At 62.4% G+C, this 82,514-nt stretch carries 81 protein-coding genes and 1 pseudogene (1 of these 82 only partly in view); 45 read left to right on the top strand and 37 right to left on the bottom strand.

The window, feature by feature from the left end; translation table 11 throughout:
• Window positions 1–17: 17 nt before the first annotated feature.
• Window positions 18–1,169 (top strand): porin, encoded by a 1,152-nt coding sequence (locus NKI67_RS15640; protein WP_352471037.1) that lies wholly within the window; start codon window positions 18–20, stop codon window positions 1,167–1,169.
• 263 nt (window positions 1,170–1,432) lie between these two features.
• On the opposite strand, the gene NKI67_RS15635 is transcribed toward NKI67_RS15640, so the two are convergent.
• The gene (locus NKI67_RS15635) at window positions 1,433–3,085 is read right to left on the bottom strand and encodes a tetratricopeptide repeat-containing sulfotransferase family protein (protein ID WP_352645844.1); all 1,653 of its coding nucleotides are present in this window, start codon (window positions 3,083–3,085) and stop codon (window positions 1,433–1,435) included.
• A gap of 80 nt (window positions 3,086–3,165) precedes the next feature.
• On the bottom strand, window positions 3,166–4,818 hold the full coding sequence (locus tag NKI67_RS15630) for a tetratricopeptide repeat-containing sulfotransferase family protein (protein ID WP_352645842.1): 1,653 nt from the start codon (window positions 4,816–4,818) through the stop codon (window positions 3,166–3,168).
• Between the two features lie 119 nt (window positions 4,819–4,937).
• On the opposite strand from NKI67_RS15630, the gene NKI67_RS15625 reads away from it, so the two are divergent.
• The gene (locus NKI67_RS15625; RefSeq protein WP_352645841.1) at window positions 4,938–6,050 is read left to right on the top strand and encodes a pyridoxal phosphate-dependent aminotransferase; all 1,113 of its coding nucleotides are present in this window, start codon (window positions 4,938–4,940) and stop codon (window positions 6,048–6,050) included.
• Between the two features lie 32 nt (window positions 6,051–6,082).
• On the opposite strand, the gene NKI67_RS15620 is transcribed toward NKI67_RS15625, so the two are convergent.
• Window positions 6,083–6,583, bottom strand: coding sequence for a MarR family winged helix-turn-helix transcriptional regulator (locus NKI67_RS15620; RefSeq protein WP_352645840.1), 501 nt, complete (start codon window positions 6,581–6,583; stop codon window positions 6,083–6,085).
• A 199-nt stretch (window positions 6,584–6,782) separates the two neighbouring features.
• On the opposite strand from NKI67_RS15620, the gene NKI67_RS15615 reads away from it, so the two are divergent.
• From NKI67_RS15615 to NKI67_RS15565, 11 genes are all read left to right on the top strand, one after another.
• Complete coding sequence (locus NKI67_RS15615; protein ID WP_023677791.1) at window positions 6,783–7,061, top strand: acylphosphatase; 279 nt, start codon at window positions 6,783–6,785, stop codon at window positions 7,059–7,061.
• A gap of 150 nt (window positions 7,062–7,211) precedes the next feature.
• The gene (locus NKI67_RS15610) at window positions 7,212–7,874 is read left to right on the top strand and encodes a TetR/AcrR family transcriptional regulator (RefSeq protein ID WP_352645838.1); all 663 of its coding nucleotides are present in this window, start codon (window positions 7,212–7,214) and stop codon (window positions 7,872–7,874) included.
• 48 nt (window positions 7,875–7,922) lie between these two features.
• Window positions 7,923–9,086: an isovaleryl-CoA dehydrogenase gene (locus tag NKI67_RS15605; RefSeq protein ID WP_352645836.1), complete on the top strand. Its 1,164-nt coding sequence runs from the start codon at window positions 7,923–7,925 to the stop codon at window positions 9,084–9,086.
• An 82-nt stretch (window positions 9,087–9,168) separates the two neighbouring features.
• Window positions 9,169–9,561 (top strand): AbrB/MazE/SpoVT family DNA-binding domain-containing protein, encoded by a 393-nt coding sequence (locus NKI67_RS15600; protein WP_023677794.1) that lies wholly within the window; start codon window positions 9,169–9,171, stop codon window positions 9,559–9,561.
• Complete coding sequence (locus NKI67_RS15595) at window positions 9,558–9,941, top strand: type II toxin-antitoxin system VapC family toxin (RefSeq protein WP_352645834.1); 384 nt, start codon at window positions 9,558–9,560, stop codon at window positions 9,939–9,941. Before NKI67_RS15600 ends, NKI67_RS15595 begins: the two co-directional genes overlap by 4 nt.
• A 4-nt stretch (window positions 9,942–9,945) precedes the next feature.
• A complete protein-coding gene (locus tag NKI67_RS15590) occupies window positions 9,946–11,553 on the top strand; it encodes a carboxyl transferase domain-containing protein (RefSeq protein ID WP_352645832.1) in 1,608 nt (535 codons plus the stop codon).
• A 1-nt stretch (window position 11,554) separates the two neighbouring features.
• On the top strand, window positions 11,555–12,085 hold the full coding sequence (locus NKI67_RS15585; protein ID WP_352645830.1) for an O-acetyl-ADP-ribose deacetylase: 531 nt from the start codon (window positions 11,555–11,557) through the stop codon (window positions 12,083–12,085).
• Between the two features lie 115 nt (window positions 12,086–12,200).
• Window positions 12,201–12,575, top strand: a complete 375-nt coding sequence (locus NKI67_RS15580) for a hypothetical protein (protein WP_352645854.1) — start codon at window positions 12,201–12,203, stop codon at window positions 12,573–12,575.
• 29 nt (window positions 12,576–12,604) lie between these two features.
• The gene (locus NKI67_RS15575; protein ID WP_245274740.1) at window positions 12,605–12,985 is read left to right on the top strand and encodes a hypothetical protein; all 381 of its coding nucleotides are present in this window, start codon (window positions 12,605–12,607) and stop codon (window positions 12,983–12,985) included.
• A 43-nt stretch (window positions 12,986–13,028) separates the two neighbouring features.
• On the top strand, window positions 13,029–13,403 hold the full coding sequence (locus tag NKI67_RS15570; RefSeq protein WP_023677798.1) for a hypothetical protein: 375 nt from the start codon (window positions 13,029–13,031) through the stop codon (window positions 13,401–13,403).
• Window positions 13,404–13,514: 111 nt separating this feature from the next.
• The gene (locus NKI67_RS15565) at window positions 13,515–15,503 is read left to right on the top strand and encodes an acetyl/propionyl/methylcrotonyl-CoA carboxylase subunit alpha (RefSeq protein ID WP_352645828.1); all 1,989 of its coding nucleotides are present in this window, start codon (window positions 13,515–13,517) and stop codon (window positions 15,501–15,503) included.
• Between the two features lie 98 nt (window positions 15,504–15,601).
• Here the strand turns inward: NKI67_RS15565 and NKI67_RS15560 are convergent, their stop codons facing one another.
• Complete coding sequence (locus NKI67_RS15560) at window positions 15,602–16,723, bottom strand: branched-chain amino acid ABC transporter substrate-binding protein (RefSeq protein WP_352569848.1); 1,122 nt, start codon at window positions 16,721–16,723, stop codon at window positions 15,602–15,604.
• A 388-nt stretch (window positions 16,724–17,111) separates the two neighbouring features.
• Entirely contained in the window at window positions 17,112–17,378 is a 267-nt protein-coding gene (locus NKI67_RS15555; RefSeq protein WP_010915070.1) for an SEL1-like repeat protein, read from the bottom strand.
• Between the two features lie 459 nt (window positions 17,379–17,837).
• Between NKI67_RS15555 and NKI67_RS15550 the strand changes: the two genes are divergently transcribed.
• The 5 genes from NKI67_RS15550 (at window position 17,838) to NKI67_RS15530 (ending at window position 21,482) form a co-directional block, all read left to right on the top strand.
• Window positions 17,838–18,182: a DUF2147 domain-containing protein gene (locus NKI67_RS15550; protein WP_352645826.1), complete on the top strand. Its 345-nt coding sequence runs from the start codon at window positions 17,838–17,840 to the stop codon at window positions 18,180–18,182.
• 210 nt (window positions 18,183–18,392) lie between these two features.
• A complete protein-coding gene (locus NKI67_RS15545) occupies window positions 18,393–18,545 on the top strand; it encodes a hypothetical protein (RefSeq protein ID WP_023718367.1) in 153 nt (50 codons plus the stop codon).
• Window positions 18,546–18,586: 41 nt separating this feature from the next.
• A complete protein-coding gene (locus tag NKI67_RS15540; protein WP_352454349.1) occupies window positions 18,587–18,781 on the top strand; it encodes a hypothetical protein in 195 nt (64 codons plus the stop codon).
• A gap of 80 nt (window positions 18,782–18,861) precedes the next feature.
• A complete protein-coding gene (locus NKI67_RS15535; RefSeq protein ID WP_352540756.1) occupies window positions 18,862–20,364 on the top strand; it encodes an AMP nucleosidase in 1,503 nt (500 codons plus the stop codon).
• Between the two features lie 80 nt (window positions 20,365–20,444).
• Window positions 20,445–21,482, top strand: coding sequence for an endonuclease/exonuclease/phosphatase family protein (locus tag NKI67_RS15530; protein WP_352645825.1), 1,038 nt, complete (start codon window positions 20,445–20,447; stop codon window positions 21,480–21,482).
• 30 nt (window positions 21,483–21,512) lie between these two features.
• Here NKI67_RS15530 and NKI67_RS15525 read toward each other — a convergent pair whose 3' ends face one another.
• The 3 genes from NKI67_RS15525 to NKI67_RS15515 all read right to left on the bottom strand — a co-directional run bounded on the left by NKI67_RS15525 (window position 21,513) and on the right by NKI67_RS15515 (window position 24,189).
• Window positions 21,513–22,109, bottom strand: a complete 597-nt coding sequence (locus NKI67_RS15525) for a DUF922 domain-containing protein (RefSeq protein WP_352645823.1) — start codon at window positions 22,107–22,109, stop codon at window positions 21,513–21,515.
• Window positions 22,110–22,220: 111 nt separating this feature from the next.
• Window positions 22,221–23,900 carry an electron transfer flavoprotein-ubiquinone oxidoreductase gene (locus NKI67_RS15520; protein WP_352645821.1) on the bottom strand — a complete coding sequence of 560 codons (1,680 nt, stop codon included), beginning with the start codon at window positions 23,898–23,900 and terminating at the stop codon, window positions 22,221–22,223.
• Window positions 23,901–24,006: 106 nt separating this feature from the next.
• Entirely contained in the window at window positions 24,007–24,189 is a 183-nt protein-coding gene (locus NKI67_RS15515) for a hypothetical protein (RefSeq protein ID WP_198023574.1), read from the bottom strand.
• On the opposite strand from NKI67_RS15515, the gene NKI67_RS15510 reads away from it, so the two are divergent.
• The 3 genes from NKI67_RS15510 (at window position 24,140) to NKI67_RS15500 (ending at window position 26,624) form a co-directional block, all read left to right on the top strand.
• A complete protein-coding gene (locus tag NKI67_RS15510) occupies window positions 24,140–24,784 on the top strand; it encodes a hypothetical protein (protein WP_352645819.1) in 645 nt (214 codons plus the stop codon). The genes NKI67_RS15515 and NKI67_RS15510 overlap by 50 nt on opposite strands.
• Before the next feature lie 37 nt (window positions 24,785–24,821).
• The gene (locus NKI67_RS15505) at window positions 24,822–25,703 is read left to right on the top strand and encodes a uracil-DNA glycosylase (protein ID WP_352569853.1); all 882 of its coding nucleotides are present in this window, start codon (window positions 24,822–24,824) and stop codon (window positions 25,701–25,703) included.
• A 105-nt stretch (window positions 25,704–25,808) separates the two neighbouring features.
• Window positions 25,809–26,624: a helix-turn-helix domain-containing protein gene (locus NKI67_RS15500; RefSeq protein ID WP_352591946.1), complete on the top strand. Its 816-nt coding sequence runs from the start codon at window positions 25,809–25,811 to the stop codon at window positions 26,622–26,624.
• On the opposite strand, the gene NKI67_RS15495 is transcribed toward NKI67_RS15500, so the two are convergent.
• Both NKI67_RS15495 and NKI67_RS15490 read right to left on the bottom strand, forming a co-directional pair.
• A complete protein-coding gene (locus tag NKI67_RS15495; RefSeq protein ID WP_502894781.1) occupies window positions 26,625–27,602 on the bottom strand; it encodes a DMT family transporter in 978 nt (325 codons plus the stop codon).
• Window positions 27,599–27,823 (bottom strand): hypothetical protein, encoded by a 225-nt coding sequence (locus NKI67_RS15490; RefSeq protein ID WP_352645858.1) that lies wholly within the window; start codon window positions 27,821–27,823, stop codon window positions 27,599–27,601. Before NKI67_RS15490 ends, NKI67_RS15495 begins: the two co-directional genes overlap by 4 nt.
• Window positions 27,824–27,977: 154 nt before the next feature.
• Between NKI67_RS15490 and pepN the strand changes: the two genes are divergently transcribed.
• Together pepN and NKI67_RS15480 are read left to right on the top strand one after the other, a co-directional pair.
• Window positions 27,978–30,623 (top strand): aminopeptidase N, encoded by a 2,646-nt coding sequence (gene pepN / locus NKI67_RS15485; protein ID WP_352645817.1) that lies wholly within the window; start codon window positions 27,978–27,980, stop codon window positions 30,621–30,623.
• Window positions 30,624–30,812: 189 nt separating this feature from the next.
• The gene (locus NKI67_RS15480) at window positions 30,813–33,137 is read left to right on the top strand and encodes a PAS domain-containing sensor histidine kinase (RefSeq protein WP_352645815.1); all 2,325 of its coding nucleotides are present in this window, start codon (window positions 30,813–30,815) and stop codon (window positions 33,135–33,137) included.
• A gap of 50 nt (window positions 33,138–33,187) precedes the next feature.
• On the opposite strand, the gene NKI67_RS15475 is transcribed toward NKI67_RS15480, so the two are convergent.
• From NKI67_RS15475 to NKI67_RS15400, 16 genes are all read right to left on the bottom strand, one after another.
• Window positions 33,188–33,667, bottom strand: coding sequence for an EF-hand domain-containing protein (locus tag NKI67_RS15475; protein WP_023677815.1), 480 nt, complete (start codon window positions 33,665–33,667; stop codon window positions 33,188–33,190).
• A 144-nt stretch (window positions 33,668–33,811) separates the two neighbouring features.
• Window positions 33,812–36,778 (bottom strand): bifunctional [glutamine synthetase] adenylyltransferase/[glutamine synthetase]-adenylyl-L-tyrosine phosphorylase, encoded by a 2,967-nt coding sequence (locus NKI67_RS15470; RefSeq protein WP_198023572.1) that lies wholly within the window; start codon window positions 36,776–36,778, stop codon window positions 33,812–33,814.
• Window positions 36,778–38,247, bottom strand: a complete 1,470-nt coding sequence (locus NKI67_RS15465; RefSeq protein WP_023677817.1) for a sensor histidine kinase — start codon at window positions 38,245–38,247, stop codon at window positions 36,778–36,780. The genes NKI67_RS15470 and NKI67_RS15465 overlap by 1 nt, the downstream gene beginning before the upstream one ends.
• Before the next feature lie 6 nt (window positions 38,248–38,253).
• On the bottom strand, window positions 38,254–38,928 hold the full coding sequence (locus tag NKI67_RS15460) for a response regulator transcription factor (protein WP_023677818.1): 675 nt from the start codon (window positions 38,926–38,928) through the stop codon (window positions 38,254–38,256).
• A 399-nt stretch (window positions 38,929–39,327) separates the two neighbouring features.
• Window positions 39,328–40,884: a Do family serine endopeptidase gene (locus NKI67_RS15455; protein WP_023677819.1), complete on the bottom strand. Its 1,557-nt coding sequence runs from the start codon at window positions 40,882–40,884 to the stop codon at window positions 39,328–39,330.
• 116 nt (window positions 40,885–41,000) lie between these two features.
• Entirely contained in the window at window positions 41,001–41,465 is a 465-nt protein-coding gene (locus NKI67_RS15450) for a cytochrome c-type biogenesis protein (RefSeq protein WP_084641257.1), read from the bottom strand.
• A complete protein-coding gene (locus NKI67_RS15445; protein WP_352622503.1) occupies window positions 41,462–43,450 on the bottom strand; it encodes a heme lyase CcmF/NrfE family subunit in 1,989 nt (662 codons plus the stop codon). Before NKI67_RS15445 ends, NKI67_RS15450 begins: the two co-directional genes overlap by 4 nt.
• A gap of 14 nt (window positions 43,451–43,464) precedes the next feature.
• Window positions 43,465–43,908, bottom strand: a complete 444-nt coding sequence (ccmE, locus tag NKI67_RS15440; RefSeq protein ID WP_023677821.1) for a cytochrome c maturation protein CcmE — start codon at window positions 43,906–43,908, stop codon at window positions 43,465–43,467.
• A gap of 3 nt (window positions 43,909–43,911) precedes the next feature.
• Window positions 43,912–45,048, bottom strand: a complete 1,137-nt coding sequence (gene ccmI, locus NKI67_RS15435; RefSeq protein ID WP_352645813.1) for a c-type cytochrome biogenesis protein CcmI — start codon at window positions 45,046–45,048, stop codon at window positions 43,912–43,914.
• A gap of 222 nt (window positions 45,049–45,270) precedes the next feature.
• Complete coding sequence (locus tag NKI67_RS15430; RefSeq protein WP_023677823.1) at window positions 45,271–45,705, bottom strand: RT0821/Lpp0805 family surface protein; 435 nt, start codon at window positions 45,703–45,705, stop codon at window positions 45,271–45,273.
• A gap of 121 nt (window positions 45,706–45,826) precedes the next feature.
• Window positions 45,827–47,254 (bottom strand): ATP-binding protein, encoded by a 1,428-nt coding sequence (locus NKI67_RS15425; RefSeq protein ID WP_051406157.1) that lies wholly within the window; start codon window positions 47,252–47,254, stop codon window positions 45,827–45,829.
• Between the two features lie 10 nt (window positions 47,255–47,264).
• On the bottom strand, window positions 47,265–47,930 hold the full coding sequence (locus NKI67_RS15420) for a response regulator transcription factor (RefSeq protein WP_023677825.1): 666 nt from the start codon (window positions 47,928–47,930) through the stop codon (window positions 47,265–47,267).
• A gap of 64 nt (window positions 47,931–47,994) precedes the next feature.
• Window positions 47,995–48,294, bottom strand: a complete 300-nt coding sequence (locus NKI67_RS15415) for a hypothetical protein (RefSeq protein ID WP_023677826.1) — start codon at window positions 48,292–48,294, stop codon at window positions 47,995–47,997.
• Window positions 48,295–48,667: 373 nt separating this feature from the next.
• A complete protein-coding gene (locus NKI67_RS15410; protein ID WP_023677827.1) occupies window positions 48,668–49,078 on the bottom strand; it encodes a DUF3168 domain-containing protein in 411 nt (136 codons plus the stop codon).
• Between the two features lie 212 nt (window positions 49,079–49,290).
• Window positions 49,291–49,563 (bottom strand): hypothetical protein, encoded by a 273-nt coding sequence (locus NKI67_RS15405; protein ID WP_023677828.1) that lies wholly within the window; start codon window positions 49,561–49,563, stop codon window positions 49,291–49,293.
• 309 nt (window positions 49,564–49,872) lie between these two features.
• Entirely contained in the window at window positions 49,873–50,769 is an 897-nt protein-coding gene (locus tag NKI67_RS15400) for a LysR family transcriptional regulator (protein WP_023677829.1), read from the bottom strand.
• Between the two features lie 129 nt (window positions 50,770–50,898).
• On the opposite strand from NKI67_RS15400, the gene NKI67_RS15395 reads away from it, so the two are divergent.
• The 5 genes from NKI67_RS15395 (at window position 50,899) to NKI67_RS15375 (ending at window position 56,001) form a co-directional block, all read left to right on the top strand.
• Window positions 50,899–51,792, top strand: a complete 894-nt coding sequence (locus NKI67_RS15395; RefSeq protein ID WP_352636414.1) for a methyltransferase domain-containing protein — start codon at window positions 50,899–50,901, stop codon at window positions 51,790–51,792.
• Window positions 51,793–51,811: 19 nt separating this feature from the next.
• Window positions 51,812–52,444, top strand: a complete 633-nt coding sequence (locus tag NKI67_RS15390) for an NAD(P)-dependent oxidoreductase (protein WP_352645811.1) — start codon at window positions 51,812–51,814, stop codon at window positions 52,442–52,444.
• A 175-nt stretch (window positions 52,445–52,619) separates the two neighbouring features.
• The gene (locus tag NKI67_RS15385; RefSeq protein WP_352578420.1) at window positions 52,620–54,779 is read left to right on the top strand and encodes a transglycosylase domain-containing protein; all 2,160 of its coding nucleotides are present in this window, start codon (window positions 52,620–52,622) and stop codon (window positions 54,777–54,779) included.
• 96 nt (window positions 54,780–54,875) lie between these two features.
• Window positions 54,876–55,460 (top strand): DUF1214 domain-containing protein, encoded by a 585-nt coding sequence (locus NKI67_RS15380; protein ID WP_352449049.1) that lies wholly within the window; start codon window positions 54,876–54,878, stop codon window positions 55,458–55,460.
• The gene (locus NKI67_RS15375) at window positions 55,453–56,001 is read left to right on the top strand and encodes a DUF1254 domain-containing protein (protein WP_352578419.1); all 549 of its coding nucleotides are present in this window, start codon (window positions 55,453–55,455) and stop codon (window positions 55,999–56,001) included. The genes NKI67_RS15380 and NKI67_RS15375 overlap by 8 nt, the downstream gene beginning before the upstream one ends.
• A gap of 14 nt (window positions 56,002–56,015) precedes the next feature.
• Here the strand turns inward: NKI67_RS15375 and NKI67_RS15370 are convergent, their stop codons facing one another.
• The gene (locus NKI67_RS15370; protein ID WP_023677835.1) at window positions 56,016–56,201 is read right to left on the bottom strand and encodes a hypothetical protein; all 186 of its coding nucleotides are present in this window, start codon (window positions 56,199–56,201) and stop codon (window positions 56,016–56,018) included.
• A gap of 187 nt (window positions 56,202–56,388) precedes the next feature.
• Between NKI67_RS15370 and NKI67_RS15365 the strand changes: the two genes are divergently transcribed.
• On the top strand, window positions 56,389–57,396 hold the full coding sequence (locus NKI67_RS15365; RefSeq protein ID WP_352578418.1) for a DUF2336 domain-containing protein: 1,008 nt from the start codon (window positions 56,389–56,391) through the stop codon (window positions 57,394–57,396).
• 11 nt (window positions 57,397–57,407) lie between these two features.
• Here the strand turns inward: NKI67_RS15365 and NKI67_RS15360 are convergent, their stop codons facing one another.
• A complete protein-coding gene (locus tag NKI67_RS15360; protein ID WP_352578417.1) occupies window positions 57,408–57,755 on the bottom strand; it encodes a DUF1491 family protein in 348 nt (115 codons plus the stop codon).
• A 172-nt stretch (window positions 57,756–57,927) separates the two neighbouring features.
• Between NKI67_RS15360 and NKI67_RS15355 the strand changes: the two genes are divergently transcribed.
• On the top strand, window positions 57,928–58,188 hold the full coding sequence (locus tag NKI67_RS15355) for a type II toxin-antitoxin system ParD family antitoxin (protein WP_023677838.1): 261 nt from the start codon (window positions 57,928–57,930) through the stop codon (window positions 58,186–58,188).
• On the top strand, window positions 58,181–58,471 hold the full coding sequence (locus NKI67_RS15350; RefSeq protein ID WP_352645809.1) for a type II toxin-antitoxin system RelE/ParE family toxin: 291 nt from the start codon (window positions 58,181–58,183) through the stop codon (window positions 58,469–58,471). The genes NKI67_RS15355 and NKI67_RS15350 overlap by 8 nt, the downstream gene beginning before the upstream one ends.
• Before the next feature lie 23 nt (window positions 58,472–58,494).
• Here the strand turns inward: NKI67_RS15350 and NKI67_RS15345 are convergent, their stop codons facing one another.
• Together NKI67_RS15345 and NKI67_RS15340 are read right to left on the bottom strand one after the other, a co-directional pair.
• Window positions 58,495–59,262, bottom strand: coding sequence for a peptidoglycan-binding domain-containing protein (locus NKI67_RS15345; protein ID WP_352566132.1), 768 nt, complete (start codon window positions 59,260–59,262; stop codon window positions 58,495–58,497).
• A complete protein-coding gene (locus NKI67_RS15340) occupies window positions 59,237–60,982 on the bottom strand; it encodes an ATP-binding protein (RefSeq protein ID WP_352645853.1) in 1,746 nt (581 codons plus the stop codon). The genes NKI67_RS15345 and NKI67_RS15340 overlap by 26 nt, the downstream gene beginning before the upstream one ends.
• Window positions 60,983–61,501: 519 nt before the next feature.
• Between NKI67_RS15340 and NKI67_RS15335 the strand changes: the two genes are divergently transcribed.
• Together NKI67_RS15335 and NKI67_RS15330 are read left to right on the top strand one after the other, a co-directional pair.
• Window positions 61,502–61,870 (top strand): DUF5330 domain-containing protein, encoded by a 369-nt coding sequence (locus NKI67_RS15335; RefSeq protein WP_023677842.1) that lies wholly within the window; start codon window positions 61,502–61,504, stop codon window positions 61,868–61,870.
• A gap of 112 nt (window positions 61,871–61,982) precedes the next feature.
• On the top strand, window positions 61,983–62,411 hold the full coding sequence (locus NKI67_RS15330) for a SufE family protein (protein WP_023677843.1): 429 nt from the start codon (window positions 61,983–61,985) through the stop codon (window positions 62,409–62,411).
• A gap of 114 nt (window positions 62,412–62,525) precedes the next feature.
• Here the strand turns inward: NKI67_RS15330 and NKI67_RS15325 are convergent, their stop codons facing one another.
• A complete protein-coding gene (locus tag NKI67_RS15325; RefSeq protein ID WP_352645807.1) occupies window positions 62,526–62,951 on the bottom strand; it encodes a Ros/MucR family transcriptional regulator in 426 nt (141 codons plus the stop codon).
• Between the two features lie 674 nt (window positions 62,952–63,625).
• On the opposite strand from NKI67_RS15325, the gene NKI67_RS15320 reads away from it, so the two are divergent.
• The 3 genes and pseudogenes from NKI67_RS15320 (at window position 63,626) to NKI67_RS15310 (ending at window position 66,969) form a co-directional block, all read left to right on the top strand.
• Window positions 63,626–65,737, top strand: coding sequence for a S9 family peptidase (locus NKI67_RS15320; RefSeq protein ID WP_352645805.1), 2,112 nt, complete (start codon window positions 63,626–63,628; stop codon window positions 65,735–65,737).
• 77 nt (window positions 65,738–65,814) lie between these two features.
• A pseudogene (locus NKI67_RS15315) lies at window positions 65,815–66,440 on the top strand (LysE family translocator).
• Between the two features lie 145 nt (window positions 66,441–66,585).
• The gene (locus NKI67_RS15310; RefSeq protein ID WP_023677847.1) at window positions 66,586–66,969 is read left to right on the top strand and encodes an SET domain-containing protein; all 384 of its coding nucleotides are present in this window, start codon (window positions 66,586–66,588) and stop codon (window positions 66,967–66,969) included.
• Window positions 66,970–66,980: 11 nt separating this feature from the next.
• Here NKI67_RS15310 and NKI67_RS15305 read toward each other — a convergent pair whose 3' ends face one another.
• The 4 genes from NKI67_RS15305 to NKI67_RS15290 form a co-directional block, all read right to left on the bottom strand.
• A complete protein-coding gene (locus tag NKI67_RS15305; protein WP_352645803.1) occupies window positions 66,981–67,931 on the bottom strand; it encodes a cytochrome c in 951 nt (316 codons plus the stop codon).
• Between the two features lie 9 nt (window positions 67,932–67,940).
• Window positions 67,941–68,384: a c-type cytochrome gene (locus NKI67_RS15300; protein WP_352566539.1), complete on the bottom strand. Its 444-nt coding sequence runs from the start codon at window positions 68,382–68,384 to the stop codon at window positions 67,941–67,943.
• 175 nt (window positions 68,385–68,559) lie between these two features.
• Window positions 68,560–69,156: a superoxide dismutase gene (locus tag NKI67_RS15295; protein ID WP_023677850.1), complete on the bottom strand. Its 597-nt coding sequence runs from the start codon at window positions 69,154–69,156 to the stop codon at window positions 68,560–68,562.
• A gap of 107 nt (window positions 69,157–69,263) precedes the next feature.
• Window positions 69,264–70,142 carry a branched-chain amino acid aminotransferase gene (locus NKI67_RS15290; RefSeq protein ID WP_352470990.1) on the bottom strand — a complete coding sequence of 293 codons (879 nt, stop codon included), beginning with the start codon at window positions 70,140–70,142 and terminating at the stop codon, window positions 69,264–69,266.
• A gap of 151 nt (window positions 70,143–70,293) precedes the next feature.
• On the opposite strand from NKI67_RS15290, the gene NKI67_RS15285 reads away from it, so the two are divergent.
• Window positions 70,294–70,956: a haloacid dehalogenase type II gene (locus NKI67_RS15285; protein WP_023677852.1), complete on the top strand. Its 663-nt coding sequence runs from the start codon at window positions 70,294–70,296 to the stop codon at window positions 70,954–70,956.
• 174 nt (window positions 70,957–71,130) lie between these two features.
• A complete protein-coding gene (locus tag NKI67_RS15280) occupies window positions 71,131–71,955 on the top strand; it encodes a L,D-transpeptidase (RefSeq protein WP_352566537.1) in 825 nt (274 codons plus the stop codon).
• 390 nt (window positions 71,956–72,345) lie between these two features.
• Here NKI67_RS15280 and NKI67_RS15275 read toward each other — a convergent pair whose 3' ends face one another.
• On the bottom strand, window positions 72,346–72,729 hold the full coding sequence (locus NKI67_RS15275; protein ID WP_352566535.1) for a hypothetical protein: 384 nt from the start codon (window positions 72,727–72,729) through the stop codon (window positions 72,346–72,348).
• Between the two features lie 246 nt (window positions 72,730–72,975).
• Between NKI67_RS15275 and NKI67_RS15270 the strand changes: the two genes are divergently transcribed.
• The 5 genes from NKI67_RS15270 (at window position 72,976) to NKI67_RS15250 (ending at window position 78,737) form a co-directional block, all read left to right on the top strand.
• Window positions 72,976–74,610, top strand: coding sequence for a carbamoyltransferase C-terminal domain-containing protein (locus NKI67_RS15270; RefSeq protein ID WP_352645800.1), 1,635 nt, complete (start codon window positions 72,976–72,978; stop codon window positions 74,608–74,610).
• Between the two features lie 76 nt (window positions 74,611–74,686).
• Entirely contained in the window at window positions 74,687–75,529 is an 843-nt protein-coding gene (locus NKI67_RS15265; RefSeq protein ID WP_352566531.1) for a glycosyltransferase family 32 protein, read from the top strand.
• A 26-nt stretch (window positions 75,530–75,555) separates the two neighbouring features.
• On the top strand, window positions 75,556–77,664 hold the full coding sequence (locus NKI67_RS15260; RefSeq protein WP_352566529.1) for a family 16 glycosylhydrolase: 2,109 nt from the start codon (window positions 75,556–75,558) through the stop codon (window positions 77,662–77,664).
• A 231-nt stretch (window positions 77,665–77,895) separates the two neighbouring features.
• The gene (locus NKI67_RS15255) at window positions 77,896–78,204 is read left to right on the top strand and encodes a tetratricopeptide repeat protein (protein WP_352645851.1); all 309 of its coding nucleotides are present in this window, start codon (window positions 77,896–77,898) and stop codon (window positions 78,202–78,204) included.
• Window positions 78,171–78,737, top strand: a complete 567-nt coding sequence (locus tag NKI67_RS15250) for a tetratricopeptide repeat protein (protein ID WP_352645798.1) — start codon at window positions 78,171–78,173, stop codon at window positions 78,735–78,737. The genes NKI67_RS15255 and NKI67_RS15250 overlap by 34 nt, the downstream gene beginning before the upstream one ends.
• 322 nt (window positions 78,738–79,059) lie before the next feature.
• On the opposite strand, the gene NKI67_RS15245 is transcribed toward NKI67_RS15250, so the two are convergent.
• Window positions 79,060–80,592 carry a helicase HerA-like C-terminal domain-containing protein gene (locus NKI67_RS15245; protein WP_352566527.1) on the bottom strand — a complete coding sequence of 511 codons (1,533 nt, stop codon included), beginning with the start codon at window positions 80,590–80,592 and terminating at the stop codon, window positions 79,060–79,062.
• Window positions 80,593–80,867: 275 nt separating this feature from the next.
• On the opposite strand from NKI67_RS15245, the gene NKI67_RS15240 reads away from it, so the two are divergent.
• Together NKI67_RS15240 and scpA are read left to right on the top strand one after the other, a co-directional pair.
• On the top strand, window positions 80,868–82,310 hold the full coding sequence (locus NKI67_RS15240; protein ID WP_023679334.1) for a methylmalonyl-CoA mutase subunit beta: 1,443 nt from the start codon (window positions 80,868–80,870) through the stop codon (window positions 82,308–82,310).
• Window positions 82,307–82,514, top strand: the 5' end (the start) of a protein-coding gene (scpA, locus tag NKI67_RS15235) for a methylmalonyl-CoA mutase (RefSeq protein WP_352566525.1). The gene runs 1,916 nt beyond the window's last position; only the first 208 of its 2,124 coding nucleotides appear in the window; it begins with the start codon at window positions 82,307–82,309; its stop codon lies beyond the right edge, outside the window. The genes NKI67_RS15240 and scpA overlap by 4 nt, the downstream gene beginning before the upstream one ends.

Raw genomic sequence — 82,514 nt, 5'->3', positions numbered from 1 at the left:
TGACTGGAGGTCAGAAAATGAACATCAAGAGCCTTCTTCTCGGCTCCGCTGCGGCACTGATCGCAGTTTCCGGTGCGCGCGCCGCCGACGCCGTCGTCGTCGCCGAGCCGGAACCCGCTGAATACGTCAAGATCTGCGACGTCTACGGCGCCGGCTACTTCTACATTCCCGGCACCGAAACCTGCCTGCGCATCGGCGGCTACGTCCGCTATGACATCGGCATCGGTGACGTCGGCTCGTTTGACGGTGCAAAGACTACCGATCAGCAGGACGGCGACTCGCAGGATACCTACTACAAACACGCCCGCTTCACGCTGAAGACCTGGACCGGCCAGGAAACCGAGCTCGGCACCTTGAAGACCTACACCGAGACCCGCTTCAACTGGGGTAACCACAACGATTACCTTGATGACAACTTCAATGGCGGTACGAGTGTTTCGCTGAACTTTGCCTGGGTCCAGCTCGGTGGTTTGCGCGTCGGTAAGGACGAATCGGCCTTCGATACCTTCATCGGCTACGCCGGCAACGTCATCCAGGATACGCTGGTCCCCTACGGCGGCTTCGACACCAACGTCGTTCAGTATTACTTCGATGCCGGAAACGGCTTCTCGGCCGTGGCTTCGTTGGAAACCGGGTCGGGCAGTGCCGCCGCGGATCCTGGCATTTTCCAAGACAGCAACAGCGGCAATGATTCCATCGACAGCTATGTCCCGTATGTCGTCGGCGGTATCAAATACACGCAGGGCTGGGGCTCGATCACCGGTGTCGCCGCCTATGACAGCACCTGGGAAGAGTGGGCCGGCAAGGTTCGCGTCGACGTTACGCCGATACAGAACCTGACACTGTTCATCATGGCCGGCTACGGCTCTGACGACAACATCGACCGCAACTTCTACAAGCAGTGGGGCGGCAACTGGGCAGTCTGGGGTGGTGGCACCTACACCATCAACGAGAAGACCTCGTTCAATCTCCAGGCCTCGGCTGACGACGACAAGAACTACGGCGTCGCTGCGAACATTGCCTACGATATCGTTCCCGGTCTCACGATCACTGCCGAAGTCGATTGGGCCCGCGACGGCCAGTTTGATAAAGCCTACGATCGCAACTGGACCAATGCCGACGACAAGGACAGCGTCGGCGGGATGCTCCGCTTCCAGCGCTCATTCTAACAGTCCGAGCTAGATTGAGATTGAACCCGGCGGGCAACCGCCGGGTTTTTCGTATCGGCGCGACGCAGCTGTCAACTCTCGATGCATAATGCAGGCTGCTGCTGAGCAGCCGATCGCAGGGCTGGTCGAATGCAATGCTCGCTCCGCACGCTTGTTCGTGCAAAAGAAAAACTTGGGCCGATCTGAAGAGCTGGCCTACCGGATCAATGTATCTCGACAGCAAGTCACGATCGACCTCGGCCGATCGGGCGCATCCTACTTGTTCAAATTTCAGCCAGATCGCCCAAGGCGTCAATCAGCGGCTGAATTGCGCTCTCATACTTTTTCCAGCGTTTGACGGACGAACTATAGATCGGCTGCCGGACCTGCCAGCGGCTGGGGGTATTGACCGATCCGCTCCTCTCGAAAAAGCGCAGGCAGGAATCGTCCCAAGGCAAGCCGAGATGATCGATGAGACGGCGCGATTGCGTCTCCTGATCCGCAACCAGCGTCTCATAGCGGCTTTCGAAAATACGTCCGGGAAAGACCTTGTCCCAGTGCCGCATCAAGCGATCATATTCGCGGTAGTACAACCCGAGCGTCTCAAGGTCGGCGTTGTAGCCGTGGTCCTTGGTGAAATGCAAGACGAAGCAGGAGACGCAATTGTCGATGGCATCGCGCCGGCAATGAATGATGCGTGCGTTGGGAAAGAGAATTCCAATCACGCCGATAAACTCGAAGTTGTGCGGCATCTTGTCGACGATGCGGGGCGCGGCAGGCGCGTGCTGGCGCAGATAAGACAGGTATTCTTCGGCCAGCGCCCTCGACTGATCCCTCGTCATCGACATAATCGAACTGCGCAGGTCCTCATCCGACAGTATTCTAAAGCCCATCGAGTTCGCGATTCGCCGCAGCTTCGTAAGCTCCCCGGCGCCATGGACATCCGGATGGCTCGCGCAGATCTGCTCGGTCAGCGTCGTCCCCGACCGGGGCATGCCCAGCACAAACACAGGCACTTCAGACGGACTGCCGTGGCCAGCCTTGGCTTCCAATAGTGACGGGCTGAATATCTCGATCATGGAATCGACGCTTCGGCGGTAGTACTCCAGGTCGAAATCGTGACCAGCGGCCTTTTTCGCCCTCTTGAAGTGATCTATCGCCTCTTCATAGCGCTGAAGATCGTTCAGCACTTTGCCTGCCGCGTGGTGGAGCTGCGATGCAGCAACGGGTTCGAGCCTGGGATTGGAGAGTTCGCGCAGGATAGAGTCGAGCTCGGCAGGTTTTTCGGTGAACTTTTGCGTGTCGACCAGGTAATTGTAGGCTGCCCCAACATCGACCCGACGTTCTATTGCCTGATCGAGATAGGCTCTGGCTTCGTCCATGCGGCCGAGGCTGGTGAGCGCACCAGCCAGACCAATCCGGACCATGGGATGGTCGCCGTTGATCTTTAGCGCCTTCTCGTAAAGGGGCAAAGCCATCTCGGCCTTGTCGAAGTTGACGTAGGCACGCGCCAGTCCGCAAAGCGCTTCCACCAGATCGGGTTTCAATTCGCAGGCGCGCTGCAGGTGCCTGATCGCAAGCAAGCTGTCGCCAAGCTTCAGACCGGCCTCTCCCAGGCTAAGGTGGAAATATGGATTCTGAGGCGTCTGGCTTACTGCCCGCGCAAAATATTTGAGAGCCAACTCATCGTCGATACCGAGTCCCAACGTGCCGAGGATGTAGAGCGAAAGCGGGTGGTTGGGCGTGCGGGCGAGAACGCGATGGCATAATTCCTCCGCCTCCGGGAGCCGCTTGGCTTGCTGAAGTTCGAGCGCCTGTCGCAGCAGCATGTCGTCAGCTTGCGCGCGCGAGGGCGGTTTCGCTTTCGGCGGTTGCACGTTCGGCGCCGAACGTGGCTTTATGTGTTTGGACCAAGCGGGCGGCAGTCGGTTGCTCATCATGTCTCGCTAGCAAAATGGTCCGGGAGAATCCAGCCTGGCCTGAAGGGCTGGCCTATCCTGTCGGGCGCCCTCCTTGTTCAAAGTTCGGCTAGGTCGCCCAAGGCGTCGATCAGCGGCTGGATCTTGCCCTCATAATTTTTCCAGCGCTTGACAGATGACCTGTAGATCGGCTGCCGGACTTGCCAGCGACTGGCCGTGTTGACCGATCCCTGCTTGTCGAAGAAGCGCAGGCAGGCATCGTCCCAGGGCAATCCAAGATAATCGATAAGACGGCGCGATTGTGCCTCCTGATCCGCAACCAGCGTCTCGTAGCGATTTTCGAAGATGCGTCCTGGAAAAACCTTGTCCCAATGCCGCATCAGGCGATCGTATTCACGGTAGAACAGCCCGAGCGTCTGCAGGTCGGCGATGTAGCTGTGTCCCTTCGAGAAATTCTGGAAAAAACACGAGAGGCAATTGTCGATGGCGTCGCGGCGACAGTGAATAATCCGCGCGTTGGGAAAGAGAAGGCCTATGAGGCCTATCAGTTCGAAATTCCGGGGCATCTTGTCGACTATGCGACGTGCGGTCGGCGAACGCTCACGAAGGTAGGACAGGTGCTCCTCGGCCAGGATTTTGGACAGGTCAGGGTTGATCGGCACGATCGATTGGCCCAAAGCCCGTGCCGAATGCCTGGTGAGGCCGGTAGCATTTGCGGCTCGCCTTAGCTTTTTAAGTTCTCCTGCGCCGTGAACATCCGGGTGGCTCGCGCAAATCTGCTCGGTCAGGGTGGTCCCCGACCGGGGCATTCCCAACACAAACACGGGCACTTCCGATGGGCTTCCATGACCCGCACTGGCAGCCACCATGTCCGGGTTGAAGAGCTCGATCGTAGAGTCGACCCAGCGGCGATAGGCTTCCAGATCAAACTTATAGCCTGCGGCCTGCTTGCCTTTCTTGAAATGATCTATCGCGTCCTCGTAGCGCCCAAGGTCGTTCAGCACCTTGCCGGCTGCGTGATGAAGTCTCATCGCACTTTCGGGGTCAAGCTTTGGGTAACCCAGTTCGCGCAGGATGGACTTAAGTTCGGCCGGCTCCTCGGTGAATTTGCGCGTATGCACAAGCTCGTTATAGGCAGCGGGCATGGCTATGCGACGTTCGATCGCTTCTTTCAGATAGACTTCGGCTTCGTCCACGCGACCGAGACCGGTGAGTGCGCTGGCCAGTCCTGTCCGAACGCGAGGATGATCGCGGTTGATCTTGAGCGCTTTCTCGTAAACCGGGACAGCCATGTCAGCCTTGTCGAATTCGACGTAAGCGCGTCCCAATGCGCAAAGCGCCTCCAGCAAATCGGGCTTCAACTTCAATGCTTGCTGAATGTGCCTGATTGCGGGCGAATATTCGCTGACTTTTAGATAAACTTCACCCAGACTAAGGTGATAAAAGGGGTTTTGAGGCTCCTCGCCGACGGCTCGGGCCAAATATCGCAATGCAATTTCATCGTCGAGCCCGATGAATAGCGTGCCCATGATATACGAAGCCAAGGGATGGTTGGGCGTGCGCTCCAGCACGCGACGGCACAGTTCCTTAGCCTCGGCCAACCGCTTGGCCTGCTGCAAGCCATACGCCTGTCGCAGCAGCGCATCGTCGGCCTGCGCGCGCGACGGCGGTTTCGCTTTCGGCGGTTGCACGTTCGGCGCCGGGCGGGACTTTATGTGCTTGGACCAAGCGGGTGGCAGTCGGTTGCTCATCATGTCTCGCTAGCAAAATGATCCGGGAGAATCCAGCCTGACGTTCCCGCCTGCCGCGGAACTTGCGCAGGCCAAGCGGGCAGGCTAGCAAGAAGGCCCCCTTTCGAACGAGCCCTATCATGCGCCTGCGCCCTCCCCTTACGCCGCTCATCGACGCGCTTCCCTCCACGGTACCGTTTGTCGGCCCGGAGGCGCAGGAGCGTGATCGCGGCCGCGCCTTTCGCGCCCGCATCGGCGCCAATGAGAGCAGTTTTGGCCCTTCCCCGCGCGTCATTGCCCGCATGGCTGAGATTGCCGGCGACATGTGGATGTACTGCGACCCTGACAATCACGATCTGAGGGTGGCCGCCGCCGGGCATCTCGGCGTCGGTGGCGAAAACGTCGTCATTGGCGAAGGCATAGACGGGCTGCTCAGCCTGGTTGCGCGCATGTATGTGGCGCCGGGCGATGCGGTGGTGACCTCGCTCGGCGCCTATCCGACCTTCAACTTTCATGTTGCCGGCGTCGGCGGCCGGCTGGTCGCAGTGCCCTACGAGAACGATCGGGAAAACCTCGATGGCCTGCTGGCGGCAGTGGCCAGGGAAAAGGCGCCACTGGTCTACCTGTCCAATCCGGACAATCCGATGGGCAGCTGGTGGGAAGCCGCCGAGCTCAGCCGCTTCATCGAAGCCTTGCCGGAGACCACAATGCTGGTGCTCGACGAAGCCTATGGCGAATTAGCGCCAGCCTCAGCGCTGCCGCCGATCGATGTCGCGCGGCCGAACGTCATCCGCATGCGCACCTTCTCCAAGGCCTATGGGCTGGCCGGCATACGCTGCGGCTATGCGGTGGCCGAGGCCCAGGTGATTCGGGACTTCGAGAAGATCCGCAACCACTATGGCGTCAGCCGCATGGCGCAGATCGCCGGTGTCGAGGCGCTTGCCGATCAGGCCTGGCTGGAGAGCGTGGTGGCGCGGGTCGCCGCCGGCCGTCGACGCATTGCCGCAATAGCCGAAGCGAACGGGCTGAAGCCGCTGGCTTCGGCGACCAATTTTGTCACCATCGACTGCGGCCGCGACGGCGCTTTCGCACTGAAAGTGCTACAGGCGCTGTTGTCACGCGACGTCTTCATCCGCAAGCCGATGGTGCCGGTTCTCGACCGCTGCATCCGGGTCAGTGTCGGCCTCGACCACGAGCTCGACATCTTTGCCGAGGAACTGCCTGGCGCACTGGCGGCAGCGCGGGGGAACTGAAGAGCGCAACGCCGGGATTCCAGTGCTGCCCGCTATTTCTCCCCGAGCAGACGCATGACGCGCTTCAAGGCGTCCGATAATTCGGCAGCCGCGTCATCGGCGAGGCCGGCCGTCAGCCGGGCGAGGTCGCGATCCGCCGCAGCCTGAAGCCTGGCGAGCTCAGCACTTCCGCGAGCGGTCAGCGACAGGATACGTCTGCGCCGATCGGCTGGGTCAGAGCGTGTCTCGGTCAGGCCAGCGGCGGCGAACCTCCTCAGGACGCGCGAGACATAGGCCGGATCGAGCCGGAGTTCGGCAGCGATTTCGGAGGCCGCCGGCCGGAGATCGAGGTGGAACGCCCGTGCAAGAAACCCTGCCTCACCGCCGCTATTGGCGACAGCGCGGGATCGGCCGCCCAATTCGAACAGCAGCCGCGCCTCGCCCAGCGTATAGACGCTGTGCGTCAAGGTCAGGTCGAGCAGCCCGATCAGGCGCGTGTAGAAGCGATTGAAGCCACGTATCTCCGCGACAAGGGCATTCCGATCGGCCGGCATGTCGACCTCCTTCGGACGGACCGCTCCGTCAGGGCCATGATCGCCTATTATTTGACTTAGTCAATCATCGGTGGAGGCGCCACCTATCTCGCAGTGCGAAATCTGGCGGATAGCGACCGGAGAGAAACCTTCGATGCACGTTGCGCGGTTGAATTTGCGCGGCGATGCGCCAGACTCGACTCAAAGGATGGAGAGCGCGATGACCGATCGTACGGTGCAGGTACGCATATACGGCAAGGTGCAAGGCGTCAGCTACCGGGTTTGGGTGCGGCGCGAGGCGTCGGCGCTTGGCCTTGCCGGGTGGGTGCGCAACGAAGTTGACGGCTCGGTGACAGCCTTGATCGCAGGGACCGGGGCGGCGGTCTCGACGATGATCGAACGGTTTTGGCAAGGGCCGCCAGGGGCAGCGGTTTCAAAGGTCGATGTCGAAGAGATCGAGGCTCGCGACACGTCGGCCGATTTCAGGATTGTTGCCTAGCAAGGCATGGTCCTGCTCATTCGCTTCCATCGCACAAAATTCTCCAGGGTGCAGATAGAGCAAATCTGAAGCCATTGCCCTGCCCGGACATGCCTCGGTCCTTGAATTAATTGAACGTTTGTTTTATTATCCGCGAAAAGGCGGCTTGTCATGGCGCGTACGACCGGTTCCGACGGAGAGAAGACCGAAGCTGCGGTCCGCGAGGCGGCGGTCAGCCTGATTGCGCGTCTCGGCTACGAGGCGATGTCGATGCGCCAGCTGGCGGCCGAGGTCGGCGTCCAGGCAGCGGCGCTGTACCGCTACTTCCCGACCAAGCAGGACCTTCTGTTCATGCTGATGCGTGAGCATATGGAAGGCTTGATCGAGGCGTGGCGCGCAACACGCCCTGTCGGCGCCGATCCGGCAGCGCGGCTTGCCGCTTATGTCGAAAACCACATCGCTTTCCATATCGAACGCCGCCACTCCACCCATGTCTCGAACATGGAGCTGCGCAGCCTGTCGCATGAAAAACTCACGCAGATCCTGCGCATGCGCACGGCCTACGAGAAGGAGCTGCGCGCCATCCTGCGCGACGGCGTCGAAGCGGGGTTATTCAGCATCGAAGACACCGGGCTCACCGCCATGGCGCTGATCCAGATGATGACCGGCGTCATCGTCTGGTTCCGGCCGGGCGAACGACTGTCGATCGCCGAAGTCACCGCTACATATCTAGCAATGACAATGCGCCTTGTTGGAGCAAAGAGCGATGGCGCGTCAACGAGCTACGACGCCGCGCCTCTAATCGGGCGCGCAAAGGACGCTCTAGCAACTTGATTTCGCGCATGATCCCGATTTTCGGGATCGTGCGCCGGGAGGAACGGCATGTACACGCAGACGCTCAACTTCGGGCTTGACGAAGACATCGAGGCGCTGCGCGACCTGGTGCGGCGCTTCGCGCAGGAAAAGATAGCACCGATCGCCGCCGAGATCGACCGCTCGAACGAATTCCCGGCACATCTGTGGGCGGAGCTCGGCGGGCTCGGCCTGCTCGGCATCACCGCCGATCCCGATTTCGGCGGCAGCGGCATGGGCTACCTCGCCCATGTCGTGGCGATGGAGGAGATTTCGCGCGCCTCGGCCTCGGTCGGCCTCTCCTACGGCGCCCATTCCAACCTCTGCGTCAACCAGATCAACCGCTGGGCAACGCAGGCGCAGAAGGAAAAATATCTGCCTTCGCTCTGCAGCGGCGAGAAGGTCGGCGCACTGGCGATGTCGGAATCGGGTGCCGGCTCCGATGTGGTGTCGCTGCGCCTGCGCGCCGAAAAGCGCAACGATCGCTATGTGCTGAACGGCACCAAAATGTGGATCACCAACGGGCCGGACGCCGAGACGCTGGTCGTCTACGCCAAGACCGATCCGGAACTCAATTCGCGCGGCATCACCGCTTTCATCGTCGAAAAGGCTTTTGCCGGTTTTTCCGTGGCGCAAAAGCTCGACAAGCTCGGCATGCGCGGCTCGAACACCGGCGAGCTGGTGTTCGAGAATGTCGAAGTGCCGTTCGACAATGTGCTGCACGAGGAAGGGCGCGGCGTCGAGGTGCTGATGTCGGGCCTCGACTACGAACGCGCCGTGCTGGCCGGCGGCCCGGTCGGGCTGATGGCAGCGTGCCTCGACGTGGCGATACCTTACGTGCATGAACGCAGGCAATTCGGTCAGCCGATCGGCGAATTCCAGCTGGTGCAAGGCAAACTCGCCGACATGTATGCGACGATGAACGCGGCGCGCGCCTACGTCTATGCCGTGGCCGCCGCTTGCGATCGCGGTGAGACGGCCCGCAAGGATGCTGCCGGCTGTATTCTCTTCGCCGCCGAAAAGGCAACGCTGATGGCGCTCGACGCCATCCAGCTTTTGGGCGGCAACGGCTACATCAACGATTACCCGACCGGGCGGCTTTTGCGCGACGCCAAGCTTTATGAGATCGGCGCCGGCACTAGCGAAATCCGTCGCTGGCTGATCGGGCGGGAAATCATGGCGGAGGGCGCCTGATGGCGTCTTTTTGAGATTTTGCCAGAAGCCGCACGATGTGGCACACTTCGGAATATGTGCCATAACACAGGCGAGACGGACCATGGCTGGCAAAACGGGAAAGTCCGGATTTGACGAAGATCCGCAAGCACGGTTCGATGCCGGCGCTCGCCAACCACAGCTTCGCGCTCCGGCGAAACGCGAGCGTGTCAAGCTTGGCGAGGGCGGGCGCTTCGTCATCCCTGCCGCGATGCGCGAGGAGATGGGCGTGAAGCCTGGCGAGGACATGATCCTTCATGTCGAAAACGGCGAGCTGCGGGTAAGATCGTGGCTGCAGAATCTGCGACGCGTCCAGGCCGAATTGTCGGCGCTGAAACAGCCCGGTGAAAGCGTCGTCGACGAATTTCTGAAGGAGCGGCGGGAAGAGCAGCGTCGAAGCGACAAGCGTCTGGACCGGCTTCACGCCGAAGGGACGACAGGAAAGCGGGCGAAATGAAGCCCTACGTCATGGACAGTTCGGCGGCGCTCGCAATCCTGCTCAACGAGCAAGGCACCGATAATGCTTTGGGGTTCGCGCCGGATGCACAATGCAGTTCGGTCAATGCGGCCGAAATCATCGCCAAGCTGATCGACAAGGGACGCAGCATGGAACAGGCCGCGGACGACCTCGCCAGTCTCGGCATGCCGATCGCCGTTTTCGACGACGCGATGGGCATCGCCGCCGGGCAGCTTCGCCAATTGACGCGGCATCGCCGCTTGTCGCTGGGCGATCGGGCTTGCCTGGCGCTGGCAATTCGCGAGAATGCCATTGCCGTCACCGCTGATCGCGATTGGGGCGACCTCGATGTCGGCTGCAAGATCGAGCTGATCCGGTAGCGCCATGGCCCCCCTCACCTCTCAGATGTCGTCCGCCTCCGATGCCTTCCGCGCCAATGCCGAGCGCATGCGGGCGCTGGTCGCCGATATTGCTGAAAAAGCCGCCGCCATCGAGCGCGGTGGCTCGGAAGAGGCGCGTGAGCGGCACGTCTCCCGCGGCAAGCTCCTGCCGCGGCAACGCCTAGCCCAATTGCTCGATACAGGCTCGCCCTTCCTCGAAATCGGCCAGTTCGCGGCATGGTCGATGTATGGCGAGGACATCCCTTCGGCCGGCCTCATCGCCGGCATCGGCCGCGTCGAAGGCACCGAAGTGATGGTCGTCGTCAATGACGCCACGGTGAAGGGCGGCACCTATTATCCACTGACGGTGAAGAAGCATCTGCGTGCACAGGAGATCGCATTGCAGAACAATCTGCCTTGCGTCTATCTGGTCGACAGCGGCGGCGCCAATCTGCCCAACCAGGACGAGGTGTTTCCCGACCGCGATCATTTCGGCCGCATCTTCTACAACCAGGCCAACATGTCGGCCGCCGGCATTCCGCAGATCGCCTGCGTCATGGGTTCGTGCACGGCCGGCGGCGCCTATGTGCCTGCGATGTCGGACGAGACAATCATGGTGCGCAACCAGGCGACCATCTTTCTCGGCGGGCCGCCGCTGGTGAAGGCGGCCACCGGCGAGGACGTCACCGCCGAGGACCTCGGTGGCGCCGACGTGCACACAAGGCTTTCCGGCGTTGCCGACCACTATGCGCTCGACGACGAGCATGCGCTGGCCATATGCCGGCGTATCGTCAAAAACCTGAATCGGAACAAGACTGTAAGCCTTGCCTTACAGAAATCGATTCCGCCGCTTCACGATCCACATGAACTCTACGGCATCGTGCCGACGGATCTGCGCCAGCCCTACGACGTGCGCGAGGTAATCGCCCGCACCGTCGACGGTTCCGAGTTCGATGAGTTCAAGCAGAATTATGGCACCACGCTGGTCACCGGTTTCGCCCATCTCAGCGGCATGCCGGTCGGCATCGTCGCCAACAATGGCGTGCTGTTTTCGGAAAGCGCGCTGAAGGGCGCGCACTTCATCGAGCTGTGCTGCCAGCGCAAGATCCCGCTGATTTTCCTGCAGAACATCACCGGCTTCATGGTCGGGCGAAAATACGAGGCCGGCGGCATCGCCAAGGACGGCGCCAAGCTGGTCATGGCGGTCGCAACGGCCAAGGTGCCGAAGGTGACCGTGATCATCGGCGGCTCGTTCGGTGCCGGCAATTACGGCATGTGCGGACGCGCCTATTCGCCACGCTTCCTGTGGATGTGGCCGAATGCCCGCATTTCGGTGATGGGCGGCGAGCAGGCGGCAACGGTGCTGGCCGTGGTCAAGCGCGAAGGCATCGAGCGCAAGGGCGGGGAATGGAGCGCTGAGGAGGAAGCGAAATTCAAGAAGCCGATTCTGATGAAGTACGAGCACGAGGGACACCCGCTCTATTCGTCGGCAAGGCTCTGGGACGACGGCATCATCGACCCGGCCAAGACCCGCGAGGTGCTGGCGCTCAGCCTTTCGGCCGCGCTCAACGCCGAGATCGAGGAGACACGCTTCGGCGTGTTCAGGATGTGAGATGAGCGAAACCGGCCAGAGGATTCGCATTCAAACCGGCGACATCACGAAGCTGGCGGTCGATGCCATCGTCAACGCCGCCAACACCTCGCTTCTCGGCGGCGGTGGCGTGGACGGCGCCATTCACCGCGCGGCCGGCCGCGAGCTTCTGGCAGAATGCCGGACATTGAATGGCTGCAAGGTCGGCGACGCAAACATCACCAAGGGCTACAAGCTGCCCGCGCGCTACATCATCCATACGGTCGGGCCGGTCTGGCAAGGTGGCAGCAACGGAGAAGCCGAACTGCTCGCCTCCTGCTATCGCCGGTCGCTCGAAATCGCCGCCGCAAAGGACTGCCGGACGGTGGCGTTTCCAGCGATCTCGACCGGGGCCTACCGCTATCCGAAGGATCAGGCGACGCAAATTGCTGTCGGGACCGTGAGCGCCTTCATCGGCCAGAACATCGTTCCGGAAACCGTCATTTTCTGCTGCTTCGACGAGCCGACGGCCGAATTGTATCAGCGGGTCGTTACTTCACTCGGCAGGGTGTGACCCTGCGCGGGAGACAACCCACCACATCTCCAGACTATTTTTTGCTTCTCGATCTGGCCAGACGAAAGAATCACGGCTATTGATCATCGCAAATACCAATGGGGATTGGGCGAAGATGAGGCGGCGGGTTTTTCAGAGAACAACTGTGCATTTACTTGCAGGATTGCTTATATTAGTGACCCCTGGCATCGGCGCAGCGGAGTCGCTGGCGGGAAGCAAGGGCGAGACCCGTTTCTATCCCTATTTGCCGCAGAGCCCGAAGGATCCGTGTACCAGGGCCTACAAGGCCTATGTAGCGGCCGGCGGCCATTCAGCCTATGCAACCACTCCGTATTCCCGGGTGCGTGTTCTGTACATCATCTGCGGCTCGCGCTTGAATGCACCGTCACAGCAAGCTGCCGAAGAATTGGCGTTGAAATCCTGTCAGGCCGCCCGCAACAGTTACAGAGTTACAACAGGCGGCGGCTGCGAAATCGCTGCCTCCAAGTAGGCGAATATATTTCAGTGTTTGGGGTTCAAATGGGTTTGGCAATGAAATCTTTATCAATCAAGCGAGCAACCATGTCGGTACTTGCACTGCTTGTGGCCTCTGCACCGAATGTCGGCGCCGCCGAATCGCTGGCGGGAAGCAAGGGCGACAGCCGCTTTCCGGTCTATTTTGCACCGGGTACAATCGGAGGCTGCGGCAAGAATTACAAGGACTATGTGGCGGCTGGCGGTCACTCGGCCTATGCGATGACGCCATTCAACTGGGCAACCGAATTCACTATTTGCGGTGCTTATCTGAATGCAACATCCCAGAAGGCTGCGGAGGCGCTGGCGTTGAAATCCTGCCAGTCCGCGCGCAGCAAGTACAAGGTCACGACTGCAGGGGCCTGCGCCATAGCTGCCTCCAAATAGACCGACACTCGTCGGCCTTCGACGTATTCAATGGGTGGGAAAAATGAAATCTATAAGCGTCAAACAAGCAGTCTTCTCGCTGATAACCGGGTTGCTTCTAATCTCGAGCCCCAATGTCGGCGCGGCGGAATCGCTGGCTGGAAGCAAGGGCGACGTCCGCTTCTACCCGTATTTTCCGGCGACCGCGGATCGGCCATGCACCAAGGCATATAAGGCCTATGTGGCGGCCAGCGGCCATTCAGCTTATGCGACCACTCCGTATTCCCGGGTGCGTTCGTTGTACATCCTGTGCGGCTCGCGCTTGAATGCGCCCTCGCAAAAGGCTGCCGAGGATATGGCGATGAAATCCTGCCAGGTTACCCGCGACCGTTACAGGGTCACGACCGGGGGAGCTTGCGAAATCGCGGCCTCAAAGTAGGCAGGCCTCGCTTGCCTACCCTTTGACCGCCAGACTACAAAGCAGGGCATTGCCGCAGTTCGCGTGACGAGAATTCGCGCCGTTGGCGGCAGCTCTGCCTGTGGAGGCCCGATGTTCGCCAAGATCCTGATCGCCAACCGTGGCGAGATCGCCTGCCGGGTGATCCGCACGGCACGCAGGATGGGGGTGCGCAGCGTCGCCGTCTATTCCGACGCCGACGCTCACGCCCTGCATGTCGAAATGGCCGACGAAGCGGTGCATATCGGCGCCTCTCCCGCCAACGAAAGCTATCTGCGCGGCGACAAGATCATCGCGGCGGCCTTGGCCACAGGTGCCGAGGCCATCCATCCGGGCTACGGCTTTCTTTCGGAGAACCCTGATTTCGTCGACCAGGTGGTCGCGGCGGGGCTGATCTTCATTGGGCCGTCGGCGGCCTCGATCCGTGCCATGGGACTGAAGGACGCGGCCAAGCGGCTGATGGAAAAGGCCGGCGTGCCTGTCGTTCCGGGCTATCATGGCGAAGCGCAGGAGATCGTGTTGCTCGCCTCCAAGGCGCGCGAGATAGGCTACCCCGTACTGATCAAGGCGCGCGCCGGCGGCGGCGGCAAAGGCATGCGGCGCGTCGAGCATCCCGATGATTTTTCGGAAGCACTGTCGGGCGCGCGGCGCGAGGCGAAAGCCGCGTTCGGTGACGACCGCGTCTTGGTGGAAAAATATGTCGACAAGCCGCGCCACATCGAAGTGCAGGTGTTTGGTGACAATTTCGGCAACGCCGTGCATCTTCACGAACGCGACTGCTCGGCGCAGCGCCGCCATCAGAAAGTAATCGAGGAAGCCCCTGCCCCCGGCATGACGCCGGCACTGCGCAAGGCGATGACGGAGGCGGCGGTGAAAGCCGCCAAGGCAATCCACTATTCCGGCGCCGGTACCATCGAGTTCATCGTCGATGCCTCGCAAGGTTTGAAGGCCGACCGTTTCTGGTTCATGGAAATGAACACCCGCCTGCAGGTCGAGCACCCCGTCACCGAAATGGTTACCGGCATCGACCTGGTCGAGTGGCAGTTGCGGGTAGCCGCCGGCGAAAAACTGCCGAAGACGCAGAGCGAGATCGCGCTCTCCGGCCACGCCTTCGAGGCGCGCATCTATGCCGAGGACGCGGCAAGAGGGTTTTTGCCGGCGACCGGCACCTTGCACCATTTGAAATTTCCGCAGCCGGCACCGGAGGGTGCGACCATGCGCGTCGAAACCGGTGTGCGCGCTGGCGATGCGATTTCGCCGTTCTACGATCCGATGATCGCCAAGCTGATCGTTCATGGCAAGGACAGACGGACGGCCCTCATCGCGCTTGGCACGGCACTGTCGCAGACCGAAATCGCCGGCTCGACGGTCAACACTGGCTTTCTTGCCGCGCTGGCCGCTGATGCGGATTTTGCGGCGGGCGATGTCGATACCGGCCTGATCGCCAGGCACCAGCAGGCGTTGACGGCGGTTCCGCCGCCGAGCGGTGAGACGATTGCCGCCGCGGCACTTGCCGCGTCCGGTGCGCGCGACTTGCCGTCCTCGGACGATCCCTGGTCGTCACTGGCCGGCTATGCGCATTTCCACGCTGTAGCGCGGCGCACCCTGCTGAAGTTTGGCGAGCAGGAGATCGGCGCGCGCGTGTCGGTGCGGCCGGACGGGCGGTTCGAGGTGGCGCTGGATGCGCCCTATGACAGCGTCAATTCGCGGGATCTCCGCGCGGCGCCTCGCCTCGCCCGCTGGCCGGGTCACGTCACGGTCTTCGATGGCGCCATCGGCTACGGTTTTGCCGTGCCGGATCCGCTGGCCCGAGCCGACGAAGCCGCCGCCGCTTCCGGCAGCCTGCGCGCTCCAATGCCCGGCCTGGTCAAATTGGTGCGTGCAGCCAAAGGCGAGTCCGTGATCAAGGGCCAGCCGCTGCTGATCCTGGAGGCGATGAAGATGGAGCACACCATTGCCGCGCCCCATGACGGGGTTATCGCCGAGATTGCTGCCGAAGGCGCGCAGGTAACCGACGGCACAGTGCTGGTTCGCTTTGCCGAGGAACCTCAGTTGACTGCTGTTTCCCTATCCACGAAGTGATCTCGAACGCGTGACAAAGGCGTCGCCAAAAACAATATGGCCGGGTTTGACCCCGGCCATATTCGATTACAGCAGCGCGTCTTGCGGCGCCGCGGCCATCAAGGCTGGATCGGCGCGTATTTGCCGTCATGCCACTGGTTGATGTCGTAGCTGGCGTTTTTGAGGTCGCCCTTCTCGTCGAAGGTGACTGACCCGACAACCGTGCTGATCGGCTGGCCGTTCTTCAACGCTTCGGCGACCTTTGCCGGATCGTCGCTGCCGGCGCGTTTGATGCCTTCGGCGAAGGCCTGGATCACCGCATAGGAAAACAGCGTGAAGCCCTCCGGCACGAAGCCGCCGGCCTTGATCTTGGCGATGGCTTCCTTGGCTTCGGGCTTCGCCTGCGGATCCGACGGGAAGACGAACATGGTGCCTTCGCCGGCCGGACCGGCAACCTGCCAGAATTCCGGCGAAGCGATCGAGTCCGGCATGATCAACTGGAATTTGAGGTTCTGCTCCGCCGACTGACGCAGGATCAGGCCGGCTTCGGGGTGATAGCCGCCGAAATAGACGACGTCGGCTTTCAGCTCCTTGAGCTTGGTAACAAGAGCGGAATAGTCCTTCTCGCCAGCGTTGATGCCCTCGTAGAGGATTTCATTGAGACCGTTCTGGTTCATCGTTGCCTTCACGGCATCGGCCACGCCCTGCCCATAGGCGCTCTTGTCGTGCAGGATGACGACGTTCTTGCCGGCATATTTCTTGGCGATCCAGGGACCGATGAAAGCGCCCTGCGCATCGTCGCGCGTATAGAGGCGCATGATCGTCGGCCAGCCGGCTTTCGCCGCTGCGTCGGTCAACACCGGGTTCGAGGAAGCCGGACTCATCATCAGCGCACCGGCTTCGGCGTAGACAGCGGAGGCCGGGATGCTGGAGCCTGAGCAGGCGTGGCCATCGATGAACTTGACACCGTTGGCGATGATGCGGTTGGCGACCGAAACCGCCTGCTTCGGATCGCACTGGTCATCCTCGATGTCGAGCTTGACCTGGCGGCCGTCGACGCCGCCCGCCGCGTTGATCGCGTCGGCGGCGGCTTGCGCGCCCTGCTTGAACTGATCGCCGATGGTGGCAAGCTGACCGGTCATCGGTCCGACCACCGAAAAGGTGATGTCGTCGGCGAAGGCGACCGGCGCGGTCATCATCAGACCAAATATGGCGGCGCTCAAAATACTGAATTTCTTCATGGTGACACAACTCCTCCATTCTCGCGCGACCATCCCGGCCGCGCCTCTTCCAGAGTGGCGGGAGAATTTCATCCTTCACCGGAGCTGTCTAGGCGCATCGTCGGCGCTCGATTGGGCCTGCACACGCAGTCCCAAAGACAAAGCCGCGCCAGCCTTGTTCCGGCCGGTCGCAGCTTTTCTCATCGATCTCCCGAGGTATCCCCACCAGGATCCGCTCGCCTTCCCTGTTTGTACGGTTTATGGCGCGGCTCGTCCGCCGTGTTCTTGATCTTGTTGGCCCGGCCGTCTTGCGCGGCCTTGATTTTTCGGGCCCGGCCCTCTGCGCGGCCTTGACCCGAAGCGTCCCTGTTGTGAGGTCAGTACCCTTGTGAAGTCGATGCCGGCGAATTCAGTGCATCGTCATCCATTCGCGAGCTTCGCGCAGCGCCTTGGCGATCTCGACCTTCGACATGGCGGCAGACAATTCGGAGCGCAGTTCCGCGGCGCGGGCCGAACCCTTGATCGCGGCGATGTTGAACCATTTGTGGGCGGCGACGACATCGGTCTCGCAATCGCGGCCAGTCGCATACATCATGCCCAACTCGAAAAGAATATCGGCCTGGGCAGTTGCCCCCATGGCGCCGAAGCCGGCTTCAAGCATTTCAAAACGTGCCATTTCAAATCCCCTGTTCTGGCTCCCGAGAGCTGTCTCCGTCTGTCCCTCGGTGTCCTTGATTACCGTCGGGGGCGGCCGCTCTTTCGATGCTTTCGAGAATGCTCCGGAGGCTTGAATCCGTCGTTAAATGGCGTGCTTAATTTGAGGAAAACAAAGCTAAAACAAGAGGTAAACGCGAAAATTCGTTAAGGATACAAAGCCAGCAATCGCGCCGGTTTGCACAAGATTTGAAGAAAACTTGCGAGGCGCGGATCAAGACTCCGCTAACCACAGAAGACAAAGACGTGTGCGGCCCGTTTCATTTTTCGCCGGCGCGGCCGATCGGGAGCGGGCAAAGACCCGCAACCCTTCCGTCGCGGCACCGCTTTTGTTTTTCCGGGAGCTGGACTAGCTTACGTTTGCGTAAGGGGCAGACACCCGGGACGGAGCCCGATTGGACTTACCTGAGGGAGGAAAGACATGTTTCGACAAGTGAGCCTGGCCCTCGCGGCCGCAATAATGATGACCGGCGCGGCATGGGCCGATCCGATCGAAGGCAATTGGAAAACGCAAGCCGGATCGACTGCCGCCATTTCGGGTGGCGGCGGGGCATTTTCGATTACGCTCAAATCCGGCAAATTTGCCGGCAAGAACATCGGTTCACTGAAGATTGCCGGCGACAACAAATATGCCGGCACCATAACCGACCCGGAAACCGACAAGACTTATTCGGGCAAGGCTTCGCTTTCCGGCAGTTCGCTCAAGATGAGCGGCTGCGTGCTCGGCGGGCTGATCTGCAAGAGCCAGACCTGGCACAAGCTCTGATCGTGCCCTTCCTGCCGGGGTGAGCGGGGCCAGTCGGCCCCGTTTTCATGTTATCGGTCTCGCAGCCATGGCGTCGCCATGGGTCGCTGCACTCAACGCGGACCCTCTCAGAGATCATCAACCATTTTTGAACCCCAGATGAACGCCGGGATCAGAGCCGGTTCACGCTGGGCAAGGCATTGTCATGCGTGTTGAAGGAGACACCGCGCAATGCTTGCCCGCCGCTTCACCATCGTCTGCCTGCTGATGAGCCTGTTCGGCATGTTGTTCGCCGTCCTTGTCGCCGAAGCCGGCCGCCCGGCCCGCGCCTGGGACGTCGCCATTTCCTGCCGGCTCGGTTGCCCGAACCAGCTTCGCCACTGAAACGACAAAGAGCTGAACCTTTAGAGAAAAGCAAAACGCCAATGAACCGCCTCGCCGCCAACACCCTCAAGACGCTTCGGCTGCTGCCGCGCGCGGCGCTCATCCTGACTGTTCTTTCGGTACCGGTACTGGCGGTGCCGACGATGCGCACCAATGCCGGCTCGACGATCGAGGCGCCTGCGTTGAGGAAGTCAGGCCTCGGCTTTGTGCTGCTGGTTAGCCTTCAGCGCGGTTAGCAGACCGAAAAACGCCGACAGCGCGTATTGAGGCCGCCTTACCCCCTCCCAACCGCGCGTCCAACTCTCTATATTGGGTCATGGAAAAGCGAATCTATCCCCAAGCCATTGAATCGGTGGTCACGCCGGAGCCGTTTGGCCGGCAGAGCTTCAACGACGCCAAGAAGGCGGTCGCCGCCTTGCAGGTGCTTTACGACCGCAATACCAAGTTCCTGCGCGATTCATTTACCGCGCTCGCCGCTGGCGGTGACAACAACAAGCGCTACCGGGCCTTCTATCCGGAGATCGGCGTCACCACGAGTTCCTTCACGCAAATCGACTCGCGGCAGGCCTATGGCCACATGCCGACGCCGGGGCATTTCTCAACCACCGTCACCCAGCCTGCTCTTTTCGAAAGCTACCTCACCGAACAGCTTCGGCTGATCATGCGCAATCACGGCGTTCCCGTCACGGTTTCGGAATCGACCACTCCCATCCCGCTGCATTTCGCCTTCCTCGAAGGCACGCATGTCGACGGCACTGCTGCCGAGCGCATCAAACGGCCGATCCGTGACCTGTTCGACGTGCCGGATCTCGACGGCACCGACGACCAGATCGCCAACGGCACGTTCGAAGTGGCATTGGGCGAGGCACGGCCGCTGGCGCCGTTCACCGCGCAGCGGATCGACTATTCGCTGCACCGGATGTCGCATTATACGGCGACCAGTCCCCAGCATTTCCAGAACTTCGTGCTGTTCACCAACTACCAGTTCTACATCGACGAATTCGTCGCCCGTGCACGCGAATTGATGGCCAATGGCGGTGATGGATATGTCGAGTTCGTCGAGCCGGGCAACATCGTGACCAAAGCAGGGGACGGCGCGCCCGGTGAGGGTGCTGCGCCCCCTCGCCTGCCGCAGATGCCGGCCTATCATCTGAAGAAGCCGAATCATGGCGGCATCACCATGGTCAATATCGGCGTTGGGCCTTCCAACGCCAAGACGATCACCGACCATATTGCGGTGCTCCGGCCGCATGCCTGGGTGATGCTCGGCCATTGCGCCGGCCTTCGCAACACGCAGGCGCTCGGGGATTATGTGCTGGCCCATGCCTATGTACGAGAAGACCATGTCCTCGACGACGATCTTCCGGTCTGGGTGCCGATCCCGCCGCTAGCCGAAATCCAGGTGGCTCTGCAGGAAGCGGTCGCCGAGGTCACCGGGCTTTCCGGATATGATCTCAAGCGCATCATGCGCACTGGCACCGTCGCCACTATCGACAACCGCAATTGGGAGCTGCGCGACCAGCGCGGGCCGGTCCAGCGGCTGTCGCAGTCACGGGCGATCGCGCTCGACATGGAATCGGCGACGATCGCCGCCAACGGCTTCCGCTTCCGGGTGCCCTATGGCACGCTGCTTTGCGTATCCGACAAGCCGCTGCATGGCGAATTGAAGTTGCCGGGCATGGCGACCGAGTTCTACAAGCGGCAAGTAGCGCAGCACCTGACCATCGGCATCAGGGCGATGGAGAAGCTGGCTGAAATGCCGATGGACCGACTGCATTCGCGCAAACTCAGGAGCTTTTCGGAAACTGCCTTCCAGTAAATGCCGAATCGCATGTGTCTGTCCAGGTCAGGACATTTCGTCATCTTGATTGAGCCGCACTTCTGCCGATAGACAAGGCGATGGCACGTGTTCGGGACATGACGGTTGCGCTGGCATTCGTCGCAATGCTTGCACTCTCGGCCGCGCTGGTGGCCGGGTTCTTCGGATCGCTGCATCCGGCCCTCGATTCCTTTGCTCATTTCCGCGTCCATTTTTCGGTGCTGATGGCGCTTTGCGCGCTGCCGCTGCTCGCCACCTCGTTTCGCCTGCAGGCCGCGGCCGCATTGCTGTTTGCGATAGCCTCCTTTGCCACCACGCCGAATGCCTTGCCGCTTTCGCGGCTATGGCAGGTGCAGGCCGCCTACGAAGCCAAACCCGGTGACGAGCCAGTCTACCGCCTGCTGCAGATGAACCTCAGGTTCAACAATCCAACGCCTGAGAAGGTGCTGTCGCTGATCGGCCGGACCCAGCCTGATGTGATCACCCTCGACGAGGTGTCCGAGATGTGGAAGGCAAAGCTTGGGCTGCTATCAGGCGCCTATCCCCACCGGATCCTCTGCCCATATCCCAATGGCGTGTTCGGCGTTGCGCTGCTGTCCAGACGACCGTTTGCCATAGGCACGGAGCCGCACTGCGACAGCCGCGGCGCGATGGCGATCGCCACGGTCGATTTCGGCGGAACCGACGTCGATGTCGCCGCCATCCACCTCACCTGGCCATGGCCGCACAACCAATCACGGCAGATTGGAGGGTTGTCTGACGAAATCGCCTCACTTGGCGAGACGTCGATCCTGGCAGGCGACTGCAACGCAGCGCCATGGAGCGCCGCTGTCCGGCGCGTCGCATCGCTTGGCAAGCTGACTGTAATGCCGTCGGTCGGGCCGACCTGGCTCTACAGAAGGCTGCCGGATTTCCTGCGCTTCGCCGGACTGCCGATCGACCAGGTTTTCAGCAAGGGCGCCATTGTTATCCATTCGGCGTCGACCCTTGAGGACACCGGCTCAGACCATCTGCCGGTGCTGGTGGAGTTTTCGCTTCGGTCGGATGAACAAAAGCCGCTCGACGAGCACCAGACGGCGACCGCGCTTGCGGCGCTGCCTGGCGGGACGCGAAGCTGAAAATCCGCAGTCCAATCTCGACCTGGCTTATTACTGGCCCACAAAAGCGCGGATGAGGTGCTCGACAGGGCCGCCGTCGCGATGCTCGTGCGCATCGAAGCCGATCTGCTTTGCCTCGTATTCGGCATAGATGGCATTGATCCGGCGCTTTGCCTCGCGACGTGCCTCGAAACAGTGCGGGTCATCACCGACTGTCAGCCCTCGAACCGACTTTTCGGTGGCCCGCATCATCTGTCTGGCGATGCGGCCATGGGTCTCTTCATGGGCGCGGACGCCAGCGAAGAACCGCTTCCAGCGCTTCTGCAGCGCAGGCGACGTGGCTGAGACCAGTTTGGGATAGGTATAGAAGAGATTGAGCGTCCCGTTGGCCTGGCGCAGGCGGCAGACGCCGTTTTCCCGATGGGCGTCGAAGGTCCAATCATCGACGCTGTAGCCGGTCTGCGCGATGGCGTGGGTCATGAAGCCGTGCTTCGGCCCACTGCGATCCATGGCCTCGATCAGGGCCGCGCCGGTGGTTCCGGCAATGTTGTAAGTTCGTGTCTTGACCAGCACCTTAGTGCCGGCCAAGGCTGCAGGGGCGCACAATGCCCCGATCGCCACAACGCTCGTCAGAACTGCCAGGCGCATTTTTCCTTCCTCCCTGTCGCCGCAGAAAGGAAACACAGGCAGGCGGTTTATTCAACAATCCTACGGTTGCGCTGCTCCTCATCTTGTTTAGTCCGGAGCAAATCTTGTGACTTACATGTTCTGGTAGACCGGGCCCTCGCCGCCCTGTGGCGGCACCCAATTTATGTTCTGGTTCGGGTCCTTGATATCGCAAGTCTTGCAGTGCACGCAGTTCTGCGCGTTGATGACGAAGCGCACATCCTTGGCCGCAGCATCGGCGGCGGCATTGCCATCCTTGTCGACCCATTCGTAGACGCTGGCCGGGCAGTAACGCGTCGAGGGTCCCGCATAGACGTCATGCTCAGAGCGCTTCTGCAGGTCCATGTCGGCGACGAGCAGATGCACCGGCTCGTTCTCCTCGTGGTTGGTGTTGGACAGGAACACCGACGACAGCCGGTCGAAGGTCAGTACCCCGTCCGGCTTCGGATAGGCGATCTTCTGGTGCGCGGCGGCCGGTTCCAACGTGGCATAGTCGGCCCTGCTGTGCTTCATCGTGCCGAAGGGCGAGAAGCCGAACAGCGTGTTCAGCCACATGTCGAGGCCGCCAAGGCCGACGCCGACAATGGTGCCGAAGCGCGACCATAGCGGCTTGACGTTGCGCACTTTCTTCAGGTCCTTGCCGATATCGGTGGCGCGCCAGGCGGCCTCGTAGGAGGCCAGCTCGTCATTGGTGCGGCCGGCGGCTATCGCATCACAGACATGCTCGGCCGCCAGCATTCCGGAGAGCACGGCATTGTGCGAGCCCTTGATGCGCGGCACGTTGACGAAGCCGGCCGCGCAGCCGATCAGCGCACCGCCGGGGAAGGACAGTTTCGGCACCGACTGCCAGCCGCCTTCGGTGATGGCGCGGGCACCGTAGCCCAGCCGCTTGGCACCCTCGAAGGTGCCGCGGATCGCCGGATGGGTCTTGAAGCGCTGGAACTCGTCAAAGGGCGACAGATAGGGGTTCTTGTAGTTCAGGTGAACGACGAAGCCGACTGCCACCTGGTTGTCCTCGAGATGGTAGAGGAAGGAGCCGCCGCCGGTCTTCATATCGAGCGGCCAGCCGAAGGAATGCTGGACAAGGCCGGGCCGGTGGTTTTCCGGTTTGATCTGCCAGAGTTCCTTGAGGCCGATGCCGTATTTTCCGGGCTCACGACCGTCGGAAAGGTGGTGTTTGGCGATCAGCTGCTTGGCCAGCGAGCCGCGCGCGCCCTCGCCGATCAAGACATATTTGCCCATCAGCGCCATGCCCGGCGCAAAGCCCGGACCGTGCGTGCCGTCCTTCTCGACGCCCATGTCGCCGGTGACGACGCCGGTGACCGCACCGGCCTCGTTGTAGAGCAGGCCGACCGCGGCAAAGCCCGGATAGATCTCGACGCCCAGCGCCTCGGCCTTGGTCGCCAGCCAGCGGCAGACATTGCCGAGCGAGACGATATAGTTGCCGTGATTGTTCATCAGCGGCGGCATCAGGATATTGGGCAGACGGAACGAACCGGCGGGGCCGAGAACCAGGAAATGGTCGTCGGTGACCGGTGTCCTGAAGGGATGACCCTCCTCTTCGCGCCAGCCGGGCAGCAGCCGGTCGATGCCGATCGGATCGACGACGGCGCCGGACAGGATGTGCGCACCGACTTCGCCGCCCTTTTCCAGCACGACGACGGAAAGCTCGGGATTGACCTGCTTGAGACGGATCGCGGCGGCGAGGCCGGCCGGGCCGGCGCCGACGATGACCACGTCGAATTCCATGCTTTCGCGTTCGATATCGCTCATCGATCCCTCACTGGCTCGCTATTCCCGGCATCTTGCTGGCTCACGCGCTGCATAGCGCATCAAATAGCGACGGGAAACCGGCGCGGACGTGACAATACCGATTTCGTCAAAAAGTCGCGTCCTGCCGCACAGATTCGCGGTGACGAGCATCAATCTTCAATCCTATTCCGTTTGCACAGATATGTCGCACTGATGTTTTTAATTGTTCGACGGCTTGCTTATCGGCCATACTTCCCGCCATGCGCATATTCGGGCCGGCTGGCTTTTCATCGACGCGCTTTTTTTTCACGCCCGGCCGGTTTTGCCGTGCGGCGCTCTTGGTGCTTCTGCCACTGACGGCCCTCGATGCCCGTGCCGAGCAGCAACTGGTCTGGGCGACCGGCGCCTATTCCTTTTCCGACGAGCGCGGCGGTTTCCGCATCACCGGGGCTTCCGGCATCGGCACGAAGGAGGATCCGCTGGTCATCACCGAAGAGCTGAATTCAGCGACGCCGGTAACGCTGGCCATTCGCACGACAAGGCCGATCCAGCCGTTCGGCAAGGCGGGAGACTTCGCCAATGGTCTGATGTATATGCGCATCGACGTGCTCAACAATAGCGGCCAAGCCTGGGTCGAGTTCCAGTTCGAACTCCAGGAGATCCTCGACCAGCCGAGCGTGTTCGGCGACGGCCTGTCGTTCGACCAGCGCAACAAAACGCCCGAAAATATCTGGTCGAGCAGCTACGCCGATTTCGACCGCAATTTCGAACCGTATGACCGCCTGCTGTTCAAGAACGGCAAGATCGACCCGCTGAAGACCGCCAGCTTCTATTTCCTGATCACCGACTACACGCCGCGCTGGACGTTCTATCTGGTGCAGGATCCGCGCATACCGTCGAGCTGAACTTGCAAATTCAAGCTCCGCGGCCGAATGTGAAACCATGACTGCCGCCCCCCACACTAGCCGAGCCGATCTCGCCGAGCTGCTGGCCTTCTACGCCAGCGCCGGCGTCGACGAGGCACTTGAAGAACAGCCGGTAAACAGGTTTGCAGAAGCCAGGCCGCCGGAGCGGGTGCCTGCGGCGGCCGCTCTGCCGGCCGGTGAAAATGCATCGCCTCATCGCTCGACGAGCGTGTCGCGCGCCGAAATGGGCGAGAGACCGAATACGGCACCGGCAGTGCGAACGTCCGCGGCCATGTCAACGGTGCCCGACGAGGCGCAGGCGGCATTGGCGCGGCAACTGGCGAGATCGGCGGCAAGCCTCGACGAGCTTCGCCAGCACATGGCGGCATTCGACGGCTGCAATCTTAAATTCACCGCCAAGAACCTGGTGTTCGCCGACGGCAATCCGACTGCCGCGGTGATGCTGGTCGGCGAAGCACCGGGCCGCGACGAGGACATAGAGGGCTTGCCGTTCGTCGGCCGCTCGGGCCGGCTGCTCGACCGCATGCTGGCCGCGATCGGTCTTGACCGGACATCTGCCTACATCGCCAACGTGATTCCCTGGCGGCCGCCGGGCAACCGCACGCCGACGCCGCACGAGACCGAGATCTGCCGGCCGTTCATCGAGAGGCAGATCGAACTGGTCAATCCGAAGGTGCTGGTCAATCTCGGCGGCCCGTCGGCAAAGACCCTGCTCAACACCTCCGAAGGCATATTGCGGCTGCGCGGCAACTGGCGCGTCCACACGACTCCGTCTGGCGTCGCCATTCCCGCGATGCCGACCCTGCATCCGGCCTATTTGTTGAGAACGCCGGCGCACAAGAAGCTGGCGTGGCGGGATTTCCTCGAAGTGAAGGCGAAGTTGCGGGCACTTGGGTAACGGTGCAGAACGCGTCTTCCGTCCTCCCCTTGCGAGGAAGGAAGGGCGGCATCATGACCTAGCAGGTAATTGAAATGCGCCCACTGCCGGCCTAGTCATCTCGTCATGACAGCAGCCCAGATTTCCGCCGGCAGTCTCATTCGCGAATGGCGTACACGCCGGCGCATGAGCCAGCTCGACCTCGCTATGGAGGCCGAGGTCTCGCAGCGGCATCTGAGTTTCGTTGAAAGCGGCCGCGCCGCACCCTCGCGTGACATGGTGCTGCATCTGGCGGAGCAGCTTTCGATCCCGCTCAGGCAGCGCAACCAGCTGCTGCTGGCCGCCGGCTTTGCCCCGAGCTTCAGCGAACGACCACTTGACGATGCCTCGATGGCACCGGCGATGGCGGCGGTCGAGACCGTGCTCAAGGCGCACGAGCCGTTCCCGGCGCTTGCCGTCGACCGGCATTGGAACCTGGTGTCGGCGAACGCCGCCATCGGCCCGTTCCTCGCCAATGTCGCCGACGCCTCCCTGCTGAAGCCGCCGGTCAACGTTTTGCGCCTCAGCCTGCATCCCGGCGGCATCGCGCCGCGCATCGTCAACCTTGCGGAATGGCGGACGCATCTTCTGGAGCGGCTGAAGCGGCAGAACGACGCTGCCGCCGATCCGGTTCTGGTCGAGCTCGAGCGCGAGCTTCGGGCCTATCCGTCCGGCCTTAAAAGCAGCCGGCCGGCGCCGGTCGAACCGAACGCGATTGTCCATCCGCTCAAGCTTGCCCATGACGACGCGGTGCTGTCGTTCATCAGCACCATCACCGTGTTCGGCACGCCGCTCGACGTGACGCTGTCGGAGCTGGCGATCGAATCTTTTTTCCCCGCCGACGAGCAGACGCGGGCGGTGCTGATGCGGCTGGCGAAAGAGCGGACCGACGCAGCGGGCTGATCACCCTTCCGGCGCGACGGCCTTGCGGGTGCGGGTGCGTTCGAGACCCAGCTGGCGCTCGCGCCAGATGATGAAAATCCCCGCCGCAACCACGATCATGCCGCCGACCAGCATGTTGATCGTGGCGACGTCGCCAAAGACCAGATAGCCGACGACGACGCCGAGGATCATCGAAGTGTATTCGAAAGGTGCTACGACGGAAGCCTCGGCATGGCGATAGGCCGAGGTCATCAGGATCTGGCCAAGCCCGCCGCAAAAACCCGCGGCAATCAGAAGCCCCGCCTGTGCTGGCGTCAGCGCCTGCCAGCCGAATGGCAGCGAAAGCAGCGCCATGACGCTCGCGGTTACCGAAAACCACAGCACGATGGTCGCCGTCCGCTCGCTCTGGACGAGGTTGCGAACCAGGAGCATGGCGATGGCCGAGATCGCCGCGGCTATGAGGGCGGCGATGACGCCAAGCACCTCCTGATCGCCAAGGGCAGCGCCCGAACTGAGCAGCGTCAGTTCCGGCCACGAGATGATCAGCACCCCGACCAGGCCGACGGCAACCGCACTCCAGCGATAGATGCGGATGGCTTCGCCGAGGAAGATCGAACTGAACACCACGACCAGCAGCGGCTGCGCGTAGTTCAGTGTGATCGCCTCCGGCAGCGGCAGCCGCGTCAGCGCGAAGAAGCCGAGCCCCATGGCACAGACACCGACGACGCCGCGCGCAATGTGGTTGAGCGGGCGCTTTGTCGAAAAGGCGGTTCCGAGTTTTCCCTGGAAGGCGAGGAAGGCGATGATCGGAAAAATGGCAAAGAAGGAGCGGAAGAAGACGATCTGGCCCGCCGGCACGGTGCCTGCCGCCTTGATGCAGGACGACATGCCGACGAAGACCGCCACCGATACGATCTTGAGCAAGATCCCGGTCAGCGTGCTGTGCTCGCCGGCAAGGTCGCCAGCTGCAAGCACTGGCAAATCCGGTCTGGCTGTCACGCCCCTTTTGCTTCCTCGATCGCCGCCCAGATGCACGCCGGCGTTGCCGGCATGTCGATATGCCTGATGCCGTAGGTGCGGTAGAGCGCGTCGGTCACCGCATTGAGCGCGGCAGGCGTCGACCCGATCGTACCCGCCTCCCGCGCGCCCTTGATGAAGGCCATATCCTCACGACGCGACACAGAGGCCCTCGTTCCGAATTTCGGCGTGACGACGGTCATGGAAGCCTCGCGATGATGCTTGGGAAATGATCGCCTGAAATAGACGTCGCTGCAGTTTTGTCGAGGGAACGTTTCGTGTAAAGAGCGCAGACTTCAAATTATTTGGACCAGCGGACCCGCCCGCCGCTCCCTGATCGACAGGAAAAATCAAGGAATGCGCACAGATACCGGCCAGGTCTTCAAGCTCGAAGACTATCGCCCCAGTGATTATCTCATTCCGGAAACCAGCCTGACTTTCCGCCTTTCGCCTGAAGCAACGCATGTGACCGCCGTGCTGACGGTCGAACGCCGCGACGGGATTGCGGCGTCGGTGCCACTGGTGCTGGATGGCGACGGGCTGACGCTCCGCAGCATCGCCATCGACGGCCAGGAACCGAGCCCTGCGGATTTTCTCGCCACGCCCGATCAACTGACAATCATCAGCCCCCCTGCGACAAGGTGCTTCCAGCTGAGAATTGAAACCGTGTTGGCGCCGGCGCAGAACGAAGCGCTAATGGGCCTCTATCGCTCGAGCGACGTCTATTGCACACAATGCGAGGCCGAAGGCTTTCGCCGCATCACTTATTTCCTCGACCGTCCCGACATCCTGTCGGTCTATACGGTCCGCATCGAAGCTCAGCGCCGTGAGGCGCCGCTGCTTTTGTCCAACGGCAACCCGGCCGGCAGCGGCGAGCTTGCCGGCGGCTGGCACTATGCGGTCTGGCACGACCCCTTCCCCAAGCCGTCCTATTTGTTTGCCCTGGTGGCGGGCGACCTCGGCAAGATCTCGGACAGTTTTGTCACCCTGTCTGGCCGCAAGGTCGAGCTTGGAATCTATGTCGAACCGGGCAAGGAGAGGCTCGCCGGCTACGCCATGGACGCTTTGAAACGGTCAATGAAATGGGACGAGGAGGCATTCGGCCGCGAATACGACCTCGATGTCTTCAACATCGTCGCCGTGTCCGACTTCAATATGGGCGCAATGGAGAACAAGGGCCTCAACATCTTCAACGACAAGTACGTTCTTGCCGACCAGGAAACTGCGACCGATGCCGATTTCGCCAATATCGAAGCCATCATCGCGCATGAGTATTTCCACAATTGGACAGGTAACAGAATCACTTGCCGCGACTGGTTCCAGCTTTGCCTGAAGGAAGGGCTGACGGTTTTCCGCGACCACGAATTCTCGGCCGATCAGCGCTCGCGCGCCGTCAAGCGCATCGCCGAGGTGCGTACGCTGCGCGCCCATCAGTTTCCCGAGGACCAAGGGCCGCTGGCGCATCCGGTCCGGCCTCGCCGCTACCGCGAGATCAACAATTTCTACACGGCGACGGTCTACGAAAAAGGCTCGGAAGTCGTACGCATGATCCATACCATCCTCGGCGCCGAGACGTTCCGCGCCGGCATGGACCTCTACTTCGAACGTCACGACGGCCAGGCGGCGACGATCGAAGACTTCATCAAAGTGTTCGAAGACGTCTCAGGTCGCGACCTGTCGCAGTTTTCGCTGTGGTATCATCAGGCCGGTACGCCGAACCTGACCGTCAGTTCGGCGTATAATCCGGCGGCGCGGGAATTCACGCTCGAAATCGAGCAGTCGGTGCCGCCAACACCGGCCGAAAGCCGCAAGCGGCTGATGCACATTCCGCTTGCCTTCGGCCTGGTTGGCGCCGGTGGCGAGGCGATAGCCCATAGCGGCGTCGAAGGGGCGAATGTCGAGCACGGTGTCATCCATATCCGCAAACGCCGCCATGTCGTCAGGTTTTCCGGGATTGTCGAGCGTCCGGCCATGTCGCTCAACCGCGGCTTTTCGGCGCCGGTGACGCTTTCGGTCGAGCAGCGGCCCGACGATCAGTTTTTTCTGGCTGGCCACGACAGCGACGCCTTCTCGCGCTGGCAGTCGTTCAACACGCTTTTGACTGATGCGCTGATTGCCGGTTTCCGCCAGATCCTGGACCACAGGCCAACCGAGATCAGCGCCCGGCTGACCGGGCTTGCCGGCAAGACAGCCGGCGACGAAGCACTCGAACCCGCCTATCGGGCACTGGCCCTGGCGCTGCCCGGCGAGGCCGATATCGCACGCGACATCGGCAAGAACATCGACCCCGACGCCATTTTCGCGGCGCGCGAGGCGCTGGCAGTTGCGATCGCCGGGGCCAACCGCGAGATATTCTCCAAACTTTACGATCGGCTCGCCGACAATGGCCCGTTCAGCCCGGACGCGGCCAGTGCCGGGCGGCGGGCGCTGCGCAATGTCCTGCTGGACTATCTCTCCTTGCTGCCGGGAGGTGCGGGACTCGCTGCCGGGCACTTCCAATCGGCGACCAACATGACGGATCGTGCCGCGGCGTTGACCGTTCTTGCGCACCGTCACCATGGCTCACCTGAGGCGACCAAGGCACTGGCCGATTTCGAGGCGAAATATGCAACCGATCCGCTGGTCATGGACAAATGGTTCCAGACCCAGGCCAGCGTGCCCGGCCCGCAAACCGTGGACGCGGTGCGCGCCTTGACCAGCCACCCGGCGTTCTCGATGGCCAACCCGAACCGGGTACGGGCACTCATCGGTACGTTTTCCAGCGCCAACCAGACCGGCTTCCATCGCGCCGACGGCCAAGGCTACCGGCTTTTCGTCGAAACGGTGCTGCAGGTCGAAAAACGCAACCCGCAGGTGGCCGCCAGGCTGGCGACGGCGCTCAGGTCGTGGCGCTCGCTCGAACCGGTGCGGCAGGCCAAGGCAAGGGAGGCGTTGCTTTCGATCGCCAATACCGAGAAGCTGTCGGCCGATTTGCGAGACATCGTCGAGCGCACCCTGGCGTAAGCGACCTCCCGTTCTCCCCTTGTGGGAAAAAGGGAAGACCACCCGAAAACCCCATTATTTTAGTCGATTTTTAATCTTTTTTCGCCGCGCCTCTGGACAAGGCGAATCACCTTTGATTCTTTAGTGACGATTCGGAAGTGCGGCGTTGCCGGATCGTCAAGCGGGACAGAAAATCGGGGAGTGCCATTTATGGCGAAGGCGGACGCGTGGGGCGCGCCCGGTGGGACGGCGTTTGACCGTCGCGAGGCGCGAAGCGACGGTCTCGCGGGCAATACGCGGCTCATCGCCGAACCTGCCTACCGACGGCTGCTGGCAGCCGAGCCGCTGTTGCGGCGATCGATCCCAGCCCTCATCATCATGTTTCTGTTGATCATCGCAGTACTGCGCTTTCTGTCGCTGATGAACGAGCGCGACGAGATCGAGCGCGACGCCAAGGCGATCCTTGCGCTGGCCGCCGGCCAACTGGCCAGTTCGATCGCCGACGCGACCATGGTTTCCGCGCCCGGCGCGATCCAGGACCTGCTGGAGAGCACCGGTCGTCAGGGCGCGATGGGCCGAAGCCACGTACTGGCGATCACCGATAGCGCCTTCAAGATCATTGCCGTATCGCCGCAGTCGATGCACTGGGAGGGGCGATCGCTCGATGGCGTCGTGCAGGGCGGGCAGCCGCTGTTCATGTTCGGCGACCGCGCCGGGGTAATGGAGGTCAACATCGGCGGACAGGACTGGTACGCGGCAGTGAGCCTGGCGAATGGCCGAAGGGGTGCCGCGGCAGCGTTCGTGCCGCAGGAGGCAGTTTTTGACGCCTGGCGCAAGACGGTCTCACTCAACGTCACGCTGTTCGTGCTGACGGCCGGCGTGCTGATCATCATCCTCTACGCCTATTTCGGCCAGGCGGCGCGCGCCCAGGCCGCCGATCGCATCTATCTCGAAGCCCACCAGCGCATCGACATGGCGCTGGTGCGCGGCCGCTGCGGCCTGTGGGATTGGGACATGGTGCGCGGCAAGATGTACTGGTCGCGCTCGATGTACGACATGCTGGGCTACGAGCCTTGTGACACGATGCTGTCGTTCGGCGAAGTCGATGAAATCATTCATCCCGAGGACGGCGATTTGTTCGAACTCGCCAACAGGATCGTCGCACGCGAGATCGACCATATCGACCAGGTGTTCCGGATGCGCCATGCCGACGGGCAATGGGTTTGGATGCGCGCAAGAGCACACGTTATCGACCCGGAAGCGCCGGAGATCCAGCTGATCGGCATCGCCGTCGACGTCACCGAGCAGCGGCATCTGGCGCTGCGCTCCGAAGCGGCGGACCTGCGCCTGAGGACGGCCATCGAAAACATCAACGAATCTTTCGTGCTGTGGGATTCGTCCGAGCGCCTGATCATGTGCAATTCCAAATACCAGCAGGACAACGGCCTGTTGGATCGCGACGTGATGCCGGGCGCTCCGCGCGCCGTTCTGGAGGAACGCATGCTGGCCTTCGCCTCGGAGCGGCGGCTTGCCAACACCAACGGACCGCAGGGAGGCGTGACCTTCGAGCGCCAGCTTGCCGACGGCCGCTGGCTGCAGGTGAACGAGTTGCGGACAAGGGACGGCGGTACCGTCTCTGTCGGCTCCGACATCACCCAGATCAAGCTGCACCAGGAGAAGCTGGTCGACAGCGAGCGCCGGCTGATGGCGACAATCCATGACCTCAGCCTTGCCCGCCGCGCGGAAGAAGAACGGGCTCGTGAGCTCGTCGAACTCAATCGCAAATACATGAAGGAAACCGAGCGCGCCGAAGCGGCAAACCGGGCCAAATCCGAATTCCTGGCCAACATGTCGCACGAGTTGCGGACCCCGCTCAACGCGATCATCGGCTTCTCGGAACTGATGGAACGGCGGCTGTTCGGGCCGCTCGGTTCGCCGCGCTACGAAGAGTATGCCACCGACATCAACGGCAGCGGCAAATATCTTCTCGGTGTGATCAATGACATCCTCGACATGTCGAAGATCGAGGCCGGCCAGTTCGCCCTGGATCAGGAAGAAATCGATCTCTGCCCGCTCATCAGGGAGACTGTTCGCGTCGTTTCTCTGCAGGCGGCGGAAAAGTCGATCACCGTCGAAACCCGCATCGCCGATTCGCTGACGCTGTTCGCCGACCGCAGGGCGATCAAGCAGATCCTCATCAACCTTCTGTCCAATGCGGTGAAGTTCACCGGGCAAGGCGGCCACATCTCGGTCAGAGCCCGCAGCATTTCCGCCGCGCTGATCCTGACGATCGAGGACAATGGCTGCGGCATCCCGAAGGCGGCGCTGAGCAAGCTCGGGCGGCCATTCGAACAGGTGCAAAACCAGTTCTCCAAGAGCCATGCCGGCTCCGGCCTCGGCCTCGCCATCTCGCGCTCGCTGGCCGAGCTTCAGGGCGGCGCGTTGAAGATCCGCTCGACCGAAAGCGTCGGCACGATCGTCTCGGTACGCATCCCGATCAAGAAAGCCGCGCAGGCGGTCAGGGCCGCTGCCTGAATGACAAAATAAGTCTCCGGCGGCTCGCACCGCCGGAGCGTTATCAATTCTCACTGCATGCCGTCAGTGCCATCATTGCCCTCGCCGTCCCATTGGCGGTGACCGCCGGGACCCTTCGGCAGTTCGTTCTTCTCGATTTTCCCGTCATTGTCACGGTCGAGCATGGCGAAGACCTTCTTCTGGCGGCTTGTGATGTCATCGGCGGTCAGCGTGCCGTCGCCCTTGGTGTCGTAACGGGCGATGATGCGCCTGGCCATCTGCTCGAAGCGTGCTTTCTCCAGCGCGTCGGCGAGCTGTGCCACGGTCAGCTTGCCGCCATTGTCAGCGACCATCTTCTTCAGCCGCGCGTTCATGGCGTCGGAGAACTGGTCGAAGGTGATGGTGCCGTCATTGTCGTTCATGACCTTGCCGAGGCGCATCATCATGCCGTCGCGCGGCCCGGCCCCGGAGTGCTCGTCTGCATAGGCAGCGGTGCCGACGGCGCCGGCCAGGGCTGCGAAAACGAGTGCAAGTCTGGTCGTCTTTCTCATGGTCTTCTCCTGTTGCGTCGTCACCCCCGATGCTAGAGCGGCGGACCTTCAATCCCCGCTCTATCTCTTTGATTGAACATCGGAACCTCCCAAAGCAGGTCGCAATTTTGGGCCCGATGCTCTCGCCCGTACGGCTGGTTGCCGTCACGGTTTTTTCGCACGAAGCAGAAGGTCGAAATCCTTTCTGACCTTCTGCGACGTCTCCCCGAGATGCGCTTCAAGCACCCCGAAATCCGGCAGGTCGGTGACGGCCAGAAGCAGATCCGAAAGCCCTGGCGGAACGTCGTCGCGTTCGAACGCGCCGGTGAGGCAAAGCCGTATCATCTGGGTCAGCGCCAGATAGAGCGAATAGGCATCCACCAGTTCCTGCCTGACCTGGGCGCTGGCGAAATCCGGCGCCAGGCGCGACAGGACCTCAGCCGTGCCGGTGGCCCTGCGGCCTGCCTCGATCTTTCCGGTGATCAGCGCAACCTGGGCAATGAATTCGAGATCGATGAGGCCGCCCGGGATCAGCTTGATGTCCCAGGGATCGCGCGGCGGCTTCTCCTTGTCGACCATGGCGCGCATCTCGGATGCCTCGGCCATCACCTTGGCTGGATCGCGCGGCAGAGCGAGCACTGCGGCAACCTCTCCCTCGACCTCGCGGCAGAGCTCGGCATCGCCGCCGATCGCGCGGGCGCGCGCCAGCGCCATGTGCTCCCATGTCCAGGCGTCCTGGCGCTGATACTTCTTGAAGGCGTCGACATGGGTGGCCACCGGCCCCTTGTTGCCGGACGGCCGCAGGCGAAGGTCGAGCTCGTAGAGCACGCCCTCGGCGGTCGGCGCGGAAACGGCGGCGATCAGCCGCTGTGTCAGCCGGCTGTAGTAATGCGACGGGGCAAGCGGCTTGTCGCCGTCGGACTCCTCCGCATCGGCGTCGTGATCGTAGAGCAGGATGAGGTCGACGTCGGAGCCCGCCGTCAGTTCGCGGCTGCCGAGCTTGCCCATGCCGAGCAGCGCGACCCGGCCGCCGGCAATATAGCCATGACGCAAAGCGAATTCCGCCATCACCGCCTGCAATGCCGCCTCGATGGTCAGGTCGGCGAGATCGGAAAAAGCGCGGCCGGCGCGCGGCGGGTCGATCGACCCGGCAAGCAGCCTGACGCCGATCAGGAATTTTTGCTCCGAAGCAAAGATGCGCAGCCGGTCGAGCACGTCTTCATAGGCTCTGTCGCCTTCGAGGAAGGCGGCAAGGCGCGCCGACAGATAGGCGCGGTTTGGCAGTTCGCTCAGCAGCGCCGGATCGAGCAGCCCATCGAAGACATGCGGCCGGCGCGTGATGATGGCGGCGAGCCGCGGTGCCGCGCCCATGATAGTCGCCATCAGCTTCAGCAAAGCCGGATTCGACTGCAGCAGCGAAAACAGCTGGATGCCGGCAGGCAGGCCGGCAAGGAATTCGTCGAAGCGGATCACTGCCTCGTCCGCCCGCCGCGTCTGGCCGAAGGCTTGCAGCAGCGCCGGCGTCAGTTCGGTCAGCCGCTCGCGCGCTTCCGCCGACCTGGTGACGCGGTAGCGGCCGAAGTGCCAGCCGCGGATAACCCGGCAGATGTCGCTCGGCCGCTGGAAGCCGAGCCGCTGCAAGGTCTGCAAGGTATCGGGATCGTCGACGTCGCCGGTAAAGACCAGATTGCCGATGCCGGCCGAAAGCTCCGGCGCGGTTTCGAACAGCGCTGCATAGTGGCGCTCGACCTGGTGCAGCGCCGCGCGGAACGTTTCGGCAAAGCCTGCCGCATCGGCAAAGCCCAGCATGCGGGCGACGCGCTCCAGCCCCTCTTCGTCCTCCGGCAGGATATGCGTCTGCTGGTCGGCAACCATCTGGATGGCATGTTCGACGCGGCGCAGGAACCAGTATTGCCTGGTGAGCGCATCGCGCGCGTCGGCGGTGATCCAGCCGCGGGCGGAGAGCTCGCCGAGCATCGACACGGTCTCGCGGCCGCGCAGTTCGGGAAAGCGGCCGCCGGCGATGAGCTGCTGGGTCTGGACGAAGAACTCGATCTCGCGGATGCCGCCGCGGCCGAGCTTCACGTTGTGGCCCTTGACCGCGACCTCGCCATGGCCCTTGTGGGCGTGGATCTGGCGCTTGATCGAATGGACGTCGGCAATCGCCGCATAGTCCATGTATTTGCGCCAGATATAGGGCTGCAGCTCCTTCAGGAACGCGGCGCCGGCGGCAACATCGCCGGCCACCGGGCGCGCCTTGATCATGGCGGCGCGCTCCCAGTTCTGGCCGCGCGCCTCATAGTAGCGCAGCGCCGCCTCGACCGGGATCGCCAGCGGCGTCGAGCCGGGGTCGGGACGAAGCCTGAGATCGGTGCGGAAGACATAACCATGCTCGGTGCGGTCCTGGAGAATGCGGACCAGCCGGCGGGTCAGGCGCGAAAACAGCTCGGTTGCATCGAGCGGATCGACGACAGCTGGCGCATCGGGGTCGAAGAAGACGACGAGGTCGATGTCGGAGGAAAAGTTCAGCTCATGCGCGCCGAGCTTGCCCATGCCGAGCAGAATCCAGCCCGAGCGTCGCGCCGGATTTTTGGCATCCGGCAATCGGAGCTTGCCTTGCTCATGCGCGTCGCGGAGCAGGAAATCGACAGCCGCACGGGTGCAGGCGTCGGCAAGGTCGCTCAGTCGCCGCACCGTCAGCGAGGTCTCGGCTTCGCCGGCGAGATCGGCCAAGGCGATCAGGAAATGCGCCTCCGCCTTGCATTGGCGCAGCTCCATCATCAGGCTGCTTTCGGAGACGGCCTGTACGCGTGCTGCCTTGTCGACCGCGGCGCCGATCGATGATAGCCGCGCCTCGATGGTCTCGTCGAAAAGCGCATCGAGTCTCCGCGGCCGGCGGCGCGCGGTATCGCGCAGGAACGGCGACAGGTCGAACACGGCGGCGAGGAAATCCTGGACGACCCCCTTGCCTGCCAAGAATTTCGCCAGTCGCGGCAGTTCTTTTTGCCGCGCGGCGTCGGCGATCTCCGACAATCCCTGCCTGGCGCGGCTTGCATCCAGCGGAACGAGCTTTATCGCCGGCTTCAACAGCCAGTCCGTTTCGAGGCGTCGCACTGCCATCCTCGCCACCATCAGCGATCCTCCCGCCCGGGAAAACTCATGACGACGGACAATCCGGGATTGCCGGGCAGAAGCTCAAGCCGTCCATTGTGGAACGTCACGATCGCCTTGGCGAGGCTCAAGCCAAGGCCGGAACCCGGCTGCGAGCGGCTCTTTTCCAGCCGCACGAAACGCTCGGTCACCCTGGCGCGGTCGACATCGTCGGGAATGCCCTGGCCGTTGTCGGAGACGGCGAGTCTGATCTCGCTACCGACACGCTCCAGCGTCACGCGAACCGTAGGCCTGGAGGTCGAGTCGGTCGAATATTTGATCGCGTTGTCGACGATGTTGGACAGCGCCTGGCCAATCAGCTCGCGATTGCCGTTGACGGCGAAGGAACCTTGCACCGAAGTTTCGAGCGTCACGCCCGCCTCCTCCGCTACCGGCTCGTAGAGTTCGACGACGTCGTGCACGGCAGCGGCCAGATCAACCCTGGTGGTGCTTTCCGAGGAATAGCCGGCTTCCAGTCGCGAGATCATCAGGATGGCGTTGAAGGTCTTTATCAGCTGATCGGATTCGGCGATCGTTCCTTCCAGCGCCTGCCGGTAGTCGCTGGTGTTGTGCTTGCCGGAAAGCGTCGCCTCGGCGCGATTGCGCAGCCTGGTCAGCGGCGTCTTCAGGTCGTGGGCGATGTTGTCGGAGACCTGCTTCAGGCCCTCGTTGAGCGTGGCGATCCTGGCCAGCATGGAATTGAGGTTTTCCGACAGCCGGTCGAACTCGTCGCCGGCGCCGGTGACCGGCAGCCGGCCGGAAAGATCGCCGCCCATGATACGGCGGCTCGCCTCGGACACGCTGTCGATGCGCTTCAGCGCCGCGCGCCCGACGAAGAACCAGATCAGCAGCCCGCCGACGCCCATCATGCCGAGCGCCAGCATCAAGGCGCGGCGAATGACGGCGCGGAAGCGCTCCGGCTCGCCGAGGTCGCGGCCGACCAGCATGATCATCTGGTTGGGCAGGCGCAGCACCAGGGCAATGGCGTTGTGGCCCTTCTCGCCTTCGGCCTGAACTTCGCTCTGGGCGGGCTCGTTCGGGTCGGAGACCGGGTTGCGCTGCCGCTCGAGCTCGCCCTCACCGAAGCGGCGGTAGGAGAACGGTTCGATGGTCCAGCCCTCGGCCTCGATCACGCCCGGCTCCAGGCTCTGCACGTTGCCGGTCAGGATCTGGCCGTTGGCATCGGCGATCAGATAGAGATTGGCGCCGGGCTGGCGGGAGCGCTGCTCGACGACACGGACCAGCAGCGGCAAGCCGCCGCGCTGATAGGCGCGGGCGAGGCCGAGCACCTCGTCGTTGATCGTGTCCTGGGTCTGGCCGGTCAGCATGCGCGCCGAGAGCGAGGTCATGTACAAGACCAGCAACACCGCGCACAGCGCAAAAAGCAGAAGATAAAGCGCCGAAAGCCGCGCTGCCGTCGTCTTCATGATGGCCGGCACGGAAAGAGTCATGGGGTTCTAGCCGCTTTTCAGCATATAGCCGGCGCCGCGAACCGTGTGCAGGATCGGCTTGTCGAAGCCCTTCTCGATCTTGCCCCGCAGCCGCGAGATATGAACGTCGATGACGTTGGTCTGCGGATCGAAATGGTAGTCCCAGACATTCTCGAGCAGCATGGTGCGCGTCACCACCTGGCCGGCATGGCGCATCAAATATTCGAGCAGGCGGAACTCGCGGGGCTGAAGCGTTATCTCGCGCCCGGCGCGCCGCACCGAATGCGACAGCCGATCGAGTTCGAGATCGCCGACCCGGTAGACGGTGTCGGCTTCCCTGGCGCTGGCGCGGCGGTTCAGCACCTCGACGCGGGCGAGCAGCTCGGAAAAGGCGTAGGGCTTGGTCAGATAGTCGTCGCCGCCGGCGCGCAGACCGGTGACCCGGTCGTCGACTTCGCCGAGCGCCGACAGGATCAGCACGGGCGTCGTATTGCCTCTGGACCTGAGCCCGGCAATGACGGACAGGCCGTCGCGGCGCGGCATCATGCGATCAACGACCATGACGTCATAGTCGCCGGAATCAGCGAGCGCGAAGCCGGTTTCGCCGTCGCCGGCGACATGGGCGGTATGGCCGGCCTCGGCGAACGCCTTCTGCAGGTAGTCGGCTGCCTCGCGATCGTCTTCTATGACGAGAATCTTCATAGAACCGTTATACGCGATTTCGCTGGAAGATTGAGTGGCCGGCATATGCATCGTGGCCTTCTCCATGGCGTATCGCGAACAAAGTGATTCAGGGATACGCGGTAAGTCTTTGTTTTAGCATGTCGTAGCCTAAAACCGCTTCACGCCTTGAGCGGCATGTTCGAGCGGCAGCGGGCGATGGGAAGCCCGCTGCCGCTGGGGCGGAACACGATGACTGACTAACGTATTCAGGCCCCGTGCTTTCCCGTGCGGCGGCTCGGGGGTGTTGAAAACCGCCGCACCGGAAAAGTCGACCACTAGAGCGCCGCGCGTCCTCTTGGACGCGCAAAGGACGCTCTAGCACCTTGAATCGGCGCATGAGCCTTTCCGAAAACGGAATACGTGTTCGGGGTCATGCGCTCAGCCCTTGGCGACAGGCAGTGCGACGAAGCGGTTGCTGTCGTCGCGGGTGATCTGCATCAGCACCGCTTTGCGGCCGGACTTCACCGCGTCGGCCATCGCCTTGTCGACGTCGCCGGTGCCGTTTACTTCCGCCGAATTGACGGAGGTGATGACGTCGCCGGGCTGGATGCCGCGATCGGCGGCATCGCTGTCGGGGTCGACATCGGTCACCACAAGGCCCTTGCCATTGTCAGACTTGGTGACGGTCAGGCCGAGATCGGCGAGCGTGTCGGTCTTCGGCGCGGGGGCAGGCTGCTGGTCGGCCGAGGCCTGCTTGTCGCTCGACGGCAGCTTGCCGAGATCGACCTTAACCGCCTCGCTCTTGCCGTTGCGCCACACCGTGACATCGACAGATTTGCCGGGCGGGTAAGCGCCAATCAGGCGGGCGAGTTCCTTCGGCGAAGCAACGTCCTTGCCGTCCACCTGGGTGATCACGTCACCGGCGGTGATGCCGGCCTTCTTGCCGGGACCGTTGTCCTGCGCGCTGGCAACGAGCGCGCCCTTGCCGGACCCAAGGCCAAGCGACTCGGCGATTTCGGGGGTGACCGGCTGGATCTCGACACCGAGCCAGCCACGCTGCACGGTGCCGTTCTTCATCAGATCCTGCACGACCTGCTTGGCGGTCGAAGCGGGAATGTCGAAGGCAATGCCGACGCTGCCGCCTGAGGGCGAGAAGATCGCGGTGTTGATGCCGACAACCTGGCCGTTGAGGTTAAAGGTCGGGCCGCCCGAATTGCCGCGGTTCACCGAGGCGTCGATCTGGATGAAGTCGTCATAGGGACCGGCGCCGATATCGCGGCCGCGGGCCGAAACGATGCCTGCGGTAACCGTGCCGCCGAGGCCGAACGGATTGCCGACAGCCACCACCCAGTCGCCGACGCGAACCTTGGAATCATCGGCGAAGTCGACATAGGTGAACTTGTTGCCGTCATCGACCTTGAGCACGGCAAGATCGGTGCGCGGATCGGTGCCGATCAGCTTGGCGTCGAGTTCCTTGCCGTCATTGGTCACCACGGTGAAGGCGGTGCCCTCCTCGACGACATGGTTGTTGGTGACGAGATAGCCGTCATCGGAGATGAAGAAACCGGACCCTTGCGCCACCGGCCGCGGCTGGTCGTTGTTGCGGTCACGGTGTCCAAAACGGCGCATTCCGTTCGGGCCCTGATCGCCGCCTTGATCGCCAAAGCCGCGGAATTCGCGGAAGAACCGGCGCAGCTGCGGGTTGTCGGGAAGATTGCCTAAGCCGTCCTCGTCGTCCATCTGGCCGGAACCGTCATCGGCCGTCGACTGGATCTTGGCCTTGACGCGCACGCTGACGACCGCCGGCGAAACGCGCTCGACCACATCGGCGAAGCTCGGGACCTGCGGTGCCTCGACACGCACGGCGTCGGCCAGCACCGGGGCTGTCCCGGTGGCAACAGCACCAAAGCCGATCGCGCCGGCAATGGCCAGGGATGCGGCTGCGGCCAGAAGGCGTTTGCGGGTGCGTAGATATGAATTGGGGGCAACATTCATGGTTCTCGTATCCTCTTTTCAAGGGACGCCCCTTGATTGGCATCCTCGACAAAGGAAATAGAGAGCCGCACATTACGGCGCCATTTCCGGTACATGAAACTTTCGTAATGTATCGATCAATCGCGGCGGAGCATCTTGTCCAGCGCCGCCTGTTCCTCGGCAGTTAATGCAGCGGTCACCGTCGAACGACGCGAGCGGGCGGCCAGCAGGATGAATGTCCCGCCAACGAGCAGCAGAAGAACTGGCGTCCCCCAGAGCAAAACATTGCGCAGATTGAAGCGTGGCTTCAGCAGCACGAATTCGCCGTAGCGCGAAACGACATAGTCCATCACCTGCCGGTCGGTATCGCCGGCGACCAGGCGCTGGCGCACAAGGATGCGCAGATCGCGGGCGAGGTCGGCATCGGACTCGTCGATCGACTGGTTCTGGCAGACCATGCAGCGCAGGCCTTCCGACAAAGCGCGCGCCCTCGCCTCGAGTGCCGGGTCGGCGAGCACCTCGTCGGGCTTGACCGCCTGCGCGGCGCCGGCGAACAACAGCGCCAGCAGCAGGACCAGCGAGGCCAGCGTGACCCTTTTCATTGCGGGCTCGCCGATGGCACGCCGGCCGCAGCCTTGCGGCGCGACGGTGCGCCGACGCGCAGGCGGCGGTCGAGCAGCGACATCGCCGCGCCCGCCATCATCACCAGTCCGCCGCCCCAGATCAGCGTCACCAGCGGCTTCCACCACAGACGAACGACCACAGAGCCATCGCTGCCCTCGTCGCCAAGCGAAAGATAGAGCTGGCTGAAGCCGATCGTCCTGATGCCGGATTCGGTTGTGGTCATCTGGCGCACCGGATATGAGCGCTTGGCCGAGGTGATCTCGCCTGCGACGCTACCGTCGGCGCCAAGCAGGGCGAAGCGGCCGCGATCCTCACTGTAGTTAGGCCCCTGGGCCGGGTAGAGCCCCTCGAAGCGCAGCTTGTGGCCGGACAGTTCGACGGTCTCGCCGGCATGCATCGCCAAGATTTTTTCGGTGCCGAAGCAAAGCGTGCCGACAATGCCGAGCGTTGTCAGCCCGAGGCCGAGATGCGCAAGCGCTGTGCCGAAGACCGAGCGCGGCAGGCCGGCGAAGCGCCTGAGCATGGTGGCGGGCGCGACGGTGCCGAAGCCGGATTTGACGGCGAGATCGGTGAGCGCGCCGCAGATCAGCCAGAAGGCAAGGCCGACACCGAGTGCCGCCAACACCGAAGCGCCATCGATGAACAGGGCCGTCACCAGCACGGCGAGCAGCGCCGCCGCGAAAGCCGCCATCAGGCGCTGGGCGACCGCGAAAATGTCACCGCGCTTCCAGGCGAGCAGCGGCCCGAACGGCACGACGACCAAGAGCGGCACCATCAGCGGGCCGAATGTCAGGTTGAAGAACGGCGCGCCGACCGAAATCTTGTCGGCAGACAGGGCTTCGACGACGAGCGGGTAGAGCGTGCCGACCAACACGGTGGCGGTGGCGGTGGTCAGGAACAGATTGTTCAGGACCAGCGCGCCTTCGCGCGAGATCGGGTGAAACAGGCCGCCGGCCGTCAGCCGGGAGGCGCGCAAGGCAAACAGCGCCAGCGAGCCGCCGATGAACAGCGTCAGGATGCAGAGGATGAACACGCCACGCGTCGGATCGGTGGCGAATGCGTGCACCGAGGTCAGCACGCCGGAACGCACCAGGAAGGTGCCGAGCAGCGACAGCGAGAAGGTCAGGATCGCCAGAAGCAGCGTCCAGATCTTCAGCGCCGAGCGCTTTTCCATGACGATCGCCGAATGCAGCAGCGCCGTGCCCGCCAGCCACGGCATGAAGGATGCGTTCTCGACCGGATCCCAGAACCAGAAGCCGCCCCAGCCGAGCTCGTAATAGGCCCAGTAGGAGCCCATGGCGATGCCGCCGGTGAGGAACATCCAGGCAACCAATGTCCACGGCCTTACCCAGCGCGCCCACGAAGCGTCAATGCGGCCCTCGATGAGGGCAGCGACAGAGAAGGAAAAGCAGATCGAGAAACCGACATAGCCGAGATAAAGCAGCGGCGGATGGATGGCGAGGCCGAGGTCCTGCAGGATCGGGTTGAGATCGCGGCCCTCGATAGGCGCCGGATTGAGCCTGACGAACGGGTTCGACGTCGTCAGGATGAACAGGAAGAAAGTGGCGCCGATCGCTCCCTGCACGGCAAGCACATTGGCCCGGAGCGTCGCCGGAAGATTGCCGCCGAAGACGGCGACGAGCGCGCCGAAGAAGGTCAGGATCAGCACCCAGAGCAGCATCGAACCTTCGTGATTGCCCCAGGTTCCGGTGATCTTGTAGATCAGCGGCTGCAGCGAATGCGAGTTCTCCCAGACGCTCTCAACCGAGAAGTCGGAGCCGGCGTAGGCGGTTGCCAGAGCCACGAAAGACAGCGCCGTCAAGGCAAAGCCGGTCAGCGCGGCCGGTGCGCCGACGGCCATCATCTTGTGGTTGCCGGTGCGCGCACCGAACAGCGGCACCATCGTCTGCACCAGGGCCAGCGCAAACGCCAGGATCAGGGCGAAATGTCCGGTTTCAACCATTGTCACCGCACCCGCTAGTCACTCTTGCTCTCCTGCCATACGCCCTTGGCCTTGAGGCCGTCGGCCACTTCCTTGGGCATATAGGTCTCGTCATGCTTGGCCAGCACGCTGTCGGCGACAAAGATTCCGTCAGGGCCAAACGAGCCTTCGGTGATCACGCCCTGTCCTTCCCGGAAGAGGTCGGGAAGAATGCCGGTATAGGTGACCTTGACGTCCTTCTGGTTGTCGGTCACCGAAAAGGCGACGGTGGCGCCTTGGCTACGCTCGACCGTGCCTTTTTCGACGAGACCGCCGAGCCTGATGCGCTGGCCCGGCTGAAGGCTGGCGGTGGCCAGATCGGCCGGCATGTAGAAATAGGAGGCCTTCTGGCCAAGCGCATAGAAGGTCAGCCCCGTGGCAACACCGAGAAACCCCAGCCCCGCTGCGATCACCGACAGTCGTTTCTGCTTGCGCGTCATCGCCTACTCCGTCGCCGTCACGCCAAGCGAGGCGGCAAAGGCGGTGAATTTCCTGGCCTGGTCGCTGTCCGCGCCAAAGACGGCGATACCGCGATTGAGCGCGTCACGCGCCTGATCTGTCTTGCCCAGCACGGCATAGGAACGAACGAGCTGCATCCACCCTTCCTCGTCGCGCGGATTTTGCCGAAGCTTTTCGTCGAGGCCGGCAACCATGGTGCTGATCATGGCTTGCCGGTCCTGCGGCGACATCGAGGAAGCAGCATCGATATCCTCGGCGGTCGGCCCTTTCGCGGGCGCCTCCGAAGCGACGCTGCGGGCGGCGGATTCGGCCAGCGCCTGCTCGGCGGCGCCGCGCCACGGCGAGCCCTGCGGCAAGGCGGCAAGCATCTTTTGCCAGGCCGCCGTGGCTTCAGCTATGCGGCCTTCCTGTGCCATGCCCATGGCGAGATAGAACGAGGCCTTCGGATTGGCCGGATCGAACTTCAACGCCGCCTCGAAAGCCGCCTGCGCTTCGGCGGAGACAATGCCGCCGGCCGCATTGGCGATCGCCTCGCCAAGACCCGCCTGGCGGGCGGCGCTGTCGCCGTCGAGGCGGATGGCGTTGCGATAGGCGGTCACCGCATCGGCGTATCGCTGCATGCGCAGATAGACCGGCGCCAGCACGTCCCAGCCGCGGCCATCGGATGGGTTGGCCGCCAGGTGCGCCTCGGCGCGGGCTATCAGCTCGTCGACCGAGCTGTCGGCGGGGTTCTTGGCCAGGCGTTCGCTGAGCGGCTGCGACGGCAGGTCGGGTGAGCCGAGCTGGCCATAGAGGCCCCAGCTGACCAGCGGAACCAGCAGCACGGCCGCCGTCGCCACCAGCCTTGTCGACCGCGACGGCTGCGTCGCCGTGTCGTCGGCGTGGCCGGCATTGCTCAGGCGAAGGATGCGGCGGGCGATTTCGGCGCGTGCCTCTTCGGCCTCCATTGGCTGGATCAGGCCACGCGCCAAATCGCGGTCAAGCTCGGCCAGCTGGTCGCGATAGACTTCAAGGTCGTGATCGCCGGCAGCGGACGCGTTCTTCGATCCGCCGGCCAACGGCAGCAGCACCGCCAGGCTTGCGCCCAGCGTCAGGATTGCGGCTATGACCCAGAACAGCATGGCTCTTCCAATAGAACGAGACCCTTGCCCTGCCAACACAAGCGTGCTGCGACGCTTTGGCGGGGCCGCTCCGATCGATAATGCATGTCGCGCAAAAGTGTGCAGCGGTTTTGCGATAACGACCATGCATCAAAACAAGAACCTAAAGCGCGTCGCATGAGGCCGGTCGAACGCGACGCGCTTTAGTGCCGGACCGGAATCGGCGGATCGACGGCCGGCCAGCTACGTCAGCGGCGTCCAGCTGCCGTCGGCATTGCGGCACGCGGTTCCGCGCGCGGTGGCGCCGGCGGTGCCGGTAAACACCGTATGGGTGTATTGCCGGCAGTCCTGCGAGCCGACGCGATAGGGCTGGGCGGCGACCACTTCGCCGCGATGGGCCGAACTGTCGCTCTTCCAAGCCACTTTCTGGCCGCTCGCCGTGTATTCAAGCGCCTTGTATTCCGCCTCGAGCGCGCTGCGCTTCTCGGTCTCGCTCAGGCCGGCGCCGATAGAGCCGCCGACGAGGCCGCCGCCCATGGCGGAGATGATCGTCGTCGCCACCTTGGCGCCGCTGGGGGGCGTCGCGGCCGGCGTCACCGTAACGGCCGGGCCCTTGCCGAGCGTTGTGCAGCCGGAGACGGCGAGCAGGGCGGAAACGAGCGCGACGCGAATCTTCATGCCAATACCGGCTTTCTTGAGCTGGACCGCCGCGCTGTCAGCAGCTGGCGCGGCCATAATGTCGATGTTTGTCGGAAATTTGGCCGCAGCCGGCCACCTGGAAAAGCAATCTGGAAAAGCATTACTGAAGGCTCCGCAATCGAACCATCGCCTTCAATCCACCCATGACGGATCGTTCCAGCGCCAGAGAGCCTCCATACTCGTTGACAAGGTCGGCGACAATGGCAAGTCCGAGCCCGCTGCCCGGTTTTGTCTCGTCGAGACGCCGGCCGCGCTGCAACACCTCGCGCGCCTTGTCGTCGGGAATGCCGGGGCCGTCATCCTCGATGCTGATCTCGAACAGGTTGGCTGCGCCTTCCGTGCCAGCGCCACCCTTGCTGGAGATTGGCTTGACCGAAACGGCGACCGCGCTCCTTGCCCATTTCATCGCATTGTCGAACAGATTGCCGAGCAGCTCCTCCAGGTCCTCGCGTTCGCCGGCAAAGACGATGTCGGTGGCCGGCAGTGAGAGCGACAGCGCCGTCTGCGGGTTGAGCTTCTGCAGCACCCGAACCATGCGCTGGACCAGCGGCGCCACCGGCGTACGGTAGACGACGCTGTCGCGCTGCGCGGCGACGCGGGCACGTTGCAGATAATGGTCCACTTGCTTTTGCATGGAAGCGGCCTGCTCGGCGATCAGCTGACCCTTGGCGCCACCCAGCGCCCGTCCCTCGTTGAGCAGCACGGCAAGCGGCGTCTTCAGCGAGTGAGCCAGGTTGCCGACCTGCGTGCGCGACCGCTCGACGATACGCCTGTTGTTCTCGATCAGCGCATTGGTCTCGTTGGCGAGCGGCTCGATCTCGGCCGGGAAACGGCCGTCTAGGCGCTGCGCGGTTCCTTCGCGCACCATGGCAAGCGCATTCCTGACCCGGCGCAGCGGCTGCAGGCCGAGCAGGATGGCAATCGCATTGATGGCGATCATGCCGACGCCGAACAGCGACAGATAGGTCAAAAGGCGCCGCTGGAAGGTGGCGATTTCCTGCTCGAGCTCGGTCTGGTTGCCCATGACGCGGAAGCGCGCGGCGCGGTTTTTCGCATCGAGCACGAACTCGCTCTCGAACACCTCCAACTGCTCGCCTTCGATGCCGTCCGCTGAATAGCTGCGCTGGAAGCTGGCATTGAAGGGCACCTCGGCAACGCTTGGCGACGGGATCGCCTTGGTCATCGACGACGAATGGAGATCGCCGTGCACGCCTTCCGAGGCAGGCTCGACCGACCAGTACCAGCCGGAATTCGGTTCCGAGAACCTCAAATCACCAAGGTCGGGGGCGCCGGTCAATTGGCCGCTTTCAGAAACGCCGACCGAGCCGATCAGGTTGAACAGATGCGCCGAAAGCAGGCTGTCGAAACCGCGCTCGCTGGCCTGGCGATAGAGCGTGGTGATCAAGGTGAAGATGACGACCAGAGTGAGGATCGCCCAGACCGTGGAAAAGGCGATGACGCGAAACGCCACCGAACGCGGCCATGACCGCAGCGACGGCGTGTTCGAGACGGCGGGTTTTGTAGGCAGCGGTTCCGCGTTACGCCTCCGGCTTACGCATGCGGTAGCCCATGCCGCGAACAGTTTCGATCATGTCGATGCCCATCTTCTTGCGAAGCCGTCCGACAAAGACCTCGATCGTGTTGGAATCGCGGTCGAAATCCTGGTCGTAGAGATGCTCGACCAGCTCGGTCCGGGACACCACCTCGCCCATGTGGTGCATCAAATAGGCAAGCAAGCGGAATTCGTGCGAGGTCAGCTTCAGCGGCACGCCGTCGACGTCGGCCTTGGAGGCCTTGGTGTCGAGGCGGAGCAGCCCGCAGGTCAGTTCGGACGAAGCGTGCCCGGCAGCACGCCGGATCAAGGCCCGCACCCTGGCCAGGATTTCCTCGATGTGGAAGGGTTTGGTGACGTAGTCGTCGGCGCCGGCGTCGATGCCGGCAACCTTGTCGCTCCAGCGGTCGCGTGCCGTCAGGATCAGCACCGGCATCTTGCGGCCGCCGCGCCGCCAGCGCTCGACCACGCTGATGCCGTCCATCTGCGGCAGGCCGATATCGAGCACCGCGGCATCATAGGGCTCGGTGTCGCCGAGAAAGTGCCCTTCCTCGCCGTCGAAAGCGCGGTCGACGACATAGCCGGCATCGACCAGCGCATCGCCGATCTGCCGGTTGAGATCCTTGTCATCTTCGACGACGAGTACGCGCATGCGGAAGGCCTGTTGAAGCTGTTCAGATATAGGCCGATTCCGGCAGACTGGGAAACGGCACGGTTCAGTTCAGCGGAACGACGATCTCCGAGCGACGAGGACGCTGCCCGTCCTTGCCCGGAACGAGCACGACGATGACGCAGACCGGCTGGCCGCCGCGTGTCGACTGCGAGGCCTTGGCCAAGGTGCCGCCATTCTGCTCGGCCACCTGCTGGCCGATCGCGTAGCAGTCGGAGGCGGCGAGGACGACCGGCTGCGGCTGCTCGGGCACGACAACGGGGATCGCCATCGCTTGCGACGCAAGCAGACCGGCGGCTGCGAGCGCCAGTGCCGCGGTCCGGAAGTGGGGGCGAAGGATCTTCATGGTCAGCGTTCTAACGCGCCGGTGCTGAACGTGATATGAACGGTGAACGCTCGAATGCATGCCCGCCACACCCCTGAAGCGCGAGATTACCGGATTGCCATTTCGCCGCCCGGCTCCGCGAAATCGCCAATGTTTAACCTAGCCCTCCAATCCTTCGCCGACAACCGGCATCATCTGGCGGGCAGGACCATTTGGGAGGACGAAGCATCCGGCCCAAGACAACCGATGGCAGTTCAGGCGAACCGAACCTGAAACAAAAAACCCGCCTCTGCGGCGGGTCGCTGGCGTCATCAGCACCATAGGGAAATTAGTAGCATAGCTGCCGGCACAAAGCAAGAACAAAATTGCCCGATTTGCAAAAAGTGCCCGGTGGTCAGCCCTCGTCCTTGATCACGGCGCGGAAGCGCAGCAGCCCGTGATGGGCCGAAAGGTCCTCGTCGTAGCGGGCTTCGGCGAATTCGAGCTTGAGGTAGGCGCGGCGATGTTCGCCGAGCGAGAGAGCCGTATCGCGCAGGCGGGTGCTAACAAGGTCCATGATGTCATTGGTTTCCTTGCTGGCCTCTGATTTCGACCAGACATGCAACGTCAGCAACTGTTCTGCGTCGTTCTCCATCCCCGTTGCCCAATCGTAGACGCTGGTGCGGCCGAAGGTCATGTGGGGGAACGCAACATTTTCCGGCGCATGGTCGAACAATCTTGCATCGCCCAGTGCCGCCGACAGGTGGGGATCGCCGTTCACTGCCTCGAATATGGCCCTCTGCAATTCGACGGCCGGCGCGGTCATCGTCTTTCCCTTCGCCCGTCGCGTCGACCTCCCGGCTGCGTAGCTGCGTTGCATGAAGGCATCCCGGCAAAGCGCGAATCAGCGCGTCTCATGCGGATTATGAACCTTCATGATCTCGGCAATAAGCCCTGCTCCTGGGATGCGCGACGCCGCGGCAGACGAAGCGGATGCGTTTGCTTCCTAGCTGCGGCTGGGATTGTGAAATGTCAGGCTCATGATTTCGCCTGCGTCGATGCGGATACGGCCTGCTTGAGTGCCCGCGACGCCCGCTTCTTCTTCGGCGCGACCGGATTCAGAGCCGCCGCCGCGCGGTCCGCCTCTTCCTTGGCCAGTCGCAATTCCCTCAGCCTTGCCGTCTTGATGGTCCTGGCCTTCGCCTCCGAGAGATATTCGGCAGTTGCTTTGTTCCGCTCCGCCGTCTTCTTTTGATTTTCCATGAAGCGAGCCTCAGATTTTCCCATGATGTTCTGATTGCCTTGGGCCATCGGTAAAATCTCCTTGCAGCTAAAGTCGAAAACGTGAATTTCACTGTAAGATAGGTGTTTCACAGCGGAAATTCAATTCTCAGGCATTTGGCATGACCCAACTGTGGTGAGAGACCTGGCAGAAATAATACCTGTTAATATTATCGCGGATCGCAAGATTCTCTGGCGCTCCCGCAAATCGAGTATCCAGCGAGTCTTCCGAGAGGACCAACGCCGGACGATACGGTGCGACCCGCAAAGAGCGGGACAAGCGTCCCGTGTGACGACTGCCAATCCTCGGCACCTCGCGCAAGCGGCTGCACCATGCCCCTACTGGGTTTCGCCGCTGATCACCTCGGCATGGTCCTTGATGATGGTAGAAACGAAGCGGATGACGGCGCGCACCGGCGCCTCCGCCCCGATTTCACGGCGATAGACAAGCGACACCGGATGACTGCCGAGAATGTCGGGGGCAAGGCGCACCATCCGCGGTTCAGCTTCGGCCAACATGCAGGGCATTACCGCCAGACCGGCGCCACTCAGAGCCGCCGCCAACATTTCCGTCATTTCGGCAACGCGAAGGACAATTGTCGCGCCGGCGCCGTGCGCCTCAACCCATTTGGCGCCGGGGACGCCGGCAAGGCTTGCGTGAAATCCAATGATCTCGTGTCCGGCCAACTGGCGAGGGTCGATGGGCATTGGGTGACGGTCGAGATAGCGCTGGGACGCATAGATCGACCAGCCCGCAACACAAAGCTTCTGCGCGATCAAATCGTCTGCGGCGACGGTGCCGATCCTGACCGCAAGGTCGGCCTCGCCGTGCTGCAGGTCCACTGGCCTGCTGCCGCTCGTCAGTTCCAGGTTGATATCTGGGTGGGCCTTATGGAACCCGGCCATACGCTCGGCAAAAAGGGGGCTGAAGCCCGACGGCAGTGCCAGCCGAACGCTATTCTTGCCCGAACGTACAAGCGCCGTCAGTGCTTGCATGGTACGTTCAAGGTCATCACCGAGCGGCAGCAATGTCTGGCCAAGCGGCGTGATCTCGATGCCTTGCCGCGTTCGCACGACAAGCGAAACCCCGAGTGCCGCCTCAAGAGCAGCAAGGCGCCGGCTGATCGTCGTGTGACGCACGCCGAGCACGCGCGCTGCTCCCGACAACGTTCCCGCGCGGGCGGCAGCGAGAAAGTAGCGCAAATCGTTCCAGTCCGGTTCGCCGGTCTTTGTCACGAACCTAGTCTAGATCAATTCCTCGCCGCGCACCTGTGCAGTTTTGCACAAGCATGCCCGGAAATTGCAAATCGCCTGAATTTGACGTCCGCGCGAGAATAGGCCTGATCCAATTCAGGGAAACGATCGATGGATATCGAAGGTTTGCGAACGATGGTGGCGCGGCACGCGACGTCGGCCAATGCGTTGGTGGCGCTCGGTTTGGCGATGGAGGCGCGTATTTCCGGCACGCCACTCGAGGGCAGTGTGGCCCGGCGCACAGGGGCCGTGCTTGCCGAACTCGGCGCCTCCGACGTCGTGGCAAGTGCTGGCGTCATCGAACTTACGCCGGTGCTGGCCAGCATCCGGGTCGACCTGCTTTCAGGTGGCAAGCTGCTGTCGCGCTCCTCCGAAAGCGTCGAGGCCCTGGAAGCCCGTTTACGCCAGGCCTTCGGCGACGTTTCATCTGGCTTCCCGGCGTTGCTGAAGCGGCTGATCGCGCCACAACTGGCCGGTTTGCCGGAGAGGCTCGCCGCACCGGGCGCAGCCTTCCTGGATATCGGCGTCGGCGTCGGCGCCCTGTCGGTGTCGATGCTGCGGCAATGGCCCGGCCTGAAGGCGGTCGGTGTCGATCCCCTGCCTGAAGCCATCGCGCAGGCCGCTGCCAACGTCAGGGCAGCCGGGCTCGAACATCGCATCGAACTGCACACCGGGCTGGGCCAGGATATCGCGGACACGGACGCGTTCGACCTTGTTTTCGTACCAAGCGCCTTCATCCCCGAGCCGGATGTCAGGGCCATCGTCAAGCGCAGCCACGCCGCGTTGCGGCCCGGCGGCTGGCTGCTGCTGGCAATGGTCAATCCTGGACCGGATGCACTGGGAGACGCCCTCGCCCGCCTCCGCACCACAATGTGGGGCGGCACGGTCTTTGAAAAAGGCGCAGCCCAGGACCTGGTCGATCAGAGCGGCTATGCCGACAGCCGGTTGCTGCCCGGCCCGACCGGGGCGCCTGTCGCCTTCGTCGCCGGGCGTAAGCGGGGCTAACGGTTTCCAGGAGCGGACGATGAAACTGCTGATCTTCGGCGCTTCCGGTGCGACGGGTCGACTGCTTGTCTCGGCGGCGCTGGCGAAGGGCCATGCGGTGACCGCCTTCGTCCGCACGCCGGGCAAGCTTGCCATCAGCCACGAAAATCTGAAGGTGATCGTCGGAAACGTCGCCGATCGGCAGGCAGTCGAACGCGCCGTTGTTAGGTATGATGCGGTTTTCAGCTGTCTTGGGGTGGGCGCCCCGCTGAAACGCGATCCGGCCGTCGTTGCCGGCATCGGCTTCATCGTCGCGGCGATGCAGCAGGCCGGCCCCGAACGGCTCGTCTATCTTTCATTCCTTGGAGTTCGCGACAGCCGGCGGCAACTAGGCCCCCTGTTGGGCAACATCATCGCGCCATTGGTGCTGCGCCATGAGGTGGCGGACCATGAGGTGAAGGAAAGCCTGGTCGTTCAATCCAGTCTCGGCTGGACCATCGTGCGGCCGCCCAAGCTGAGCAATGGGGCGGCAACGGGTGAATTCCGCCATGGCAATGGCATCCGGGCGGCATCGCTGCTGCCGACACTAGCGCGGGCCGACGTAGCGGCCTTCATGCTCGCCCAGATCAACGACACCACCTACTCGCGCAGGACAGTCAGCATCCTGCGCTGACGCCGCACGGGAGCCGTCTTCCCCTCGACAAACCTCCCGCTTATCTTCATCGCCCTTATCTTCATCGTCCTTGTAGGCAGCGCCAAAATGGACGAATAGTCATAGCGGCGCGCCGCCGTGAAATTGCCGGTATGCGGTTTCTCAGTTGGCGGCATCGCCGCAGCCGGATCCTGGAATGGCCAGTCCTTTGGAACCACGCAAGAGAAGAGGTCCGATCGCCGCAAGGCTGCTGGCGGTGGATGCATGGATCGATTCCTCGGTCTACGAAATCGGCTTCAGGGCGCGCCAGTTCTGGGAAGCGGCGACCATCTTCTCGCGGCGTTTCCGCGTCGGCGGCTGGCGCCGTGGCCTGATCGAACTGTTGAGTGAAGGCTTTACGCTCGGTGCCGGCGGCATCGTCGTGCTTTTGGCGCTGGCCTTGCCGGCCTTCCAGATAACCGCCGGCGACTGGCGCACGCAAGGCGACTTCGCCGTCACCTTCCTCGACCGCTACGGCAACGAGATCGGCCAGCGCGGCATCATCCAGCGCGATTCGGTGCCGGTCGACGAGATGCCCGACCATGTCATCAAGGCGGTGCTGGCGACCGAAGACCGCCGTTTCTTCGACCATTACGGCATCGATGTGCTCGGCCTGTCGCGCGCCATATTCGAGAATGTGCGGGCAAATTCCGTCGTCCAGGGTGGCTCGAGCATCACCCAGCAGCTGGCCAAGAACCTGTTCCTGACCAATGAGCGGACGTTCGAGCGCAAGATCAAGGAAGCGTTCCTGTCGCTGTGGCTCGAAGCCAATCTGTCGAAGAAGGAAATCCTGCAGCTTTACCTCGACCGCGCCTATATGGGCGGCGGCACCTTCGGCATCGAGGCGGCAGCCGATTTCTATTTCGGCAAGAGCGTCAAGGACCTGAACCTTGCCGAGGCGGCGATGCTGGCCGGCCTGTTCAAGGCGCCGACCAAATATGCGCCGCACATAAACCTGCCCGCCGCCCGGGCGCGGGCCAACGTGGTGCTGTCCAATCTGGTCGATTCCGGCTTCATGACCGAAGGCCAGGTGCTGCAGGCAAGGCTGCACCCGGCCGAAATCGTCGACCGCGGCGAGCAGAAGAGCCCCGACTATTACCTCGACTGGGCCTTCGACGAGGTCAAGAAGATCGCCGCCAAAGGTGGCCCGCACTCGCTTGTCGCCCACACCACCTTCGATGCCAACATCCAGAAGGCGGCCGAAGAATCGATGGAGTTCCACCTCCGCCAGTTCGGCAAGGAATACAACGTCACCGAGGGCGCCATCGTCGTCATCGAGACCAATGGCGCGGTCAGGGCGATCGTCGGCGGCCGCGACTACGGCGCGAGCCAGTTCAACCGCGCCACCAAAGCGCTTCGCCAGACCGGCTCCTCGTTCAAGCCCTATGTCTATGCGACGGCGATGGAGCATGGCTTCACGCCGGATTCGGTGGTTTCCGGCGGACCCATCTCCTGGGGCAGCTGGTCGCCCCACAATTACAATGGCGGGTCGGCCGGCAACGTCACGCTGATCACGGCGATGGCCAAATCGATCAACACGGTGCCGGTGCGGCTGGCCAAGGATTATCTCGGCATCAAGCCGATCAAGGCGATGGCCGAAGCGATGGGCGTCGAGTCGCCGCTGGAATCACACAAGACCATGGTGCTCGGCACGTCGGGCATGACCGTGATGGACCAGGCGACGGGTTACAGCGTATTTGCCCAGAACGGCCTTGCCGGAACCCGGCACGGCGTCAGCCAACTCTTCACCCGTACCGGCGAGGTGGTCTACGACTTCGCCAAGGATGCGCCGCCGCCGCATCGGGTGCTGTCGGAGCAGGCGCTCAAATACATGAACACCATGCTGGCGGCGGTGCCGGTGATCGGCACTGCCCGGCGCGCAGCCCTTCCAAACATCGTCGTCGCCGGCAAGACCGGCACGACCCAGTCCTACCGCGATGCCTGGTTTGTCGGCTTTACCGGCAACTACACGGCCGCCGTCTGGCTCGGTAATGACGACTTCACCGCGACCAACAAGATGACCGGCGGCACGCTGCCGGCCATGGTGTGGCAGCGCCTGATGCTCTATGCGCACCAGAATATCGACCTCAGACCGATCCCCGGCCTCGATCACCCCTTCGTCGATGCCGAAATCGCTGCCAAGGCCGAGGAAGCGGAGAAGAAGAGCGCCGAACAGGCAGCAGCCGATGCCGCCGCCGAGCGTCCGCCGGTGCTGTCCAGCCGGACCACCCAGACCCTGAAGGAACTCACGAAGCTGTTCCAGGCGGCACCCGTGCTCGACGCGCCCGCTGCGCCGGAGACCCTGTCGGCGCTGTGACGGCCAATTGCGCGGGGCCGCTTGCCACAAGCCCCCGCACCGCGATATCCCGAGCGACAGTCTTTCAGTCCCCGGCCTTCGGTTCCCCGGCTCCTCATGCTCAAGAACGCCTTCCTGACGCTGCTTTCGCTTGCCATCGCCGTCGTCGGCGGTGGCGGCAGCGTCTGGTATGCACTGAAGCTGCAGGATGGCGTCGGCGCCATCAGGATCGGCCAATGGACCGCCTTCCCCGATATCGGCACGCCGACGGCAGATCCCTATTCGAAGGCCCGCGTGGCTCGCGAAGGCGTGCTGGCGCTCGGACAGGCGGAAGGACTGTCCTTCATAGCCGAGCGCGATTCCGGCGGCGAACAGCTCAAGCGGCAATGTGCCTACAAGATTGCGGGCGGCTTTCCCACCGCCCGGTTCTGGACGCTTTATGCCGCCGACCAGTCGCTTGGCGTGGTCGAGACCGGCAAGCCGAGGCCGGCTGCGCTGCAGTCCTATCAAGTGCTGCGCCAGGCCGACAATTCGGTGGTCATTTCCGTCGGCAGCCGCCCTGCGCCCGGCAACTGGCTGCTGACCAGCGGCGCCGGCAAGATGTACTTGGTGCTTACGTTCTACGACACGCCGATCGCCAGCAGCACCGGTCTCTCGGACGTCACGCTGCCGCAGATCCAGAAGGTCGGCTGCAATGCGTAGCCTGCTGCATGCCGTGCTGCTCGGCCTGCTCGGCGCCGGCATCGTGCACATCATCGTGCTGCTGCTCGTCCCCGAGTTTTCCGAACGCGACGCCTGGTCGCGATTGGCCATGGCTTCGGATCTCTACAAGATGACCAGGCTCGACGCGGAAGCCGGCGGCGCGCCGGTGGTGAAATCGGTCGATCCGCTGTTTTATGCGGCGGCATGCCGCTTCGATCTTGCCGAGGGGATGATGCGGGTCAAGGCACCGGGAAAGGTGCCGTTCTGGTCGATATCGGTCTACGACCGCGGCGGCCACAACATCTACTCGTTCAACGACCACAGCGCGACCGCAGGCGTGCTCGACACCGTTGTGCTGACGCCGGCCCAGATGATCGAGGTCCGCAAGGATCTTCCCGAGGAACTGCAAGGGGCGATCTTCGTCGAGGCGCCGATAGAGGAAGGCGTATTCGTCATCCGTTCGTTCGTGCCCGACGACAGCTGGAAGCCGATCGTCTCGCGGTTTCTCGAACAGAGTTCCTGCGAACTGCAGGATTTTTAAGCCGGTTCCGATGCTCAGTGATGCGGTACCGGCAATGTTCCCGAAGGTCCCGGCTTGTCGGGGCCGGCCGGCCGCGTTTCGCCCGTCAGCGGCCGCTGCTCGTAGCGCACCCCGGGAAAGATGATCACTGCCGCCGGCGCGGCTTGTTGTGCTCGATTGGTTGCCGCCGTTCGCGGCACGAAAGACAGTACCATGCCCATGGTTCGCGTATTCCTCTCGGTTGCCCCGGAGCACAACGCAACGCCTCCATAGTCGATTAAGAAGGTAGTAGGTTAACGGAGCGCTAACGGATCGCCGCTAAATTGATCTTTGTTCTTGGGAAACGCGAAACCGGTACAGCCCGGCAGAGCGCTGTCCAGATCGTGTCGAGTGTCGGGCGTATCCTTCGTGTCAGCTTCGGATTTCAGGCAAATCGCAGCAGGAGCTGAATCGGGAAAGGCCGAAAGGCTGTTTCGCGCCGCGGTATCGGCGTTCTGCTCGCTCACCCGCCCTTCGCGCCGGGAAATCGCGCAGCTCGAAGACCTGACGCTGCCGCTTTTCGAGAATGTCTCGGTCGAATCGCGCCGCTACGTCGCGGCAGCCCTTTCCGAATGCGAATATGCACCTGCCGCGCTGGTGCGGCGGCTTTGCCAGGAGCGGGTCGACATCGCCGCTCCGCTGCTCATCCGCTCGCGCGCCCTCAGCGACGTCGACCTGATCGCGCTGATCGGACGTCACGGCCTGCCGCATGCCCGTGCCATTGCCCGCCGCAAGGATCTCAATCAAACGATCGCGGATCTCATCAAAGTGCTCGAAAGGCCGACGCTGGTGCGGTCGCAGCAGCAGCCGGAAACAACCGCCAAAGCCGCGTCTGAAAACGCCGAAGTGGTTGCGGGCGAGGTCAACAGGCAAGAGGCTTCCGATGCCGCTGAAACTGTACGGCGGCGGTTGCGATCCATGATGCGCGAGAGCTGCACCGCCATCGGTCCGTTCGTCGCGCCACAAACCTACGTCAAGCTGCGCGAGACCGCGCTGACCGGCAATGCGGCATTCTTCCAGACAGCGCTCGCCGATGCGCTCGAAGTCGATTTTTCAACGGCGCGGACGCTCACCGCGAGCCACAATTACACACCGCTGCTGGCCGCCTTGCGCGCGCTCGACCTTAGTGAAGACAAGGCGTTCCTGATCACGGCGGCCATCTATCCGACCGAGTTTCCGCACCCGCAGGCGATCCGCATCTTCCTCGACCGCTACCGCCTGCTGCACCGCGACGCGGCGTTGGACAGGCTCCGCGGCTGGAAGGCCGACACCGTATCGAAAATTGTTCGCAAGCCTGGGCGCGTCGCCGCAAATGCCGACCTGCGCAAGCCGAACAGCGCCGACATAGCCGCCACCCCAAAGGCGCGTCGCGTCTGAAGGGCTTGCCGTTAAGACGCCTTGACCGAGATAAGCTCCTCGACGGGAATGGCGCCCGCCTCGATCTCAATCACCCAGATATCCGAATCGAATCTCTTCTCGCGCTCCAGCCGCGCGTCGAAGATGGCGGCATCGTCGCCTTCGCCAAGCAGGCTGAAAAAACGGTCGTCCGGCCTGGCTGAATCGTAACTCGTCTGCGGCGCCGGCCCGAACAGCGCTATCTCCCCCAGCCTGCCCCGCGCCAGCACGAAAACCGCGCCGGCTTCCGTCGCACCGCGCTTGACCACGGCGGCAAAGCCGCCGGCGCTGAAAACCCGGCGCAACAGCGCCGACACCCACAGATCGGTGGTTACCCGCATGGCGCGACCCTGCACGATTTCGGTTTTGTGGCGTCGAGATTGTCACTTATTCGCGAGCAACGGTTGGCTATCATAGCGAGTCCCCGGAATGCGACGATCTACCCAAGATCTAACAAATCTTGTTAGTCCCTGTGAAAAAATGCTATAGCGTCCCGGTATGAAAGCCCAACCCATGCGCACTCTTACTGTGTCGCTTACGCCCAAGCAGGCCGCCCGTCTACAAGACGCTGTGAACAGCGGAGACTATGCTTCCAACAGTGAAATTGTCAGGGAAGCACTACGTCTATGGGAGCAGCGCGAGGAATTCCGCACTCTTGAACTGGAACGTCTCAAAAGGGCGTATGACGAAGGGATGGCAAGCGGCGAGGGCCAGCACGTGGATCGCACGGCTTTCTTACGCGCTCTGAAAGCCGAACGCGCAGCCCGTGGCTGAATACCGGCTCACCCCCCGAGCTTCTCAGGATTTGCGAGATATTTGGCACCACATTGCCATCGATAACCAGAAGGCGGCTGACAAGCTGATCGGACGCATTTTCGACAGGCTGGAATTGGCTTGCGAGCACGCCAAAATGGGCGCAGCTCGACCGGAATTGAGCGCCACCGCCCGCATTCTGGTCGAGGGACGCTACATCGTGATTTATGAGCCTATGCCCTACGGCGTGTTAGCCGTGGCGATAGTCCACGGAATGCGTGACCCGGAGCAATGGCTTAAATAGACCGGGAGACTGGGTTTCGACCCTCAGTTGGTCAGGCCGATCTCGCGCATCTTGACATAGACGATCTCGTCGGGCTCGCCGGTCTCGGGCAGGCCGAACAGTGCCTGGAATTCCTTGATCGCGGCCTTGGTGCGCGCGCCGACGACGCCATCCAATTGAATGTCGTCATTGCCGAACGCTTTCAGTCCGGCCTGGATCTTGACGATGCGGGGATCCGGCGCCACCGCATTTGCCGGTGCGGACGCTGGAATGGCGGCTGGAACAGCGACCGTTTCGACCGGCCGCGGCACGGGATGCGGAACCACGGCTGCGGTCGTCGGCGTGGCACCCAGTTGATCCAGCAGGACGCTGTCGATCTCGCCGGAGGCATTCAATCCGACCTTCTGCTGATAGGCCTGGATGGCCTTGCGCGTATTCGGTCCGGGAATCCCGTCCACGGTGCCGGAATAGAAATCGAGATCCTTCAAAATGCCCTGGACCTGTTCGACGACCGGGTCGCTCTTGATCGGCGCAGCGGCCGGACGCACGATATTGATGGTGGTTTCGGGCTCGTCGCTGTCCGCCCGGGGAAAGCGCTCGATACTCCTGGTGGCGAAAAACGCGCCGGCATGCGGAAATGGCTGGTACCAAAGCGCGTTCGCCGAGACGTAGAACAGCGTCACCAGGAATGCGGTGGAGCCGCCGACCACAACAGGATTGCGCGAGATCAGGCTGCCCAGAGCCATAGCTCCGTGCTCGAAGGCATTGCCGCGGCGTTTGACCGCCTTAGGCTGTTTTGCGGAGCGACCCATTGCTCTCCCCCTTGCCACCGTCCGCTCTGGCTTTGGCCGCGGACATCGGCACCACGCCGGCCTTCTCCGCCGAGCGGCCCGTCGGGCCGCTCACGGGAAGGCTGATCGTCACCGTAGTGCCCTCGCCCGGCATGCTTTCGATCGACATGGTGCCCTCGTGCAGCGCCACCAGCCCCTTCACCAGCGAGAGCCCGAGGCCTGTGCCTTCGAAACGGCGGGTATAGTCGTTCTGGATCTGCATGAACGGCTTGCCGAGATTGGCGAAATCTTCCTCGGCGATGCCGATGCCAGTATCCCGGACCCAGAAATGCAGCCGCGAGCCGATGCGCTTGGCGCCGATGACGACATTGCCGCCTTCGGGCGTGAACTTGATCGCGTTAGAGACGAGATTGATCAGGATCTGCTGCACGGCGCGACGGTCGGCATTTATTTCGCCTGCGTCCGGCGCGATCTGGGCCTGCAGATCGATGGCCTTTGCCTCGGCTTGCAGGCGCATCATCGATTGGCACATCTCGACCGCTTCGCGGAAGCGGAACGGTTCCGGTTCGGTCGAGTAGGCGCCCGATTCGATCCGCGATACGTCGAGTATCGAGGTGACGACGGCGAGCAGGTGCTGGCCCGAATCCCTGACCAGCCCGACATATTCCTTCTGGCGCGGATCCTTGAAGCTGCCGAACATCTCGTGCAGCAACATGTCGGAAAAGCCGATGATGGCATTGAGCGGGGTGCGCAACTCATGGCTGACGACGGCAAGGAAGCGTCCTTTCGCCACCTCGGCGGAGGCAGCCGCCTCATTGGCGGCGGCAAGCTCCTGGCGCAGTCCGGCCAGTTCGTCGTTCTCGCGCAGAAGAAGCGTAAAGACAGTCTCCTGCCCCGGCGCGCGCATCATCTCGAGCGAGAACGGCCGGTAATTGTCGGCCGTCACGCCACTGCTCTGCGGCAGCCGTACGCGAAGGTCGAGCCGGCGCGACAGGGCGCCATCGCGCATATCGGCCAGCGCACTGAGATACGGGACGCGGTCGGACAGATGGATGCGATCGAAAAGTCCGGTGCCGAAAAGCAGCTCCGGTGGCAGCCGCAGCATAGTGCGTGCCTTAGCCGAGACGTCCAGAACCTCGCCATGCGCCGCGATTCGCAGCACGACGGTGTCGATGAGGTCTTCGAGCCGGTGGCTGCCGGCCGGATCGAACTGTGCGCTGGCGGCGCCGCGAAGCGGAGCGATACGCGGAATGAGCGTGAGTGCCCAGGCCAGTGGTACCAGCCAGTGCCATGCGGCGATTTCGGTCTGGTCGAGCGGCAAGACGGAACCGGCTAAAGGCTGCAGCAAGACTGCGACAAAGGCCGATATGGCGCCCCAGATCACGGCACGGCGCGACTGGCCGATCCACCACGCTTCAAACGGCACCGCCACCGCGAGCAAGGCAACCGGCGAGGCCACACCGCCGGCGGCAGCGATAAGGGCACCGAGGGCAACGCTGCCGACGACCAAGGCGAGTTGGCCGGCCAGGGTCATCTTGCCCGATGCAGCCACCAGCAGGGCGGCGAACCAGCAAAGGCCGAACGCCGCAAAGATGGCAGCCACGGTCACGGCCGCGCCCATGCCCGACGTGACCAGCGTCACCGCTGCACCCGCGCTGAAGAAAGGAGCCGCCAGCATGGCGCCAATGAACCGACTGTGGCGGCGACGATCGCTCTGGCCGAGCACGGACGGATGAACCATCCGTTCGCAACCGGCGGCTATCGCGCCCGGCAACTCGGCGTATCTGGCCTTGATCGCACTCAACTCAACGCACCCGGTCGTGAACGGCCCTGCTTTGCAGGCGGCTTTTGTCGATTCCGAAACTCGCATCCAGCGTTTAAGGAATGGATAAGGCTGGGCCGATGGTCCCCCGGCAGGCTGCAAATATCGGGATACCGGCGGGGAAAAACCGGGGCAATTGCCGCCATAGTAAACGGAGCGTTATCCACACCGCCCGCGCCTGAACCTACGACCGATGGCATCAAACTGTCGCCGATTAAGAAAATGATAATGAAAAACAATAGGTTGGATGGTTATCATTTGCTGAATAAAATCTGAGCCGTTCGAGGCAAATGAACTTCAAAACGCTTCGTTTCGAATCTACCTAAAATTTAAGGAAAACTGTTGCTTTCGGGACAAGCCGTCCTTTGCGCGTCTGTGTCAGTATCGCGGTACAAGGGTCGTGCGGTTCGGATGCATGACGTCATAAAGGACAGACAGATGGGCTTTCTGATAAGAGCTGCTTTCTGGTTTTCGCTGGTGCTTCTGGCGCTGCCGCTGGGTGTCGGCGCCGATGATGCGGGCCGCGAAAGCGTCGGGCCGCTCCAGGCGCTGTTTGCGGCGCGCGAAGCCGTCGGCGATATCGCCGGCATCTGCGAGCGCAAGCCGGACGTGTGCGAGACCGGCAAATCGGCAATGCACACCATCACCGCCCGGGCCAGGGAGACCGCCAAGATCGCGGCCGCCATGCTGGACGACAAGGCCGCTGAACCCGATACGGTGACGACCACCGGCAGCGTGTCCGAGGAAATCGTGTTGCCGGCGAAAGTCGATTTGCCGGCGAAAGTGCACTTGCCGGCGAAGAACTGAGACTGTTTCGGCCGAATTCATCGCTAAACCGCAAGGCTCTCGCTCTCGGCACCTGCGGCGTTTCTCCTCTTTTTCCGTGACGTGGCAGCGCCGGATGACTATATCCGGGGGAATGACGACGACGATCCAGACCATCCGCGACGACTTTTCCCTGCTCGACGAGTGGGAAGACCGCTATCGCTATGTGATTGAACTGGGTGAAGCGCTGCCGCCGTTTCCCGACGAGCAACGCATACAAGCCAACAAGGTGCCCGGCTGCGTCAGCCAGGTCTGGCTGACCACCGAGCAAGGCGGGGGTGTCGACCCCGTTATCACCTTCAAGGGCGATTCCGACGCGCATATCGTGCGCGGCCTGGTCGCCATCATGCTGGCGCTGTTTTCGGGACGGCCGGCCAGCGAAATCCAGAGGACCGACGCAGAGGCCACATTGAAGGCACTCGGACTTGACGAGCACCTGTCGCCGCAGCGCGCCAATGGTCTTCGCTCGATGGTCAAGCGCATCAAGCGTGACGCCGAGGCAGCGCTGAAGCAGACCGCCTGACCGGACGGCAATTGCCGGCGGCATGAAGAACTGGCGGCCTGAGCTTGGTCTCCCCACAATGCGAAAACGGCGCCTGTAGGCGCCGTTTGAGTATCAAACCGGAAGAGCCGCTTGTCAGCGTCCCTTGCGCTTGCGGCCGAGACCCATCTTCTTGGCGAGCTGCGAACGGGCGGCCGCGTAATTGGGCGCAACCATCGGATAGCTCGGGTCCAGGTTCCACTTTTCACGATACTGCTCGGGCGTCAGATCATAGTGGGTCATCAAGTGACGCTTGAGCGACTTGAACTTCTTGCCGTCTTCGAGACAGATGATGTAGTCGTCATGCACCGACCGCTTCGGATTTACCGCCGGCTTCTGCTTGTCGGCAGGCGGCTGCTCGGCGGCCCCGCCGACACGCCCGAGAGCGGCATGGACATCGGCGATAAGGTTCGGCAGTTCGCCGACCGGTACGGGATTGTTGCTGACATAGGCAGCCACCACGTCGGCGGTGAGCTCGATCAGCGCGTCACTGTTTCTGGAAGGTGTTTCGGTAATATCCATGGCGTTCAGGCCCCAACGAGAATTGTTTCTGTTTGCGCCCGTTTCGATAGTTGGGCATCGCGCGAACTTGTGCAGGAAAAAGCCTCCGCGATTCGCGTCGCGGCATCTTAATGGGCCGGGCCGCCAAGTAAGTCAATTCGCTTCTTTCGGTCTATTCAGCGATACAAGTCAAATCTTCCATATTCAGCTTCACTCTTTCGTGCAAAGCGTAACTTTGCCGTTTTTTCTGGTCAGACCAGCATCGACTGACGCCGCGGCAAGCAGCCATTACACAAACGGCAGCAGGTAAATAGAGTTCGATGCTTGACCCTGCCGGCGGCATTACAGCCTGGATGATCGGCGGATTCAGTAAAATCATAGGTTGCGAAGCGTTACTGTTGCTCGCGAGCCGTCGCCGGAGCGGTGCGCTGTGTCATTGAAATGGGGTAATGTATTTCCGTAGACCCAGCCATATCGGCCACTTGCCAAGCCGCGAAGGCAGTTGCATGAGATTGACCGGCACTGGCAGGGTCATCGCAGCGACGGCGAGAACCGCGGCAGTCCGAGAAGAAATATTCGTTATCCGCTCCTCCAGCCCGTCCTCTCGAGCCACCACGACAATAGATCATAGCCCTTGAACCCGCGCTGCTCGGCGTGTTCATTCGCCATTCAAGTAGCTTCCACAGCGAGACGCAATGACCAGAACCCCAGTGTTTCCGACCGCCACGCCGCCGCAGCCGGAGAAGCGGCCGATCTTCGACACGCATCACGGCATAACGCGGACGGACGATTATGGCTGGCTGAGGGCCGCCAATTGGCAAGAGATGTTCAGGGATCCGTCCCTGCTCGACGGCCAAATCCGCGCCCACCTCGAAGCCGAGAATGCTTACCAGGCGGCGCTGATGGCCGATACGGTCCAACTGCAGAAGCAGCTTTTCGCGGAAATGAAGGGACGCATCAAGGAAGACGATTCTTCCGTGCCGATGAAGGACGGACCTTACGCCTACGGCTCCTCCTTCAAGCTTGGCGGCCAGCAGCCGCGTTATTTCCGCACGGCGCGTGACGGCGGCGACAAGCAGATATTGCTCGACGGCGATGCCGAGGCCGAGGGCAAGCCCTATTTCCGCCTGGGCGGCGTCGATCATTCGGACGACCACAGCAAGCTGCTCTGGGCCTTCGACGACAAGGGTTCCGAATTCTACACGCTGCGCGTCCGCGATCTGGCCGGCGGCAACGATCTGGCGGACAGGGTCCCGGACACCGGCGGCGGCGGTGTGTGGGATGCCGGCAATGACGGTTTTTTCTACACCCGCCTCGACCCCAACCACCGTCCTTCCAAAGTGCTGTTCCATGCGCTTGGCGACGGTCCTGAAAACGACCGGCTGATCTACGAGGAGACCGATCCCGGCTTCTTCATGGATGTCGGCGGCACGCGCTCCAACGAGTGGATCATGATCGGCATCAACGACCATGAGACCTCGGAATACCGCATCATGAGCGCCGACGATCCGTTCGCAGAGCCGAAGCTGGTTGCGGCGCGCCAGACGGGCCTGCAGTACGAACTCGAGGAAGGCGGCGACATCTTCTTCATCCTCACCAATGCCGACGGCGCCAAGGACTTCAAGATCATGACGGCGCCGGCCCATGATCCGGTGCGCGCCAACTGGCAGGAACTGGTGCCGCACGAAGCGGGCCGGCTGATCCTTTCGGTGATCGGCTTCAAGGACCACATGGTCCGGCTCGAGCGCAAGGAAGGCCTGCCGCGCATCGTCGTGCGCGACCGCAAGAGCGGCGAGGAGCACCTGATCTCCTTCGACGAGGAAGCCTTCTCGCTCGGCCTGTCCGGCTCCTACGAATACGACACCGAGATCATGCGCTTTTCCTATTCGTCGATGACGACCCCGGCGCAGGTCTTCGATTACAACATGCGCACCCGCGAGCGGGTGCTGCTCAAGACCCAGGAAGTGCCGTCCGGCCACGACCCGGAGCACTACGTCACGCGCCGGCTGATGGCGCCTGCCGCCGACGGCGAACTGGTGCCGATCTCGCTCCTCCATCACCGCGACACACCGCTCGACGGGTCCGCCCCTTGCCTGCTTCACGGCTACGGATCTTACGGCATAGCCGTACCCGCCGCGTTCAACACCAATCTGTTTTCGCTGGTCGACCGCGGCTTTGTCTACGCGATAGCCCATGTTCGCGGCGGCAAGGACAAGGGCTATGGCTGGTACGACGACGGCAAGCGGGCGAACAAGATGAACACGTTCACCGATTTTGTCGCTGCCGCCCACCACCTTGTCGCCGAACGCTATACGCAGCATGACCGCATCGTTGCGCAAGGCGGTTCGGCCGGCGGCATGCTGATGGGCGCGGTCGCCAACATGGCGCCGCAATGCTTCGGCGGCATCGTCGCCGAGGTTCCCTTCGTCGACGTGCTCACCACCATGCTCGACGCCAGCTTGCCGCTGACGCCGCCGGAATGGCCGGAATGGGGCAATCCGATCGCGTCGGCGGAGGATTACCGGACCATCGCCGCCTACTCGCCCTACGACAATGTCGCCGCACTCGACTATCCGCCGATCCTGGCGCTGGCCGGCCTGACCGACCCGCGCGTCACTTATTGGGAGCCGGCCAAATGGGTGGCGCGGCTGCGCGACCGCAAGACAGGTGGGAATCCGGTGCTGTTCAAGATCAACCTGGATTCAGGCCATGCCGGCGCCTCCGGCCGGTTTTCAAGACTGGAGGAAATCGCCTTCACCTACGCCTTCGCGCTCAAGGTGACGGGCAAGGCCGAGCTTGCGGCGTGAGCATCGGCGGATGAGCGGTCATTGCCTTCCGTTCCGCGACGTGGCTTCATTGGCGGTGAGAGTTGCGGAGCCCACCAATGATCGATCTCGCCACGTTGATAGCTTATGTCGCGGTTGTGCTTGGCTTTGTCTTCATCCCGGGTCCCGCCACTCTTCTGACGGTGGCGCGGGCAACCAGTTCCGGAACCAGGGTGGGCATTGCGACCGGCGCCGGGATCGCGGCCGGCGACGTGGTTCACACCTTCATGGCGATCGTCGGCATTTCGGCGATAATTGCCACGTCGGCGGCGCTTTTCAACATCGTGAAGTACATCGGCGCAGCCTACCTCATTTATCTCGGCATTCGCGCGATCATCGAGAAAACGCCGGCCTATCCGGCCGCCGGCGCACTTGCGATCCCCGCTGCCAAAGCATTTCGGCAGGCTGTTTTGACCGAGGTTCTCAATCCCAAGACCGCGCTTTTCTTCCTCGCATTTCTTCCGCAGTTCGTGCGGCCTGAAACGGATCGGTGATGCTTCAACTGGCGATATTGGGCATCATCTTTGTTCTGTTGGGCCTCGTCAGCACGGTGGTTTTCGCCGTGGGTGCGGGCGGCCTCGGTGCATTCCTGCGCCGAAACCCGACGGTGCTGAGATGGCAAGGCAAGGCTGTCGGCGGTATCTATTGCGCCTTAGGCATCCGGCTGGCGCTGCAACAGCGCTAGGGTCTCGACAGGCGACGAGCCGTACGAGGCTTCGGATAATGGGCAGGCACAGCTGATTTTCCGCTCGCAATTGCAAAGGCCGCGCGCTACCCAGTGCGCGGCCTTTTCACAGCCGCGCCAACACACAATCACCCAGGGATCTGCCATGTTGCTCGTCGATGTCTATCTCGACAAATCGCCCATCCAGGGCATCGGCGTCTTTGCCAAGAACCACATTGCCCGCGGCACGCTGGTCTGGAAGCTCGACCCGAAATACGACCGGCGCATCGAGGTAGCGGCCTACGAGCGGGAAACCGGGCCGGTCAGAACCTATCTCGACCGCTACGCCTATCCGGACCGGCGCGACCCGAATTACATCGTCTTCGAAGCCGACGATGCGCGCTACATGAACCATGCCGACGACCCGAATTGCGACGTCTCGCAGCCGGAGGAGACCTATGCCTTGCGCGACATTGGGCCCGGCGAGGAAATGACCTGCGACTACAATCACTTCTTCGAAACCGGCTTCGACTTTCTCGGCGACCGCTGACGCAACGGCCGTCAGCTCGACGGCTTCTTGCGCGCCGGATAGCCGTTGGGGTGCGGCGGCACGGCTTTCAGGTAGGCGGCGATCGCCGCGCGGTCCTCCGGGGTCAGCACGGCCATGTTCCGCTGCACGTCGACCATTGCGCCGCCGACCGTATCGAAATCCGGCGTGAAGCCGGTTTCGAGATAGTTGGCGATGTCGGCCTCGGACCAGTCCGCGATGCCGCCCTCGCCCGACGTGATGTTCGGCACGATGCCGCTGCCTTCGGCGGCGGCCGCACCTGCCAGCCATTGGCTCTTCCTGGTGCCGCCGGCAAGATCCCGCGGCGTGTGGCATTCGCCGCAATGGCCGGGGCCTTCGACCAGATAGCGGCCTGTCAACACCGGATCCGGTGTGCCGTCGGGAAAGGAAACGACCGGCTGGTCACTCAAATAGAGCAGCTTCCACAAGCCAAGACCGCGTCGGACGTTGAAGGGAAATGCCAGCGAATTGGCGGGCGCCTTGCCGGCGACCGCGGGTAACGTCTTCAGGAATGCATAGAGATCGGCAATGTCGGCCGGCTTCATGCGCGCGTAGGAAGTATAGGGAAATGCCGGATAGAGATGCTCGCCCGACGGCGACACGCCCTTCAGCATGGCGTTGGCAAAGTCCTCGACCGACCAGGCGCCGATGCCGTCCCTGGTATCCTGCGATATGTTCGGCGGCACGAAGGTGCCGAATGGCGTCTTGAGTTCAAGGCCGCCCGCCAGCTGAAGACGGGCGTCGCCTTGCGAGCCAGGCTTGGCATGACAGGATGTGCAGCCGCCGGCGTAGAAGATGCGCTTGCCCCTGGCGGCGTCGCCAGGACCAAGCTCAGCCAGCGTTGCGGCATCGAGCCTGACCGGAGCCGACAGGAACCAGCCGGCAATCGCGGCCGCGCCGCCCACAACGAGGGCGGCGCCGACAAGTTTCTTCAGCAAGCGCATTGCCCGCTATCAGCCTTTTTTCACCCTGTAGTTTTGATGACAGTTGCCGCAGCCGCCGCCAATGGTGTTGAACTGCGCCTTCAACGCGTCGGCATCCGCAGGTGCTGCGGCGACCGCCGCCTTGACGTCGGCGAGGTACTTGCCTTCAGCCGTCTTGAAGCCGGCCATGTCCTGCCAGATTTTTGGGGACGCCGTCGTGTCGCTGGTGTCGCTGCCCGCCGGGAAAAGCGTGTCGACGCCGGCATGGAATTTCTCGGCATTGACCTGCAGTGCCTGCAACGCCGTCAGCACCGAAGCGGCGTCGTAGGGCGTCTCGCCCTTGACCACTTTCGACAATCCGGCGGCGATCTTGCCACGTTCCTTCATCAGGGCCTGCCGGTCGGCTACCGGGTCGGCAAATGCCGCCGAACCGGCGAAGGCGAGCATCGAGATGGCGAGGATAAGCTTTCTCATTCACTTGGCTCCATGTTGAAGGCAAATTCAGAATGCGGTCCCACCCCGATGACAAACGGCAAGGATGGCTTAAAAATTCCGACGCTTCGCCTCACGCTTGCGTGAAATTTTTGCAGCTGTCGTTCTGATGCAGAAAAAGAAAAGCCCCGGTTCTGCCGGGGCTTTCTGGAACGGATCAGGCCTTTTCGTAGAGTTCGAGCACATAGTCCCAGTTGATGAGACTGTCGACGAAGGCTTCGAGATATTTCGGCCGGGCGTTGCGATAATCGATGTAATAGGAATGTTCCCAGACATCGACGCCGAGGATCGGCGTCGCGCCATGGACGAGCGGGTTCTCGCCATTCGGCGTCTTCGAGATCGCCAGCTTGCCGTCCTTGACCGAGACCCAGGCCCAGCCCGAACCGAACTGGGTGGTGCCGGCGGCGATGAAGTCGGCCTTGAACTTGTCGTAGCCACCAAGATCGCTGTCGACCGCCTTTTGCAATGCGCCCGGCAGCTTGTTGCCACCGCCGCCCTTCTTCATCCATTTCCAGAAATGGATGTGATTGTAGTGCTGGGCGGCATTGTTGAAGAGGCCCGCATTCTTGCCGAAGGACTGTTTGACGGCCTCTTCGACCGACAAATCGCCCATGCCCGCCTCGGCGGCCAGCTTGTTGCCGTTATCGACATAGGCCTTGTGGTGCTTGTCGTGGTGATATTCCAGCGTTTCCTTGGACATGTAAGGCTGCAAAGCCTCGTAATCATAGGGCAAGGCGGGCAATTCAAAAGCCATCGGTCGTACTCCCTCGTGGAAAAATCCGGTGTCGATACCGGACTAACATAGGACTGGATTGGTCTGGAACAACTCCGGAAACGAAGCGCCGGCCGCTTTTTAGCGGGTCAGCCGGGCGAAGTCGAATGCGCCCATTCCCAATAGAGTTCGCGCGCCTTCTTGGCCACCGGTCCCGGCTGCAGATTGCGATCCTCGATACGGGTGACCGGCACGACTTTCGAGTGGTTTCCGGTCGAGAAGATTTCGTCCGCCTCCAGGAAATCGCGGATCGACAGCGTCTTTTCCGTCGTCGTGAAACCGTATTCGCCTAGCAGGGCCATGGTGCGCGCGCGGGTAATGCCGGACAGGAAGGTGCCGTTCGGCGCCGGCGTCAGGACATGGCCGTCCTTGACCAGGAAAATATTCGAGGTGCCGGTCTCGGCGACATTGCCCAGCATGTCGAGCACGAGCGCATTGTCGAAGCCGCGCATCTTGGCTTCGAGGATGGCACGGCCGTTGTTGGGATAAAGGCAGCCGGCCTTGGCGTTGGTCGGCATGGTCTCGATGGTCGGGCGCCGGAACGGCGACACCGTCACCGAAAACCCCGCCGGCGAGATCATCGGCGATTCGTAGAGGCAAAGGCAGAAACGCGTCGAGGCCGGGTCGGCCGGCACGCCCATATAGCCGCCATGCTCGGCCCAATACATCGGCCTGATATAGACCGCCGTCTTGCCGTCGAACTTCTTCAGCCCGTCCCAGGTCAGGCCGACGATCCTGTCGGTGCTCATCGTCGGTTTCAGACCGAGCGCGATCGCCGAGGCATTTACCCGCGCTGCATGGCGATCGAGATCGGGAGCGACGCCCTCGAACCAGCGAGCGCCGTCGAACACGCTGGTGCCGAGCCACATGGCGTGGCTGCGCGGCCCTAGAATGGCAACATTGCCCTCGTACCAGTCGCCGTCGACGAAGGTCCATGTCGCGGATTGCGCCGCTGTCGCCAATGTCATTGCCAGGTTCCGTTCGATGCTTGTTGCGGCGCATTGGAAGATGCTTTGGCGGCCGCCGTCAACCGGCATGGCTGAGATTTGTTGAGGCCAGCGGGCTGGCGGACTGCAATCAGCGCTTGCGCCTTGCCTTATGCGGCCTCAAAACTGTCGAATGCAGTTCGCGGCTTACGTTTTCGACGCCTATGGCACGCTGTTCGACGTGCATGCGGCCGTGCGCCGTCACGCCGACCAGATCGGGCCGGACGGCCAGTTGCTGTCCGATATCTGGCGCGCCAAGCAGCTGGAATATTCCTGGGTCAGGACGCTGATGGGGGCCTATGCCGATTTCTGGCAGCTCACCGAGCAGGCCCTCGACTTCGCCCTGCGCAAGGTTCCATCCGCCGATGCCGGGCTGAGGGCGAAGCTGCTCGAGGCCTATTGGCGGCTGGACTGCTATCCGGAGGTACCGGCCGTGCTCAAGGCGCTCAAGGCATCGGGGGCAAGGCTGGCGATCCTGTCCAACGGTTCGCCTGAGATGCTGCAAGCGGCCGTCAAGTCCGCCGCGCTCGACCAGGTCCTGGACGACGTCTTTTCCGTCGACAGCGTCAGGCGCTTCAAGACCGATCCGTCGGTCTACGACATGGTCACCACGGGCTGGCGCCTCTATCCGGGCGCTGTCTCTTTCCAGTCATCCAACCGCTGGGACGTCGCCGGCGCCACCAAATTCGGCTTCAGGACAGTGTGGATCAACCGCGCCAATCAGCCTGAGGAATACCGGGATTTTCCACCGGCCCTGATCCTGCCGTCCCTTGAAGGTCTGGTCGCCGGGGGGTGACACCGGAAATGTTGCGTCGGCGCAACAGTGACGATCCGGTCACAGCTTTGCCTTTGTTTGTCCACCCTGCGGCCAGAATTGGAACCGCCTATCGCGCCGGGCATTGCTCGGGCAACCGCGCGCAACAGGACGCATTTATGCTTTGTTGCGATTTGAGACTTAAAAAAGGCAATCATGTTCACACCCCCATCGTCCTCTTTTCGCCTGAGCCGTCGCGGTTTTCTCAACGCAGCAGCCCTTGGCGCCGCCTCGGTCGCGGTCTCCAGTTGCACCACGCTGTCGCAACAACCGGTCGAGCCACCGCCGCCGACCTATGTCGAGCCGGCGCTCGGCGACTATGTGACGATGTATGGGCCGATGTCGGATGGCGGCTTCGAGCTGCCGGCCATACCGGCCGACAAGATCGACCCGCAGTTCCTGCGCCAGATCGTTGACGATCCGACCGGGCAGCAGCCGGGCACCATCGTCGTCGACACCACCAATCACTTCCTCTACCTGGTGCGCCCGGGCGGCCAGGCGATCCGCTACGGTGTCGGCCTCGGCCGCGCCGGCTTCGAATGGTCGGGCGATGCGGTGGTCCAATGGAAGCAGAAATGGCCGAAATGGACGCCGCCGGACGACATGATCGCCCGGCAGCCGGAGTTGAAGCCGTACAGCGCCGACAATGGCGGCATGCCCGGTGGGCTCAAGAACCCGCTTGGCGCGCGGGCGCTTTATCTCTTCCAGGGCAACCAGGACACGCTCTACCGCTTGCACGGTTCGCCGGAATGGCGGTCGATCGGCAAGTCGGTGTCGTCGGGCTGTGTGCGCCTGATGAACCAGGACATCATCGATCTCTATGATCGTGTGCCGAACAAGACCCCGGTCGTGGTGACGGCCGACATCGGTCAGCCGATGGTGGCGACAGCAAACCGCAAAGCCATTCCGATCGACGCCGGCGTGCCGGAAGGATCGATCCTGCTCGGCCCGATAAAAGCGGTGACCAACTCGATCTTTTGAGCTGGCGGAAGCACTGGGGCAGGATTGCTCCGGCTCCTGCTGGTTTTGCCGGATGTCGGGTTGCCCGTGCCGGTGCCCGCCTTTAGGTGCGGTGCTTACGCCGAGCAGCGGATTTTGCCGCGCTCTGTGCAGACGCCACCAGTGACAGCTCATGACCCGAAGCAGACTCTCGCAAACCGAGCCGTGCACGACAGCTTTGCGCCTCATTGTCGCCTTCAGGATGCCGGTTGCCAATCCCGAAACCAGTCATTCCTCCGGAAAGGCTGTGGGGCGGCCAACCGGGCATCGGCAACTGGCACTAAGCTGTCTTCCCACCGTCGGGGAGAGGTCGGCTCATGGCCAGAGCAGAGATCGCCAAATCGAAGTCGGAGATTGCCCCGATCATCGCCTTCAACTCTTTTCTGCCGATCGTCGTCTTAAACATGTGCCCTTAGTAAGGTCACCGCCCAGGGATCCAGCCAGCACGGTGTGGCGCAATTGGCCAGTGGGGAAGGCCCTGTGTTGTTTGCTGGCCGAACGGGTGCGCAATTGACAGGCAGTTCTCCGGAAATCTAACAGCGGCTTCCACTTGTTGCTGATGTTCGTGCCGTCGAATGGCGGTAAATGGTTGTGAGCCGCCGATCCATCTGACAAGGCATGTTCGTTCTTCCATTTGGACATTGTGACCGCAAAATCAGCCAAATCGAATCGCTCTGCGCGCAATTCCAGCGTCCAACCTTCGCTATTCTTGCCCACACATTGCTCCAGAGAGGATCCGCCCAGGACGAAGGTCATTCGTGGATTCGCGCGTCTTGCGTTTCACCGGCAATCCTGTGGCTGCCCGTCAAGAACTCACCGACAGAAAGTTAGCGCAGTTCGAGCAAATCAGACTGTCACGCTTTCTATTTAAGCGACAGCAGACCAGCGGCACCAAATTAAACGTGTATATCTTATACATTGGCATTGCGTCGCGGGATGTAAATTGATTCATCAATTACAGAGAAATGAATACTGAGTGATTTTTTTGGGGGGTGACCGGATATGAATTTCCTGTCGTATAAGCCTGGCCACGATGGTGCCATCGCCTTTCTTCAGGACTTCCGCCTGGTGTTCTCCATTGAGGCAGAGAAGGACTCCAACTACAGATATTCCGCGATTTCAGTAGCCGATGTACTGGACGCCATCGGCGAGCTCGGCGTCATTCCAGACGTCATCTGCATGGGCGGGTGGTGGCCGCGTGATCATCACGAGTATTTACACGGCTCCCACAGAAACGGTGGGTATCGAGGCGTCTCGAGCAACAGTGCCATCATGGATAAGGGCAGGCTTCTGCGTGGTAGGGCCGACTACTTTTCCTCCTCCCACGAGAGGTCGCACATACTCTGCGCGTTCGGCATGTCGCCTTTGCCCAAGGGGACCGCCTGCTACGCACTAGTGTGGGAAGGAGAGATGGGTACGTTCTACGATATCGACTCCGAGCTCAATATCACGCTAATCGCCGATGTACTGACCCAGCCGGGAAATCGATATGGACTGCTCGACGGCCTAGCTGACCCTACGTTCCCCAAGGACGGGCCGTACCCCCGCGCCTCGGACGCGGGAAAGCTGATGGCCCTCGCTTCGTTCTCGAAGCGTATTGCCCCCACCGAGGCAGAGAGGGACCTGCTCCGCTTCATGCTGAATGGTCCCTATCGAAAGCTCAGCGACTACCATCGCATCGCTCAGGCGCCGCATCTCGACGCGGGCCTGGGTGATCCCGAATTCCGCAACTTCGCGGGGATCTACAGCGATGCGATCTTCGATGTTTTCCAGCAGTTCGCGAGGAAAAATCTGGAGAAAGGGCGACCGCTGGTCATAGCGGGCGGTTGCGGTCTCAACTGCGACTGGAACACCAAGTGGAAGGAGACAGGCCTCTTTTCTGAGATATTCGTCCCTCCGGTTGCGAACGATTCGGGGTCCGCTATCGGCACGGCCATCGATGCGCAGTTCCGCCATACCGGCAATCCGAAGATCGACTGGAACGTCTACTCGGGCCTGAGCTTTCGCACGGAAAGCGCAGTCGATTTTAGCAAATACGATGTGTACGAGAAGAATCACGACACGGTCGCCCACATGCTAGCCAATGACGTCATCCTGGGCTGGGCGCACGGCAGATACGAAATCGGCCCCCGCGCGCTAGGCAACAGATCCATCCTCGCTGCTCCGTTTGGTAATGAGACAAGAGTGCGACTAAACGAGATCAAGGAGCGCGAACAGTTCCGCCCAATCGCCCCCGTTTGCCTTCGGAATGATGCCAAGAGGTGGTTCGGATGCGATCACGAGAGCCCGCACATGCTGTATACGTATCACGCGACTACAGAGGAACTCCGGGCCGTCACACACGTGAATGGAACCGCTCGCCTCCAGACGGTCACCCCCGACACTAACAACGACCTCTATAACCTCCTTGTCGCGTTTAAGGCTCGCACTGGCTACGGAGTCTTGTGCAACACGTCTCTCAACTTCAAGGGCAAGGGCTTCATAAACAATATGACCGATCTCGATGCATATGCTCATGAGCATGGTCTTGACGGGTTCGTCGTCGAGGGACGAGCACATCTTCTCAAGAGTTCCCCGCGATACCAGGCGTACCTGAACGCGGCAAAGCCCCAAGTCGCAGATCGCTTACCAGCTTAGCGCAGGAACTCGGGCAACTTTGCGCGGCGGTAGGCACGCGCGGAAGGCCTCAGTTCTCGAACCAACTTCAGGGACCATGACAGACATAAATCCATATCCACCCGGCTTCGAAGAACGCGAGGACCTTCGATCCGCTTTCATCCGCGAGATCACCTTGCAGCAGCTAGAAGTCTCGACGAGAGCAGTCGAGGACCTCAACGTGGAGTCGGCCTCGATTCCAAGAAGGCTGGTCAGATACTGGCACGATCCGACCAACCTGCCGGAGGACGTCCGCGCCTGCCTCGAAAGTTGGGATCGCCTCGCCGACGAGGGCTTCGAGTTCCACATGTTCGACGACGCCAGCGCGGCAGCCTACATCGCGAATACCTATGGTAAACGGGAGCGCGAAGCGTTCGACCGCTGCAGCCATCCGGCGATGCGCTGCGACTATCTGCGCATGTGTTTTGTGCTCGCGGAAGGCGGCCTTTACGTCGATGCGGATGACGTGCTGCTCGGGGATGGCTGGAGACACATCTTTCGGGACGGCAAGCTCAAGATGCAGCCACTGTGTTACGACATCACGGCTAGCGGAATGATGCCAAGTGCCGAGATCTGGCGACCGGATCTGCCCACGGACGGCCGCATCTTTTACGTCAATAATGACCCGATCGCTGCACCGGCCAATCATCCAGTCCTGCGATGCGCGCTTTTCCGAGCGACTGAAAAGCTGCTCAGCGAAGATCGCTTTCCCGAAATCCAGTCCACGACAGGGCCCGGCAACCTTACTGCCGCGCTGGCAGTCCACGCGCACCAACTGCAGTTGGCCGGTCTTCCGTTCGATTTTGAGCTACTGCGCGATTGGGAGTTAGTCGCAGAAATGCGCTGGGACCTGTCCTACAGGGGTGATACCCGTAACTGGCGCAACGTGTACGGCTGCTAAGACCCGATGCGCAGCGAGTCCGTGCAGTGAATCTCCAGAAAACCTTTGGTCGGGTCCAGAGGCTCGCGTTCCGCGCGTCACGCGTCATGCTCGGCCTGATCCATGGCGGTCGGATCTCGGCGTTCGGTACGGGCACGGGGAAGATCGGGATGGTCCTGATCGTGAATTTGGACCGGCAACCGCAGCGGCTGCGGCGGACGCTACGCGAGCTGAGCCGCTTCAGAACCTCTGACGGCACGTCTCTGACCTCTCTGGCGCGGCGGCTGACGGCAGTAGATGCTCGCGACGGCCGTGCCGTAGCAGCAACGGCTGATGTCGACCAGACCTACCTTCTTGGCGATCAGCTCTACGTTCAACCAGATGGGAGGCTGGAGGAGTGCTTTGGCGTCAAGGAGCCGATCAGGATGACACGGCAAGAAGTAGCCGTCGCCAGATCGCACATTGAGGCATGGAAAGCCATCGTCGCAGGCCCCTGCGATAATGTTCTGGTGCTTGAGGACGATGTCTGGTTCAGGCGCGGGGCCGCTGCGGCGATCGACCTGGGATGGCGCGCAGCAGGTAGGCGTTGTGCGGGCGAGAGAGGTCCGCGTCTGCTCTATCTCTCCTACGAAGACGCCGGTGGGACGGCCGCACGTGTCGACATCTGCGACGCCCTGTTTCGCCCGAAGCGCGGACTCTGGTTTCTGTCAGGCTACGTCCTGTCTCGAGAAGGTGCGGAGGCTCTGCTGCGCTCGATGCCGGTCATCGGCCCTGTCGACATGTGGATCAACTATCGTTTCGATGAGCTTGGCGCGCTGGCACTGTCCTCGCCAGCAATCCTGCAACGTCCGGATGGAGGGTCGGACAACTGCTATTCCGTCCTACCTTACCTCGCACGAGCTGGAATCGTTGATGCAAATGCCGTCCATATGCCACGCCGAACCGCCGTTGGCACTGTATTGGCATGGACCGCCGGTCGCGACCGGGAAGGTTTGGCCATGGCGTTGTCGATGCTCGGTCTTCGTGTGCGGGCTTTCGATGGTGATGAGGACACGATTCGAGAGAATGAGCTGCCAGCTCTCCTCGAGACATTCGACGCCCTCGTCGACGCTCCGCTGTCGGCGGGCGCGATCTCTGCTGCAATCGGACGGACGGGCGCTAAGTTCGTGTTCGAAGCGGATGCCTGTCTCGGCTGCGGGATCGAACTAGATCGCTTGCCCTCCGCCAGAACTGCGGTCTTGCCAAACTACGAGTCGGGCTATGCTTCATGGCAACCGCTTTGCGCCCTGCTATGTCTCGCTGTGCCGATCCAGGCTTTTCCCATCGGTCCCCCGCGGGAATGGAGGGTCTTCCGCGACGACCGTGCGGCAGCATCGCGCCTCGAGAATAGTGCCGCGCCTTGGGCCGGCCCGATGGATGACTCGCCTTGGATCCTTCTTCCAGGAAGCGGCTGGCCTTCGCCACCACCGCCGGACCGAGCCGTGCAGTCCAACAGCACGCGCCTCGTCCGGGCTACGATGAGGACCCCGACACCGCTGCTCCCAAGACGCGTGGAGACGTTCCCAGGAAATCTAGCCGCGTTTGCCCGAGAGGGTCTGGTGCACGATGCACGCGGGACACACCTCGTCCTTAGCAAGACGGCGATCGGAGATAGACCGTATCGCTCCGGCGCCTTTGCCTCCGCGCGCACTTTCGGGCACGGAAGGTTCGAGGCGGAGATAAGGGCCGCCCGAGGTTCAGGTCTCGTCACAGGCTTCTTCCTTCACCGGGACGCACCTCGGCAGGAGATCGACGTCGAGCTGACCGGCGATGATCCGTACGGCATGCTGGTCAATGTCTATTTCAATCCTGGAGACGATAGAGCGGCGATAGGTTTCGGCTATCGGGGTTCGCCCTACCGTATCGAGCTCGGGTTCGACGCCTCCTTAGACTTCCATCTTTACGCGATCGACTGGCGACCAGGTTTCATCTCTTGGTGGGTAGATGGCAGAGTCGTCCACGAACGTGTAGGATGGGATCCTACACCAATTCCGCATCTTCCAATGCGTCTGCACGCCAACCTGTGGGTTCCTCGTTCGGAGGAACTCGCCGGACGGATCGATGAAAGTGCCCTACCTTCGACGGCAACCTTCAGGAACGTATCGATTTGGACGTGAACACTCGCGGAAAATGTGCAGTCGGCGGATGAATTAAGGGCAGCTTATCATATACTCTGAACCGAAACCTGCCGGTCCGCTTCCGGCCCAAACTGGACCAGCCATAACGGCTTCCTCGGAAGCGGAACGGCCGCTTTCGGCGAACAGCGCGAAAAGCAGTCGCTCATGGGCTTATGCTGAAACAGAATTGCCCAATTCTGTTTCATTTGGTCTAGTGCCATCGTGAAGCTGATGGTGCGCAGCTTCTACAAAAACTGGGAGAGAAAGAATGTTGCCGTGCTGAAGCGTATACTTACCGGGTTTATCATCGTTGTCATGTTGGCCGATGCGACGATGGCAGGGCCATTCGAGGATGGCGTTGCTGCTGATAAGCATGGCGACTATGCCGAGGCCGCAAAGTTGTATCGTCTGGCAGCCGATCAAGGCCATGCTCAAGCACAATACAACCTCGGTCACATGGCCGGCAACGGCCAAGGCGTCCCGCAGAATTATGCGGAGGCGATGAAGTGGTTTCGTCTGGCCGCCGACCAAGGGATTTGAAGGCTATTAGCAGCTTAGGTTTCATGTACGCCAACGGCCAAGGTGTCTCGCAGGACTATGCCGAGGCGATGAAGTGGTTTCGTTTGGCCGCCGACCAAGGGAATTTAAAGGCTATTAGCAGCTTAGGTTTCATGTACGCCAACGGCCAAGGCGTCTCGCAGGACTATGCCGAGGCAATGAAGTGGTTTCGTTTGGCCGCCGACCAAAGGGATTTGAAGGCCCGTGACGTCTTAGGCTTCATGTACGTCAACGGCCAAGGCGTCCCGCAGAACTATGCCGAGGGGGCAAAGTGGTATGGGCTGGCAGCCCAAGAGGGTTTTGCCGACTCCCAGAACAACCTGGGCGTCTTGTACACCAATGGCCAAGGCGTCCCGCAAGACTACGTGGTTGCACACATGTGGTTCAACCTAGCGGCGGCGCAGGGCTACGAGGTGGCGGTTCAGAACAGGGATTGGGCCGCCAGCAAGATGACTCCCGACCAGATCGCAGAAGCACAGCGCCTGGCGCGAGCTTGGAAACCAACGAACGGATAAGCCTCATCATTTACGCAAAAGGCAACGTCTAGGTTGAAACAGATTGGTAGTATTCTGTTTCACAGATCGAACGTCCGCTTTAAGAGCGATGACGGTGACGATACGAGCGTGCGTGATGGGTCGGCAGCGGAATGTCGGTTTTCTGGCCTATTCATCCGGGAATCGGACAGTCCGCTCTCGGCCCAAACGTCTGAGTAGTGGTTCGGCAATGACCGCCCTTTCCGCATAGCCGCCGTCCTCTGTCCACCATATCTGGCTGCCGGCGCTTGATGCCAGGACAGAATTTGCCCACACCGACGCCCGCCCTTCGGTGCGATGCCCCTCACCGCCCCCTGGACAAGCTCCCCAAAATCCCGCGGACGATGGCTCGTCCGACCGACGAACCGACCGAGCGCACGACTGATTTGATCGCCGCCTCCGCCACCGTCTGACGGTTGGAGGGGCGCGGCGCGCGGCGGCCGCCGGTCGGCTGGGGGTCGTCATTGCCGAAGCCGGGAATGGTCCAGCGCGAACGGCCGCTCTCCTGCTGCTGGGATTGCGCCTCCTGGGCGTCCTTGGCCTTTTTCTGCAGGATCTCGAAGGCCGATTCGCGATCGACGGTCTGGTCGTACTGTCCCGCAACCGGGCTCTCATTGATCAGCTTGCGGCGCTCGTCGGGCGTGATCGGGCCAAGGCGCGACGATGGCGGGCGGATCAGCGTCCGCTGCACCATGGACGGCACGCCCTTGGCTTCCAGCGTCGAGACCAGCGCCTCGCCGGTGCCGAGCTGCGTGATAACGGTTGCGCAGTCGAAATCGGGATTGGGTCTGAACGTCTCGGCCGCCGTCTTGACGGCCTTCTGTTCGCGCGGCGTATAGGCACGAAGTGCGTGCTGCACCCGGTTGCCGAGCTGGGCCAGCACCGTTTCAGGGATATCCAGCGGATTTTGCGTGACGAAATAAACGCCGACGCCTTTCGAGCGGATCAGCCGGACCACCTGCTCGACGCGGTCGACCAACACCTTCGGGGCGTCGTCGAACAGAAGGTGCGCCTCGTCGAAGAAGAAGACCAGCTTCGGCTTGTCCGGGTCGCCGACCTCGGGCAGTTCCTCGAACAGTTCCGACATCAGCCACAGAAGGAACGTCGCATAGAGCCGCGGATTCATCATCAGCTTGTCGGCGGCGAGCACGCTGATGGCGCCGCGTCCATCGCGCGTGGTGCGCATGATGTCGGCGATCCGCAATGCCGGCTCGCCGAAGAAATTGGCAGCGCCCTGCTGCTCCAGGACCAGCAGCGTGCGCTGGATGGCGCCGACCGAAGGTTTCGTAACATTGCCGTAGCGGGCGCCGATCTCTTGGGCGCGGTCGGCGATATTGGCCAGCAGTGACTGCAGGTCCTTCAAATCGAGCAGCAGAAGGCCTTCCTCGTCGGCGATGCGGAAGGCGATGTTCATGATGCCTTCCTGCGCCTCGGAAAGGTTCATCAACCGCGACAGAAGCAGCGGCCCCATCTCCGAGATGGTGGCGCGGATCGGGTGGCCCTGCTCGCCGAACAGATCCCAGAAGATGACCGGGAATTCCTGGAATTCGTAAGGATCGAGCTTGACCTGCTCGGCCCGCTTCACCAGAAAATCCTGCGCTGTGCCCATCATGGCGATACCCGACAGGTCGCCCTTGATGTCGGCGCAGAATACCGGCACGCCGGCATTGGAGAAACCCTCGGCCAAAATCTGCAGGGTCACCGTCTTGCCGGTGCCGGTCGCGCCGGTGACCAGGCCGTGACGATTGCCATATTGCAGCAAAAGCTGTTCGGGCCGCTGATAGCTGTCGTCCGGCTTGCGGCTGGCCCCTATGAAGATACTGGTATCGTCGGCCATGTGTCCGGTCTCCGCAAACCTATAGGGTTGAATGCCCTGATCCCTTGAAGAAAAGGGAGCCCCGCCGCAGGTATAGTGAGGCCATTGCGCAGCGACAATGGGCGTTGTCGAAAATGGCTTTTGGAGCTTGCAGAACCTGCCCATGTTTGGCAATCGGTTGACGGTCACCATCACGGAAGGCGCGTTGCACGGCATGTGTGCTGCATTGTGATATCGGGCCGGGGACCGTAGACTGACATAGTCGGCCGCTGCGGCCGCTAGAACGAGGAGAACCGATGGGCGCCGGTGCCTTGACCCAGGATGCCGAACTTCCAAACGTCGACCGGCAACGATGGCTGGCGCTGGCGGAGAAGGCGCTGGCCGGCGGGTCCTTCGAGGAAAAGCTCGTCTCGCATACGGACGACGCCATCCGCATCGAGCCGCTCTACGAGCGTTCGGTAACCGCCGAGCCTGTCGTGCGCGCCAACCCGGGATCACCGTGGATCGTCAGCCAGCGCATCGACGATCCGGACATAGGCCGCGCCAGTGCGCAGGCGCTGGAAGACGTCGCGCAGGGTGCCACCGGACTGTCGCTTGTCTTCGAGGGTGCGCCGAACGCCTTCGGCTATGGCTTGCCGAGGACGGCGGAGGCGCTGGAGGGCGTGCTCGACGGCGTGCCGCTCAACCGCATCCAGATCCGCATCGACGCCCATCCCTGGAGCCGTGCCGTGGCCGACTGGCTGGTGGCGTTTTTGACCAAGCGCCGCTCCGACCCGGCAAAGCTCAACCTCTCCTTCGGCATCGATCCGGCGGCGATCTTTGCCGGGACCGGCAGGCTGCGCATGTCGATCGAGGCTTTACAGGCTTCGATGCCGCAATCGCTGGCGCATTTCTTTTCGATGGGTGTGCCCGGCGTGCTGCTGGAGGCCGACGGGCGGGTATTCCACAATGCCGGCGCCACCGAGGCGCAGGAGCTTGGCACCATGCTCGCCTCGGCCGTCTCCTATTTGAGGCTGTTCGAGAAGGCGCGCCAGCCGCTCGTCTACGCGGCGCCGCATATCGGTTTTGCGCTCAGCGTCGATCAGGACCAGTTCGTTTCGACGGCCAAGGTCAGGGCGTTGCGCAGGCTGTGGGCGCGTGTCCAGGAGGCCTGCTCGATACCGCCCTCCACCGCCAGCATCCATGCCGAAACCTCCTTCCGGATGATGACGGCGGCCGACCCGGAAACCAACATCCTGCGCACCACCATCGCCGCTTTCGCGGCTGCCGCCGGCGGCGCGGATTCGATCGCCATCCTGCCGCACACGATCGCGCACGGCCTACCCGCGGATTTTGCTCGCCGCGTTGCCCGCAACGCGCAACTGATCATGGCCAATGAAAGCCACATCGACCACGTCGCCGATCCGGTTTGCGGTTCGGGCGCCGTCGAAGCGCTGACTGCGGAGCTCTGCGCGGCGGCCTGGCAGGAGTTCCAGCAGATCGAGGCGGAAGGCGGCGTGCTGACCAGCCTTGAGCAAGGCCACATCCAGAGGCGCGTCCAGGCAGCTTCCGCCCGCCGCAACACAGCCTACCAGGCGGGCGAACGGGCGATCGTCGGCACGACGCTGCACCCGTCGAAGACCGAGCGTCCGGTCGAGACGCTGGCGGCGGAGCGGCGGCCTGCCTTCACCGAAGGCGTTGCGGTGTGCGAGCCGCTATTTCCGATCCGCATCGATCAGTCGATCGGAGCCGTGCCATGATCCCGGATTTCAGCCAGATCGCCTGGTCGCCGCCACGGCGGGCGCCGGTCGAGATCAAAGGCCAGCGGATGACGCCGGAAGGCATCGCCGTCAAGCATCTCTACAACCAGGGCGATCTCAAGGGCTTGCCGCACCTCGATACCTATCCAGGCCTGCCGCCTTTCGTGCGCGGCCCCTATCCGACGATGTATGTCCAGCAACCCT

The organism is Mesorhizobium sp. M0408, from assembly GCF_040321495.1.
Classification (GTDB): domain Bacteria; phylum Pseudomonadota; class Alphaproteobacteria; order Rhizobiales; family Rhizobiaceae; genus Mesorhizobium.
The sequence above is the reverse complement of the archived record's forward strand: the minus strand, read 5'-3'. Positions and strand labels throughout refer to the sequence as shown.

Coding starts and splice junctions, on each gene's coding strand:
- NKI67_RS15410 (WP_023677827.1), bottom strand. CDS start 49,078: ATGACCGCGCCGGCCGTCGAATTGCAGAGGGCCATATTCGAGGCAGTG.
- NKI67_RS15390 (WP_352645811.1), top strand. CDS start 51,812: ATGAAACTGCTGATCTTCGGCGCTTCCGGTGCGACGGGTCGACTGCTT.
- NKI67_RS15420 (WP_023677825.1), bottom strand. CDS start 47,930: ATGCGCGTACTCGTCGTCGAAGATGACAAGGATCTCAACCGGCAGATC.
- NKI67_RS15320 (WP_352645805.1), top strand. CDS start 63,626: ATGACCAGAACCCCAGTGTTTCCGACCGCCACGCCGCCGCAGCCGGAG.
- NKI67_RS15265 (WP_352566531.1), top strand. CDS start 74,687: ATGACAGACATAAATCCATATCCACCCGGCTTCGAAGAACGCGAGGAC.
- NKI67_RS15635 (WP_352645844.1), bottom strand. CDS start 3,085: ATGAGCAACCGACTGCCGCCCGCTTGGTCCAAACACATAAAGCCACGT.
- NKI67_RS15305 (WP_352645803.1), bottom strand. CDS start 67,931: ATGCGCTTGCTGAAGAAACTTGTCGGCGCCGCCCTCGTTGTGGGCGGC.
- NKI67_RS15310 (WP_023677847.1), top strand. CDS start 66,586: ATGTTGCTCGTCGATGTCTATCTCGACAAATCGCCCATCCAGGGCATC.
- NKI67_RS15295 (WP_023677850.1), bottom strand. CDS start 69,156: ATGGCTTTTGAATTGCCCGCCTTGCCCTATGATTACGAGGCTTTGCAG.
- NKI67_RS15380 (WP_352449049.1), top strand. CDS start 54,876: ATGCTCAAGAACGCCTTCCTGACGCTGCTTTCGCTTGCCATCGCCGTC.
- NKI67_RS15510 (WP_352645819.1), top strand. CDS start 24,140: ATGCGCATATTCGGGCCGGCTGGCTTTTCATCGACGCGCTTTTTTTTC.
- NKI67_RS15455 (WP_023677819.1), bottom strand. CDS start 40,884: ATGAATGTTGCCCCCAATTCATATCTACGCACCCGCAAACGCCTTCTG.
- NKI67_RS15555 (WP_010915070.1), bottom strand. CDS start 17,378: ATGGCACGTTTTGAAATGCTTGAAGCCGGCTTCGGCGCCATGGGGGCA.
- NKI67_RS15615 (WP_023677791.1), top strand. CDS start 6,783: ATGACCGATCGTACGGTGCAGGTACGCATATACGGCAAGGTGCAAGGC.
- NKI67_RS15335 (WP_023677842.1), top strand. CDS start 61,502: ATGGGCTTTCTGATAAGAGCTGCTTTCTGGTTTTCGCTGGTGCTTCTG.
- NKI67_RS15355 (WP_023677838.1), top strand. CDS start 57,928: ATGCGCACTCTTACTGTGTCGCTTACGCCCAAGCAGGCCGCCCGTCTA.
- NKI67_RS15290 (WP_352470990.1), bottom strand. CDS start 70,142: ATGACATTGGCGACAGCGGCGCAATCCGCGACATGGACCTTCGTCGAC.
- NKI67_RS15395 (WP_352636414.1), top strand. CDS start 50,899: ATGGATATCGAAGGTTTGCGAACGATGGTGGCGCGGCACGCGACGTCG.
- NKI67_RS15255 (WP_352645851.1), top strand. CDS start 77,896: ATGGTGCGCAGCTTCTACAAAAACTGGGAGAGAAAGAATGTTGCCGTG.
- NKI67_RS15595 (WP_352645834.1), top strand. CDS start 9,558: ATGAAGCCCTACGTCATGGACAGTTCGGCGGCGCTCGCAATCCTGCTC.
- ccmI (WP_352645813.1), bottom strand. CDS start 45,048: ATGCTGTTCTGGGTCATAGCCGCAATCCTGACGCTGGGCGCAAGCCTG.
- pepN (WP_352645817.1), top strand. CDS start 27,978: ATGCGCACAGATACCGGCCAGGTCTTCAAGCTCGAAGACTATCGCCCC.
- NKI67_RS15610 (WP_352645838.1), top strand. CDS start 7,212: ATGGCGCGTACGACCGGTTCCGACGGAGAGAAGACCGAAGCTGCGGTC.
- NKI67_RS15240 (WP_023679334.1), top strand. CDS start 80,868: ATGGGCGCCGGTGCCTTGACCCAGGATGCCGAACTTCCAAACGTCGAC.
- NKI67_RS15520 (WP_352645821.1), bottom strand. CDS start 23,900: ATGAGCGATATCGAACGCGAAAGCATGGAATTCGACGTGGTCATCGTC.
- NKI67_RS15300 (WP_352566539.1), bottom strand. CDS start 68,384: ATGAGAAAGCTTATCCTCGCCATCTCGATGCTCGCCTTCGCCGGTTCG.
- NKI67_RS15285 (WP_023677852.1), top strand. CDS start 70,294: ATGCAGTTCGCGGCTTACGTTTTCGACGCCTATGGCACGCTGTTCGAC.
- NKI67_RS15590 (WP_352645832.1), top strand. CDS start 9,946: ATGGCCCCCCTCACCTCTCAGATGTCGTCCGCCTCCGATGCCTTCCGC.
- NKI67_RS15545 (WP_023718367.1), top strand. CDS start 18,393: ATGCTTGCCCGCCGCTTCACCATCGTCTGCCTGCTGATGAGCCTGTTC.
- ccmE (WP_023677821.1), bottom strand. CDS start 43,908: ATGACGCGCAAGCAGAAACGACTGTCGGTGATCGCAGCGGGGCTGGGG.
- NKI67_RS15360 (WP_352578417.1), bottom strand. CDS start 57,755: ATGCGGGTAACCACCGATCTGTGGGTGTCGGCGCTGTTGCGCCGGGTT.
- NKI67_RS15480 (WP_352645815.1), top strand. CDS start 30,813: ATGGCGAAGGCGGACGCGTGGGGCGCGCCCGGTGGGACGGCGTTTGAC.
- NKI67_RS15605 (WP_352645836.1), top strand. CDS start 7,923: ATGTACACGCAGACGCTCAACTTCGGGCTTGACGAAGACATCGAGGCG.
- NKI67_RS15385 (WP_352578420.1), top strand. CDS start 52,620: ATGGCCAGTCCTTTGGAACCACGCAAGAGAAGAGGTCCGATCGCCGCA.
- NKI67_RS15340 (WP_352645853.1), bottom strand. CDS start 60,982: ATGGTTCATCCGTCCGTGCTCGGCCAGAGCGATCGTCGCCGCCACAGT.
- NKI67_RS15620 (WP_352645840.1), bottom strand. CDS start 6,583: ATGCCGGCCGATCGGAATGCCCTTGTCGCGGAGATACGTGGCTTCAAT.
- NKI67_RS15600 (WP_023677794.1), top strand. CDS start 9,169: ATGGCTGGCAAAACGGGAAAGTCCGGATTTGACGAAGATCCGCAAGCA.
- NKI67_RS15565 (WP_352645828.1), top strand. CDS start 13,515: ATGTTCGCCAAGATCCTGATCGCCAACCGTGGCGAGATCGCCTGCCGG.
- NKI67_RS15580 (WP_352645854.1), top strand. CDS start 12,201: ATGAGGCGGCGGGTTTTTCAGAGAACAACTGTGCATTTACTTGCAGGA.
- NKI67_RS15370 (WP_023677835.1), bottom strand. CDS start 56,201: ATGGGCATGGTACTGTCTTTCGTGCCGCGAACGGCGGCAACCAATCGA.
- NKI67_RS15450 (WP_084641257.1), bottom strand. CDS start 41,465: ATGAAAAGGGTCACGCTGGCCTCGCTGGTCCTGCTGCTGGCGCTGTTG.
- NKI67_RS15640 (WP_352471037.1), top strand. CDS start 18: ATGAACATCAAGAGCCTTCTTCTCGGCTCCGCTGCGGCACTGATCGCA.
- NKI67_RS15445 (WP_352622503.1), bottom strand. CDS start 43,450: ATGGTTGAAACCGGACATTTCGCCCTGATCCTGGCGTTTGCGCTGGCC.
- NKI67_RS15500 (WP_352591946.1), top strand. CDS start 25,809: ATGACAGCAGCCCAGATTTCCGCCGGCAGTCTCATTCGCGAATGGCGT.
- NKI67_RS15550 (WP_352645826.1), top strand. CDS start 17,838: ATGTTTCGACAAGTGAGCCTGGCCCTCGCGGCCGCAATAATGATGACC.
- NKI67_RS15625 (WP_352645841.1), top strand. CDS start 4,938: ATGCGCCTGCGCCCTCCCCTTACGCCGCTCATCGACGCGCTTCCCTCC.
- NKI67_RS15330 (WP_023677843.1), top strand. CDS start 61,983: ATGACGACGACGATCCAGACCATCCGCGACGACTTTTCCCTGCTCGAC.
- NKI67_RS15530 (WP_352645825.1), top strand. CDS start 20,445: ATGGCACGTGTTCGGGACATGACGGTTGCGCTGGCATTCGTCGCAATG.
- NKI67_RS15490 (WP_352645858.1), bottom strand. CDS start 27,823: ATGACCGTCGTCACGCCGAAATTCGGAACGAGGGCCTCTGTGTCGCGT.
- NKI67_RS15475 (WP_023677815.1), bottom strand. CDS start 33,667: ATGAGAAAGACGACCAGACTTGCACTCGTTTTCGCAGCCCTGGCCGGC.
- NKI67_RS15430 (WP_023677823.1), bottom strand. CDS start 45,705: ATGAAGATTCGCGTCGCGCTCGTTTCCGCCCTGCTCGCCGTCTCCGGC.
- NKI67_RS15525 (WP_352645823.1), bottom strand. CDS start 22,109: ATGCGCCTGGCAGTTCTGACGAGCGTTGTGGCGATCGGGGCATTGTGC.
- NKI67_RS15270 (WP_352645800.1), top strand. CDS start 72,976: ATGAATTTCCTGTCGTATAAGCCTGGCCACGATGGTGCCATCGCCTTT.
- NKI67_RS15280 (WP_352566537.1), top strand. CDS start 71,131: ATGTTCACACCCCCATCGTCCTCTTTTCGCCTGAGCCGTCGCGGTTTT.
- NKI67_RS15405 (WP_023677828.1), bottom strand. CDS start 49,563: ATGGCCCAAGGCAATCAGAACATCATGGGAAAATCTGAGGCTCGCTTC.
- NKI67_RS15540 (WP_352454349.1), top strand. CDS start 18,587: ATGAACCGCCTCGCCGCCAACACCCTCAAGACGCTTCGGCTGCTGCCG.
- NKI67_RS15470 (WP_198023572.1), bottom strand. CDS start 36,778: ATGGTGGCGAGGATGGCAGTGCGACGCCTCGAAACGGACTGGCTGTTG.
- NKI67_RS15415 (WP_023677826.1), bottom strand. CDS start 48,294: ATGAAGATCCTTCGCCCCCACTTCCGGACCGCGGCACTGGCGCTCGCA.
- NKI67_RS15570 (WP_023677798.1), top strand. CDS start 13,029: ATGAAATCTATAAGCGTCAAACAAGCAGTCTTCTCGCTGATAACCGGG.
- NKI67_RS15505 (WP_352569853.1), top strand. CDS start 24,822: ATGACTGCCGCCCCCCACACTAGCCGAGCCGATCTCGCCGAGCTGCTG.
- NKI67_RS15535 (WP_352540756.1), top strand. CDS start 18,862: ATGGAAAAGCGAATCTATCCCCAAGCCATTGAATCGGTGGTCACGCCG.
- NKI67_RS15345 (WP_352566132.1), bottom strand. CDS start 59,262: ATGGGTCGCTCCGCAAAACAGCCTAAGGCGGTCAAACGCCGCGGCAAT.
- NKI67_RS15585 (WP_352645830.1), top strand. CDS start 11,555: ATGAGCGAAACCGGCCAGAGGATTCGCATTCAAACCGGCGACATCACG.
- NKI67_RS15325 (WP_352645807.1), bottom strand. CDS start 62,951: ATGGATATTACCGAAACACCTTCCAGAAACAGTGACGCGCTGATCGAG.
- NKI67_RS15375 (WP_352578419.1), top strand. CDS start 55,453: ATGCGTAGCCTGCTGCATGCCGTGCTGCTCGGCCTGCTCGGCGCCGGC.
- NKI67_RS15465 (WP_023677817.1), bottom strand. CDS start 38,247: ATGACTCTTTCCGTGCCGGCCATCATGAAGACGACGGCAGCGCGGCTT.
- NKI67_RS15575 (WP_245274740.1), top strand. CDS start 12,605: ATGGGTTTGGCAATGAAATCTTTATCAATCAAGCGAGCAACCATGTCG.
- NKI67_RS15560 (WP_352569848.1), bottom strand. CDS start 16,723: ATGAAGAAATTCAGTATTTTGAGCGCCGCCATATTTGGTCTGATGATG.
- NKI67_RS15630 (WP_352645842.1), bottom strand. CDS start 4,818: ATGAGCAACCGACTGCCACCCGCTTGGTCCAAGCACATAAAGTCCCGC.
- NKI67_RS15245 (WP_352566527.1), bottom strand. CDS start 80,592: ATGGCCGACGATACCAGTATCTTCATAGGGGCCAGCCGCAAGCCGGAC.
- NKI67_RS15460 (WP_023677818.1), bottom strand. CDS start 38,928: ATGAAGATTCTCGTCATAGAAGACGATCGCGAGGCAGCCGACTACCTG.
- NKI67_RS15275 (WP_352566535.1), bottom strand. CDS start 72,729: ATGACCTTCGTCCTGGGCGGATCCTCTCTGGAGCAATGTGTGGGCAAG.